The sequence below is a fragment of the Rhodovulum sp. DZ06 genome (genome assembly GCF_050586345.1).
Taxonomy (GTDB): domain Bacteria; phylum Pseudomonadota; class Alphaproteobacteria; order Rhodobacterales; family Rhodobacteraceae; genus JBOCEF01.
In genome coordinates this window covers 1-88,559 of the sequence record NZ_JBOCEF010000015.1, presented here as the reverse complement: position 1 = coordinate 88,559, position 88,559 = coordinate 1, and the positions used below count along the sequence as shown (strand labels likewise).

77 protein-coding genes are annotated in these 88,559 nt (G+C 73.2%); 37 read left to right on the top strand and 40 right to left on the bottom strand.

The window, feature by feature from the left end:
* The first annotated feature begins 136 nt into the window (after window positions 1-136).
* Window positions 137-622 carry an Lrp/AsnC family transcriptional regulator gene (locus ACQ5SO_RS09160; RefSeq protein ID WP_430941290.1) on the top strand — a complete coding sequence of 162 codons (486 nt, stop codon included), beginning with the start codon at window positions 137-139 and terminating at the stop codon, window positions 620-622.
* Window positions 623-629: 7 nt separating this feature from the next.
* Here ACQ5SO_RS09160 and ACQ5SO_RS09155 read toward each other — a convergent pair whose 3' ends face one another.
* The gene (locus tag ACQ5SO_RS09155; protein WP_430941289.1) at window positions 630-965 is read right to left on the bottom strand and encodes an AzlD domain-containing protein; all 336 of its coding nucleotides are present in this window, start codon (window positions 963-965) and stop codon (window positions 630-632) included.
* Window positions 962-1,717, bottom strand: coding sequence for an AzlC family ABC transporter permease (locus ACQ5SO_RS09150; protein ID WP_430941288.1), 756 nt, complete (start codon window positions 1,715-1,717; stop codon window positions 962-964). The genes ACQ5SO_RS09155 and ACQ5SO_RS09150 overlap by 4 nt, the downstream gene beginning before the upstream one ends.
* A gap of 449 nt (window positions 1,718-2,166) precedes the next feature.
* On the opposite strand from ACQ5SO_RS09150, the gene ACQ5SO_RS09145 reads away from it, so the two are divergent.
* Window positions 2,167-3,348: an MFS transporter gene (locus ACQ5SO_RS09145; RefSeq protein ID WP_430941287.1), complete on the top strand. Its 1,182-nt coding sequence runs from the start codon at window positions 2,167-2,169 to the stop codon at window positions 3,346-3,348.
* Between the two features lie 78 nt (window positions 3,349-3,426).
* Here ACQ5SO_RS09145 and ACQ5SO_RS09140 read toward each other — a convergent pair whose 3' ends face one another.
* The 3 genes from ACQ5SO_RS09140 to ACQ5SO_RS09130 form a co-directional block, all read right to left on the bottom strand.
* A complete protein-coding gene (locus ACQ5SO_RS09140; RefSeq protein WP_430941286.1) occupies window positions 3,427-4,728 on the bottom strand; it encodes a hypothetical protein in 1,302 nt (433 codons plus the stop codon).
* 357 nt (window positions 4,729-5,085) lie between these two features.
* Window positions 5,086-5,556, bottom strand: a complete 471-nt coding sequence (gene greA / locus ACQ5SO_RS09135; RefSeq protein ID WP_430941285.1) for a transcription elongation factor GreA — start codon at window positions 5,554-5,556, stop codon at window positions 5,086-5,088.
* A gap of 345 nt (window positions 5,557-5,901) precedes the next feature.
* Window positions 5,902-6,534 carry a thymidine kinase gene (locus ACQ5SO_RS09130; protein ID WP_430941284.1) on the bottom strand — a complete coding sequence of 211 codons (633 nt, stop codon included), beginning with the start codon at window positions 6,532-6,534 and terminating at the stop codon, window positions 5,902-5,904.
* 199 nt (window positions 6,535-6,733) lie between these two features.
* Between ACQ5SO_RS09130 and ACQ5SO_RS09125 the strand changes: the two genes are divergently transcribed.
* The 4 genes from ACQ5SO_RS09125 to ACQ5SO_RS09110 all read left to right on the top strand — a co-directional run bounded on the left by ACQ5SO_RS09125 (window position 6,734) and on the right by ACQ5SO_RS09110 (window position 12,671).
* Window positions 6,734-9,019, top strand: a complete 2,286-nt coding sequence (locus tag ACQ5SO_RS09125; RefSeq protein WP_430941283.1) for an adenosylcobalamin-dependent ribonucleoside-diphosphate reductase — start codon at window positions 6,734-6,736, stop codon at window positions 9,017-9,019.
* Window positions 9,020-9,743: 724 nt separating this feature from the next.
* Window positions 9,744-10,853, top strand: coding sequence for an SPFH domain-containing protein (locus ACQ5SO_RS09120; RefSeq protein ID WP_430941282.1), 1,110 nt, complete (start codon window positions 9,744-9,746; stop codon window positions 10,851-10,853).
* Window positions 10,853-11,347, top strand: coding sequence for an NfeD family protein (locus ACQ5SO_RS09115; protein ID WP_430941281.1), 495 nt, complete (start codon window positions 10,853-10,855; stop codon window positions 11,345-11,347). Before ACQ5SO_RS09120 ends, ACQ5SO_RS09115 begins: the two co-directional genes overlap by 1 nt.
* A gap of 181 nt (window positions 11,348-11,528) precedes the next feature.
* A complete protein-coding gene (locus ACQ5SO_RS09110) occupies window positions 11,529-12,671 on the top strand; it encodes a LysM peptidoglycan-binding domain-containing protein (protein ID WP_430941280.1) in 1,143 nt (380 codons plus the stop codon).
* A 100-nt stretch (window positions 12,672-12,771) separates the two neighbouring features.
* On the opposite strand, the gene ACQ5SO_RS09105 is transcribed toward ACQ5SO_RS09110, so the two are convergent.
* Window positions 12,772-13,347 carry a gamma-glutamylcyclotransferase gene (locus tag ACQ5SO_RS09105; RefSeq protein ID WP_430941279.1) on the bottom strand — a complete coding sequence of 192 codons (576 nt, stop codon included), beginning with the start codon at window positions 13,345-13,347 and terminating at the stop codon, window positions 12,772-12,774.
* Window positions 13,348-13,639: 292 nt separating this feature from the next.
* Between ACQ5SO_RS09105 and ACQ5SO_RS09100 the strand changes: the two genes are divergently transcribed.
* Window positions 13,640-14,692: a DUF2125 domain-containing protein gene (locus tag ACQ5SO_RS09100; RefSeq protein WP_430941278.1), complete on the top strand. Its 1,053-nt coding sequence runs from the start codon at window positions 13,640-13,642 to the stop codon at window positions 14,690-14,692.
* Between the two features lie 233 nt (window positions 14,693-14,925).
* Here ACQ5SO_RS09100 and ACQ5SO_RS09095 read toward each other — a convergent pair whose 3' ends face one another.
* The 4 genes from ACQ5SO_RS09095 to glmM all read right to left on the bottom strand — a co-directional run bounded on the left by ACQ5SO_RS09095 (window position 14,926) and on the right by glmM (window position 19,417).
* Window positions 14,926-15,882: a prephenate/arogenate dehydrogenase family protein gene (locus ACQ5SO_RS09095; RefSeq protein WP_430941277.1), complete on the bottom strand. Its 957-nt coding sequence runs from the start codon at window positions 15,880-15,882 to the stop codon at window positions 14,926-14,928.
* Entirely contained in the window at window positions 15,882-16,985 is a 1,104-nt protein-coding gene (hisC, locus tag ACQ5SO_RS09090; RefSeq protein ID WP_430941276.1) for a histidinol-phosphate transaminase, read from the bottom strand. The genes ACQ5SO_RS09095 and hisC overlap by 1 nt, the downstream gene beginning before the upstream one ends.
* A gap of 212 nt (window positions 16,986-17,197) precedes the next feature.
* Entirely contained in the window at window positions 17,198-17,860 is a 663-nt protein-coding gene (locus tag ACQ5SO_RS09085; protein ID WP_430941275.1) for a hypothetical protein, read from the bottom strand.
* 210 nt (window positions 17,861-18,070) lie between these two features.
* Complete coding sequence (gene glmM, locus ACQ5SO_RS09080; RefSeq protein ID WP_430941274.1) at window positions 18,071-19,417, bottom strand: phosphoglucosamine mutase; 1,347 nt, start codon at window positions 19,415-19,417, stop codon at window positions 18,071-18,073.
* Window positions 19,418-19,687: 270 nt separating this feature from the next.
* On the opposite strand from glmM, the gene ACQ5SO_RS09075 reads away from it, so the two are divergent.
* On the top strand, window positions 19,688-20,815 hold the full coding sequence (locus tag ACQ5SO_RS09075; protein WP_430941273.1) for a polysaccharide biosynthesis/export family protein: 1,128 nt from the start codon (window positions 19,688-19,690) through the stop codon (window positions 20,813-20,815).
* 233 nt (window positions 20,816-21,048) lie between these two features.
* Here ACQ5SO_RS09075 and ACQ5SO_RS09070 read toward each other — a convergent pair whose 3' ends face one another.
* Window positions 21,049-22,347 carry a capsule biosynthesis protein gene (locus ACQ5SO_RS09070; RefSeq protein WP_430941272.1) on the bottom strand — a complete coding sequence of 433 codons (1,299 nt, stop codon included), beginning with the start codon at window positions 22,345-22,347 and terminating at the stop codon, window positions 21,049-21,051.
* Between the two features lie 101 nt (window positions 22,348-22,448).
* Between ACQ5SO_RS09070 and ACQ5SO_RS09065 the strand changes: the two genes are divergently transcribed.
* Complete coding sequence (locus ACQ5SO_RS09065) at window positions 22,449-23,645, top strand: capsule biosynthesis protein (protein ID WP_430941271.1); 1,197 nt, start codon at window positions 22,449-22,451, stop codon at window positions 23,643-23,645.
* A gap of 87 nt (window positions 23,646-23,732) precedes the next feature.
* The gene (locus tag ACQ5SO_RS09060) at window positions 23,733-24,320 is read left to right on the top strand and encodes a VOC family protein (protein ID WP_430941270.1); all 588 of its coding nucleotides are present in this window, start codon (window positions 23,733-23,735) and stop codon (window positions 24,318-24,320) included.
* A 277-nt stretch (window positions 24,321-24,597) separates the two neighbouring features.
* Here the strand turns inward: ACQ5SO_RS09060 and ACQ5SO_RS09055 are convergent, their stop codons facing one another.
* From ACQ5SO_RS09055 to ccmI, 4 genes are all read right to left on the bottom strand, one after another.
* A complete protein-coding gene (locus ACQ5SO_RS09055; RefSeq protein ID WP_430941269.1) occupies window positions 24,598-27,174 on the bottom strand; it encodes a methyl-accepting chemotaxis protein in 2,577 nt (858 codons plus the stop codon).
* A gap of 147 nt (window positions 27,175-27,321) precedes the next feature.
* Complete coding sequence (locus ACQ5SO_RS09050) at window positions 27,322-27,564, bottom strand: DUF1289 domain-containing protein (RefSeq protein ID WP_430941268.1); 243 nt, start codon at window positions 27,562-27,564, stop codon at window positions 27,322-27,324.
* Window positions 27,561-28,061, bottom strand: a complete 501-nt coding sequence (gene ruvX, locus ACQ5SO_RS09045; protein WP_430941267.1) for a Holliday junction resolvase RuvX — start codon at window positions 28,059-28,061, stop codon at window positions 27,561-27,563. The genes ACQ5SO_RS09050 and ruvX overlap by 4 nt, the downstream gene beginning before the upstream one ends.
* Window positions 28,058-29,359: a c-type cytochrome biogenesis protein CcmI gene (gene ccmI / locus ACQ5SO_RS09040; protein ID WP_430941266.1), complete on the bottom strand. Its 1,302-nt coding sequence runs from the start codon at window positions 29,357-29,359 to the stop codon at window positions 28,058-28,060. The genes ruvX and ccmI overlap by 4 nt, the downstream gene beginning before the upstream one ends.
* 289 nt (window positions 29,360-29,648) lie before the next feature.
* Between ccmI and ACQ5SO_RS09035 the strand changes: the two genes are divergently transcribed.
* Window positions 29,649-30,896, top strand: a complete 1,248-nt coding sequence (locus ACQ5SO_RS09035; RefSeq protein ID WP_430941265.1) for a sarcosine oxidase subunit beta family protein — start codon at window positions 29,649-29,651, stop codon at window positions 30,894-30,896.
* 644 nt (window positions 30,897-31,540) lie between these two features.
* Here ACQ5SO_RS09035 and ACQ5SO_RS09030 read toward each other — a convergent pair.
* The 4 genes from ACQ5SO_RS09030 to ACQ5SO_RS09015 form a co-directional block, all read right to left on the bottom strand.
* Window positions 31,541-31,702 (bottom strand): hypothetical protein, encoded by a 162-nt coding sequence (locus tag ACQ5SO_RS09030; protein WP_430941264.1) that lies wholly within the window; start codon window positions 31,700-31,702, stop codon window positions 31,541-31,543.
* A 33-nt stretch (window positions 31,703-31,735) separates the two neighbouring features.
* The gene (locus ACQ5SO_RS09025) at window positions 31,736-31,948 is read right to left on the bottom strand and encodes a hypothetical protein (protein WP_430941263.1); all 213 of its coding nucleotides are present in this window, start codon (window positions 31,946-31,948) and stop codon (window positions 31,736-31,738) included.
* 6 nt (window positions 31,949-31,954) lie between these two features.
* Window positions 31,955-32,167, bottom strand: a complete 213-nt coding sequence (locus ACQ5SO_RS09020) for a hypothetical protein (RefSeq protein ID WP_430941262.1) — start codon at window positions 32,165-32,167, stop codon at window positions 31,955-31,957.
* A 263-nt stretch (window positions 32,168-32,430) separates the two neighbouring features.
* The gene (locus tag ACQ5SO_RS09015) at window positions 32,431-32,751 is read right to left on the bottom strand and encodes a hypothetical protein (protein WP_430941261.1); all 321 of its coding nucleotides are present in this window, start codon (window positions 32,749-32,751) and stop codon (window positions 32,431-32,433) included.
* Window positions 32,752-32,883: 132 nt separating this feature from the next.
* Here ACQ5SO_RS09015 and ACQ5SO_RS09010 point away from each other — a divergent pair, with 132 nt between their 5' ends.
* From ACQ5SO_RS09010 to ACQ5SO_RS08990, 5 genes are all read left to right on the top strand, one after another.
* Window positions 32,884-33,201 (top strand): sarcosine oxidase subunit delta, encoded by a 318-nt coding sequence (locus ACQ5SO_RS09010; RefSeq protein WP_430941260.1) that lies wholly within the window; start codon window positions 32,884-32,886, stop codon window positions 33,199-33,201.
* A gap of 3 nt (window positions 33,202-33,204) precedes the next feature.
* Entirely contained in the window at window positions 33,205-36,222 is a 3,018-nt protein-coding gene (locus ACQ5SO_RS09005) for a sarcosine oxidase subunit alpha family protein (protein WP_430941259.1), read from the top strand.
* Window positions 36,215-36,760 carry a sarcosine oxidase subunit gamma gene (locus ACQ5SO_RS09000; protein WP_430941258.1) on the top strand — a complete coding sequence of 182 codons (546 nt, stop codon included), beginning with the start codon at window positions 36,215-36,217 and terminating at the stop codon, window positions 36,758-36,760. The genes ACQ5SO_RS09005 and ACQ5SO_RS09000 overlap by 8 nt, the downstream gene beginning before the upstream one ends.
* A gap of 359 nt (window positions 36,761-37,119) precedes the next feature.
* The gene (locus ACQ5SO_RS08995; protein WP_430941257.1) at window positions 37,120-37,278 is read left to right on the top strand and encodes an RSP_7527 family protein; all 159 of its coding nucleotides are present in this window, start codon (window positions 37,120-37,122) and stop codon (window positions 37,276-37,278) included.
* A 960-nt stretch (window positions 37,279-38,238) separates the two neighbouring features.
* Window positions 38,239-40,017, top strand: coding sequence for a hypothetical protein (locus ACQ5SO_RS08990; RefSeq protein ID WP_430941256.1), 1,779 nt, complete (start codon window positions 38,239-38,241; stop codon window positions 40,015-40,017).
* A gap of 90 nt (window positions 40,018-40,107) precedes the next feature.
* Here ACQ5SO_RS08990 and ACQ5SO_RS08985 read toward each other — a convergent pair whose 3' ends face one another.
* From ACQ5SO_RS08985 to ACQ5SO_RS08970, 4 genes are all read right to left on the bottom strand, one after another.
* A complete protein-coding gene (locus ACQ5SO_RS08985; RefSeq protein WP_430941255.1) occupies window positions 40,108-41,532 on the bottom strand; it encodes a hypothetical protein in 1,425 nt (474 codons plus the stop codon).
* A 423-nt stretch (window positions 41,533-41,955) separates the two neighbouring features.
* A complete protein-coding gene (gene uvrB / locus ACQ5SO_RS08980; protein WP_430941291.1) occupies window positions 41,956-44,145 on the bottom strand; it encodes an excinuclease ABC subunit UvrB in 2,190 nt (729 codons plus the stop codon).
* 548 nt (window positions 44,146-44,693) lie between these two features.
* Window positions 44,694-45,278, bottom strand: a complete 585-nt coding sequence (locus ACQ5SO_RS08975) for a hypothetical protein (RefSeq protein ID WP_430941254.1) — start codon at window positions 45,276-45,278, stop codon at window positions 44,694-44,696.
* A gap of 4 nt (window positions 45,279-45,282) precedes the next feature.
* Window positions 45,283-45,819: a hypothetical protein gene (locus ACQ5SO_RS08970; protein ID WP_430941253.1), complete on the bottom strand. Its 537-nt coding sequence runs from the start codon at window positions 45,817-45,819 to the stop codon at window positions 45,283-45,285.
* Between the two features lie 106 nt (window positions 45,820-45,925).
* Here ACQ5SO_RS08970 and ACQ5SO_RS08965 point away from each other — a divergent pair, with 106 nt between their 5' ends.
* Window positions 45,926-46,237 carry an ETC complex I subunit gene (locus ACQ5SO_RS08965; RefSeq protein WP_430941252.1) on the top strand — a complete coding sequence of 104 codons (312 nt, stop codon included), beginning with the start codon at window positions 45,926-45,928 and terminating at the stop codon, window positions 46,235-46,237.
* A gap of 101 nt (window positions 46,238-46,338) precedes the next feature.
* The gene (locus ACQ5SO_RS08960) at window positions 46,339-46,947 is read left to right on the top strand and encodes a pyridoxamine 5'-phosphate oxidase family protein (protein WP_430941251.1); all 609 of its coding nucleotides are present in this window, start codon (window positions 46,339-46,341) and stop codon (window positions 46,945-46,947) included.
* A 16-nt stretch (window positions 46,948-46,963) separates the two neighbouring features.
* Here ACQ5SO_RS08960 and mnmA read toward each other — a convergent pair whose 3' ends face one another.
* On the bottom strand, window positions 46,964-48,100 hold the full coding sequence (mnmA, locus tag ACQ5SO_RS08955) for a tRNA 2-thiouridine(34) synthase MnmA (protein WP_430941250.1): 1,137 nt from the start codon (window positions 48,098-48,100) through the stop codon (window positions 46,964-46,966).
* A 137-nt stretch (window positions 48,101-48,237) separates the two neighbouring features.
* On the opposite strand from mnmA, the gene ACQ5SO_RS08950 reads away from it, so the two are divergent.
* From ACQ5SO_RS08950 to ACQ5SO_RS08925, 6 genes are all read left to right on the top strand, one after another.
* Complete coding sequence (locus ACQ5SO_RS08950) at window positions 48,238-48,522, top strand: DUF1153 domain-containing protein (protein WP_430941249.1); 285 nt, start codon at window positions 48,238-48,240, stop codon at window positions 48,520-48,522.
* A gap of 94 nt (window positions 48,523-48,616) precedes the next feature.
* The gene (gene ctrA, locus ACQ5SO_RS08945) at window positions 48,617-49,324 is read left to right on the top strand and encodes a response regulator transcription factor CtrA (protein ID WP_430941248.1); all 708 of its coding nucleotides are present in this window, start codon (window positions 48,617-48,619) and stop codon (window positions 49,322-49,324) included.
* 1,467 nt (window positions 49,325-50,791) lie between these two features.
* Window positions 50,792-52,354 (top strand): ABC transporter substrate-binding protein, encoded by a 1,563-nt coding sequence (locus ACQ5SO_RS08940; protein ID WP_430941247.1) that lies wholly within the window; start codon window positions 50,792-50,794, stop codon window positions 52,352-52,354.
* A gap of 103 nt (window positions 52,355-52,457) precedes the next feature.
* Window positions 52,458-53,429 (top strand): ABC transporter permease, encoded by a 972-nt coding sequence (locus tag ACQ5SO_RS08935; RefSeq protein WP_430941246.1) that lies wholly within the window; start codon window positions 52,458-52,460, stop codon window positions 53,427-53,429.
* A 1-nt stretch (window position 53,430) separates the two neighbouring features.
* Window positions 53,431-54,390: an ABC transporter permease gene (locus ACQ5SO_RS08930; protein WP_430941245.1), complete on the top strand. Its 960-nt coding sequence runs from the start codon at window positions 53,431-53,433 to the stop codon at window positions 54,388-54,390.
* A complete protein-coding gene (locus ACQ5SO_RS08925) occupies window positions 54,390-56,093 on the top strand; it encodes an ABC transporter ATP-binding protein (RefSeq protein ID WP_430941244.1) in 1,704 nt (567 codons plus the stop codon). The genes ACQ5SO_RS08930 and ACQ5SO_RS08925 overlap by 1 nt, the downstream gene beginning before the upstream one ends.
* Before the next feature lie 6 nt (window positions 56,094-56,099).
* On the opposite strand, the gene ACQ5SO_RS08920 is transcribed toward ACQ5SO_RS08925, so the two are convergent.
* Together ACQ5SO_RS08920 and ACQ5SO_RS08915 are read right to left on the bottom strand one after the other, a co-directional pair.
* Entirely contained in the window at window positions 56,100-56,861 is a 762-nt protein-coding gene (locus ACQ5SO_RS08920) for a hypothetical protein (RefSeq protein WP_430941243.1), read from the bottom strand.
* A gap of 173 nt (window positions 56,862-57,034) precedes the next feature.
* A complete protein-coding gene (locus tag ACQ5SO_RS08915; protein ID WP_430941242.1) occupies window positions 57,035-57,730 on the bottom strand; it encodes a cyclic nucleotide-binding domain-containing protein in 696 nt (231 codons plus the stop codon).
* A 146-nt stretch (window positions 57,731-57,876) separates the two neighbouring features.
* Between ACQ5SO_RS08915 and ACQ5SO_RS08910 the strand changes: the two genes are divergently transcribed.
* Window positions 57,877-58,884, top strand: coding sequence for a delta-class carbonic anhydrase (locus tag ACQ5SO_RS08910; protein WP_430941241.1), 1,008 nt, complete (start codon window positions 57,877-57,879; stop codon window positions 58,882-58,884).
* A 39-nt stretch (window positions 58,885-58,923) separates the two neighbouring features.
* On the opposite strand, the gene ACQ5SO_RS08905 is transcribed toward ACQ5SO_RS08910, so the two are convergent.
* The 6 genes from ACQ5SO_RS08905 to ACQ5SO_RS08880 form a co-directional block, all read right to left on the bottom strand.
* On the bottom strand, window positions 58,924-59,598 hold the full coding sequence (locus ACQ5SO_RS08905) for a hypothetical protein (RefSeq protein ID WP_430941240.1): 675 nt from the start codon (window positions 59,596-59,598) through the stop codon (window positions 58,924-58,926).
* A 113-nt stretch (window positions 59,599-59,711) separates the two neighbouring features.
* Window positions 59,712-60,794: a P-loop NTPase gene (locus ACQ5SO_RS08900; RefSeq protein WP_430941239.1), complete on the bottom strand. Its 1,083-nt coding sequence runs from the start codon at window positions 60,792-60,794 to the stop codon at window positions 59,712-59,714.
* Window positions 60,795-61,275: 481 nt separating this feature from the next.
* Complete coding sequence (gene xth, locus ACQ5SO_RS08895) at window positions 61,276-62,058, bottom strand: exodeoxyribonuclease III (protein ID WP_430941238.1); 783 nt, start codon at window positions 62,056-62,058, stop codon at window positions 61,276-61,278.
* 63 nt (window positions 62,059-62,121) lie between these two features.
* Window positions 62,122-62,502: a YigZ family protein gene (locus tag ACQ5SO_RS08890; protein WP_430941237.1), complete on the bottom strand. Its 381-nt coding sequence runs from the start codon at window positions 62,500-62,502 to the stop codon at window positions 62,122-62,124.
* Entirely contained in the window at window positions 62,499-64,586 is a 2,088-nt protein-coding gene (gene recQ / locus ACQ5SO_RS08885) for a DNA helicase RecQ (protein ID WP_430941236.1), read from the bottom strand. The genes ACQ5SO_RS08890 and recQ overlap by 4 nt, the downstream gene beginning before the upstream one ends.
* A 443-nt stretch (window positions 64,587-65,029) precedes the next feature.
* Window positions 65,030-65,911: a DUF6473 family protein gene (locus ACQ5SO_RS08880; protein WP_430941235.1), complete on the bottom strand. Its 882-nt coding sequence runs from the start codon at window positions 65,909-65,911 to the stop codon at window positions 65,030-65,032.
* A 285-nt stretch (window positions 65,912-66,196) separates the two neighbouring features.
* Between ACQ5SO_RS08880 and ACQ5SO_RS08875 the strand changes: the two genes are divergently transcribed.
* The 3 genes from ACQ5SO_RS08875 (at window position 66,197) to ACQ5SO_RS08865 (ending at window position 68,544) form a co-directional block, all read left to right on the top strand.
* A complete protein-coding gene (locus ACQ5SO_RS08875) occupies window positions 66,197-67,072 on the top strand; it encodes a 3-hydroxybutyryl-CoA dehydrogenase (protein ID WP_430941234.1) in 876 nt (291 codons plus the stop codon).
* 178 nt (window positions 67,073-67,250) lie between these two features.
* Window positions 67,251-67,826: a YceI family protein gene (locus ACQ5SO_RS08870; RefSeq protein ID WP_430941233.1), complete on the top strand. Its 576-nt coding sequence runs from the start codon at window positions 67,251-67,253 to the stop codon at window positions 67,824-67,826.
* A 148-nt stretch (window positions 67,827-67,974) separates the two neighbouring features.
* Window positions 67,975-68,544, top strand: coding sequence for a cytochrome b (locus ACQ5SO_RS08865; RefSeq protein WP_430941232.1), 570 nt, complete (start codon window positions 67,975-67,977; stop codon window positions 68,542-68,544).
* 585 nt (window positions 68,545-69,129) lie between these two features.
* Here ACQ5SO_RS08865 and ACQ5SO_RS08860 read toward each other — a convergent pair.
* Both ACQ5SO_RS08860 and ACQ5SO_RS08855 read right to left on the bottom strand, forming a co-directional pair.
* Window positions 69,130-70,836 carry an alpha/beta fold hydrolase gene (locus ACQ5SO_RS08860; RefSeq protein WP_430941231.1) on the bottom strand — a complete coding sequence of 569 codons (1,707 nt, stop codon included), beginning with the start codon at window positions 70,834-70,836 and terminating at the stop codon, window positions 69,130-69,132.
* Window positions 70,837-71,104: 268 nt separating this feature from the next.
* A complete protein-coding gene (locus tag ACQ5SO_RS08855) occupies window positions 71,105-71,731 on the bottom strand; it encodes a TlpA disulfide reductase family protein (protein ID WP_430941230.1) in 627 nt (208 codons plus the stop codon).
* A gap of 56 nt (window positions 71,732-71,787) precedes the next feature.
* On the opposite strand from ACQ5SO_RS08855, the gene argH reads away from it, so the two are divergent.
* From argH to ACQ5SO_RS08840, 3 genes are all read left to right on the top strand, one after another.
* Window positions 71,788-73,197 carry an argininosuccinate lyase gene (gene argH, locus ACQ5SO_RS08850; protein WP_430941229.1) on the top strand — a complete coding sequence of 470 codons (1,410 nt, stop codon included), beginning with the start codon at window positions 71,788-71,790 and terminating at the stop codon, window positions 73,195-73,197.
* Window positions 73,194-73,340, top strand: a complete 147-nt coding sequence (lptM, locus tag ACQ5SO_RS08845) for an LPS translocon maturation chaperone LptM (RefSeq protein ID WP_430941228.1) — start codon at window positions 73,194-73,196, stop codon at window positions 73,338-73,340. The genes argH and lptM overlap by 4 nt, the downstream gene beginning before the upstream one ends.
* 100 nt (window positions 73,341-73,440) lie before the next feature.
* Entirely contained in the window at window positions 73,441-73,761 is a 321-nt protein-coding gene (locus ACQ5SO_RS08840) for a low molecular weight protein tyrosine phosphatase family protein (RefSeq protein WP_430941227.1), read from the top strand.
* An 11-nt stretch (window positions 73,762-73,772) separates the two neighbouring features.
* Here the strand turns inward: ACQ5SO_RS08840 and ACQ5SO_RS08835 are convergent, their stop codons facing one another.
* Both ACQ5SO_RS08835 and ACQ5SO_RS08830 read right to left on the bottom strand, forming a co-directional pair.
* Window positions 73,773-74,672 (bottom strand): MBL fold metallo-hydrolase, encoded by a 900-nt coding sequence (locus tag ACQ5SO_RS08835; protein WP_430941226.1) that lies wholly within the window; start codon window positions 74,670-74,672, stop codon window positions 73,773-73,775.
* Between the two features lie 296 nt (window positions 74,673-74,968).
* Window positions 74,969-75,766: a phosphoadenylyl-sulfate reductase gene (locus ACQ5SO_RS08830; RefSeq protein WP_430941225.1), complete on the bottom strand. Its 798-nt coding sequence runs from the start codon at window positions 75,764-75,766 to the stop codon at window positions 74,969-74,971.
* A 443-nt stretch (window positions 75,767-76,209) separates the two neighbouring features.
* On the opposite strand from ACQ5SO_RS08830, the gene ACQ5SO_RS08825 reads away from it, so the two are divergent.
* From ACQ5SO_RS08825 to ACQ5SO_RS08815, 3 genes are all read left to right on the top strand, one after another.
* Complete coding sequence (locus tag ACQ5SO_RS08825; RefSeq protein ID WP_430941224.1) at window positions 76,210-76,533, top strand: DUF2834 domain-containing protein; 324 nt, start codon at window positions 76,210-76,212, stop codon at window positions 76,531-76,533.
* The gene (gene lysA / locus ACQ5SO_RS08820; protein ID WP_430941223.1) at window positions 76,533-77,801 is read left to right on the top strand and encodes a diaminopimelate decarboxylase; all 1,269 of its coding nucleotides are present in this window, start codon (window positions 76,533-76,535) and stop codon (window positions 77,799-77,801) included. The genes ACQ5SO_RS08825 and lysA overlap by 1 nt, the downstream gene beginning before the upstream one ends.
* A gap of 92 nt (window positions 77,802-77,893) precedes the next feature.
* Complete coding sequence (locus tag ACQ5SO_RS08815) at window positions 77,894-80,581, top strand: TIGR02302 family protein (protein ID WP_430941222.1); 2,688 nt, start codon at window positions 77,894-77,896, stop codon at window positions 80,579-80,581.
* Window positions 80,582-81,206: 625 nt separating this feature from the next.
* Here ACQ5SO_RS08815 and ACQ5SO_RS08810 read toward each other — a convergent pair.
* Window positions 81,207-82,313 (bottom strand): zinc-ribbon domain-containing protein, encoded by a 1,107-nt coding sequence (locus ACQ5SO_RS08810; protein WP_430941221.1) that lies wholly within the window; start codon window positions 82,311-82,313, stop codon window positions 81,207-81,209.
* Window positions 82,314-82,723: 410 nt separating this feature from the next.
* On the opposite strand from ACQ5SO_RS08810, the gene ACQ5SO_RS08805 reads away from it, so the two are divergent.
* The 3 genes from ACQ5SO_RS08805 to ACQ5SO_RS08795 are packed head-to-tail and all read left to right on the top strand — an operon-like array spanning window position 82,724 to window position 85,061.
* On the top strand, window positions 82,724-83,401 hold the full coding sequence (locus ACQ5SO_RS08805; RefSeq protein WP_430941220.1) for a cell division ATP-binding protein FtsE: 678 nt from the start codon (window positions 82,724-82,726) through the stop codon (window positions 83,399-83,401).
* Window positions 83,398-84,330 carry a cell division protein FtsX gene (locus ACQ5SO_RS08800; protein ID WP_430941219.1) on the top strand — a complete coding sequence of 311 codons (933 nt, stop codon included), beginning with the start codon at window positions 83,398-83,400 and terminating at the stop codon, window positions 84,328-84,330. The genes ACQ5SO_RS08805 and ACQ5SO_RS08800 overlap by 4 nt, the downstream gene beginning before the upstream one ends.
* Window positions 84,330-85,061, top strand: coding sequence for a lysophospholipid acyltransferase family protein (locus tag ACQ5SO_RS08795; RefSeq protein WP_430941218.1), 732 nt, complete (start codon window positions 84,330-84,332; stop codon window positions 85,059-85,061). The genes ACQ5SO_RS08800 and ACQ5SO_RS08795 overlap by 1 nt, the downstream gene beginning before the upstream one ends.
* Before the next feature lie 79 nt (window positions 85,062-85,140).
* Here the strand turns inward: ACQ5SO_RS08795 and ACQ5SO_RS08790 are convergent, their stop codons facing one another.
* The 3 genes from ACQ5SO_RS08790 to ACQ5SO_RS08780 form a co-directional block, all read right to left on the bottom strand.
* Complete coding sequence (locus ACQ5SO_RS08790) at window positions 85,141-86,310, bottom strand: hypothetical protein (RefSeq protein ID WP_430941217.1); 1,170 nt, start codon at window positions 86,308-86,310, stop codon at window positions 85,141-85,143.
* A 322-nt stretch (window positions 86,311-86,632) separates the two neighbouring features.
* Window positions 86,633-87,169: an inorganic diphosphatase gene (ppa, locus tag ACQ5SO_RS08785; RefSeq protein ID WP_430941216.1), complete on the bottom strand. Its 537-nt coding sequence runs from the start codon at window positions 87,167-87,169 to the stop codon at window positions 86,633-86,635.
* Between the two features lie 233 nt (window positions 87,170-87,402).
* Window positions 87,403-88,308, bottom strand: a complete 906-nt coding sequence (locus ACQ5SO_RS08780; RefSeq protein ID WP_430941215.1) for a DMT family transporter — start codon at window positions 88,306-88,308, stop codon at window positions 87,403-87,405.
* Window positions 88,309-88,559: the final 251 nt, after the last annotated feature.

Sequence of the window (88,559 nt, the reverse complement as noted above, 5' to 3'; positions counted from 1 at the left end):
ACAACCTGTCCAAGGAAGGCTACGCCGTCTCGCTGCAAAGCGACGGCGACGAGGCGCTGATCTCGGTCGAGGAGGAGCTCCCACCCGCATCCGGTTGCGCTTGGCGGGAGCCGGGGCTCGCAATATGCTGCGGCGTATGAGCGCCCAGATCGAACAATCTCCCGAACTCGACCGTATCGACCGCGCGATCCTGCGCGTGTTGCAGCAGGAAGGGCGGCTCTCCAACGCCGACCTCGCCGCACGGGTGCACCTGTCGCCCTCGGCCTGCCACCGCCGCGTCGCGCGGCTGGAGGCGAAGGGCGTGATCCGCGGATATGCCGCCCTCGTGGCGCCGCGGGCGCTGGGGCGCGGCTCGACCGTGTTCGTGGAGATCACCCTCGCGGGCCAGAGCACCGAGGCGCTGGAGGCCTTCGAGGCCGCCGCCGCCGCCCTGCCGGACGTGATGGAGTGCCACCTGATGGCGGGCGCCGCGGATTACCTCTTGAAGGTCGTCACCCGCGGGGCCGACGACTTCGCCCGCATCCACCGCGAACAACTCTCGAGCCTGCCGGGCGTCGCGCGGATGCAGAGCAGCTTCTCGCTGAAGGAAGTGTCTCGCCGATCCGCCCTGCCGGTGGACTGAGGCGCCCTCAGATCCCCAGCGCCGTCGCGCTCCAGATCACCGCCATGCCGACCACGATGGCGGCGATGGCGTTGCGGGTGACGGCGCCGACGGCCAGCGCGGCGAAGGCGGCGGCGACGCGCACCGGGTCGGGCTCGCCCCCCGTCGCCTTGGGCCAGGCCACCATCGGCGCCACCAGCGCCGGGATCACCGTCACCGGCACATAGCGCAGCAGCCGCGTCGCCCAGTCCGGCAGCGTCCGCCCGCCAAGCGCCCCGATGAAGGACCAGCGCACCAGGAACGTGCCCAGCCCCAGCGACAGGATCGCCGCCCAGAGCGTCGCGTCGGAAACCCCGCCATTCATGCGCCCGTCTCCTCGGCCTGGCCGGCGGGGGGAAAGCCCGCCCGCGCCCGCAGCGCGTCCATCCGCAGCTCGGTGAAGGCGCCGACGCCCATCCCGACCAGCGCCGCGACGATCAGGCCCGCATTGTAGGGCAGCCCCGCCAGCAGCAGCGCGATCACGATCGCGACGCCCGCCGCCAGCAGGTTCGGCAGCCCGCGCAGCATCGGCGCCGCCACCGCGCAGAAACAGATCGGCACCGCGAAATCGAGCGACCAGGACGCCGGGATCGCCGCCCCGATCTCGATCCCCAGCCAGGTCGCCACGTACCAGAACGGGCAGACCGGCGCGGCGACGCCGAAGTAATAGGCCAGCTTCTCGGGCCCCGTCATCTCCGGCCGCTCGGTGAAGCGGCGGATCGAGACCGCGTAGACCTGGTCGACCAGGAAATAGGCCGCGACGGCGCGCGCCCAGCCCGGCGCCTTGCCGATATGCGGCGCCATCGAGGCCGAGTACATCGCCATGCGCATGTTCACCACCAGCCCCGTCAGCACCGCGATGAAGGCGGGCGCGCCCTGCTGCAGAAGCTCCAGCGTCGCGAACTGAGAGGCCCCGGCGATCACCAGCGCCGACATGGTCATCGTCTCGACGATGTCGAGCCCGGCCTCGGTCGCCACCACGCCGAACAACATGCCGAAGGGGAACACCACCAGCAGGAAGGGGGCGCCGTGCGAGGCCCCTTTCAGGAAGGCGGCGCGGGTCTGGTCGGCGGGCATGGGATCTCCGTGTTGCAGGGACGGCGCGGGGCGGGAAGCGCGGACCATAGCACCGCCGCGCATTGCTGCACACGCGAAGGATTTTGGCCGCGCGCATCACGAGCCTTGATCGCGCCCGCCTCCCGCCGCGCCGATCGTGTCGCGCCTCCCGCCGCGCCGCGCCGCGTCCGGCGCCCCGATCATGTCGCGCCGCTCCCGCCGCGCCGCTCCCGCCGCCCGGGCCGCCCGGCGCCCGGGGAGGGATGAGCCGCGCGGCGCCCGGCCCTGCGCGCGGGGCGGGTTTTCGGACCCGCAAAGCGGTGTTATGGCGAAACCATCTCCGCCTTTCCCCCCGAAGGATCCGCCATGCCCCGCCGCGCCCCAAGCCGCCTGCCGTCGCGCCCCCGCTGCACCGGCCCCGGCCATGCGCCGCGCGCGGGCCGCGCCGGGCGCCGCGCGGAGGCCGGCGCATGAGCGCCCCGCGCCCCGCCATCCTCTCCGCCCCCGGGCTGCAGACCGCGGTCCTTTACGCCGCCACCTTCGCGGCGATGGGGGTGTTCCTGCCGTTCTGGCCGCTCTGGCTGGCCGACAAGGGCCTGTCGGACGCCGAGATCGGCGCCTATTCCGCCGCCGGGATGGCGGCGCGGGTGGCGGCGGGGATCTTCGTGCCCGCGCTGGCCGACCGGCTCGACGCGCGCCGGGCGGTGCTGCTGGCGCTGGGGCTCACCGGGGCGGCGGCGACGCTGGCGCACCCGCTGGCGCCCATCGGGCCGTGGCTGCTGCTGGCGACGCTGGTGGTCTCGGGGGCGTTCTCGGGGATGATCCCGCTCGGCGACGCGCTGGGGGCGGCGGCGGCGCGGGTTTACGGCTTCGGCTATGCCCAGGCCCGCAGCGCGGGCTCGCTCGCCTTCCTGCTGGTCAGCCTCGCGATGGGATCGCTGGTCGCCTGGGTCGGGATCGGCATCGCCGTCCCGGTCATGGCCGGGTTCTTCGCCGCCGCCGCCCTCTCGGGCTACACCCATCCCGGCGGCGGGCGCGCCAAGGCGCTGGTGCGCCCGAGCAAGGCCGATTTCACCCGCCTCATCACCTCGCGCAGCTTCCTGGTGTTCACCGCCGCCATCGGCTTCGCCCAGTCCTCCCACGCGGTCTATTACGCCTACAGCTCGGTCCACTGGCGCGCGCTGGGGCTGGGGGACGGAGAGATCGGCGCCCTCTGGGCCTTCGGCGTGGCGGTCGAGGTCGCGCTGATGCTGCTCTGGGGCGGCAAGCTGGTGGCCAAGTTCGGCCCGGCGGGGACCATCGCGCTCTCGGGTCTCGCCGGGACCCTGCGGTGGAGCGCCATGGCGCTGGACCCGGTCGGCCCCGCGCTCTGGGCCCTGCAGGGCTTGCACGCGGTCAGCTTCGCGGCGGGGCATCTCGGGGCCATCGCCTTCATCCAGGCCGCGGCGCCCGAGCGACTGGCCGCGGCGGCGCAGGGCCTCTACGGCGCCGCGGGGCAGGGGCTGCTGGTGGCGGGCTCCATGGCGCTGGCGGCGATGATCTACCCGGTGGCGGGGGGGATGACCTACCTGATGGCGGCGGCGATGGCGGCGGTGGGCTGCGGCTTCGCGCTGGCGCTGCGCACCCGCTGGCATGGCGGGCCGATCGCCTGAAGACCCGCCCCGCGGGATGAGAAAAGGGGCGGCCCCGGCGGGCCGCCCCTTTTTTGCGTCACGCCCTTGCGGCGCGCCTCAGTCGAACGCCCCCAGCGCGCGGGCCGAGAGCATGTAGGCCCGCCCGGTGCGTGTATCCGCGATACGCGGCATCTGGGCGGCGCCGTCGGGTTCCTCCGCCACCCGGCGCAGCAGCGCCTCGTAGCGGCGCATCAGGTGCTGGGCGGTGTCGCGGAAGATCGAGTCGTGGCGCGACAGGGCCCGCACCGTGTCCACCGCCTCGGCGTCCTGCACCCCGCCGATGGCCGAGGCCTGCGGCCCGCGCGCGCCCGCGGTGAAGGCGGCCCAGTCCTCGGGCGCCGCCGGGACCACCGACAGGTCCTCCATGTAGACATTGTGCTGGGCGAGCTGCGTCAGCGCGTCCTCGGCCGCCTGCAAGAGGTCCGAGACCAGCGGGTCGCGCACGGCCTTCTCCAGCGCCGCGAAGCCCTCGCGGTCATCGGCGTCGCGCGGGAAGTCGAGCGCGCGCGCAAGGCTGTCCCAGTCGGCGCCGTCCTCGGGGGCGGTTTCCTCCTCGATCGCCCCGGGCGGGGGGGCGAGGTCCGAAAGCTGCATCGTCGTGGTCAGCGCGGATTCCGGCGCCTCGGTCTCGGTCGGGCGCGCAGCGGGGCGCGGGGCAGGGGCCGCCGGGGCAGGGGCCGGGGCGGCGGGCGCCGCGTCGAAGGGCAGGCCGGGTTCGGCGTCGGTCGCGGCCCCCGGAGCAGGGTCGACCCGCGGCGCTTCCGGCGCGGGGGTCGGCGCGGGGCCGGAGATGCGCGCGGCCGGGGCCTCGGCGAAGCCCGGGGCCGGTTCGGGGCGCGGCGCGGGCGTGATCCCGGGCGCGGGTTCGCGGGCCGGTTCGGGCGCGGGCGCGTCCGCCTCCATCGCGGCGGGCGCGGCGCCCTCGGCCAGGCTCTCGACCCGGGCCAGCAGGCGGCTGCGCTCGGCCGCCGCGGCGTCGAGCCGGGCCGACAGCGCGGCCTCCGTCTCCTGCCGCGCGGCGCGTTCTTCGGCGAGGGCGGCGCGCACGGCCTCCTGCACCGCGCGGCCGATCTTCGCGGGATCGGCCTGCGGGGCCTCGGCGCGCGGCAGGGCCGGGGAAGCCGGGGCGGCGCGGCGGGCGAAGAGGGCGACGGCGGCGACGAGCGCGGGCGGCGCGGTGACGGCGAGCGCGAGGGCCGCCGCCTCGGAGGGGGCGAGCGCGACGCCCGCGCTCAGCAGCCCGTAGCCGATGGCGCCTTCCGCGATCAGCCAACCGGCGGCGAGCCCCGCCGCGGCGCCTGCGCCGGGTCCTTGCGGGGCGGGCGTGCCGCCGGGGGCGCGTCGATCATCCTGGGTCATGCGCGATCCGCTTCGTTCGCCTTGGGGCCGGGGCCTTCGGGGCCGGGCCCTGGCCCGGGCCGCCCGGCGCGGGCGGCCCATGGCCGGGTCGCCCCAAAGGGGCGCGTGAGGTGTCGCCCCAAAGGGGCGCGTGAGGTTTCGCCCCAAAGGGGCGCGTGAGGTGTCGCCCCAAAGGGGCGCGTGAGGTGTCGCCCCAAAGGGGCGCGTATGCTGTCGCCCCAAGGGGGCGCGTAACAGGTCGCCCCGGAAGGGCGCCTGGAAGCCGTCCCAAGGGGGCGCGGGGGCGCGCCCCGAAAGCCGCGCGCCGGGCGCCGCCCCATGGGCCGACTGGGGGGCGCCGCGGCGCCCCCGCCCGGGTCAGACGAAGCGGACCTCGAGCACCTCGTAGGACTTGCCGCCGCCGGGGGTCATCACCTCGACGCTGTCGCCCTCTTCCTTGCCGATCAGGGCGCGGGCGAGGGGGGACTTGAGGTTGAGCTTGCCATTGGCGATGTCGGCCTCGACCTCGCCCACGATCTGGTAGGTCTTCTCTTCGTCCGTGTCCTCGTCCACCAGCTTGACGGTGGCGCCGAACTTGATCGACCCGGACATCTTCGACGGGTCGATCACCTCGGCCCGCGAGATCAGGCCCTCGAGCTCCTGGATCCGGCCCTCGATATGGGACTGCTGCTCGCGCGCGGCGTGGTATTCCGCGTTCTCGGACAGGTCGCCATGCTCGCGCGCTTCCGCGATCGCGGCGATCACCGCCGGGCGCTTCTCGGTCTTGAGAGTCTTCAGCTCCCGGTCCAGCGCGGCGAATCCGTTCGCCGTCATGGGCACTTTTTCCATGCCTGCGCTTCCTCGTTCTCTTGCGCGCCGCCCGGGGCCCTTGCCTGGCCGTCGGGCGCGCGATTTTCATATTCCGCCGCGCCGCCGGGGCCCGTGTCGCCCGCCCCGGTCCGGGATGACCCGGAGCGGCGCGAGGGGCCCGAGGCGCCGGGCCGCTTCGCGGGGGCGCGGGGCCCGCAAAACGACCGGCAGCCGCGCATGGAGCGCGGCTGCCGTCCTCGTAGGGAAAAACGATAGGCGCCGTGGGGCGGGGTTGCAAGGGGTGGAAAGCGCCGCCGGGGCGGGGTTTTCGTTAACGATGCGTGCAGGATGCCGCCGCCGCCCGGCCGGCGGGCGCCGGCGGGCTCAGCGATCCACCTTCACGGGCGCCGGGACCGGCGCGCCGGTCTCCAGCGCCGTGCGCCAGTGGGACCGGCACAGCGCCACGTACCGCTCGTTGCCGCCGACCTCGACCTGGGCGCCCTCGGCCATCGCCCGCCCCTCGGCGTCCAGCCGCGCGACCATGGTCGCGTTGCGCCCGCAATGGCAGATCGTGCGCGCCTCGCGCAGCGAATCCGCGATCGCCATCAGCGCGGCCGAGCCGGGGAACAGCTCGCCCCGGAAATCCGTGCGCAGCCCGTAGCACATCACCGGCAGCCCGAGGTCATCCGCCGCCCGCGCCAGCTGCCAGACCTGGGCGGGGCTGAGGAACTGCGCCTCGTCCACCAGCACGCAGGCGAGGTCGGGACCGTCGGCCGCCGCCGCCTCCGCCTGCCGCGCCCGCAGGCGCTCGAACAGATCGTCCCCGTCGGCATACAGCTCGGCCCGGTCGGCGATGCCGATGCGCGACGCGATGGTCCCGGCCCCCGCGCGGTCGTCCAGCGCGGCGGTCAGCAGCAAGGTGCCCATGCCCCGCTCGCGGTAGTTGTAGGACGCCTGCAGCAGCAGCGTCGACTTGCCCGCGTTCATCGAGGAGTAGGTGAAATAAAGCTTGGCCATGGCGCCGGGTGATAGCGCCATCGGCCGCGGATGGCGAGGGGGCCGCGCCCGTGCCCGGCGCCCGTCTCAAGGATTTCGCAACTTTTCGACGCTTTGTCCGGGACGGGCCCGCCGGCCGGGCGCGTTGACCGCCCCGGCGCGGGGGCCTACCTCTGGACCCACGCAAGCCGTTGCGGTCCGCCAGCCCCGGAGGCGCAGGATGTACACGTTCGCCGCCCCGATCTCCGCGCAGATCTGGGACATGAAATACCGCCTCAAGGACGCCTCGGGCGCGCCGCTGGACGCGGCGGTCGAGGACACCTGGTCCCGCGTCGCCCATGCGCTGGCGGCCGAGGAGGCGGAGCCGGACCTCTGGGCCCCCCGCTTCCAGGCGGCGCTGCACGATTTCAAGGTGATCCCGGCGGGGCGGATCCTGGCCGGGGCGGGCACGGACCGCTCGGTCACCCTGTTCAACTGCTTCGTGATGGGGACCATCCCCGACAGCATGCCGGGCATCTTCGACGCGCTGAAGGAAGCGGCGCTGACGCTGCAGCAGGGCGGCGGCATCGGCTATGACTTCTCGACCATCCGGCCGAAGGGCGCGCAGGTCGACGGGGTGGCCGCCGACGCCGCCGGGCCGATCCCCTTCATGGATGTGTGGGATTCGATGTGCCGCACGATCATGTCCGCGGGCGCCCGGCGCGGCGCGATGATGGCGACGCTGCGCTGCGATCACCCGGATATCGAGGATTTCGTCGAGGCCAAGCGCGACCCGGCCCGCCTGCGCAACTTCAACCTCTCGGTCCTGGTCACCGACCCGTTCATGGCGGCGGTCGAGGCGGATTCCGACTGGCCGCTGGTCTTCGGGGGCCGCACCTTCCGGACCATCCGCGCCCGCGCCCTGTGGGACCGGATCATGCAGGCCACCTACGACGTGGCCGAGCCGGGGGTGATCTTCATCGACCGGATCAACCGCCTCAACAACCTGAACTACGCCGAGACCATCTCCGCCACCAATCCCTGCGGCGAGCAGCCCCTGCCGCCCTATGGCGCGTGCCTGCTCGGCTCGGTCAACCTCGCCGCGCTGGTCAACGACCCGTTCGGGCCCGCCGCCGCGCTGGACGAGGGCGAGCTGGAGCGTCTCACCCGCCTCGCCGTGCGCATGCTGGACGACGTGGTCGACGCCTCGCGCTTCCCGTTGCCGCAGCAGGAGGCGGAGGCGCGGGCCAAGCGGCGCATCGGCCTCGGGGTCACCGGCCTCGCCGATGCGCTGGCGATGACCGGGCTGCGCTACGGGGCCGAGGACGCGGCCGAGGCGACGGCGCGCTGGCTGAAATGCCTCGCCCGCGCGGCCTATCTCGAAAGCGCCGCGCTGGCGGCCGAGAAGGGCGCCTTCCCCCTCTGCGACCGCGAGGCGCTGGCGGCGGGCGACATGGCGACCCGGCTCGGCCCCGAGGTGCAGGCGGCGATCCGCGCCCACGGGCTGCGCAACGCGCTGCTGACCTCCATCGCGCCCACGGGGACCATCTCCCTGCTCGCGGGCAACGTGTCCTCGGGGATCGAGCCGATCTTCGCCCTCTCGTACCGCCGCACGGTGATCCAGCGCGACGGCTCGAAGAAGACGGAAGAGGTGGTCGACCACGCCGTCCAGGTCTGGCGCGACCGCTTCGGCGACGCGCCGCTGCCGGACCACGTGGTCGACGCCCAGTCCCTGGCCCCGGAAGAGCACGTGCGGATGCAGGCCGCGGCCCAGGCCTGGGTCGACAGCTCGATCTCCAAGACCATCAACCTGCCCGAGGACATCTCCTTCGCGGAGTTCAAACAGGTCTACCGGATGGCCTGGGACCAGGGCTGCAAGGGCTGCACGACCTACCGGCCCAACGCGGTGACGGGCTCGGTGCTCGAAGCCGCCGCGCCGCCCGCCCCGCAGGCGCAGCCGAAGCCCCCCGCCCCGGCGCCCATCGACGGCGACTGGTCCGAGCACCCCATGAGCCGTCCCGGAGAGCTTCCGGGCATGACCTACAAGATCAAGTGGCCGGAATCCGAGCACGCGATCTACATCACCGTCAACGACGTGGAGGAGGGCGGCCGCCGCCGCCCGTTCGAGGTGTTCATCAACTCCAAGAACATGGAGCACTACGCCTGGACCGTGGCCCTGACCCGGATGATCTCGGCCGTGTTCCGCCGCGGCGGCGACGTGTCCTTCGTGGTCGAGGAGCTCAAGGCCGTGTTCGACCCGCGCGGCGGCGCCTGGATGCAGGGGCGCTACGTGCCCTCGATCCTCGCCGCCATCGGCGAGACGATCGAGACGCACATGATCTCCATCGGCTTCATCGACGGGACCGCCCGCGGCGCCCTCGCCCCCGGGGCGGCCGAAACGGCGCCCGAAAGGGGGGCGGACAGCCCGCCGCGCGGCCCGGCCTGCCCCAATTGCGGCAGATACGCGATGCGCAAGGTGGAAGGCTGCCTCACCTGTCAGGAATGCGGACACTCCAAATGCGGCTGATCCGAATCATATTTCGCCACGAAAATCTGTGAAACCCATGATTCGTCTCCGAAGCCGCCACAAATCCGCGGCGACAGGATGCAAATGCAACCTGAGCGCGAGCAATGGGCGCCGCATTTGACCCGTTGGTCGCAAAATGCCGTACCCGATTTACAAAAACTGCTGTTTTCCTTTTCAGGAGGTTCACGCGACGTGCAGGTTGTCTTCAGCCGCCACGGCGGCTTGAGCGTAGATGAGTGCAGCGTCAGCAGTATCCCGAGCGTTTTGCGGGAAACGCCCCCAGGGCCCCCAGGCCTGACGGGCGGAAAGTCGAAGGTTGCGTTTGCGTGGACCCGCAAGGGGACGCCGCGTCGGGTCGAGGGGGATCCGACGAGCATCCACAGACGATTGGCGGCCGCGTCCAGCGTATCCGGGCGGGGTCCGAGCCATGAACGTCGTCCGGACAGGCGACGTGGAGCGCGGCGGTGCAGGGGGGACCTGCCGCCGCGCTTTTTTCTTGCCCGCCGCCCGCCGCGCCGTTCCCGGCCCGCCCCACGCCGCGCCGATCCTCCCCAGTCCGGCGCCCGGCCCTCCGCCCGCTCTCAAGTGTTGCGCAAATCCCGCTGCGGCCGCGCGCGCGCCCGCGCCCGCGCGCGCGGCTCTCGACGTCGTGAGGCGCCGTAACCATTTGTGATCCATTCGGCGGAACGCCTTCCTTTTCTCCGCCCTGCCTTGGGAGAGGCCCATGGACATGTTGGACACCGCGCTCCTGTTCGATTCCGGCGCCGCGATCGCCCTCGTGATCTTCGCGATCATCTTCACCCTGCTCTCGGTCAAATCGGTGCCGCAGGGCGAGGAATGGACCGTCGAACGCTTCGGGCGCTTCGTGCGCACCCTCCATCCCGGCCTCAATTTCGTGATCCCGGTGATGGACCGCGTCGGCCGCCGCCTGAACATGATGGAGACCGTGCTCGACATCGACGAGCAGGAGGTGATCACCCGCGACAACGTGCAGGTGCGCGCCGACGCCGTCGCCTTCTACCAGGTGGTCGACAGCGCCGCCGCGGCCTACGAGGTGCGCGACCTCACGCGCGCGCTCAACAACCTCGCCATGACCAACATCCGCACCGTGATCGGCGCCATGGACCTCGACGAGGTGCTCTCCAACCGCGACGCCATCAACGGCAAGCTGCTCGGGGTGATCGACGACGCCTCCAACCCCTGGGGCGTGAAGGTCACGCGGGTCGAGATCAAGGACCTCGCGCCGCCCAACGACATCATCCAGTCCATGGCCCGCCAGATGAAGGCCGAGCGCGACAAGCGCGCCGAGATCCTGACCGCCGAGGGCCGCAAGCAGGCCGCGATCCTCGATGCCGAGGGCGAGAAGGAGGCCCAGATCCGCGAGGCGGAGGGCCGCCGCCAGGCCGCGTTCCTGGACGCCGAGGCGCGCGAGCGGTCGGCCGAGGCCGAGGCGCGGGCGACCGAGATGGTCAGCCGCGCCATCGCCGAGGGCGACATCCAGGCGGTGAACTACTTCGTCGCCCAACGCTATACCGAGGCGCTGCAGGGCATCGGCTCCTCGCCCAGCTCCAAGACCGTGCTGATGCCGCTCGAGGCGTCGAACCTGATCGGCGCCGTGGCCGGCATCGCCGAGATCGCCCGCGCGGCGGGCGACACGCGGCCCCGCGGCGGCGGCAATGGCGGCGGGACCGGCGGCGGCTCGGGCGCCCCGGGCGGCTCCGGCTCCGGCTCCGGCGGCTCCGCCCCCGGCGGCGACGGGCCCTCGGCCCCGGTCCAGCCCTGGGGCGGGGCGGCGTCGCTGGTCGACGCGCTCAAGCCCGAGGGGGACCGCTGATGGACCTGCCGATCCTCTCCTTCCTCGACGGCGCCTCGCCCTGGCTCTGGGCGGTGCTCGCCATCGTGCTGGCGGCGGCCGAACTGGCGGTGACGGGCTTCGTGCTGATGTGGTTCGCGCTGGCCGCCGCCGCGGTGGCCGTCGCGCTGCTGGTCGTCCCGGGGCTGAGCGGGGCGTGGCAGCTCGCCATCTTCGCCGCGGTCTCGGTCGCGACCGTGCTGGCCGCGCGCGGCCCGGTGATGCGGGCCCTGACCGGCGCGACGCCGCGCCCGGGCCTGAACAACCGCGCCGCGCGGCTGGTGGGGCGCACCGCGCTGGTCACCCAGGACTTCGCCGCCGGGCAGGGGGCGGTGGAGATCGACGGCGTGCGCTGGAAGGCGCGGCTTGCGCCCGACGACGCCGCCGCCGCCGCGCCCGCCGCCGCCCCCGCCGCGGGGGCCGAGGTGGTGGTGCGCGGCCACGAGGGCGCCGCGCTGCTGGTCTCGGCCGCCTGAGCGGGCCGCCGCCGACCCTCCCCGCCGCCAGGCCGGGCGCCGCGGCCCGCCGCCACGCCGTGAAACGCCGCCTTCTCAAGCATTTGATAACGTGAGATGAAGAGTCTGGCGCATCGGCCACGCTTTGGCTACCGTTGCGCCATGATTTGCTTGGCGTGACGGGGCGAGTAGGAGGGGACGGATGCGCATCGGAGGGATCGCGGGGGCCGCGGCGGCCGCCGCAGCCATGCTGTTCGGCGCCGCAGGGGCGCAGGCGCAGACGCGCGCGCAGGACATCTCCTGCGGACAGACATACACCGTGCAGCGGGGCGACACGCTCGCCCTGATCGCCGAGCGCGCCTATGGCGCGACGAATTTCGAGCTGATCTACCTCGCCAACACCGAGGTGATCGGCCCCAACCCGAACCTGATCGAAGTGGGCATGCCGCTGCGCATCCCCTGCATCGGCGAGGCGCCCGGCGCCGCGGCGACCGCCCCCGCGGCGGCCGCGCCCGGCGCCCCTGGCGGCGCCCCGGTCGAGGCCCCGGTCGAAGCCCGCGTGCGCGCGCCCGAGCCGGTGCGCCCCGGCGCGACCGCGGATGTGCGCTTCATCGGCGTCGACGGCGCGGCGCCCTATTCCGACGGCGCGCTGCCCGGCGGCGGCGTCTTCGCCGAGATGATGCGCCTCGCGCTCGGCGCCTCGGGCCGTCCCGCGAGCCTCGAGATCGAATACGCCCCCGACTGGGCCGCGCAGCTGACCGCGCTGCTGCCCGGCGGCGGCTACGATGTCGGCTTCCCCTGGGTGCGCCCCGATTGCGGGCGCCCCGGCCTCGGGGCCGAAAGCCGCGCGCGCTGCCGCAGCTTCGACTTCTCCGAGCCGTTCTTCGAGGTGGTGCTGAGCTTCTACACCCTGCAGAACTCCGACTACATGGGCGCCGACAGCCACGACGCGCTCCAGGGCTCGCGCATCTGCCGCCCGGACGGGATGTTCGTCGGCGATCTCGAGGCCGAGGGCCTGGTGGAGCCGAACGTGTCCCTGGTCGCCCCGCCGACCGCGCGGGACTGTTTCCGCGCGCTGATGGCAGGCGAGGTGAACGTGGTCTCGGTCGACAGCGCCACGGCGGAGGAGACGCTGGCCGCGCTGCCGGGCGCCGCGCGCCGGGTGCGGGAGCTCGAGGGCCTCGCGACGCTGCGCACGCTGCACGCGGTCGCCCCGCGCGCCTCGGCCCAGGGGCGGCGCACGGTGGAGCGGCTGAACCAGGGCCTGCAGCGGATGCGCGCCTCGGGCGAGTGGTTCTCGGCGCTGCAGAAGCACCAGGCGGCCGCCGCCGCGGCGCGCAAGTGACGCGCCGGGGCTGACGCCCCCGAGGGGGAAGACCCCGAGCGATGCGAAAAGGCCCGGCGGCGACGCCGGGCCTTTTTCGTTGCGTCCCGGCGCTTGGGCCTCAGCCCGCCAGCTCGCGCACCCTTGCGTCCAGCGCCTCGAGCTCGGCGTCATGCACGCCCAGCTCGCGCAGATGCGCGGCGGTGTTGTGCAGGTACTCGGCGTTCGGTCCCGCGGGGCCATGGGCGCGGGCGATGATGTCGGCCTGCTCGGACAGCGGCAGGCGCACATAGGACGGGTGGGTGCGGTCGATGGCATAGGCGAGGCCGCGCACCCGCGTTCCGTCCTCCAGCACCAGTTCCGGCCAGCATTCGAGATAGGAGCGCGTGCCCATCTCCCGCTCGTGCAGGTAGTCGCGGGCGGCCTGGACATGTTCGGGCGGGACGCGGAAGGCGAGCCCCTCGCAGGCCATGTGCGGCGCGAAGTCGAGCGCGAGCACGAGGCCGGGGAAATCCGTAGTGCCGCGATAGCGGATCGAGCGCAGGCAGAAGGCGCGGCGCCAGCCGGGGGCGGCGGCGCGGCGGGTCTCGGCATGTTCGAAACCGGGCCGCCAGAGCAGCGAGCCATAGCCGAAGACCCAGAGGTCTCCGGTCGCGAGCGGTCCGGCGGGGGCCGGGCGGGGCAGGGGCGTGGTCATGGCCCGAGGGATAGCGCGCGGGCGCGCGGCTGGGAAGGGGCTCCGCCCCCGGGCGGCGGCGCGGGCGGTCCCGGCGCCGCGCCCGCCAGGCGGAGTGCGGCCGGCCTCGGGGGGGCGAGCCCCCCGCTCGGCGCGCCCGCGCCGCGCCGAGGCACGGGCGGCGAAGGGCGCGCGGCGGCGCGGCGGCCCCCGCTCGCCCGCCCGCGCCGGATCGCCCCCTCGCGCTTCCGGGCCGCGCCGTCCTATATCCCCTCTCAACCGTCGCCGCAGACAGCTCCCCGAAAGGCCGCCCATGTTCCGCTTGAATGGCATCGCCGCCCTCACCGGCCTCCTGGTCCTCGCCGCCGCCCTCTGGGGCGGATGGTGGTGGATCGCCGCCACCGCGCAGAAGGAAGGCGTGCTCGGCTGGCTTGAAAGCCGCCGCGCCGCGGGCTGGGCGGCCGAGGTGCAGGACGCTGCCGTCTCGGGCTTCCCGAACCGCGTGGACCTGTCGCTGGAGGAGCTGATCCTCTCGGACCCCGATGCGGGCTGGGCCTGGCAGGCGCCGCTGGTGCAGGTGCTGCAGCTCTCCTACCGCCCCGACCGGGCCATCGTCGCCTTCCCCGAGCGGCAGTCATTCGCCGCCCCCGGCGGGCGGGCGGAGCTGCGCTCGGAGCGGCTGCGCGCCTCGGTGGCCGTGGCGCCCGAGACCGCGCTGCGCCTGCGCCGCGCGGTGCTGGAGGGCGACGGGCTGAGCGTCGAGGGGGTGGCCGCCGGGGGCGCGGCGGCCTGGACGGTGGGCGCCGAGCGGATCCTGGCCGCGCTGCGCGAGGCCGAGACGCCGATGCCCTCGGACGGGCCGAACGCCTATGACCTCTCGGTCACCGCCAGCCAGGTGCGCCCGCCCGAGGCGCTGACCGGGCTGATGAACCTGGGCGAGGCGCTGCCGGACGTGGCGGCGGAGCTCTTGGTGGACGCGACGCTGGGCTTCGCGCAGCCGCTGGGCCTGCGCGCGGCCGAGGCGGGGGGCGCGCGGCTGACCTCGGTGCGCGTCCGGCCGTCGAAGCTGGCCTGGGGGCCGCTGTCGCTGCGCGTCGCCGGGGCGGTGGCGGTGGACGCCGCGGGCTATCCCGAGGGCGAGATGACGGTGCGGGCGGAGAACTGGCGCGCCGCGCTGAAGGCCGCGCAGGCGTCGGGCGCGCTCGACGCCAATACCGCCGAGGCGGTGCGCGGCGCGCTCGAGGTGCTGTCCTTCCTGTCGGGCAAGGGGAACGGGATCGAGGCGCCGCTGCGCTTCGCCGGCGGGCGGGTCTTCATCGGCCCGGCCCCGATCGGCCAGGCCCCTCGCCTGACCCTGCCGCGCTGAGCCGGGGCTCCCCGGTCTACAGGTGCGCCCCGTTCGAATGTCTCGCGCAACGGGCGCCACGCGCGCAACCTTCCGTATGCGGATGGAGGGGGTCGACGCACCGCGTCGACGGGGAGGAAGGCCTGCCGGCCTTCCTCCCCTGCGCCGCCCCTCGCTGCCGCCCGAAGCCGCGCGCCAACGCAAACGGGCCGCCCGATAGGGCGGCCCGCAGCATTTCAAACCCTCCGAAGCCGTCAGTCCCGGCGCACCGGCATGCGGCCGAAATCGGGAAGGTCGGTGTCCTGGCCCGCCTCGATGATCCCGCGGCGGATGGCGCGGGTGCGGGTGAAATAGTCGTGCAGCATGTTCCCGTCGCCGGTGCGGATCGCCCGCTGCAGGGCGAACAGCTCCTCGGTGAAGCGCCCGAGGATCTCCAGCGTCGCCTCCTTGTTGTTGAGGAACACGTCCCGCCACATCGTCGGATCCGACGCCGCGATGCGGGTGAAGTCGCGGAAACCCGCGGCCGAGTACTTGATGACCTCGGAATTCGTCACCCGCTGCAGGTCGTCCGCCACGCCCACCATCGTGTAGGCGATCAGGTGCGGCGTGTGCGAGGTGACGGCCAGCACCAGGTCGTGATGGTCCGGGTCCATCTCGTCGACATTGGCGCCCATGCCCTCCCAGAACTTGCGCAGCCGGGCGACCGCCGCGGGGTCGTTCCCCGGCAGCGGCGTCAGGATGCACCAGCGGTTGTCATAAAGCTCGGCGAAGCCCGCCTCGGGGCCCGAATGCTCGGTGCCCGCCAGCGGGTGCGCGGGGATGAACTGCACGCCCTGCGGCACGTGCGGGGCGGTGTGCGCGATGACCGAGCCCTTGGTGGAGCCGACGTCGGACAGGATCGCGCCGGGCTTCAGCGCGTCCGCGATCTCCTTCGTCACCGGGCCCATGGCGCCGACGGGCACGCAGAGAATGACCAGGTCCGCGCCCTCGACGGCGTCGGAGGCGAGGTCATGCACGCTGTCGAGAAAGCCGAGCTTCGCCGCCGTCTCGCGCGTCTCCGGGGACCGGGCGTAGCCGGCGACATGGCGCGCCAGGCCCGCGCGGCGGCAGGCATGGGCGATGGACGAGCCGATCAGGCCGAGGCCGATCAGCGCGATCCGGTCGAACAGCGGCGCGGCCCGGGCGGCCTGCGCGACGGGGTGGTCCTGCATCAGGCGCCCCCTTTCATGAACTCTTCGGCGGCGGCGGCGACGCGGCGGCAGCCCTCTTCGTCGCCCACGGTGATGCGGATGAAATCGGGCAGCTGGTAGCCGTCCACCCGCCGCAGGATCAGGCCGCGGGACTTGAAGAACTCATCCGCCGCCGCGGTGCGCTCGCGGCCCACGCGGGCGAGGATGAAGTTCCCCTCGGACGGAAGGCACGGCATCCCGATGGCGGCGAGCTTCTTCGACAGCCAGTCGCGCCACACCTCGTTGAGGGTCGCGCAACGCTCGCGCCACTCGGTGTCCCGGATGGCGGCGATGCCGGCCTTGATCGCCGGGTCGGTGACGTTGAACGGCCCGCGCACGCGGTTCAGCACCTCGGTCACGTGACCGGGCGCATAGCCCCAGCCGAGGCGCAGGGCGGCGAGGCCGTGGATCTTCGAGAAGGTGCGGGTCATCACCACGTTCTCGCGGCTCTCGACCAGCGCCTTGCCCGCGTCATAGCCCGGGCGGCGGACATATTCGGCATAGGCGCCGTCGAGGACCAGCAGCGCCTGCGGCGGGATGCCGTCGGCGAGGCGCGCGACTTCGGCGTCCGGGATGATGGTCCCGGTCGGGTTGTTGGGATTGGCGATGAAGACGAGCTTCGTGCGCTCGGTGCAGGCGGCCAGAAGGGCGTCCACGTCGGTGGTGTAGTCCGCCGTCTCGGGCGCCTCGACCGGCGTCGCGCCATTGGCGCGCGCGCTGATGCTGTACATCGAGAAGCCGTGCTTGGTGTGCAGCACCTCGTCGCCCGGCCCGGCATAGGCCTGGCAGAGGAAGGCGATGATCTCGTCCGACCCGGCGCCGCAGGTGATGAGGCTATGGTCCAGGCCCTCGACCTCGGCGATGGCGCGGCGCAGCTCCTCGTGCCCGCTGTCGGGGTAGCGGTGGAGGCTGTCCGCCGCGGCCTTGTACGCCGCGATGGCGCGGGGGGAGGGGCCGAGCGGGTTCTCGTTCGAGCTGAGCTTGAGGGGCGCGTTCACGCCCGGCGCCTTGGAGGCGCCGCCGACATAGAGCGAGATGCCCATGATGCCGGGCTGCGGGCGGATCGTCGGGTGCGGCTGGGACATGGGATCGGGTCCTGCGGGCTGCGCGCGGGGCGGAATGGCCCCGGCGGGCGGTTGTTTACCGCGCGCGCGGGGTTTGCGCCAGTGGGGCGGCATGTCCCTGCGGGATGACGAGAGAGGGGGAAGGGGACGCGTCCCCTTCCCCCTCTCTCGCGCTCTCTCCCCCATCCCCTCGCCCGGCGCCGTCGCGCGACGGGCGGGGGGAGGCGTCCGCGTCAGCGGCGGCGGCGGGCGCGCAGGCCGAGGGCGCCGAGGGCCAGCGCCAGCAGCCCGCCCGCGGCCGGGACCGGCACGTCCGAGGGGGCGGCGGCGGCGAAGCTGGTGGCCGTGGAATCGTAGACCGCGCTCGACAGGGTGACGAGCGAGGGCGACGCCTGCTGCGAGTCGTCATAGCGCCAGTAGGAGCGCCAGTTCACGCCGCTGGTGTAGGTCCACCAATAGGCCCGGTCGTCCAGCGTCATCGCCGGGTCCCAGTAGTCGATGAACTTGAAGCCGTAGCTCATCGTCGGGTTGGCGGCGGGGGCGAGGGGGTTCACGGTCAGCGAACCGGTCATCAGGTAGACATTGGCGTCGAAGTTGGAGGCCGGGTAGGGGCCGTACTGCTCGTGCCAGGTGATGAGGACGCCCGAGCCGCTGAAATAGGTGGCGTTGGAGGCGAGGCTGGCGGCATTGGTCCAGTAGCGGTCCACCAGGTCGGTCGCGGTGAACACGGTCGTGCCCGCGTCCGGCGTCGCGAAGCGCAGCGTGACCGACGCGCCGGGCGGCGAGGACTGGGCGGAATAGTAATCGGTGAAGGTGACTTCGAGCGTCGCGGCCCCGGCGGGGGCGGCGATGACTGCAGCGCCGAGGGCGGCGGCGCGCAGGGACGCGATACGCATGAGGATGCTCCTTGAGAAAATCGGACGCGGCAGGCGCGTCGTAAGGTTTCGTACAAGGAGACCCGATTTCTGTCTTGGTGAATATTCGCCGCGCCTTGCAATCTGTGGACGATCTCTTCGGCTGGCGGACGCGCCTCCCGCGAGGCGGCGCCCGCCCGCGCCCCGGCCCGCCTGTCAGCCCGCGCCTCAGCCCGCCTGTCAGCCCGCGCCTCAGCCCGCCGCGCGCACCGCGTCGCAGATCCCGTCCACGACCGCCTCGACCAGGGCCGCATCCGCGCCCTCGGCCATCACCCGGATCAACGGCTCGGTGCCCGATTTTCGGATCAGCACCCGCCCGGTCCCGGCAAGCCGCGCCTCGCCCGCCGCGATCGCGTCCTTCACCGGGGCCAGCGCCAGCACCGCGTCGGCCGACCCCTTCACCCGCACGTTCTTGAGGACCTGCGGCAGCGGCTTGAACCGCGCCAGGACCTCGGAGGCCGGGCGGTTCTCCTCCACCACCGCGGCCAGCACCTGCAACGCCGCCAGCAGCCCGTCGCCGGTGGTCGCGTGGTCGGACATCACGATATGCCCCGACTGCTCGCCGCCAAGGTTATAGCCGCCCGCGCGCATCTCCTCGACCACGTAACGGTCGCCGACCCTGGTGCGGATCAGGCGGACGCCGAGGCCCTCGAGATGCTGTTCCAGCCCGAGGTTCGACATCACCGTCGCCACCAACGCGCCGCCCTTCAACAGGCCCTTCTTCGCCCAGGTCCCGGCGATCAGCGCCATGATCTGGTCGCCGTCCACCACCTCGCCGCGCTCATCCACCACCAGGATGCGGTCGGCGTCGCCGTCGAGCGCGATGCCGATATCGGCCCGCGTCTCGATCACCTTGCGCCGGCACGCCTCGGGGGCGGTGGAGCCGACGCCGTCATTGATGTTGGTCCCGTCCGGGTCGTCGCCAAGCGCGATCACCTCGGCCCCCAGCTCCCACAACACCGTCGGCGCGGTGCGGTAGGCGGCGCCGTTGGCGCAGTCGACCACGATGCGCATCCCCGCCAGCGACAGCTCGCGCGGGAAACTGGATTTCACCGCCTCGACATAGCGCCCCCGCCCGTCCTCGATCCGCCGCGCGCGGCCCAGGTCCTCGGGGGCGGCCAGGCCCGGGCCCTTGTCCATCAGCGCCTCGATCGCCTCTTCCTCGGCGTCCGAGAGCTTGAACCCGTCGGGGCCGAACAGCTTGATCCCGTTGTCCTGGAAGGGGTTGTGCGAGGCGGAGATCATCACCCCCGCATCCGCCCGCAGGCTGCGCGCCAGCATCCCCACCGCCGGGGTCGGCACGGGGCCGAGCAGGAACACGTCCACCCCGACCGAGATGAAGCCCGCCGTCAGCGCCGGTTCGATCATGTAGCCCGACAGCCGCGTGTCCTTGCCGATGACGACCGAGTGCCGCCGCCGCCCGCCGCGCCGGAAATGCCGCCCCGCGGCCTGGCCGAGGCGCATGGCCACGTCCGCCGTCATCGGATGCCGGTTCGCTTCGCCGCGCACGCCGTCGGTGCCGAACAGGGATCGGGCCATTCGGGGTCTCCTCGGTCCTTCTGGGTCTCCTCCGGGGATAGCCGCGGGGGGGGCGGGCGTCCAGTCGCGCCGTGAACCCTTTCCTAACCACGGCGCGGTTAATGAGTCGTGGCGCGAGGGGGGCACGGCCCCTCCTCCATCCTTTTCGACCCCAGAGGGCGCCGAAGCGCGCCTGTTCCCCTGTTGGGCGCGCCCCGCGCGCCAGGCCCACCGGGACGCTGAAGCGCCCGGACAGATGCGGCGCCGAACGCGCCGGGAAGGAGCCGACCGATGCGTCTCGTCCCCCTCGCCATGCTTGCCTGCGCGGCGTTCGCCTCCGCCTGCGCGGTGGCCCCCAAGTCGGGGCCCGACGCCTCGGCCGTCCGCGCGGTGGAAAGCGCCGGACCCTACATCATGCGCCCGCTCGATGTCGGCACCGTCACCGCGCTCGAGGTCGCGGGCGCGGCCGCGGAGGCCGCCGCGGCGGCGGCCGAGAAGCTGGAGGCCGCGCGCCCCCTGCACGGCCAGGCGATCCGGGCCGGGGACCTCGTGCAGATCACGATCTGGGAGGCGGTGAATGGCGGCCTCTTCTCCGCGGCCGGGGAATCCGGGCCGCGCTCCATCGCCCTGCCGCCCCAGCGGGTGGACGGCGCGGGCTTCATCGACGCGCCCTATGCGGGGCGGCTGCGGGCGGCCGGGCGCACCCCGGCGCAGCTCTCGGACGCGCTGGTCCGGGCGCTGGACGGCAAGGCGATCCAGCCCCAGGCCATCGCCGCGGTGCTCGAATCCCCCGGCGCCCATGTCACCGTGATCGGCGACGCCGCCGCCCGGCCGGGGCGCGTGCCGCTGGCGGGCGTGGGCGAGCGGCTGCTGGACGTGGTCGCCGCCGCGGGGGGCGTGAAGACCCCCGCCCATGACGCCATGCTGCGCCTGACGCGCGCGGGGCGCAGCGCCGCCGCCCGCTATGACCGGGTGCTGCGCGAGCCGACGCAGAACGTCGCCGTGCGCCCCGGCGACACCGTGGCCCTGACGGCCGAGCCGCGCAGCTACGCGGTGTTCGGCGCGGCGCTGCGCCCGGTGCTGACGCCCTTCCCGCGGGCGCGGGTGACGCTGGCCGAGGCGATCTCGGCGGCGGGCGGCCTCGACGACCAGCGGGCCGAGCCCGAATCCGTGTTCCTGTTCCGGGACGAGCCCGCCGCCCCCGCGCTGGGCCTCGGCGAGGGGCCGCGGCAGGTGGTCTACAATCTCGACCTCACGCGCCCCGAGGCGTTCTTCCTCGCCCGCCGGTTCGAGATGCGCGACGACGACGTGATCTATGTCGCCAACGCCCCGATCACCGACCTGCAGAAGGTGCTCTCGGCGGTCGGCGCGGCGCTCAGCCCGGCCACCCGCACCGTCGGGCTCGCCGGCGGGCTGTGACGGGTCGGCAGGGGAAGACGCCAGGGGCGCGCCGCCGGCGCGCCCCTTCGGCCTGTCCGGCGCGCCGCCGGCGCGCCCCTTCGGCATGTGCGGCGCGGCGCCGGCGCGCCCTTTCGGCCTGTGCGGCGCGCGGGCGGCGCGCCCCGTCGGCCTGGGCGGCGCGGCGCCGGCGCGCCTCGTCGGCCTGCGCGGCGCGCGGCGCGCGCGATCATCCGGCCCGCGGCGCCCGCGGCTCAGGCCTTCAGCGCGGCATGGGCGGCCAGGCGCGGCGGGACGGGCAGCGCCGCGGCGTCGCCCGGGCACTCCGCTGCGGTCAGGCGGGCGGCGATCTCCCGCGCCGCCGCCCTGCGCCCCTCGGGCGCGTAGAACGACCCGCGCACCTGGATGGTCCCCGCCAGCGCCCGCATGAAGGCGTCGGCGAAGCCCGGGTCCGGCGCCCCGGGCGCCCGCCAGAACCGGCCCATCGGCCCCTGGTGGGTCAGCCCCGGCAGGTCGTAGATCGCGGTCCCCGTGGCCAGCATCGGCCGCCCCGCCGCGATCGCGTGCAGCCCGACGGTGGAGTTCGTGGCCACCACCCCCTGCGCGCCGCGGATCAGCAGGTCGAGCGGCCCGCCCTGCAGCACCTCGACCCGCCCGGAGATCCCCGTCTCGGCCGCGATGCGGGCGACGGTCTTCGGCCAGCCCTCGAGGCCGTTGTCCAGCGGGTGGGTCTTGAACAGCAGCCGGTCGCTCTCATGCGCATGGGCGGCGAAGCTCTCCAGCAGGGTCTCGACCATCTCCCGCTGGCCCTCCCACGCGCTGTTGTCGCGGATCTGCCGGTCGCTCTCGAGCTGCAGCGCCACGAGGAAATAGCGCCCCTGCGCCGCGCGCCGCGCGGCCTCGGCCGCCGCCCGCTCGCGCCGCGCGGCGAAGGGCAGGCGCGCGGCCCAGGACAGGTATTCCGAAACCGGGTGGTAATAGGCCTCGGCCCGGTAGCCGGGATAGGGCCAGAAGAACAGCGCGTTGGCGAGGTTGAAGAGCACCTCGTTCACCGCCTCGGAGGCGAAGCCGTGCCGGAACCGGGGCGCGAGGTCGAGCGGCTCCGGGTGGAACCGCTCCGCCAGCGCGCGGATCGCGGCCGGGTCGGTCGGGAAGCGCGACCAGGCCCCCATCCCGCCGCGCTCGAACGTGATCCAGTCGGGGCGCAGGTAGCCGAACTCGACCGCCCAGGCCCGGGCCCCGCGCGCCTCGGCCGCCGCCGCGGCGGCGCGGTGATAGGGGTGGCGGTCGGAATAGGACAGGACGTCGGTGATCCCGTGCTCGTCGAGGAACCCGCCGATGCGCGCGGCGAAGCTTTCGGGACCGCCGCGATGGGCGTGAAGATGCACCCCCGGCGCGGCGCGGAAGAACAGCGCGTCGGCGGTGCACAGGCGCATGTGATGCACCTCGGCCCCCGCTTCGGTCAGCGCCGGGGCGAGGTCGGACCAGAAGCGCCCGGGCGGCCCTTGCAGCATCAGGACCCGGCGCGGGGCGGGGCGGGACGATCCGGTCATTGCGCCTCCTGCGCGATCTGGGGTCGCCCCATGGTTGCATCCGCGCCCGCCGCGGGCAAGGCGCCGCGCAGGGCGGGCGCGGCGGGCGGCGGGGCGCGGGCATGACCGCGCGGCGCATCCTGCTGCTGCAGGGCCCGTCCAACGGCTTCATGGCGCGCCTTCGCGACGCGCTGACCGCGCGCGGGGCCGAGGTGTCGAAGGTCCATGTCCATTGCGGCGAGGCGCTGTTCTGGCGCCGCCCCGGCGCGGTGCATTTCCACGGGCCGCCAGGGGACTGGCCGGGCTGGATCGCGGCGCTGATGGCGGCGCGCGGGATCACCGACCTCGTGCTGCTGGGCGCCTGCCGCCCCGGCCACCCGGAGGCGATCGCGGCGGCGCGGGCGGCGGGGATCCGGGTGCATCACCTCGAGCTCGGCCTGCTGCGCCCCGGCCGCCTGTCGCTGGAGCCGGACGGGCCGGGGGCGCATTTCCCGCGCGACGCCGCCGGGGTGCGGGCGCTGGCGGCGCGGGCGCGCGCGGCGGGCGGGCCGCCGCCGCCCGGGCCGGGCGGCGCCGGCTTCGCGCGCTACGCCGCCGCCGACATGGCCTGGAACCTCGCCGCGCTGGCGACCTCCTGGGCCGCGCATCCGGGCTATCGACGCCACCAGGCCGAGCATCCGCTGGTGGAATATGGCGGCTGGGCGCTGAAGCTGGCGCGCCGGGCCCTCGTTCGGCCGCGCGCGGCGCCGCCGCCGGAGGGCGGGCCGCTGTTCGTCTTCGCGCTGCAGCTGCGGGGCGACGCGCAGGTGCGGTTCCGCGGGACGGGCGAGGACCTGCGCGACACGGCCCGCCGGGTGGCGGCGGATTTTGCGCGGCACGCGCCCCCCGGCGCGCGGCTGCTGGTCAAGCCGCACCCGATGGACAACGGCCTCACCCCCTGGGCGCGGATCGTCGCGCGCGCGACGGGGGGCGACGCGCGGGTGACGGCGGCGGGGGGGACGCCCCTCTCCGACCTGCTGCCGCGCTGCGCCGGGCTGGTCACGGTCAATTCCGGCGCGGGGCTCGAGGCGATCCTGGCCGGCCGCCCCGCCAAGGCGCTGGGCCGCGCGGCCTGGGACATCGAGGGGCTGGCGCATCGCGGCCCGCTCGCCGGGTTCTGGCAGGCGCCGCCGCGGCCCGACCCGGCGCTGGCCGCCGACCTCGCGCTCGCGCTCGACTGGGCGGCGCACGTGCCGGGCGGGTTCGACGGGCCCGCCGCGCCGGTGGGCGCCGTGGCGGCGGCGGAGCGGATCCTCGCGCCCCCGCGCCTCGTTCCGTGATTGCGGCGGAGGTGATTTCGCCGTCCCCCGGGCTATCATCGCCCTTCCCGAGGGCGGCCGGCGCCGCGAGACAGGAGGAGAGGCGCGATGCGCAAGATCCAGGTGCAGGGCGTGCACCACATCACCCTGACCGGCGCGGACCGGCAGACCTCGATCGATTTCTGGGAGGGGGTGCTGGGCATGCCCTTCGTGTTCGAGCAGCCCAATCTCGACGACCCGGGGCAGGGGCATCTCTATTTCGACCCGGGCGACGGGCGGCTGATCACCATCTTCACGGACGAGGCCCGCACGGGCGACGGGCGGCGCACCCCGACCGAGCCGGGCTGCGTGCATCACATCGCCTTCTCGGTGTCGATGGCCAGCTTCCTGCAGGCGGTGGAGCGGCTGAACGCGCGCGGCATCGGCCATAGCGGGGTGAAGGACCGGGGCTTCATGCACTCGATCTATTTCAAGGACCCGCTGGGGCTGCTGATCGAGCTTGCGGCCTACCTGTTCGAGCCGCCCGCGGGCCGCACCCATGCCGAGGTGCTGATGGCGGCGCACAGGATCCGGGTCGCGCGCGGCGACGACGCCATCGCCACGGGTCACGTGGCCGATGCGCTGGAGCAGCTGGCGCACGAGGCGCCGAGCCTGTCGGAAAGCCGCGCCGCGGCGGATCCCTACCGCAAGGGCTGAGCCCGGGCGTCCTGGGCCGCTGCCGCCCCGGCCGCCCGACCGCCCCCCCCGCGGGACCGCCGCGCCTCCTCTGCCTGAGCCGCGCGCGCGAGGGGCCTTGGCGCGGGCAGTCGGGCGCGTTGCCCCCCTCGCCCCTCCCCGAAGCCCGCCGTCCCCGGGCGGGGGCGTGCGGCCGCTCAGGGGGACAAGCCCCCGTTCGCGGCCGCAGGCGGCTGCGCCGCCGGGCGCCGGGCCCGGGCGCGGCGTCCCCGGCCAGGCGTCCCCCGGTCTCCGGGGGTCAGGCGGCGCTGCGCGCGGCCTTGCCGGGCGCGTCGAGCGCCGAGGTGCGGAAGCGGTCGGAATCCGTCGTCAGCCCGTCCGACTGCTCGTTCAGCCGTTCCGCCGCGCGGGCGGTGTTCATCGCCAGCTCGGTGTTCTGCTGGGTGATCGCGTCCACGTCGCGCACCGCGGCGTCCATCTCGGCGATGCCGGCGGTCTGGCTCTCGATCGCGGCGTCGACCTCGCCCATCGTGGCCGAGACCTGCTTCACCGCGTCGAGCAGCGCGCCGATCGTCTCGCCGGTCCGGGTGACCAGCGCCATCCCCTCCTCGGCATGGGCCGCGCTCTCGGCGATCACCTCGCCGATCTCGCGGCTCGCCTCGGAGGCGCGCTGGGCGAGGCTGCGCACCTCGGTCGCCACCACCGCGAAGCCCTTGCCCGCCTCGCCCGCCCGCGCGGCCTCGACCGCGGCGTTCAGCGCAAGAAGGTTGGTCTGGAAGGCGATCTCGTCGATCAGGCCGGTGAACTCCTTCACCTTGGCGGTGCTCGCCTCCATCCGGCCCACCGCGGCGACCGCGCTCTGGACCACCTCGCGGCCCTCGTCGGCCTGGCGGCCCGCGGTCTCGGAGGCGCCGCGCACGTCCGACACCCGGGTCCGGTTCGCGGCCATGTTCTCGGTCAGCGCCGACATCGCCTGCGCCGTCTCGGTCAGCGCCGCGGCCTGGCTCTCGGCCCGCGCGCTCAGCTCCCGCGCCCCGGTCAGCATGTCGGTGGAGACGCCCGAGAGGGTCCCCGCCCGTTCCTTGATCCCCGAGATCAGCGCCCCGAGCCCGTCATACATCGCGTTCATGTCGCGCCCCAGCGCGGCCAGGTCGCCCTCGTAGGCGCCGGTCATGCGCATGGTCAGGTCGCCCGCGGCGCCGGCCGACAGCACGTCCTGCACTTCCTCCATGAAGGCGCCCATGCTGGCGCTGATGTCGTTCATCCCGTCGCGCACGGCGGCGAGGAACGCCTCCTCGGTCTCGACGTCGATGCGCCCCGAGAAGTCGCCCTTGCGGATCCGCGCGATCACGTCCGAGATCTGCGTCTGCATCGAGCGCAGCGCCGTCACCTCGGCCCATTCGACCACGTAGCCCAGCCGCTTGCCGTCCCGTTCCACCGGCGCGGCGGTCAGGGTGAAGCGGCGGTCGTCGAAGCCGATCTCGGACTGGTGGACGCCGCTGAGCGCCTGCAGCATCTTGCGGATCCGGCCCGGGTCCTTGTGGAAGATGTCGATGTTCAGGCCGACCAGCTTGGAGAAATCCGCGTCCTTGCGGGTTTTCTTGAAGAAATCGGCCGAGCGCAGCAGCGATTCCTCGAGCCGCGGGTTCACGAACACGATGTCGAACGTGTCGTTCGCGATCATCAGCGCCGAGGCGGAGCATTCCAGCGCCGAGGCGGTGCGCGTGGACACCGTGACCAGGCGGTTGATCTCCATCACCGAGCGCGCGAGGCCGCCGATCTCGGACCGGTCCTCCTGGTAGGGGATCTCGGCCGGCTTGCCCCAGGCCAGGGTCATCGCCCGCTCGGCCAGAAGCCGGATCGGTGCGGCGACCGAGCGCGCGCCGAACCAGGTGATGGCGAGGGTCAGCGCCACGCCCAGCGCCGTCAGCGCCGCCGCCGCGGTCAGCTCGGTCCGCGCGTCGTCGTACAGTTCCGCGCCCCGCGTCTCGATCATCTCCAGCGCCTGCGCCTCGGCCCGGCCGAGCGCGGCCAGGCGCGCGGAGGCGGCGTCGAACCACTCGGCCGCGGTCGGGAACTCCTCGGGGATCGCGCCGCCCGCCTGCAGAAGACGGTCGCGCAGCGCCTCCATCGCCGTGCTCTCCTCGGCGGCCAGCTGCGCCTCCACCGCCTTGGCGACGGCGGGGGCGGACCACTGGTGGATCATCGTCGCGACGCCGTCCTGCTTCTGCCCGAGGCCGACGAAGCGGAGGAACTGCGCCTCGTCGAACCCGCCCGCGGCGATGCCCGAGGCGCCCACCGCGCGCTCCAGCCCCGCGTATTCCGACAGCTGCAGCTGCATCGACAGGCCCACCAGAAGGGCGCGGAACTGCAGCGCGTCGACGCCGAGCGCATACTCGGTCGCGCCGTCGCGCAGCCGCGTCACCTCGGCCGTGTAGGACTTGAGCGTCGCGCCCAGATCGGCGCCGCCATCCACCGCCTGCCGCAGCCCGTCGAGGCGCTTCATCGCCTCGGCCGCGGCGACGGCGACGGGCATCTCCAGGATCGCCCCGCGTTTCTCGGCGGCGGCGGCGAGGGCGGCGCCCAGGTCCCGCCGCTTGCCGTCGGTCGCCTGGCGCCGCTTCGCCAGCCGCACGCGAAGCTCCTCGCCCCGCCCCGAGGCGATGAAGCTCGCGGAGATGCCGCGCTCGGCCTGCATCGCGTGGGTGAAGGCGGTGTACTGGGGCAGGGCCTGCGCCGCCGTCGTCGCGGTCTGCAGCTCATTGGTCTGCTCGTAGAGCTCCCCCAGCTCCACCGCCGCGAAGGCGAAGACGCCCAGCAACGGCACGATGGCCGCCAGCGCGACGCGCTGGAAGATCGAGAGGCGTTTCAGCATGGCCTGCAAGCTCCGCATCCGAAAAAGATCGGGGCGGACCCTGCGCGCGAGGCGTTGCCATATGGTTCATGAAACCCTGCGCCGCGACATCGGAGACCGAATTCCGCGGCGGGGGCGCCGGAAACGTTGAAACCCGCGCCCCGGAGATCAGCGCCGCCGCGACCGCCCGGTGCGGGCGGAGGGGCGGACCCCCGCCTCGCGCAGCCGCGATTCGCGGCCCGGAAGCTCGTCCATCAGCGCGCGCCGCGCCTCGGGCGTCATCCGCGACCACTCCGCGATCTCGGCCCCTGTGCGGAAGCAGCCGACGCAGATCTTCGCGCCCGGGTGGATTACGCAGACCTTGTTGCAGGGGCTCTCGATCTCGTCGCGCTTCCAGACCTCGTCGCTCATCGCCCCAGCCCCCGCGCCAGCACGTCGAGCCGGTCGAGCGCGCCCTGCAGGATGTAGCTCGCCGCCACGGCGTCGATGTTCTCGGCCCGCTTGGCGCGCGACAGGTCCCCCTCCAGCATCGCGCGTTCCGCCGCCACCGTGGTCATGCGCTCGTCCTGCAGCACGATGGGCAGGTCGGTGAGGCGCGAGAGGTTGCGGGCGAAGGCGCGGCTCGACTGGCTGCGCGGGCTCTCGTCGCCGTTCATGTGCATCGGCAGGCCGATGACGATGCCCCCGAGGACCCGCCCCTCGGCCAGCTTGAAGATCGCGGCGACGTCGGCGCCGAACTTCTTGCGCCGCACGGTCGAGAGCGGCGAGGCGGTCATCCGCATCCCGTCCGACAGCGCCACGCCCACGGTCTTGGTCCCGACATCGAGCCCGAGCAGCTGGTCGCCCATCTTCAGCAGGGGGGCCATCTGCTCGATCGTCACCACCCCGGCGGGCGCGTCCCCGGTCATTGCGGCGCCCCCCCGTTGGCGGCCTGGGCGCGGGCGGCCTCGGCGGCGGCCTCGAGCTCGGCCAGAACCTCCGGGCGATCCGCGAAGGTCTCGCGCGCCGAGCCCATGATGCGCTCGATGTCGCCTTCGCGGGCGAGCACGCCGTAAGCGCGCAGCAGGCGGCCCCATTCGGCGACCGTGCCGCCCTCGGTCGCCAGCCGGTCCTCGAGCCGCGCGACCATGCCCTCGATCATCTCGCGCCGGTCCTCCATCGACATCTCGGCGGCGTCCCGCATCGCGTCCGCATCCGGGCCGGGCAGGCCGCGGGCGGCGCGCAGGGCGTCGGCGGCCTCCTGCGCCTCGGGGGGCACGGGGGCGCCGGCCTCCTGCGCCACGTCGCCGATCACGCGCAGGATCGGCTCCTTCCACGGCGCGTCGGGGCCGCCTTCGCGCAAGAGCTCGGTCCACAGCTTCAGCGCCAGGTCCGCGCGCCCGTTCTGGGCCAGCGCCAGGCCCGCATAATAGCGCGCCGTGGTGTTGCCGGGATCGAGCGCCAGGGTGCGCGACAGCAGCTTCTCGGCCTCGGGCGAGACATAGCCCTCGGCGGCCAGCACCATCGCCTCGGCCTGGAGTTCCAGGTCCGCGGCCTCGGCGGCGTCGCCGAGCAGCGCGTTGGCCTCCTCCTGCGCGCGCCAGGCGGCCTTGGGGTCGTCCAGCCGCATCAGCGCCTGCGCCAGAAGCCGCCGCCCGCGCACGTCGTCGGGCCGGTCGGCGAGGATGCCGCGCAGCCGGTCCACCAGCTCCAGCATCCGGTCCGCCTCGGGGGGCAGCTGCGGCTCGGGGATGCCCGAGGCTTCGCGGCGCGCGGCGATCCTCTCCTCCGCCGCCTCCTGCGAAGGCCGGTTGGCGGCGGCCTCCTTCATGTCCGCGAGGCGCTGGGCGCGGGGCAGGTCGCCCTGGCCCGGGGTCCCGAGCGCGAAGTAGAGGCCCGCGCCCCCGCCCAGCAGCCCGATGACGGCGACCAGCGCCAGCACGCGCGAGGCGCCCGCCGGGGCCGGCCCGGCGCCGTGGCTGCGCTCGGCCTCCGCCGCGGCGGCGAGCAGGCGGCGCGACACCTCGGCCCGGGCGCCCTCGGCCTCGGCCGCGCTCAGCACCCCGCGCTCGAGATCCGCGTCGACGGCGGCGAGCTGGTCGCGGAACACGGCCATGTCATGGGCGGCGCGCGGCGCGGCGTCGGCCCCGCGCGAGAGCAGCGGGCGGATCAGGAACAGCGCGGCGGCGATGGCGAGCGCCGCGGCGGTCGCCCAGAATTCCAGCATGCGTAAGGGCCTTTCCGGTCCTGCGTGGGCCCCGGCGCGGGGGCCGGGCTGCGAAATCCGCGGGACAGTACCGGGGGCGGGGGCGGGCTTCAATGCGGCGCCGCGCGGCCGGTCGCGGGGGCGTGAACGGCGCGCGAGCGGGGCGGGGCGGGGGTTGCGCGCTGAAACTGTTGCGAATGCTGCGCTTCGCGGGGTTCCCCAACGTCTGGACGGGACGCGCCGGGCGGGTAGTGTGGGGGCGGGGGTCCGCCGCCGCGCGCCCCGAGCAAAGCGCAGGAGACCGCGACCCATGGCCCGATATTCCGCCTTCGCCATCGCCCGCCATGCCCTGTCCCGCCACCAGGGATGGGAGCGCGCCTGGCCCGACGCGACGCCGCGCGGGCGCTACAAGGTGGTGATCGTCGGCGCCGGGGGGCACGGCCTCGCCACCGCCTATTACCTGGCGCGCGAGCACGGGATCACCGACGTGGCGGTGCTGGAGAAAGGCTGGCTCGGGGGCGGCAATACCGGGCGCAACACCACCATCATCCGCTCGAACTACCTGCGGGACCCCTCGGCGGCGATCTACGAGAAGTCGCGCAGCCTCTATGAGGGGCTGAGCCAGGAGCTCAATTTCAACATCATGTTCAGCCCCCGCGGCGTGCTGATGCTGGGCCAGACCGAGCACGAGATGCGGGCCTGGTCGCGCACCTGGCACGCCAACCGGTGCAGCGGCATCGAGTCGGAGCTGGTGACGCCGGAGCGGATCAAGGAGATCGTGCCGATCATCAACCTGGACGGCCCGCGCTACCCGGTCCTCGGCGGGCTGTGGCAGCCCCGCGGCGGCACCGCGCGCCATGACGCGGTGGCCTGGGGCTATGCCCGCGCGGCGGCGGCGCTCGGCGTCGACATCATCCAGCGCTGCGAGGTGACGGGGATCGAGACGAATGGCGGCCATGTCACCTCGGTGCGCACCTCGCGCGGGGACATCGCCTGCGACCGGCTCTGCCTCGTGGTCGCCGGGCATTCGGGGGAGCTGGCGCGGATGGCCGGCTTCCGCCTGCCGGTGGAATCGGTGGCCCTGCAGGCGCTGGTCTCGGAGCCGGTGAAGCCGATGATCGACTGCGTGGTGATGGCCAACACGGTGCATGGCTATGTCAGCCAGTCCGACAAGGGCGAGCTGGTGATCGGCGGCGGCGCCGACGGGTTCAACAACTTCACCCAGCGCGGCAGCTTCCAGCACATAGAGGAGACGGTGCGCGCGCTGACCGAGACCTTCCCGGTGATCTCGCGCATGCGCCAGCTGCGCCAGTGGGGCGGGATCGTGGACATGACCGGCGACCGCTCGCCCATCATCGGCAAGACGCCGGTCGGGGGGGTGTTCCTCAATTGCGGCTGGGGCACGGGGGGCTTCAAGGCGATCCCCGGCTCGGGCTGGGCGACGGCCGAGATGCTGGCCAAGGGCGAGCCGGGCGAGATGGCGGGCCCCTTCGGCATGGACCGTTTCGCCGAGGGGCGGGTGATCGACGAATCGGTCGCCGCCGCGGTGGCGCATTGATGGGGGCGCGGCTTCGACGCCGGGGGCGCGGCGGCGCCGAGGGCGAGGCCCACGGCCTCGCCCCGCGGGCGGACGGCCGCGCGGCGGGGGCGGGCCCCGTCCCGGCGCACGGGGGCGGCGCGACCCTTGCCGGGCCGGCTCCGGGCGCCGCGCCGGGCGGGGGCGCGGGACGCCGCCGCATCGACGGCGACGGCGACGGCCGGGGCGCCGGGGCCGCGGGCCTGTTCATGGCGGGGTGGATGGCGCGGGCGGCGGCGCGGTCTGCAGCGCGGCGCGGGCCGGGCGTCGCGCGGCGGGGCGAGGCCCTCGCGGCTGCGGACCCTGCGGGGGCGCGGCAAGGGGCGGCGAGCCCGCGGATGGGCCGCGACGCCGCCGGGCGCCGCGCCCCCGCCGCAGTCCCGTCCTGCGCCGTCTCCGCCCTCTCATCGGCCAAAGCCGCCGGGACCATGCCGGGCGGCGCCCGGGGCGTCTTCGTCTTCGCATCGGCGCGGGTTGTCAGCTGTCAACATCCCGGCGCGGGGCAGGCGGCGCGGTCCGCCTCGGGCTGCCCGGATGCGCGGCTCCAGCCGTTGGCCGCCGGGGACGAGGCCGCCCATCGGGGTCTTTCCCCGGTCGGCGGCGGGCGGTGCGCGCGGGGCGGGGCGTCAGTCGCCGCCGTCTCCGCCATCCCCGTCGTCACCGCCGAAGAACCAGCCGCCGCCGTCATCTCCGCCCCTGCGGCGTCCGTTCCTCCGGCGGCGCGGAAGAACGGCGCGCACCAGGATCACGAGGATGACGAGGGCGATGACGGCTTCGAGCTGGCTCATGCTGGGGTCCTCCCGGCGCCGCGCGCGCGGCGCTCAGCCCTGCGCAACGGGGCGAGCGGCCCCGGCCCGCGGGATGGCGTGCTCATGAAGGTGTTCGGCGCGGTCGTCGAGGGCGAGGGGCGGCTCGACCGTCCCGCTCGCGCCGCGGGGATGGGCGCGGGCGATCTCCCGCGCGTTGCGGTGCAGGACGCGGTGCAGGAGAAGGCCGGTCGCGGCGAGGCCCGCGGGGATCAGCAGCTTGATCATCGCGGCTTAGTCCCAGCCGCCGCCGCCGGAGTCCCCGCCGCCGCCATCGCCGCCGCCGTCTCGACCTGCATGCCAGCCGGGGGGGACGTACCCGGAGGCTCCACCGCCGCCCCGGCCCTGCTTGCCGCGCGCGCCTGCGCGCATCAACAGGAATGCGAACAGGAACAGGCCGATCAGCGCGCCCGCGCCGAGGATCGCCTCCGTCATCTCGCCGGTCATGCGCCCCTCCGTTCCGCCGGGGCCGAAGCCGCCCCGTTCGGGAAGGATGCGCAGGGATTGCGCCCTGAACAAGGCGCGCAGGCCGGGGGCGGCTCGGGCGTCTCGCCTTCGCGGAACATGACCCCGACCCGCAATGCGCGCCTCGTCACGGGCGCCGCGCAGACCCGCGCCACGCGCCCCGGCGGCGGCACGCCGCCTGCGCCCGGGAATGGGGGGCTTGCCCCCCCTGAGCGGGCGCACGCCCCCTCCGGGCGCGGGCGGGGTCAGGCCCGGGCGCCGGGCGCGTCCTCGGGGAAACCCATCTCTTCGAGGGGGAAGGGCAGCTCCTCCTCCAGCGCGCCGAAATCCTCATCCGCCGCTGCGAGCGCCAGCGAGGCCGCCCGCAGCGCCTCGGTCCCCGCGTCGTCGGCGCGGCCCGCGGCCCAGGGCCGCAAGCCCTCCACCTGCACGGGGGCCGTGCGCCCGGCCCGCGGCCGCGCCGCCTCGGCCCGGCGCAGCGCCTCGGCCAGCCGCTCCCGCTCCGCCCGCGCGGCCTCGAGCTCGGCCGCCAGGGCCGCCCGGCGGTTGTGTCCCATCATCGTCATCAGCGCGCCTCCGAACAGATGTTCTCCATGTGTTCCAGTCTGCGCGCCCTTCGCCGTCCCGGCAAGGAAAATGTTCTTCCAATGTTCTCAGGCGCCGCGCCCCGCCGCGCGCCGCAACAACGAGGTCCCGACATGCTTCTGCTGACCTGCCCGTATTGCGAGGCCGAGGGGGAGGAGACCGAGTTCGCCCCCGGCGGCGAGGCGCATCTGAAGCGCGAGGGCCCGGGGGCCTCCGACGACGCCTTCGCCGACTACCTGTTCACCCGCAAGAACCCCAAGGGCGTCCATTTCGAACGCTGGCGGCACCAGTTCGGCTGCGGGAAATGGTTCCACGTCGCCCGCTGCACCGCGACGCTGGAGGTGTTCGGGTCCTACGCCGCCCAGACCTCCGCCCCGCCCGAAGACATCCTCGCGCGCATCCGCGCCCGTCGCCCCGGCCGGGAGGGCTGAGCCATGAGCCGCAGACTGACCGCCGGCGGGATCCTCGTGAACCGCGAGGAGCTGATCCGCGGGACCGTGGACGGAGAGGTGCTGGCGGGCCATCCCGGCGACACGCTCGCCTCGGCCATGCTCGCCTCGGGGCGGATGCTGATGGGGCGCAGCTTCAAGTATCACCGCCCCCGGGGCCCCGTCTCCGCGGGGTGGGAGGAACCCAACGCCCTGTTCGGAATCGGCGCGGGCGGGCGCTATGAGCCGAACCTGCGCGCCACCACCGTGGAGCTGCGCGAGGGCCTGACGGCCGAGAGCCAGAACCGCTGGCCGTCGCTGAAATTCGACGTGGGCGAAGTGAACGACCGGCTGTCGCGCGTCTTCCCCGCGGGGTTCTACTACAAGACCTTCATGCACTCGCTCGACGCGTGGGAGAAGGTGTTCGAGCCGGTGATCCGCCGGGCGGCGGGCCTCGGCAAGGCGCCCACGGAACCCGACCCGGATGCGTACGAGCATTTCTACTGGACCGCCGACGTGCTGGTGGTCGGCGGCGGCATCGCCGGGCTGGCGGCGGCGCGCGCGGCGGCCGAGGCCGGGGCCTCGGTCACGCTGGTCGAGCAGAACTGGTGGTGGGGCGGCCGCGCGCTGGTCGACGCGCCGGTCATCGACGGGCGCCCGGCGGGCGAGTGGATCGACGCGCAGGTCGCCGCGCTGTCGGCGATGGAGAACGTCACCCTGCGCCTGCGCACCCAGGCGGCGGGGGTGCACGACCACGGCTATGTCATCCTTGATGAGCGCGCGCCCGAGGGCGCCGACGCCGTCCCCGGCCCCCGCCGCCGCTTGTGGCGGGTGCGCGCGGGGCGGGTGATCACGGCGCAGGGCGCGGTGGAACGACCGCTGAGCTTCGCGGGCAATGACAAGCCGGGGGTGATGCTCGCCTCCGCGGCGCGGGATTACGCGGCGCTCTGGGGAGTCGCCGTGGGCGCGCGGGTGGTGGTGGTCACCAACAACGATGACGGCTACCGCACCGCGCTGGCGCTGGCCAAGGCGGGGGTGACCGTGGCGGCGGTGATCGACCCGCGCGAGGGCGCGCAGGGGCCGCTGGCCCGCGCGGCGTCCGAAGCGGGGATCGACGTGCGGCAGGGCATGGCGATCCGCAAGGTCGAGCATGACTGGTGGCATGTCCGCGGGGCGTATGTGTGCCGCGCGAACGGGACCGGCGCGGCCTCCGAACTGGTCCCCTGCGACGCGATCCTGATGTCGGGGGGGTGGTCCCCGGCCGTCCACCTCTGGTCCCATTGCGGCGGCAAGCTGGCCTGGGACGAGGGGACCGCCTGCTTCCGCCCCGACCCGGCGCAGCCGCCGCTGGGACGCGACGGGCAGGGCTTCGTGCTGACGGCGGGGACGGCCTCGGGGCCGCTCTCCACCGCCGGGGCCTTGTCGGACGCGATCCGGGCGGGGGCGCATGCCGCCGGGGATCTCGGCTTCGGGGACGGCGCGCCGGGCGCGGCGCCCGAGGTGGAGGAAGAGGCCGAGGCCCCGATGGCGCCGGTCTGGATCATGCCCGCGAAGGCGGGGGCGGACCTGCGCGCCAAGGCGTTCCTCGACTTCCAGAACGACGTGAAGGTCTCCGACGTCGAGCTGGCGGCGCGCGAGGGGTATGAGAGCGTCGAGCACGCCAAGCGCTACACCACGCTCGGCATGGCGACGGACCAGGGGAAGCTGTCGAACATCAACGGGCTGGCGATCCTGGCCGATGCGCTGGGCAAGCCGATCCCGCAGGTGGGGACGACGACCTTCCGCCCGCCCTGGACGCCGGTCCCCCTCGCCGCCATTGCAGGCGACGCGCGGGGCGAATTGTTCAAGCCGACCCGCAAGACGCCGATGGACGCCTGGCACGACGCCAATGGCGCGACCTGGGAGGCCGTCGGGGACTGGCGCCGTCCCTTCGCCTATCTGCGCGAGGGAGAGGACGTGCACGCGGCGGTGCGGCGCGAGGTGATCGCGGCGCGGACCGGGGCGGCGATGCTGGACGCCTCGACCCTGGGGAAGATCATCGTCTCGGGGCCGGATGCAGGGGTGTTCCTTGACCGGCTCTATACCAACATGATGTCGACGCTGAAGCCGGGCCGCTGCCGCTATGGGCTGATGTGCACCGAGGCGGGGTTCCTGTTCGACGACGGCGTGGTGGTGCGCCTGTCCGAGGACAAGTTCCTGTGCCACACCACCACCGGCGGCGCGGGGCGCGTGCATGCCTGGATGGAGGAATGGCTGCAGACCGAGTGGTGGGACCTGCGCGTCTGGGTGATGGACGCGACCGAGCAATACGCCCAGGTCGCGGTCGTCGGCCCGAAGGCGCGGGACATCCTGCGGCGGCTCGGCGGCATGGATGTCAGCCGCGAGGCGATCCCCTTCATGGGGTTCGCGGAAGGCGCGCTCGGGGGGATCCCGGCGCGGGTCCACCGCATCTCCTTCTCGGGCGAGCTGTCGTTCGAGATCGCGGTTCCGGCGATCCATGGCCAGGCGCTGTGGGACAGGCTGCTGGAGGCGGGGATGCCGTCCGATGTGCAGCCCTACGGCACCGAGGCGATGCACGTGCTGCGGGCCGAGAAGGGCTTCATCATGATCGGGGACGAGACCGACGGCACGGTGACGCCGCAGGACCTGGACCTGCACTGGGCGGTGTCGAAGAAGAAGGACGACTTCATCGGCAAGCGCGGCCAGATGCGCGCCGACCTGGTGCGTGCGGACCGGCGGCGCCTGGTGGGCCTGTTGACCGAGACCCCGGGCGACCGGCTGCCCGACGGCGCCCCGAGCGTCGAGGATGTGCAGGAGGACGGGCGCGCGCGGATGACCGGGCACGTGACGTCCTCCTACCACTCGCCGACGCTGGGGCGCTCCATCGCCATGGCGCTGGTGGAGGGGGGCATGGACCGGGAAGGGGAGGTGCTGACCTTCTCCACCGGGCCGGGCGCGGTGATGCGCGCCAAGGTCGTCTCGCCGGTATTCTTTGATCCGAAGGGGGAGAAGCAGGATGTCTGATCCCGTCATCATCAGCGGCCCGGCGAACCGGGGGATGATCTCGCTGCGCGCGGACCTCGCGAAACCCTCCGTGGCCAATGCGCTGGAGGGGCTGTTCGGCCTGCCCGTGCCGGGCGTGCGGCGGATCGAGACCGGCGAGGGCGGCGCGGCGGCGTGGATGAGCCCGGACGAGCTCTTGCTGCTGCTCCCCGAGGGCGAGGACCCGGCGGAGGCGGCCGCGCAGGCGGCGGCGCTGGAGAAGCGGCTCGGGCGGCTGCATTCGCTGATGCTGGACCTGTCCTCGGCCCGGGTGCAGTTCGCGCTGTCGGGGCCGGGCGCGCGCGAGGTCCTGGCCAAGGGCGCGCCGGTGGACCTGCGCCCCGCCGCCTTCGGGCCGGGGGCGTTCCGGCGCACCCGGCTGGGGCAGGTGGCGGCGGCGTTCTGGTGCGCGGGCGACGGCTTCGGCCTGGTCTGTCACCGCTCGGTGAGCGATTACACCGCTGCATGGCTGCGCAATGCTGCGGCGCCGAACAGCCTGCCGGTGGCGATCCGGGCCTGAGCCGCCCGCGCCCGTCTTCGCGAGTCATCGACGCCCCGCCGCGCCCGACGCGGCGGGGCGTCCTTGCATCTACGACCTTGGTATGACACCGGATTCTGGTTAATTGGGGCGGCATTGCGGCGACGGGCCGGATGTCTGCGACCGGACTCGCCTTCCGCGTGCGTAACCTTGCGGATCGGTTTATTTCGCAGGTGCGAGATATGCATTCCCTGCAAATCGGGTTTGGCCTTTTGTGCAGTGCACACGTCAGCCGTCCCGACCTATCTTCAATCTCAAGCAAGGGCGGTCGCGCCGAGACGCGGCGGCCCGGAGCACCCGGAACACGAAAGGGCGGCCGCCCGAGATGGCCGCGAACGACGATGAAGCGCACCGACACCCTGCCGACCCTGTCCGACATCGAGGCTGACGCCCGTCGTCTTCAGGCCGAGGCCGTCGCCCATGCGCTGCGCACCCTGATGACCGGCATCCGCGACGCTTTCGGCGGCGCGACGGTTCACGGAAACGGTCGGACCGCCTGACCCGGCGAGCGCCGCGCACCTCCTCCCAGCGCGTCGCCCCTGCCGCACAGGCTTCTGATCGAGACCTCGGACCCCGGACCCTCCCTCCGGCTTCCGAGGCAAGGTCCCCGCCCGGAACCTCCCACCGGGCGGGGACTTCGAAACAAGGATCGGCCCGGTCACTCTGACCCGGCGGACGCCGCGCACCTCCTCCCAGCGCGTCGCCCTCGCCGCCCAGAAGACCCCGCCGTGACCTCGGCCCTCCCGGACCTCCCACCGGGCCGCCGAGGACAAGGTCCCCGCCCGGACCCTCCCACCGGGCGGGGACTTCAAAGACAAGGATCGGCCCGGTCTCTCCGACCCGGCGGACGCCGCGCACCTCCTCCCAGCGCGTCGCCCTCGCCGCCCGGAAGACCCCGCCGTGACCTCGGCCCTCCCGGACCCCCCACCGGGCCGCCGAGGACAAGCTCCCCGTCCGGATCCTCCCACCGGACGGGGACGCTGAAATCAGGATCGGCCGGTCCCTTCCCGACCCGGCGCACGGCTCGCACCTCCTCCCAGCGATCCGACGCGCAGACGGAACGGACCCGCCGACGGCCAGGCCGCCGGACCCTCCCTCCGGCCCCGAGGCCAAGAGCCCCCGTCCGGATCCTCCCACCGGACGGGGGCATTTTCTTTTCCGGCCCCCCGTTGCATGATCGACCCCTGCGCCGCCATCGCCGGCCGCGGGGCCCGGCCGCGGGGCCCGGCCGCGGGGCCCGCCGGGGCGGGCGCCCGCATTGGGGTAACTGGTTTTGGAAAGCGTCCCGCGGCGCGGTCCCGGCGTCGTCCCCGCGTCGAGGCGGCGGCCGCCGGGATCGCCGCGGGCGGGGCGCGCATTTTACGCCCTTCGTTAAAAATGCGTCAGTTTCCGCTGCGGAACTTCTAACGAAGCGTCACTCCGGTGTAATTATCGATTGAATTGCCGAGGGGGGCGCCGCGATGTCCATCCGATACCTTTTGAAACTTTACGGGCCTTTCGAATTCGGACTCCTTGGGGGCGCGCCGCTCGCCCTCGGGGCGAAACAGCAGGCCCTGATCGCCATGCTCGCGCTGTCGCCGCAAGGCTCGCGCACGCGCGGGTTCCTGCAGGACACGCTCTGGGGCAACGTGCAGTCGGCCCAGGCCAAGGGCAGCCTGCGCAACGCGCTCTCCCAGGTGCGCAAGATGCTGGGCGACCGGGCCGACGACCTGCTGACCGCCACCCGCGACCGGGTCACGCTGAACCTGTCGATGGTGGATCTCGCGGGCGATCCGGCCGACGGCGATTTCCTCGAGGGGATGGAGCTGCGCTCGGAGCAGGCCTTCGTCACCTGGCTGCAGGAGCGCCGGGACGAGATGCGCGCCGGGCGGATCCCCGACCGGCTCGAGGCCGAGCGCCTCGCGGCCGCGGGGACGCAAGCGGCGGCGCGGGCCCCGGCGCCCGCGGGCCCGGCCCCGTTCGCCGCCGCGCGCGGGCTGATGTCCGCCGCCGCCGCCGCCGCCGCCGCGCCCTTCGCGGTCTCGCCCGATCTCGAGCTGCGGCCGGCCATCGCGGTGCTGCCGTTCCGCGATTTCGGAGACGACGCGGGCGGGGGCCTGGGCGACGCGCTGGCCGAGGACGTCTCGCGCGCGCTGTCGCGCAGCCGCGGCTTCAACGTGATCTCGCATCTCTCTTCGCGCCATTTCGCGGCGCGCCGGGCGACGCTGCCGCAGGTGACGGCCGAGCTGAACCCCCGCTTCCTGGTGACCGGGGAGATCCGCGCCTCGGGCGAGCGGTTCCGGCTCAATGTCGACCTGCATGACGCGCAGTCGATGCGCCTGCTGGAAAGCCGCGAGCATTTCGGCGACGTGCCGACCTTCCTGCGCGGCGAGTTGGACGTGGCGCGCACGGTGGTGGTCGACGCCTCGCGCGCGGCGGCGCAGCTGGCGGCCGAGGCGGTGCGGGCGCGCCCGCTGCCCAGCCTCGCGGTGCACGAGCTGCTGATGGCCGCCATCGGGCTGATGCACGGCGCCGACCGCACCCAGTTCTTCCTGGCGAAGGAGATGCTGGACGCCGCGGTCGCGCGGGTGCCGGGCCGGGCCGAGCTGCACGCCTGGCTGGGCAAGTGGCATGTTCTGCGGGTGATGAAGGGGTTCGGCGGCGAGCGCGACGGCGCGCGGGCCGAGGCCATCGCCGCGGCCAAGGCCGAGACCGCGCGCGCGCTCGACATCGACCCGGTGCACCCGACGGCGCTGACCATCGACGGTTTCGTGCATTCGCACCTGGCCGGCGAGATGGACGTGGCCGAGACGCGCTATCGCCAGGCCATCGAGGTCGACGAGAACGACGCCTTCGCCTGGCTGCTGTTCGGCACGCTGCACGCCTTCCGCGACCAGGCCGCCGACGCGGTGCGCTTCACCGAGCGGGCGCGGCGGCTCTCGCCGCTCGACCCGCAGCGCTACTACTACGATTCGCTCGGGGCCACCGCCTATCTCGCCGACCGGCGCTATGCCGAGGCGCTGGACCTGGCCAACCGCTCGCTCTGCGGCAACCGGCGCCACCCCTCGACCCTGCGGGTGCGCACCATCGCCCTGCAGCGGCTGGGCCTGACCGAGGAGGCCCGCCGCGCGGCGCAGGAGCTGATGCGGCTGGAGCCGGGGCTGAGCGTGTCGACCTATCTCGGCTCGCATCCCGCGGGGCGGTTCGAGACCGGCCGCGAATGGGCCGAGGCGCTGCGCGAGGCGGGCGTGCCGCTCTGACGCCGGGCGGCGGGGCGGGCCTGGGCCGGGCCTGAGAGAAGGGGCGGCGGGATCTCTCCCGCCGCCCCTTTTCGTCCCTGGCCGGGGGGATCAGTCCTCGGCCGCCGCGATGAAATCCTCGAGCGTCACGATGGGCCGCCCGTTCCGGCGCAGCACGCCGTCCTCGGGGCGCCAGCGCCCGCCGGTGTCGCCGGGGCGGCGCCAGTAGGACATCGGATCGCGCGACACCAGGCCGACCAGCGTTTCGGCCAGCAGCGCGGCGCCGAGCGGGCCCAGCGTCTCGCCGTCGCCGCGCTCCTCCGCCTCGCGCAGAAGGTAGAGCGCGAGGGGCGTGTCCTCGGACAGCGGGCCGGACAGCGCCGCGGCGCCGGGGCCGTCGGCGATCTCGGTCGCGGTCATCGGCGCCATGCGCAGCTTCAGCGCCGAGGCGGCCATCCGGTGCACGCATTGCCCCGAGGGCAGCCCCGCCCGGCCCCCCAGCGCGACCAGCGCCGCGAGGCGGTCAGGGTCCGCGCCCGCGGCGCCGTCCGGGCCGCGATGCAGCGCGACCAGCGGCAGCAGCGCGGCGACGAGTTCGAGCGGCAGGGGCGGGATGCCGCCCGCCTCCCGCTCGGCCAGGCGCGAGAACAGCGGCGCGCCCGCGTCCGTCGCGTCCTCGAGCGCGTCATCCCCGGCCAGCGCGGGCAGGGCGGCGTTGAGGGCGAGCCACTGCACCAGCAGCCGCAGTTCCTCGCGCGCGCGCAGGAAGCCGATGGTCGGGTCGCTCTCGGGCACGCCCTCGTCCGCCAGCGCCAGCGCGGCGCGGTTGTGCAGGCGCAGGGCGGCGAGGACCAGCTTCTCCAGCAGCGGATCGCCGCCATTGCGCGGATCGGCCAGCAGCGGGCGCGGCGGGCGCATGTCGCCGGCCGGGGCCAGGGCGAAGCCGCAGGGCCGGGCGGCGAGGGGGCAGGGGTCCTCGGGGCCGTTGATCCAGGGCAGGCCCTCGGGCGCGTCGCCGCGCCCGCCGGCCAGGCGCATCATGCGCGGGGAATGCGGGTCGCGCAGGGCGGCGGCGCCGACGGGCCGGCCGCGGGAATCGCGCCCGTCGCCATAGATCGAATCGAGGTCGATCCACCCGCGCCGCCGGTTGCCCGCGGGCGCCGCGCCCGGGGTCTCGGGGCTGAGCGCGAGGCACATGTCATGGGCGATCAGCTGCAGGAAGGCGGCGGCCAGCGGGTCGGGGCGGAAGCCCGCCGCGCCCGCGTCCCGGGCGTTCCCCGCGGCGCCGCCCCCAGCGGCGGCGCGGGCCGCGGCCTCGGCGCCTTCGGTCGGGCCGGGCCGGGCGGTGGCGGAGAACAGTCCGAACCGGCCCTCGATGCGCTCCCCGGCGCGCGGGCCGCCTCGGGGTCCGGAGCGGCCGTCGGGCCCGTCCGGGGCCCGGGCCCGGTCCGGATCGGGATCGTCGGCGCCGGTTTCCCCGGAAGGCGGGTACGCCGACGGGCCGGCCTGCGCCGGGTTGGGTCGAGTGTGAGTCATGCCAAGCCCCCATCGCTTCGCAGTCGGCGGAAAATGCTCCGCCGGTCGAGGCGTGCCGTACGCGCAGGGGACGTCACGGGGCCCCCTGGCGCGCGCGCCCTGCCGCCTCGTGGTCAGGACGCATTCATCTATGAGGTCAGCTTAGCTTGGGAAACCGCGCTGTGGTTGCGAGGATTTCCAATTATCCATCATTGAAGCGTTAAAAGTGACGAAAACGTGCCGCGCCGGGCGCCGGTCTATTGGGCAAACGGCCGAAGCGCCCCCCGGACGCGGCGGAAAGCGGGCCCGGGACGTCGGTTGCGCAATGAATTGATTCGTATCTGCGAAGATGACGGTCGCCGGGGCGTCGACCCCGGCGGCGCGCGCCCCGGGACCGTTTCCGCGGCGAAGACGAAAACCGCCTCGCCGCGACCGGGGCGGGGCTCAGCGCCCGCGGCCCTTGCGCTTGACCCCGCCGCGCTGGCCGGGCCGCCCGGCGGTGGAGCGGCCGCGGGTCTTCACCGCCTCCTCCTGCGCCGCCTCGACCGCGGCCTGGCGGGCGAGCGGATCGTCGGCCACCGCCAGCTCCACGGCCTCGAGGCGCTTGATCTCGTCGCGCAGGCGGGCGGCTTCCTCGAACTCCAGGTTCTCGGCCGCCTTGATCATGTCCTTCTTCAGCCCCTCGAGATGCGCGGCGAGGTTGGCGCCCGGCTTGGGGCCCTTGCCGACATTCGCGGTGACGCGGGACATGTCGGTGTCGCCGTCCCAGGTGCCTTCCAGCACGTCCTCGATGTTCTTGCGCACGGTCTGGGGGGTGATGCCGTGGGCCTCGTTATAGGCCATCTGCTTCTCGCGCCGCCGCTCGGTCTCTCCGATCGCGCGTTCCATCGAGCCGGTGACGCGGTCGGCATACATGATCACCCGCCCGTCCACGTTGCGCGCGGCGCGGCCGATGGTCTGGATCAGCGAGGTTTCGGAGCGCAGGAAGCCTTCCTTGTCCGCATCCAGGATGGCGACCAGCGAGCATTCGGGGATGTCGAGCCCCTCGCGCAGCAGGTTGATGCCGATCAGCACGTCGAAGGCGCCGAGGCGCAGGTCGCGGATGATCTCGATCCGCTCGATCGTGTCGATGTCCGAATGCATGTAGCGCACGCGGATGCCCTGTTCGTGCATGTGCTCGGTCAGGTCCTCGGCCATCCGCTTGGTCAGCACGGTGCAGAGCACGCGGCCGCCCTTCGCCGCCACCTGCCGGACCTCGTCGATCAGGTCGTCCACCTGGACTTCCACGGGGCGGATTTCGACCTGCGGGTCGATCAGGCCGGTGGGGCGGATCACCTGTTCGGCGAAGACGCCGCCGGCGCGCTCCATCTCCCACGCCGCGGGGGTGGCGGAGACGAAGACGCTGTCGGGGCGCATCGCGTCCCATTCCTCGAACTTCAGCGGGCGGTTGTCCATGCAGGACGGCAGGCGGAAGCCGTGCTCGGCCAGCGTCATCTTGCGCCGGAAGTCGCCCTTGTACATGGCGCCGATCTGCGGGACCGAGACGTGGGATTCGTCGGCGAAGACGATGGCGTTGTCGGGGATGTATTCGAACAGGGTGGGCGGCGGCTCCCCGGGCGCGCGGCCGGTGAGGTAGCGCGAGTAGTTCTCGATGCCGTTGCACACGCCGGTGGCCTCGAGCATCTCGAGGTCGAACTTGGTGCGCTGTTCGAGGCGCTGGGCCTCGAGCAGCTTGCCCTCGCCCTCGAGCTGCTTGAGGCGGACGGCGAGCTCTTCCTTGATGCCCTTGATGGCCTGCTGGATCGTCGGGCGGGGGGTGACGTAGTGGGAGTTGGCGTAGATGCGGACCTTCTCGAGGCTCCCCGTCTTCTCGCCGGTCAGGGGGTCGAATTCCTGGATCGTCTCCAGCTCTTCTCCGAAGAACGACAGGCGCCAGGCGCGGTCCTCGAGGTGGGCGGGCCAGATTTCGAGCGAGTCGCCGCGCACCCGGAAGGCGCCGCGCTGGAAGGCGGCGTCGTTGCGCTTGTATTGCTGGGCCGTCAGCTCGCGCATCACCTCGCGCTGGTCGTATTCATTGCCCGCGACCAGGTCCTGGGTCATCGCGGTGTAGGTTTCGACCGAGCCGATGCCGTAGATGCAGGACACGGAGGCGACGATGATGACGTCGTCGCGCTCCAGCAGCGCCCGGGTGGCCGAGTGGCGCATCCGGTCGATCTGCTCGTTGATCTGCGACTCCTTCTCGATGAACGTATCGGTGCGGGGGACGTAGGCCTCGGGCTGGTAATAGTCGTAGTAGGAGACGAAATACTCCACCGCGTTGTTGGGGAAGAACTTTTTGAACTCGCCATAGAGCTGCGCGGCGAGGGTCTTGTTGGGCGCGAGGATGATCGCCGGGCGCTGGGTTTCCTCGATCACCTTGGCCATGGTGAAGGTCTTGCCGGTGCCGGTGGCGCCGAGGAGGACCTGGTCATGCTCGCCGCCGCCGAGGCCCTCGACCAGCTCGCGGATCGCGGTGGGCTGGTCGCCGGCGGGCTCGAACTCCGTCACCATCTCGAGGCGCACGCCGCCTTCGAGCTTGGCCTTGGCCGCGCGCGCGTTCCCGGCCTGGGGCGCGTCGTAGGGCAGGTCGGGCATGTGGTCGGGTCGGTTGTTGTACATCGCGAGGGCCTCCGGAAGCGCAATGTGCGCCTTTGCGGGCGGGATTCAACCACGCCGCGGGACGTTGCCGACAGGGGGTGTCAGGAGGGTCCGCGAAGCTTCGAAAAACTTGCGCAGAATGCTGGGCGTCCCGTTCATGTTAACGTTCCGGCAACCTGTTTGCACGATGTTGACCTTGTCGCCGGGCCGATCAGGGTTCGCACGCCAGGGTCGGGTCGGGGACAGCAACTGAAGGGAGTCATGATCGTACGCGGTCTGAGGCTTCGCCGGCGCCCCTACCCCCACGTTCTGAGGACATGGGCGCCGCCGGAGCAGCCGCCGGCCCTGCGCCAGCACCACCCACCCCACCCCTCGCTCCCAGCGCGCGGTCGGCGGCCTCCTTTCGAACATCACTCAAACCCGCGCGTCGGTTCGGCCTCACCCCCCGAACCGGCGCGTTTCGTTTTGGGGCCGGGCTGGGCGGGGGCGGGCGAGGACGAGCGGGGTCGGGCGGGGACGGGCGAGGACGGGCGGGGCGGGGCGGCTCAGCCCCCGTCGCGCGCCGCCTTGCGGGCGGCCTTGCGGGCCGCGCGGGCCTCGGCCTCGGCCGCCGCGGCTTCGGCCTTGCGGGCCGTGCGCGCCGCGCGCCGGGCCTCGGCCTGCGCGTCGACCTTCCGGCGCCGCGCCGCGCGCGCCGCCTTCGCCGCGGCGCGCATCGGGGCCTCGCGGCGCAGCTGGTCCTTCAGCTGCGCGTCCCTTGCCTCGGCGCACAGGGGCAGGGACCAGAACGCCATGCCGACCATCACCGGCAGGCCGAGCAGCAGGCCCAGCCCGGAGATCAGCAGCAGCGGCGTTTCCACGGCGCAGGCGACGTCGATCTGCAGGGGCAGCCAGAGGGGGATGGTGCAGGGCGCCGCCCCGCCCGCGGGCCAGAGGACGGCGATGGCGGTGAAGAGGAACGCGGCCGCCATCATCGCGCCCATGCCCGTCGCCCCGACGCGGAAGCAGAACCGGCAGAACCGGGCGCGCCGCGGGGCGTTGGGGTCCGGGGCGTCCTCGTCGCGCGCGGCGGCGGGGGCGTTCGGGTCGGGGGCGCTCGGGCCGGGGGCGTTCAGGTCGGGCGCGCGCATCGTCTCAGTCCCCTTTCCCCTGCGCGGCCCTGCGCGCCGCTTTCCTGTGCGCGCGGGCCTCGGCCCCGGCCGCCGCGGCTTCGGCGTTGCGGGCCGCCCGCGCCTCCCGCGCCGCCTCGGCCCGCGCCCGCGCCCGCGCCGCCCGGGCCTTCGTGCGCGCCACCGAGGCGGCGGCCAGCGCCGCGTGCGCCTCGGCGCAGGGCCCGGACCTCCACACGAGGACGCCGACCGCGAGGGCGAGGAAGCCCAGGGCGAAGGTCGCCAGGGCTGCGAACATGGCGGCGCGCAGGGTGCAGGACACCTCGTGCGCGCCGTGAAGACCGCCCCCCTGGGACAACATGCAGACGCCGCCCGTCAGCTCCAGCGAAACGGGGACGCCCCCGCCGACCCCGGCCGCGACGGCCGAGAGGAACACCGCCGCGAGCCCCGCCCAGCAGAGCCGCCAGCACAGCAGGCAGGCCCGCAGCCTGCGCGGGGCGTCCGGGTCCGGGATCTCGCGCACCGGGTCCCGGACCTCGCGCAGCGTGATCTTCGTTTCCATGCCCGCTCTTCCCCCCGCGTCCCCATGCGGCGCCGCCTGCGCTTGCGCGGCGCGGCGCCCCGGTGCATACCGTGGCCAAACAGTTCCAGCCGAGGAGCGCCAGCCCATGTTCGCCCGCATCTACCGTCCCGCCAAGACCGCCATGCAGTCCGGCACGGCCAAGACCCACCAGTGGGTGCTGGAATACGCGCCCGAACAGGCCAAGGCGATCGACCCGCTGATGGGCTGGACGGGCTCGGGCGACATGCGCGGCCAGGTGAAGCTGACCTTCGACTCGCGCGAGGCGGCCGAGGATTACGCCCGCCGCCACGGCATCCCCTTCCAGGCCTATGAGCCGAAGGAGCGCAAGCACAACATCCGCGCCAAGGGCTATGGCGCGAACTTCGCGACCGAGCGGCGCGGCGCCTGGACCCACTGAGGGTCCCGCCCGACGGCCGATCAACGCCCGCCCCGACCGGCCGTCGGGGCGGGCGTTCGCGTTTCCGCGCCCCCTCTCTTCCCCCGCCGCAGGAGGCCCCCATGCGCCGCATCGAGACCCTGGACGATCTCCACGCCCTCTATGGAACCCCCGGCGAGGCGTCGCTGGTGAAGGAGGCCGCCGTCTTCACCCCGGCCTACCGGAAGATCATCGAGGCCGCGCCCTTCTTCGCCCTCGCCACCGCGGGGCCGGAGGGGCTGGACTGCTCGCCCCGCGGCGACCGGGGGGCGGCGGCGCGGGTGGCGGGGCCCTCGACGCTGCTGATCCCCGACCGGCGCGGCAATGACCGCATCGATTCGCTGCGCAACATCATCCGCGATCCCCGGGTCGGGCTGATGTTCCTCGTCCCCGGCCATGGCAACGCGCTGCGGGTCAACGGGCGGGCCTGGATCACCGATGACGAGGGCCTGCGGGACGGCTTCGCGGTGGAGGGCAAGCCGCCGCGCACGGTGATCGTGGTGGAGGTGGAGGCGATCTATTTCCAGTGCGCCCGCGCCATCATCCGCGCGGGCCTGTGGGACGCGGCCGCGCAGTCGGCGGCGGACGGACTGCCCACCCCGGGCGAGGCGCTGCGCGAGCTGAAGGCGGGCTTCGACGCCGAGAGCTATGACGGGAGCTGGGCGGCGCGGGCGGCGCAGACCATGTGGTGAGCGGGCCGGGGCGGGTTTACGCCCGGGTCTTGATCCAGCCGCCGCCGAACACGCGGGATCCCTCGGGCGCGTAGAAGACGCAGGCCTGGCCGGGGGCCACGCCCTCTTCCACGCCGATCAGCTCCACCTCGGCGGTCGTCGGCCCGGTGGGGCGGACCATCGCCGGCGCCGGCGGGCGGGTGGAGCGGACCTTCACCCGCATCTCCCACCCCCCCTCGGGCGCGTCCTGGAAATCGCCGTCGCCGAGCCAGTTGACCTCGCCGATGCCGATCCGCTTCGTGCCCAGCGCCTCCTTCGGGCCGACCACGACCTGGCGGGCGTCCGCGTCGAGCCGCACGACATAGAGCGGCGCGGCGCTGCTGATGCCGAGGCCGCGGCGCTGGCCGATGGTGTAGTGGATGACGCCGCGATGCGTCCCGAGGACCGTTCCGTCGAGATGGACGATCTCCCCCGGCTCCGCCGCGCCCGGGCGCAGCTTCTCGATCACGTCGGTGTACTTGCCCTGCGGCACGAAGCAGATGTCCTGGCTGTCGGGCTTGTCCGCGACCGAGAGGCCATGGCGGCGGGCCAGTTCCCGCGTCTCGGCCTTGCTCACGAGATCCCCCAGCGGGAAGCGCAGCGCGGCCAGCTGTTCGCGGGTGGTCGAGAACAGGAAATAGCTCTGGTCCCGGTCCGGGTCGGCGGCGCGGTGCAGCTCGGGCCCGTTCGGCCCGTCGACGCGGCGGATGTAGTGGCCGGTGGCCATGCAGTCGGCCCCCAGCTCCTTCGCTGTCTGCAGCAGGTCCTTGAACTTCACCCGCTCGTTGCAGCGGATGCAGGGAATCGGGGTGGCGCCGGCGAGATAGGCGTCGGCGAATTCCTCGATCACCGCCTCGCGGAAGATGTTCTCATAATCCAGCACGTAATGCGGGAAGCCCTTGGTCTCGGCCACCCGGCGCGCGTCGCGGATGTCGAGCCCCGCGCAGCAGGCGCCCTTCTTGGCCAGCGCCGCGCCGTGGTCATAGAGCTGGAGCGTCACGCCGACCACGTCGTAGCCCTCCTCGGCCAGCATCGCGGCCACGACCGAGCTGTCCACGCCGCCGGACATGGCGGCGACGACGCGCGTCTCGGCGGGGGGCTTGGGCAGTCCGAGGGAGTTGAGCGGGGCGGGCATGGCGGCTCCTTTCTCGGCGCACATAACGGGCGCGGGGGGCGCGGGCAAGGGTCGGGCGCGTCCTTCACCAGCCTTTAAACACCGTCCCATACCCTTCGCGGCGGTGGTGAGTGCAATTAGCGGACGAGGGGTCTGCCATGATGAGAGAACAGGAAAGCCGTCCCGACAAGGTCGTCGGGCCGGACGGGGCGCTTCTGACCCGTGAGGATCTGCCGAGCCCGAACACGCGCCGCTGGGTGGCCCGGCGCAAGGCGGCGGTGGTGGCGGCGGTGACCGGCGGGATGCTGTCCCCCGAGGAAGCCTGCGCGCGCTGGGACCTGAGCGAGGAAGAGCTGGACAGCTGGTGCCAGGCGACGGCCCAGCACGGGGTCAACGCGCTGCGCACGACCGCGCTCCAGAGATATCGTTCAACCAAGAGTTGAATTTTCCTGACAGGGCCCGTTAAGGTGGTAACGGTTCATTGAGGTTTATCAACCAGTGTGACGAACCTGACGTTCACCCTGACGGAGCCGTGCCATGCGAGTCCTGCTGATCGAGGATGATCCCGCGACCGCGCAGAGCATCGAGCTGATGCTGCGCAACGCCAACCTCAACGTCTACTCGACGGATTTGGGGGAGGAGGGGATCGACCTCGCCAAGCTCTACGACTACGACCTGATCCTGCTGGATCTCAACCTGCCCGACATCACGGGCTACGACGTGCTGAAGAAGCTGCGGCTGGCCAAGATCGAGACGCCGATCCTGATCCTGTCCGGCGACGGAGAAACCGAGAGCAAGATCAAGGGCTTCGGGTTCGGCGCGGACGACTACCTCACGAAGCCCTTCAACCGGGAGGAGCTGGTGGCGCGAATCCACGCCATCGTGCGCCGGTCGAAGGGGCACGCCCAGTCGGTGATCTCCACCGGCAAGGTGAAGGTGAACCTCGACGCCAAGACGGTGGATGTCGAGGGCAAGCCGGTTCACCTGACGGGCAAGGAGTACCAGATGCTGGAGCTCCTGAGCCTGCGCAAGGGCACCACGCTGACCAAGGAGATGTTCCTGAACCATCTCTACGGCGGCATGGACGAGCCGGAGCTGAAGATCATCGACGTGTTCATCTGCAAGTTGCGCAAGAAGCTGAGCCAGGCGACGGGCGGAGAGAACTACATCGAGACGGTCTGGGGCCGCGGCTACGTGCTGCGCGATCCCGCGCCGGAAGAAGCGCCGGTGAAGATCCGCGCCTGAGGTCCGCGCCTTACCGGGGCGCATCCGCCGCGCCGGGCCTTCGGGCCCGGCGGGCCGGGGTCGCCGACCCCCACGCACGCGCGAGGGTGAACGTCTCGCGCTCCGGCGGCCCTTACGGGCGGCGCCGCGTGCAGAACCGCGCGTGGAGCCGACATCGACCTGCGGGCGAGCCTGCAGGCCGCCTGCCGCATATGGCCCGCACGCGTCTTCTGGCGCGTGCGGGCCTTTTCGTTTCGCCGCATCTCAGGCGGCCGCGCATCCCCGGGGTGCTCAGCGTTCGGACAAGTGTCGTCTGACCGGGCGTCGTCTGGCTGGGCGTCGGTGGGCCTGGCGTCGTCTGGCGGGGGGGCGGTGGGCCCGGTGTCGCTGTGGTGCGCGTGGCTGGACCGCGCTTCGTTGGGCTGCGCGACGGGCGGGGGCGGGGCGCAGCGCTGACCGGTGCTATCGTCCCGGGGCCGTCCGGGCGACGCTGAATACGTGACGCCGGCGAACCGCGGTTCCTTCGGTTGCGCGTGGGGCGGAGGCAGGGCGGAGCGCTGGCCGGGGCTTTGGCCTTGGGGCCGCCGGGCGACCTCGATGAGAGGCGATGACGGACGGCGCTTCGTTCGGCGGCGCTGCGGGCGGCGGAGCGGCGCCGCTCCGACCGGAGATTTCGCCCGAGGGCCGTCCGGGCGACGCCGATACGCGAGGCCGGTGAACCGTGCGTCCTTCTTCTGCGCATGGCGCAGTAGAGGGGGGCGGCGCTGACTGGCGCTTTGGCCTTGGGGCAGCCCGGGCGGCTCCGATACGCGACGGTGGCGCACCGCGCTCCCTTCGGTTGCGCATTGGGCGACGGTGGGGCGCAGCTCCGACAGGTTCTTTTCCGCGGGGCCGCCCGGGCGGCGGCGGCTACGCAGCGGCAGACCGCGCGTCGTTCGGCTGCGCGGCGGCGAAGCGGCGCAGCGCCGACCGCGGCTTTCGCCCCGGCGGCGCCCGGCCGGCGCTGGCGCGCGAGACCGGCCGACGGCGCTGCGCGGGCGGCCCCCGGCCCGCGCCCCCTGCCGGCGCGCGGGCCGCATCAACCCTCGGGCGCAAGGGGCGGGGGCGTCGACCGCCCGGGGCGATGAGGCGCCCCGCAGGCGCGCCGCCGCCCGGCGAGGACGGGCGCGCGGCGCGGGTCCGGGTTTTACCAATCGGTCACATTTTCGCGAGCGGAAACCCGCAGGGCGGCCCGGGGCGCCCGAACTCTGGGCGAAACCCCTGCAAAGGCGCCGAAAACGCGGGCGCCGCCCCCCGATTTCGAGCGCGCCGCCCCCTCCTTACGCTACGTCGCCTGAATGAAACGCGGGTTCGCCGCTTGCCGCCTGCGGAATGCCGTTGCAGTCTTCCAACAGACCCGGCCCCCCGGTTCGAGACGGCGAAGACCGTCCGGGCGGGGGCGCGGCCGAACGCCGTGCGCCCGGGACCAACGACAGCGGAGAGAGCACCATGAAAAAGAGCCTGATCCTCGGCGCATCCGTCGCCGCCCTTCTCGCCGGCCCCGCCGCGGCCGAGAACGTGCTGCGCTGGACCAGCCAGGGCGACGCCCTGACCCTGGACCCCCACGCGCAGAACGAGGGGCCGACCATCGCGATGAACTACATGCTGTACGACACGCTCGTACGCCGCGACGCCGATATGAACCTCGTGCCCTCGCTGGCCGAAAGCTGGGAAGCCGCCCCCGACGGCTGGACCATGAAGCTGCGCCAGGGCGTGAAGTTCCATGACGGCTCCGACTTCACCGCCGAGGACGTCGCCTTCTCCATCACCCGCGCGCGCGAAGGCGCCTCGGACTTCAAGGAGCAGGCCGAGAACGTCGCCGCGGTCGAGATCATCGACGACTACACCGTCAAGCTGGTGACCACCGGCCCGAACCCGATCCTGCCCAACCAGCTCACCTCCATCTTCATGATGGACAAGACCTGGGCCGAGGCGAACGGGGTCGAGATGGCCCAGGACTTCAAGGCCGGCGAGGAAACCTACGCCGTGCGCAACGCCAACGGCACCGGCCCGTACGCGCTCGTCTCCCGCGCCCCGGACGAGAAGACCGTGCTGACCCGCAACCCCGACTGGTGGGGCTGGGCCGCGGGCTATCCGGGCAATATCGACACGGTCGAGTATCGCCCGATCTCCAACGCCGCCACCCGCGTCGCGGCGCTGCTGTCGGGCGAGGTGGACTTCATCCTCGACCCGCCGCTGCAGGACCTCAAGCGCATCGACGGCGCCGACGGGCTCGGCTACAAGACCGTCCCCCAGGTCCGCACCATCTTCTTCGGCATGGACCAGGGGATCGCCGAGCTGCGCTCCTCGGACGTCAAGGGCAAGAACCCCTTCGCCGACCAGCGCGTGCGCGAGGCGATGAACCTCGCCATCGACAAGAAGGCGATCCAGCGCGTTGTGATGGAGGGGCTGTCCTTCCCCGCGGGCATGATCACCTCGCCCGGCGTGCTCGGCAACACGCCCGAGCAGGACGCGGTGCGGGAGTATGACCTCGACCGCGCCAAGGCGCTGATGGAAGAGGCGGGCTACCCGGACGGCTTCACCGTCCAGCTCGACTGCCCGAACAACCGCTACATCAACGACGAGGCGATCTGCCAGGCCACCGTGTCGATGCTGGCGCGCATCGGCGTGAAGGTGAACCTCGAGGCGATCCCGAAAGCCCAGCACTTCCCGAAGATCGCCAACCGCGAGACCGACTTCTACATGCTGGGCTGGGGCGTCCCGACGCTCGATTCCCACTACGTGTTCTCGTACCTGCTCGACAGCGACGGGTCCTGGAACGCCACCGGGTACTCCAACCTGCTGGTCGACGCCGTGACCGCGGCGATCACCACCGAGACGGACATCCCCAAGCGCACGGCGATGATCGACATGGCCTGGAGTCAGGTGGCGGCGGACATGCCCTACATCCCGATCCACCACCAGGTGATCGCCTGGGCGATGTCGGATGCGTTCGACATCCCGATCGCGGCGGACGACCGCCTGCGCGTCGCCTACGCCGTCAAGAAATGACGCCGCGCGCCCGGGGGCCCCGCGCCCCCGGGTCGTTTCCGCGCGCCGCCCCCGCTGACGGGGGCGGCGCGTTCCATGCCATCCCAACGACATCGGAGCGCGCATGTTCGGCGTGATCGCACGCAGGCTCGTGCAGAGCATCGGGGTGATGCTGGCCGTCTCGGCCATCTCCTTCGCCCTGTTCAATTTCGTCGGCGACCCCGTGAGCAACATGGTCGGCCAGGACGCCACCCAGGAACGCCGGGCCGAGATCCGCGAGGCGCTCGGCCTCGACGATCCGATCCTGGTGCAGTTCGGGCGCTTCCTCGGCAATGCCGCGACGGGTGATTTCGGGCTGAGCTACCGGCTCGGCACCCCGGTGAACGAGCTGATCCTGGAGCGGCTTCCGGCGACGCTGGAGCTGGTCGCGGTGTCGGCCGTGATCGCGCTGGTGCTGGGGATCTCGGCCGGGGTCTATACCGGCATAAGGCGCAAGGCGTGGCTGTCGCGCTTCCTGCTGTCCTCCTCGCTGATCGGGGTGTCGCTGCCGACCTTCATCATCGGCATCGGGCTGATCTATCTCTTCGCCGTGCACCTGCGCTGGCTGCCCTCCTCGGGGCGCGGCGGGGTGGTGGACCTCGGCTGGTGGAAGACCTCGTTCCTGACGGTGGACGGCTGGCGGGCGATCATCCTGCCCGCGCTGACGCTGGCGCTGTTCCAGACCACGATGATCCTGCGCCTCGTGCGCTCGGAGATGCTCGAGGTCATGCGCACGGACTTCATCAAGTTCGCCCGCGCCCGCGGCCTGTCGGAGCGGGCGATCAATTTCGGCCACGCGCTGAAGAACACGCTGGTGCCGGTCATCACCATCATCGGCATCAATATCGGCAACCTGATCGCGTTCTCGGTGATCACCGAGACGGTGTTCCAGTGGCCGGGCACGGGGCTGATGTTCATCCAGGCGGTGGACTTCGTGGATGTGCCGATCATGGCCGCCTACCTGTGCTTCGTGGCGCTGATGTTCGTCGCGATCTCGTTGATCGTCGATCTTCTCTATGTCGTCATCGACCCGCGCATCCGGATCGGGAGCAACTGACATGCTTGGCGCCAGACCCTCGTCCGAAACCGATCCCCATGCAGGCCGCCGCGGCTGGTTCGGCCGGCTGCTCGACAGCGACGTCGCGTGGTCCTTCTTCACCACGCCGGCGGCGATGATCTCGGCCTTCATCGCGCTTTCGATGATCGCGGCGAGCTTCCTCGCCCCCTGGATCGCGCCGACGGACCCGTTCGACCCGGCCTCGATCAGCCTCTGGGACGGCAAGCTGCCGCCGAGCTTCGTGGAGGGCGGGGACGAGCGGTTCCTGCTCGGCACCGACGACCAGGGGCGGGACGTGCTCTCGACCATCCTCTATGGCGGGCGGCTGTCGATCCTCGTCGGGCTGGCCGCCGTGTGCCTTGGCATGACCCTCGGCGTCGCGCTTGGGGTGATCGCGGGCTATCTCGGCGGCGCCTGGGACGCGGTGATCATGCGCATCGCCGATGTGCAGCTGACCATCCCCGGCATCCTGACCGCCATCCTGATCAACGGCATCGCCCGCAGCGCCCTGCCGCCCGAGAGCCGGGACGCCCTCGCCGTCTATGTCGTGATCTTCGCCATCGGCCTGACCGACTGGCCGCAATTCGCCCGCGTCACCCGCGGCGCGGCGCTGGTCGAGGCGCAGAAGGAATACGTGCAGGCGGCCCGCGTGATCGGCCTGCCGTCCTGGCTGATCATGCTGCGCCATGTCCTTCCGAACGTGCTGCGGCCCGTGCTGGTGCTGGCCACCATCGGCCTTGCGCTGGCGATCATCGCCGAGGCGACGCTCTCCTTCCTCGGGCAGGGCATCCCGCCGACCACGCCGTCGCTCGGCACCCTCATCCGCGTCGGGAACGACTTCCTGTTCTCCGGCCTGTGGTGGATCACCCTGTTCCCGGCCATCGCGCTCGTGGTCCTCGTCTTCGCAGTGAACCTGCTGGGCGACTGGATGCGCGACGCCCTCAATCCGAAGCTTCGCTGATGCTGCTGTCGATCAAGGACCTCGAGGTCGAATTCCCCACCCGCCGCGGCGTCATTCGCGCGGCCAAGGGGGTGTCGTTGCAGGTGGCGCCGGGGGAGATCCTGGGGCTGGTCGGGGAATCCGGGGCGGGCAAATCCACCATCGGATCCGCCATCATCGATCTGCTGGAGCCGCCGGGCCGCGTGGCGGGCGGAGAGATCATCTTCGAAGGCCAGTCGATCCGCGGCAAGACCGAGGACGAGATGCGCCGGATCCGCGGCGACCGGATCGGGATGATCTTCCAGGACCCGCAGACCTCGCTCAACCCGCTGCTGACGGTGGGCGAGCAGCTGGTGGAGACGATCCAGAAGACCCTCGGCATCCGCGAGCGCGAGGCGAAGGCCCGCGCGGTGGAGCTGCTGGAGCAGGTCGGCATCTCGGAGGCCGAGGCGCGGCTGAAGGCCTATCCGCACCAGTTCTCGGGCGGGATGCGGCAGCGCGTGGTGATCGCGCTGGCGCTGGCCGGGGACCCGGACCTGATCATCGCGGATGAGCCGACGACCGCGCTCGACGTCTCGATCCAGGCGCAGATCCTCGACCTCATCAAGCGGCTGTGCAAGGAGCGCAACGCGGGCTGCATCATCGTCACCCACGACATCGGCGTGATCGCCGAGATCGCCGACCGCGTCTGCGTGATGTATCGCGGCGAGGTGGTGGAGACCGGCGACGTGGCCCAGGTGCTCGGCGCCCCGCGGCATGAGTATACGAAATCGCTGATCGCCGCCGTGCCGCGCCCGGACAAGCGCCTGCACCGGTTCGCCTCCGTCGACTATATCGAGGGCGGGGCGGCCGAGGCCAAGCGGATCGACATCCGCACCCACTGGCTGGGCGAGGGCGAGCGGCCCGAAAGCTCGGGCACGCCTGCGGTGGAGGTCGAGGCGCTGAACCTGAGCTTCGCGCTGACCAAGGCGATCCTGCCCAAGAACCGCAAGCGGCTGCAGGCGGTCAAGGACGCCAATTTCGCCATCGCGCCGGGGGAAAGCTTCGGGCTGGTGGGGGAATCTGGGTCCGGCAAGTCCACCGTCGCGCGGATGATCGCGGGCCTCTACACCCCCGACAGCGGCGCGATCCGCATCAACGGGGTGGACGTGACCGGCACCAGGCGCGATGCGCGCATCACGGCCGCGCGCCGGGCGCTGCAGATGATCTTCCAGGACCCGTACAGCTCGCTCAACGGGCGGATGCGGGTGCAGGACATCGTGGCCGAGCCGATGCGCTTCTTCAAACTCACGACATCCGAGGCCGAGACCCGGCGCATCGTCGGCGACCTTCTCGACCACGTGGGCCTCGGCGCCGCGGCGGCGAAACGTTACCCGCACGAGTTCTCGGGCGGGCAGCGGCAGCGCATCTCCATCGCCCGGGCGCTCGCCTCGCGCCCGCGGATCCTGATCTGCGACGAGCCGACCTCGGCCCTCGACGTGTCGGTGCAGGCCACCATCCTCAACCTTCTGCGCGATCTGCAGGAGGAGCTGGGCCTGACCATGCTCTTCATCTCCCACGACCTGCCGGTGATCCGGCAGATGTGCGACCGGGTGGCGGTGATGCGCCACGGGGAGATCTGCGAGATCGCGCCGACCGAGCAGCTGTTCGAGGCGCCGGGGCACGAGTACACGCGCAGCCTGCTGAGCCTGATGCCCCGGGCCGACATGCTGCAGGCGGTGTAGGGGGCTTTACCCCGACCCGCCCGCGCCGGTTCCCCAGGCCGGGCCGTCCACGTGCTGCAGCCCCGCGTCCCGGCGCGGGGCGGGCGGGACCGGGCGGGCGGGGCGCGGCGCCTGCTCGACCATCCGCGCGGCCATGTCATGGGCCAGCTCGGCCTCCAGCGCCTCGCCCAGTTCGGGGTCCGCGGCGACGGCCTCGCGCAGCGCCGCGCGCGGCCAGGCCACGAAATGCGCCCCCGCGGGCAGGTGCACCTCGGCGGTGGCGGGCGCGTCGTTCAGCCAGCTCAGCGCGCCGACGAAACAGGGCGCGAGCCGGTCATGCTGCACCGTTCCATGCGCCACCCGCGGGTTCCCGGACAGCGCCAGCCACAGCGCGTCGGGCCGCCGCCCGGGGGCGGTCAGCAGCGCCTCGTGCGCCGTCGACCCGGCATGGGCGAGGCGCATCAGCGCGGCGAACTGCGCGTCGGTGACATGGGGCAGGGCGGCGCGGGCGGCCCGGGCCTCGGGGACATGCGGCGCCTCGGCCGGGGGCGCGGCGCCGGCCGCCAGCTTGCCGCGGATCGACAGGCCCAGCCCGGCGAGGCCGAGCGCCAGCGCCGCGTCCGCCAGCCCGGTCGGGGCGGCGGGGTCCAGCGCCCGGAAGCCGAGCGCGACGGTCGCCGCCGCGGCCAGCGCCAGCCGCAGCGTGCAACGCCCGCGCCCGAAGGCGCCCAGCGCGGCGATGCCGAGCGCGAGCGCCTCGTACGGGGCGGAGACGAGGTCCTGCCACATGGGACCCTCCCGGTATGTCGGTGGATCCGCCGACGGTCACGGGCGCCGCGGCGGTCCTGGTTAATGCGACCAGTGAACGCCGGTTTCGCGTGAAAGCAACCGAAACCGCCGCGGCCGGGCGTCCCGGCGCACGGGGGCGGCGGCGTTCAACCCCCGCGGGACCTGGGCGCGGATCAGACCGCCGCGGCCGCCGGGCGGGCGCCCTCGGCCTGGTGCGAGCGGGCGACCTTGCGGGCCATGTCCATGCCGATCATCGCGTGCATCGCCTCCTCCAGCCGCGGCCTGCGGCCCAACCTGCGGCGCAGCGCGGACCGGTCCCAGCTGACGCAGCGCGCCCCCGGCGGCAGGGTCACCGTCGCCGTGGCGGGACCGCCGAGCATCCAGCTCACCTCGCCCACGAAGACCTGCGGGTCGATGGTGAAGCGCTTTCCGTCCTTCTCCACCCCCGCGCGGCCCTCGATGATCCACCACAGCCGCTCGGGGCGCTCGCCCTGGCGGGTCAGGGTGATCTCCTCGCGCGTCTCCATCGTCTCGCCCATCCGCACCAGGCGGCGCAGCAGCCCCGGCTCCACCGGCCCGAGCACGGAGAGCATCGCCCGCTCGTCCTCGCGCATCCCGAGGGCCAGGCGGCTGAGCAGGAGGGTCCCGAGCCCGTACAGATTCGCCGTCACGATCAACATGCTGCCGAAAGCGGCGTCCCATTGCGGCGTGGCCTGCCCGGTCATGTAGTACATGATGTAGCAAAAGGACCCGGCCAGGATCGACACGCGCAGGTGCACCTGGTTTCGAAGCAGAAGTCCCGTGATGTACAGCGCGATCGCGAGGCGAACGAACAGTCGTGGGTCATCAATTGCAATGTATTCAATCATTCAATTCGGCTCCTTCGCGCGGGGCGTGCGAAAACTGCACGGCGTCGCGCCGGACGTCGCCAAGGCGGCGCGGCGTACGGTTAAGGCAATGCAAACATTTTCCTGACACCAATCCAAACATGAACTTCGAACGCCCGAGGCCCCCCATGTCGTCGTCCGTCCCGCGCGCCGCGCCGCGCCTTCTTTTCATCGCCGCCCTGGCGGCGCTGTCGGCGCCGTCATCCGCGGGCGCCCGCGCCGCCGAACCGGTGATGCGCCCGCCCGTCGCCCGCCCGTCCCCGGCGCCCGCCCAGGACCCGGCGACGGCGGAGGGCGGGGCCGGGGTGACGGTGATCGCCGCGGCCGGCGGCCACGGGGCGGAGAAGCCCGCCGCAGGCGGCCACGGCGCCGGGCAGGGGGCCCACGACGCGGCCGCCGCGCCGGCGGGCGGCCCGCGCCTGTGCCAGGGTTTCGGGCCGCAGACGCCGCGCGACATCGCCGTGGGCTGGGGGCGAAACACGCGGCGTTTCAACATGGCCCCGCCCTCGACGGCCATGAACCTGTGCAACATCCATTTCCACACCCAGGCCGAGCACAAGGGCCCGGGCTTCAACATCTACGCGGGCACCGGCGCTCACGGCGGCTGGCAGTGCAACGCGACGCCGACCCTGACGGCGGCGGAGCTGCGCGACCCGACGGATGGCAAGGGCGCCTGCGGCGGGTTGATGCCGGGCGACACGGTGGAGGTGCACTGGGTGCATTCAAGCTGCGACGTGGCCCCGGGGGCGGGGCTGGGCTCGTGCTCCAACGACGCCTGCGTGAACCCGCAGCTGCGGGTGGAAAGCCAGGTCTTCCTTGTGGTGAACGATCCCTCGGCGATGGATTTCGCGGATTTCAGCGAGTCGCCGAAGATGATCGGCGGGTTCCAGCAGCCCAAGGCGCTGCCGAGCTCGACGGGCGAGCCGGTGGAGTTCCTCGGCTCCACCACGGGCACGAGCTATGACAACCAGATCTGCTCGCCCTACCAGGTGACCTGGTCGGTGCGCCCGCAATGCGCGCGGCTCGACATCTCCTCGCTGCACCGCTGGTGCGAGGGGAATTCGAGCCGCGAGGACCACGCCCACGGCGTGCGCCAGCTGGTGACGGCGCCGGAGCTTCTGGCGCCCATCGAGTGAGGGCGAGGGCGGGCGCGGGGGCAGGCCCCGCGCGCGGCCTCAGCCCCGGCGGCGCCAGGCGGCGAGGCCGAGCGCCGAGAGCAGCAGCGCGGCGGCGGGCGGCGCCGGCACGTCGGCGATGACGGTTTCGGAGAAGCGCAGGAGGGTTTCCTGGGTGCCGTCGCCCTCGAAGGCCGGTTCGATGTACTGGCTGACGATGGCGCTGGCGGTCGTCGCCTCGAAGCTGCGGATGGCGCGGAGTTCGGCCATGGCCTCCGTCAGGACGTTCGGGTCCAGGAAATGCGGCGCGGTGGGATAGAGCGAGATGCCGTTACGCAGGGCGATGGGCATGTCGGGCGTCGGCGCATCCTGGTCGATCAGCACTCTGCCGCCGAGATTGGTTGCAGTCGGGGAGTAAAAGCTCAGCCGCGTCATGCCGGTGATCGAAAGGCTGGCGCCCGAGGTCAGGCCCCGAAAGACCATCTGCGCCGCCGGGTCGTCGAAGCGGCCATGCGCGGAGCTCGTCGCGGTGTCGGGCAGCGTCTCGTCGAAGGTCAGCTCGAAGCGGATCGACTCCCCCTCGAGAAACTGCGCCGTAAGGGGCAAGCGGTCGGGCCAGACCCGCTCCACCGGCGTGAAGATGAAGCTGACCACCGCCGCCTGCGCCGGGGCGGCGGCGACGAGAGCGGCGGCGAGGGCGCAGGCGGCGCCGAGGACGGGCAGGCGGCAAGGCATGGGCAAGTCTCCCCCAGAGGACTGTTCATGTCCTCCGAAGGGTCCGCCGCCTTCGCAGTTGCAGCAAGCCCGCCGGGGCGGTTTTCACGCCGCCCTGACGCTTTAAGCCCGGATCAGACGGTCCCGGCCTCGACCAGCTGCGCGGCCAGCGCCTTGAACGCCGCGGCCTGGGGGCTGTCCGGGGCGGCGGCGACCACCGGGGTCCCGCCGTCTCCGGCAAGGCGAATCGCCAGGTCCATCGGGATCTCCCCGAGGAACGGGATCCCCGCCCGCGCCGCCTCGGCCTTGGCGCCGCCCTGGCCGAAGGGATGCGCCTCGCCGCCGCAATGGGGGCAGATGAAGGCGCTCATGTTCTCGATCATTCCCAGGATCGGGGCCTCGAGCTTGCGGAACATCGCGATGCCCTTGCGCACGTCGGCCAGCGCCACGTCCTGCGGGGTCGACACGATGATGGCGCCCGCGAGGTCGAACTTCTGGCAGAGCGAGAGCTGCACGTCGCCGGTGCCCGGCGGCAGGTCGATGACCAGCACGTCGAGCGCGCCCCAGGCCACCTGCGTCATCATCTGCTGCAGCGCGCCCATCAGCATCGGCCCGCGCCAGATCACCGCCTCGTCCTCGGGGAGCATCAGGCCGATGGACATCATGGTGACGCCGTGCGCGGTGAGCGGCTTGATGATCTTGCCGTCCGAGGTGGGGCGCTCGGACACGCCCATCATCTTCGGTTGGCTGGGGCCGTGGATGTCCGCATCCAGCAGGCCGACCGTCTTGCCCGCCTGCGCCAGCGCGACGGCGAGGTTCGAGGAGACGGTGGACTTGCCCACGCCGCCCTTGGCCGAGGAGACGGCGATGATGGTCTTCACGCCGGGGATGTTGCGCTCGGCCTGCGGCTTGGGGTGGCCGCCGATCTTCAGCGAGGGCGCGGGTTTTTCCGGCGCGGCGGCGGGGGCGGGGCCATGGGCGGTGAGGATGGCGGTGGCCTTCTCGACCCCCGGCAGGGCGCCGACGGCGGCCTCGGCGGCGGCGGTCACGGATTGCAGCGTCGGGGCGCGCTCGGCCGGAACCTCGAGGATGAAGCGCGCGGTCCCGGCGTCGAATTGCGGGGCGCGCAGCCAGTCGAGGGCGACGAGGTCCTTGCCGGTGACGGGGTCGATGACGCGGGACAGCGCCTTGCGGATGTCGTCTTGGGTGATGCTCATGGCCGCTCTCCGTGTTGCGGGGGGAGAGGTATTGCGAGGGGGGCGGGGAGGCAAGGGGTGGCGGGGGCTGCCGCCCCCGGAGCCCCCGCTCGAGGGGGCGGGGCCCCCTCGAACTCCCCCGATGCGCGTCTGTTGCGCCCGGGATGGGAAAGGCGGTGCGGGGGGCAGGCGTTGGGATCCTGCTGAGAAGCGCCTGAGGGAGACGGGCTCCCTCAGGTCGCAATTACGAGGATTGGTCGGGCTTCGGCCGCGTCAAGGACAAGCCCGCTGCGGGGGTCGCTGCGCGATCCTTGACCCGGCCTGCGCCCTCGCGCGCGCTGCGGGCGGAGGCCCGTCGATCCGCAGGTCTATCCGAAGGCAGGCGCCACGGCGGCATCGGCGCGCAACGCAGTCTGCGGAGGGAGGGGGTGTGGGGGAGGGAGGCATGCATGCCTCCTTCCCCCACGTCCTTGGCGACCGGCCCCCGGCCGGGCGCAACGCCTCAGAGCTTCAGGTCCACCCAGATCGGCACGTGATCCGACGGCTTCTCGCCGCCGCGGATGGCGGCGTCGATGCCCATGTCCTGCACCCGGTCGGCGGCCTGGGGCGACAGGAGAAGGTGGTCGATGCGGATGCCGTTGTTCCGCTGCCAGGCCCCGGCCTGGTAATCCCAGAACGTGTAGTCGCCGGGCACGGGATGCCGGTCGCGCCAGGCTTCCGTCCAGCCCTGGTGCAGGATGCGGCGGAAGGCGGCGCGGCTCTCGGGGCGGAAGAGCGCGTCGTCGACCCAGGCCTCGGGCTTCGCGGCGTCGCCGGCCTGGGGGATGATGTTGTAATCCCCGGCCATCACCGCGATCTCTTCCGCGGCGATCAGCTCCGCCGCCCGCACCCGCATCCGCTCCATCCAGGCCAGCTTGTAGTCGTATTTCGGCCCCGGCGCCGGGTTGCCGTTGGGCAGGTACAGCCCGCAGATCCGCACCGCGGCCTCGTCGCCGCTGATCGTCGCCTCGATCCAGCGGGCCTGCTCGTCCTCCTCGTCGCCGGGCAGGCCGCGCGTCACGTCCTCGATCGGGAAGCGCGAGAGGATGGCGACGCCGTTGAAGCTCTTCTGTCCGTGGGTTTCGAGGTTGTAGCCCGCGTCCTCGATGGCCTCGCGCGGGAACAGATGGTCCTGGGACTTGATCTCCTGCAGGCACACCACGTCGGGCTTCGCGGCGGAGAGCCAGTCCAGCAGGGCGGGCAGGCGGGCCTTGATGCCGTTGATGTTGAAGCTGGCGATCTTCATGGGGGCCTCCGGTCGGGTCAGGCGGGCAGGGTAGCGGGCGGCGCGGGGAAGGGCGAGGGCGGTTCAGCCGAGCGCGTCGAGATAGACCCGCACGGCGTCCTGCACGTGGCGGAAGCGGTCGCCGCCGAGATGCTTGCCGCCATACCAGCGGGTGACGCAGACGATGTGGCCTTCCAGCCCCGCGCGCTCGAGCATCCGCAGGATGACCATCCCGGCGCCGCTTTCGCCATCGTCGTTCTTCACCGGGCCGTCCGCGCCGATATAGGCGAAGGTGTTGTGCGTGGCCTTGGCGAATTTCTTCTTGCGGGTCAGGGCCTTGATGAAGGCCTTGGCGTCCGCCTCGCCCGTGCAGGGGGCGCCCGAGACGGCGTAGCGCGAGCCGCGGTCCACGGCCACGTTCTCGATGATGCGCGGCTCCGGTTTGGAGGGTTTCGGCGCGCTCATCCCTCGTGCTCGCCGATCAGGCGCAGGAATTCCTCGCCGAAGCGCTCGGCCTTGGCCTCGCCCACGCCGGGGATGCGGGCGAGCGCTTCGAAGCTGCCGGGCTTCGCCTCGACGATCTTCTCGATGGTGGGGTTGGAGCAGGACAGCGGCTTGCCGGTCCCGTCCAGCCCCCGCGCCAGCGCCACCTGCGCGGCGCGAAGGGCGTCATACAATGCGCCGTCCCCGCGGGCGGCGGCGCGCAGGCGGCCCTTCGGCTCCTCCATCGGGGTCTCGCCGTTGATCTCGGCGAGGAAGGCGGCGCCGTAGAGCTCGAGCTTCTTGGCGCCGACGCCGTTGCACTGGGCGAGGGCGTCGAGCGTCGCGGGTCTCGATGCCGCCATGTCGATCAGCGTGCGGTCGACGAAGACGATATAGGGCGGCACGCCCTGGTCCTCGGCCAGCTTGCGGCGCAGCCCGCGCAGGCGGTTGAAGAGGGGCTCATCCTCCTCCGACAGCATGGCGGGGGCGGCGGCGCGGCCGGCGCCCTTGGCCGCCGCCGCGCGCTTGATCACGTCGCGGCGCAGCTGCAGCTTGCGCTCGCCGCGCAGCACCGGGCGGGCCTCGTCCGTCAGCATCCAGCCGAGCTTCTCGGTGACCTTCACCAGCCCCAGCCCGTGCAGCTGGCGGAAGATCGCCTTCCACTCGGCGGCCGAGCGCTCCTGGCCGATGCCCCAGACCGACAGGCTCTCGTGCCCGAACTTGCGCGACTTGTCGTCGGATTCGCCGCGCAGCACCTTGATGATGTGCCCGGCGCCGAACATCTCGCCCGTCCGGTAGACGGCCGAGAGCGCCTTCTGCGCCGGTTCGGTGCCGTCGAACAGGTCCGGGGGCGACTTGCAGATGTCGCAGTTGTTGCAGGGGCCGTCATAGTCGTCGCCGAAATATTTCAGCAGCACCTGGCGGCGGCACTGGTGCGCCTCGGCGAGGTGGATCAGCGCGTCGAGCCGCTCGTAATCCGCCTGCTTGCGCTCGCGCGGGGAGGGGCTTTCGTCGATCTGCGCCCGGCGCAGGCGGAAATCGTCGTCGCCATAGAGGGTGAGCGTGTCGGCGGGCGCGCCGTCGCGGCCCGCGCGGCCGATCTCCTGGTAATAGGCCTCGACCGATTTCGGGAGGTCCGCATGGGCGACCCAGCGGATGTCGGGCTTGTCGACGCCCATGCCGAAGGCGACGGTGGCGCAGATCACCAGGTCGTCCTCGCGCTGGAAACGGTCCTGGACGTGGGAGCGGGTCTCGGCCTCCAGCCCCGCGTGGTAGGCGAGCGCGGGGATCCCGGCCTGGGAGAGGGCCTGGGCCAGCACCTCGGTCTTGTTGCGCGAATTGCAGTAGACGATGCCCGCGCGGCCCTTGCGCGCCTTCACGAAGCTCATCAGCTGGGCGCGGGGCGAGGATTTGGGCTCGAAGGACAGGTACAGGTTCGGGCGGTCGAAGCCGCGCAGGAAGGTCTCGGGCGCAGCAACGGGAAACAGGCGGCGGCAGATCTCCTCGCGGGTTTCTTCGTCGGCGGTGGCGGTGAAGGCGGCGACCTGCACGCCGCCGAGCGCGTCGCGCAGCTCTCCGATCCGCAGGTAATCGGGGCGGAAGTCGTGGCCCCACTGGGAGACGCAATGCGCCTCGTCCACCGCGATCAGGTCGACCCCCGCGCGGCGCAGCATGCCGCCAGCGTAAGGCAGCCGCTCGGGCGCGAGGTAGAGGAGGCGCAGGGCCCCGGCGGCGAGGTCCTCGTGGATGCGCTGGTTTTCCTCGGGCGAGTTTGCGGAGGTGAGGGCCCCGGCGCAGACGCCCGCCTGGCGCAGGCCCTCGACCTGGTCGCGCATCAGGGCGATGAGCGGCGAGATGACGACGGTGAGCCCGCCGCGCGCGAGGGCGGGGAGCTGGTAGCACAGGGATTTGCCGCCGCCCGTGGGCATGATCGCGAGCGCGTCGCGGCCCGCGAGGATCGCCTCGACGATCTCCTGCTGGCCGGGGCGGAAGCCGTCGAAGCCGAAGACGTCGCGCAGGATGGCCAGGAGGTCGTCGGCGGCGGCGGGGGCGGCTTGGTCGGTCATGGGCGGCGGGGATTCCCGGGCTGTTGGGCGTCGCGCGGGACCGTAGCCGAGCGGGCGCGCCGAGGCCATGGGGCGCGCGCGATTTGGCGCCGCTGCGGGGGGCGGGCGGTGAATTCGGGGCGGGGAAGTCGGGGCGTGGATGTCGGGGCGTGGATGTCGGGGGGACCAGTCCCCCCGATGCCCCCCGGGCAGGGGGTGACCCCCTGCACCCCCTCTTGTTTGGGGGTGGGGTCGGCTGACATTGCGAGGGGGCGTCCGGGCTTGGGGAGCGCAAGGCCCCCGCGCCGCCCGGCCCCGCCGCGCGGATGCGCTTGCGGGGACGGGGGCGCAGGCGCGGCGGCGCCGGACCGAGGGCGCCGGGCCTGGGGCGCAGGGCCGAGGGTGCGGGTGCGGGTCCGGGGGCGCGGGTCCGGGGGCGCGGGGAGGGAGGCCCCCCGGGCCCGTCAGGTCAGCAGCGGCGCGGTGGCGCGCTGGGCGGCCTCGGCGATGCGTTCATGCATCGCGTCGGTGGGCGCCGCCCTGGGGCGGCCGCCATCGGCGGGGCGCTCGAACACGATCTCGGCGTAGCCGGCCGAGAAGGGCAGCACCGCCTCCACCATGCCTTGCGTCACCGCCTCGGGGGGCAGGGTGCGCGGGCGGGCGGGGTCGGGGCGCAGGTCCTCGGACGGGCGGCGATGGCCGAACCAGAGCAGCGTCACCGGCGCCTCGATGGCTTCGAGCAGCGCGCGGGTGCGGGCGACCCAGGCGGCGCGGGCCTCCTCCTCGACCAGGGCGAAGCGGTCGGGGTCATGGGCGTGCAGCGCGTCCATCAGCTTGCCGACCAGCTGGAACTCCTCCAGCCGGACGTCGTGGTACAGCTCCCTCATGTGGTCGGAGACGCCGCGCAGGCGGCGGTTGTAGCGCCGCCCGACGGAATAGTAGCGGTTCGACAGGTTCCAGGCCCCGCACAGCTCCATCACGCAGTGCGCGGCGCCGTCGCAGGCGTCCAGCACCCCGCTGTCGGCGAGGAAGAAGCCGGGCCCGGCGCCCTCGACCCCGAAATTCACCACCTGGAAGTCGAGCCGCCGGCCCAGCCGTTCGGGCCAGGGCGCGTCGGCGCCGCGGCCGAAGCTGCGCTCGCCCCCGATGCAGGCGATATAGGGGATGTTGGGATCGGGGGGCGCGCCGCGATAGAGGCGCTGGCGGCGGCCGAAGCGGAAGCTCGGCCGGCCCTCGGGCAGGGGGGCGTCGCCCTCGGGCCCGTCGCCATGCGACTCGGGCGCGGCGGCCTGCGCGCGCGCGCCGTCCCGCGGCCCGCGTCGGCGTCCATCCTTCGTCTGGTTCATTCCCGCACCTTCCGCGCCATGCGCTTGTCCCAACCCGGGCGCGACTGTGCCCCGCCGCGGTTGCGACGAGGTTAATCGGGGCGATCCGGGGGCGATCCGGAGGGGAGGGCGGAGCGCCGCGGGGCGGGCCGGGGCGAAGCGGCGCGGGCGTTCCCGCTTGCACCCCGTGCGCGCGGGGATTTACCTTCAGGCGCCCGCCGCGCCGCGCCCGATCATTCGGGGCCGCAGGGGGCGGGGACGAGATGCGCCGCCCGAAGCGGCAGGCGCCGGGCAGCGAGGGTTTCGATGAGCATCAGGACGGTGGGCGTGATCGGCGCGGGGCAGATGGGCAACGGCATTGCGCATGTCTTCGCCCTGGCCGGGTACGAGGTGCAGCTGCACGACGTGAAGGAAGAGGCGATCGACGCCGCGATCGCCAAGATCGACAAGAACATGGACCGCCAGGTCGGCAAGGGCGCGATCGACCCGGCCGAGAAGGCCGCCGCCATCGGCCGCATTCACAAGGCGGTCGACATCGCCGCCTGCGGCGCCACCGACCTGGTGATCGAGGCGGCGACCGAGAACGAGGCGGTGAAGGTCAAGATCTTCGAGGCGGTGGCCCCGCATCTTCTGCCGAACACGATCCTGACCTCGAACACCTCCTCGATCTCCATCACCCGGCTCGCGTCCGGCACCGACCGGCCCGAGCGGTTCATGGGCTTCCACTTCATGAACCCCGTGCCGCTGATGCAGCTGGTGGAGCTGATCCGCGGCATCGCCACGGACAAGGAGACCTACGACACCCTGCTCGAGGTGGTGAACAATCTCGGCAAGACCGCCGCCTCGGCCGAGGATTTCCCCGCCTTCATCGTCAACCGCATCCTGCTGCCGATGATCAACGAGGCGGTCTACACCCTCTATGAAGGCGTCGGCACGGTGGAGAGCATCGACATGGCCATGCGCCTCGGGGCCAACCACCCGATGGGGCCGCTGCAGCTGGCGGATTTCATCGGCCTCGACGTGTGTCTCGCGATCATGAACGTGCTGCACGAGGGGCTTGCGGACACCAAGTACCGGCCCTGTCCGCTGCTGGTGAAATATGTCGAGGCCGGCTGGCTCGGGCGCAAGACCGGGCGCGGCTTCTACGACTACCGCGGCGACACGCCCCGGCCGACGCGCTGACGTTGCGTCGCCCGCGCCCCGCCCCGGCGGGGCCGCGTGACACAATCACGAACTTGCATGAGAGGCCGTTTCCATATCGGAGACGGTCTTTCGCGTGTCGCCATCTATGTGAGCGGCCCGGAAAGCCCTACCTGTGATCTCGAACAGTCGTTCGCAGACACAACGAAGGAGCCTTTCCATGCGTCTCGCCCCGATCGCCGCCGCCGCCGCCCTGTCCCTCGTCGCCGCCATGCCGGCCGCGGCCGAGCCGTGGACCCTCGACAAGTCGCATGCCGCGGTGACCTTCCAGGTCAACCACCTCGGCTTCTCGTCCGTGCAGGGCGTGTTCCGCAGCTTCGACGCGGCCGTCGACTTCGATCCGGCCGACATCGCCTCGTCCTCGGTCGAGTTCACCATCGACGCCGCCTCGATCGATACCTTCTGGGAAGCGCGCGACAACCACATCAAGACCGGCGATTTCCTCGACGTCGAGAACCACCCGACGATCACCTTCAAGTCGACCTCGGTCGAGAAGCTGTCCGACACCACCGCCAAGGTGACCGGCGAGCTGACCATGGTGGGCGTGACCCGCGAGGAGACCTTCGACGTCACCCTCAACAAGCTGGGCCCGTCGCCGTTCAACGCCGACCTGACCGTGGCCGGCTTCACCGTCGAGGGCGTGATCGACCGCACCGCGTACGGCATGGGCTACGGCGCCCCGGCGATCGGCGCCGAGCTGCCGCTGCGCGTCGACCTCGAGCTGAACAAGCAGTGACCTGACGCGGCCCGGCCCCTTGCGGGGCCGGGCCGACCCGGGGCGCGCGGGCGGGGCGTCCTCCCCCGAAGCCCGGCCGCGCGCCGCGCCCCTGTCCGGGCCCCTCCCCATCCGGCCCGTCCCTCCCCACGCAACGCCTGGAGGCGACATGCCCCCCATCCGCAACACCGCCCGCACCTGGGGCGTGCCCGCCCGCATCCTTCACTGGGGCATGGCGGGGCTTCTGCTGTTCCTCGTGGGCCTCGGCATCTACACCGCCGATTTCGTCACCGACACCTATGAGCAGTTCGCCCTGGTGCAGCTGCACAAGAGCTGGGGCTTCGTGGCCTTCGCGCTCGGCGCCGCGCGGCTGCTGTGGCGCCTCGTGAACCCCGCGCCGGAGATGCCCGAGGGCACCCCCGCGCTGACCCGGCTCGTCGCCCATGGCGGGCACGCGGCGCTTTACGTGCTGATGTTCGCGATCCCGCTCTCGGGCTGGCTGATGGCCTCGGCCTCGCCGCTGCAGGAGCTCTACGGCGTCAAGAACATGGTGTTCGGCCTGTTCGAGCTGCCGGACCCGTTCGTGCCCGGCGACCAAAAGCTTCAGGCCACGCTGCGCAGCGTCCATTTCTGGGCCGCCATGGCGCTGCTGGCCGTGGTCGCTGGCCATGCCGCGGCGGCGCTGAAGCACCATTTCATCGACAAGGACGACGTGCTGCGCCGGATGACGCGCGGCTGATCCCGCGCCTCTGCTGGCCGACATGAGAACCGCCGCGCCCGTCGCGGCGGTTTTTTCTTGCGTGCATGCGTGGGGCGGAGCGGCGCGGGGAACGGGGCCCCTGAAACGCTTGATCCCGCGTCCCTGGGGGACGCGGGACCGTGCAGGGTGCTCATCTTTGGCCTTTGAGGGGAGGGTCGCGATCCGTCCGATTTCGACCGTGGCGTGGTCGACGGGGGACGAACGGACCGCGACCCGTTCCATAATAGCCTGGGCCTGAAATGCGGAGAGGCCCGTTTCTCCAGCCGACGAGGGCTGTGAGGGAATGGCGAAGGCCCGTGACCTCCTTCGCCGTAGTGGAACGCTGCAGGGCTGCGTTCCGCCCTTCGTCGATGGAATGAAGATGCCGGAGATTCGGAAAGCCCGCATACCCATCGTTGGGTAGGGAAAGAAATGAATGGAGATGAACCGCGAGCGCCGCCGCGCAGGCTCGCGCGCAAGGCGAGCGGGGCGCGTCCCGGGGCCTCTCTCGACGCGCGAACGCCCGCCATCGGGGAGGGCGGGCGTCGTGCGGCTTCGGCTTCGGGGCTGGTCCCGGCGGGCGGCTCAGCGGCCGAGGAAATGCGAGATCAGCAGGTCCGCCACCCGCTCGGGGTGCGAATAGGCCAGCATCTGCCCGCCGCCGCGCACCATCTCGAAGCGCACCGCCGGGTGGCGGTCGCACAGGGCCGCGGCCTTCTCGGGGTCGAACACCTGCCGGTCGTCGCCATGGATCTGCAGCCCCGGCGTGCGCAGGGACTTCCAGCGCTCCTCCCAGTCCACCATGATCCGCGGGAAGTCGGTGCTGATCCCGTTCAGGTCCTGGGCCCGCAGCAGGTCCAGGTTGGCCGAGAGCAGGCGCAGCGTCTCGGGGTTGCGGATCACCGCGGTGTCGGCGGCGCTGTTGCAGAAGGTGCGGGAGTAGAATTCCTGCGCGCCGATCTTGCGCATCATCCGCCCGGCCAGCATCGAGGTGATGCGGATCAGCTTCGGCGCCGAGCGGGCCACGTGCAGCACGGTGCGCTGCCAGGGCGTCATGTCGGCGAAGAATTCATCGAGGCTGATCGGCAGGTAGCCCGAGATGCCCGCGATGGCGCTGACCCGGTTGTGGTGCCGCTCGGCCAGCGCCGCGGCGACGCCCGCCGAGACGCCCTGGCCGACGACCTCGTAGGTTTCGAACCCCATCTGGTCGACGAATTCGGCGAGGTCGCGCACCTCGTCCTCGAACCCGGTCTCGTTCTGGGTGCGCGAGGAGAGGCCATAGCCCGGCCGGACGGGGAAATAGAGGGTGAAGCCCGCCTCGTTCAGCCGGTTGACCAGCGCCTCGGGCCAGCGGAAGCCGAACAGCACGGCGTGCAGCACCAGGATCGGGCGGCCATTCTCGGGGCCGATGCGCACGTATTCCATGCGCCGCCCGCCGGACAGGCGCACGAGGCCGTGGCGGCGGGGCATGGCGTAGTCGCGCACCGCCGGCTTTTCCTCGGCCAGCGGGGCGAGTCCGGCGACGAGGCGCAGGATCTCCATCTGGCTGCGCGCGCCGGTCTTCTCCCGCAGGGTCTTGAGCTGGGTGCGCACCGTCTCGACCGAGGTGTCGCGCCAGGCGCTGATCTCGGCCGGGCTGAAGCCGCGGGCCGAGAGGGCGGCGATGGCGCGCTCGGCCTCGGTCAGCCCGTAGGCTTCGGCGAGCTTGTCGAGCGCGGCCTCCGAGACCGTGAGGTCGAGGCCGCGCATCAGGATCAGCGGGCGGCCGTCATCGGAGGCGGTCTCGACGGTGAGCTCGGCCAGCATCGTCTCGCCGCCCGCCGCGTTCAGCATCGCGACGACCGGGCCGGCGGGCGCGGCCGCGCCCTCGCGCGCGGCGCGCAGCAGGTCGGCGAGGCGCTGGCCGTCGGCGCGCTCATGCGCGAGGTCGGACAGGCGCGCGTTGTCGGCGATCTCGAGCCGCAGCTCGGCGGCGGCGTTGCGGGCCAGCAGGGCGCCGGTCTCGGCGAACACGGCCGCGGGGCGCTTCTCCTGCGCCAGGCGCCCGGTCAGCTCGGCGCTGATCCAGGCGTGCTCGCGGCCCTTCTCCATCATCGGGGCGGTCTGCTCGAGCATCGCCTCGAGCTGCTTGTTCAGGGTCTCGGCCTCGCGCGGGCCGAGGGACAGGATCTGCTCGCCCCACTGGTCGAGCATGTCCGCGAAGCGTCGGGGCTGGGCGTAGGCCGACGCGCCGGTGGAAAACACCTGCACCGCCGCGCCCGAGGCGCCGCCCTGCGTCTTGTCTTTCGCCACGTCAATGCCCTCCGCGTGAAGACGCCCGTGGGGGATGCCGCGCGCAGGCCTCCCCAATTCGGAGCGCCCGGCGACCGAACGTCTTTGCAACTTTTAAATTTTGGACTGCCCGTCGGCGCGGAGCAAGGAGGATTTCCACAGGGTGACGTAGCGTCCTTCGCGGTTTGAGCGCGGGTTTTCGCGGCTTTCGCGGCTTACCCCCTGAAATCGCCCGAGGTTTGCGGCCGGGGCGTTCATCCCGCCCGATTTCGAAAAAGTGAACGGGTGATTAATTCATCTGGTCGGTTTCCGAGACCGCGGCGGAGAATCTGCGGAGAATCGCCAGCGCCTCGGGCGAATGCCAATCCGCGTCCCCCTGCATGCGCGCGATTTCCCGACCCTCGGGGTCCAGAATCAGCGTGACCGGGTAGCCGATGACCCCGAGCCGGGTCGGCAGCGCCTTGTCGCGGTCCACCAGCACCTCGAGGGTTTCGATCCCCTCCTGGGTGTAGAAGCGCCGCGCCTTGACCAGGCCCTTGCGCTCCACGTTCACCGCGATCACGTCGATCCCCTCGTCCGCCAGGTCGGCCTTGAGGGCGTCGAGGGACGGCATCTCGTGCCGGCAGGGGCCGCACCAGGTGGCCCAGAGGTTGACCACCGTCAGCTTGCCGCGCCAGTCGCCGAGCCGCCGCTCGGACCCGTCCTCGGCCAGGAAGGCGACCTGGGGGACCTCCTTCGGCTCGGTGTGGATCGCCAGCTTGCCCATGTCGCCCGCGCGCGCGGCGCGCAGGTCCTCGACCGCGGCGGGCGAAAGCGGCCCGGCGGCGGCGGCGGGGGTGGCGGCGCCCAGCGCGGCGCCGTAAAGGAGGGCGCAGACGAGGGCGGCGTGGGCGCGACGGAGGGCCGGAAGGCGCATGCGGGCGGTCCCTTGTTCCAGTTCAGCGGTCGAAGACGAAGGGAGCTCCCCCCGCCATGACGGACGAGACTGTCGGCGCGCCGAAGGGCGCCAACGCGATGTGGGGCGGCCGTTTCGCCGCCGGGCCGGACGCGATCATGGAGGCGATCAACGCCTCGATCGGGTTCGACCAGCGGCTTGCCGCGCAGGACGTGGCCGGAAGCCGGGCCCACGCGGCGATGCTCGCCGCACAGGGAATTATCACGGAAGAGGACCGCGTCGCCATCGACGGCGGGCTTCTCACGGCCTTGTCAGAAATCGAAAGCGGGACGTTCGAATTCTCCACCGCGCTGGAGGACATCCACATGAACGTGGAGAACCGGCTGCGCGAGCTGATCGGCCCGGCGGCGGGGCGGCTGCACACCGCGCGCTCGCGCAACGACCAGGTGGCCGTGGACTTCCGCATGTGGGTGCGCGACCAGGCCGACGCGGCGATCTCGGGCCTCACGGCGCTGATGAAGGCGCTGGTCGGGCAGGCCGAGGCGGGCGCGGATGCGGTGATGCCGGGCTTCACCCACCTGCAGACCGCGCAGCCGGTCACCTGGGGCCATCACATGATGGCTTACGTGGAGATGTTCGCCCGCGACCGGAGCCGCTTCGAAGACGCGCGCCGCCGGATGAACGAGTGCCCGCTGGGCGCCGCCGCGCTGGCCGGGACCTCTTTCCCCATCGACCGGCACGCGACCGCCGCGGCGCTGGGCTTCGACGCGCCGATGGCCAACAGCCTCGACGCCGTGTCGGACCGCGACTTCGCGCTGGAATTCCTCGCCGCCGCCGCGATCTGCGGCACGCACCTGTCCCGCCTGTCCGAAGAGCTGGTGATCTGGTCCTCGGCCCAGTTCCGCTTCGTGCGCCTGTCGGACCGGTTCTCGACCGGCTCGTCGATCATGCCGCAGAAGCGCAACCCGGATGCGGCCGAGCTCTGCCGCGCCAAGGTCGGGCGCATCACCGGCGCGATGATCGGGCTGCTGACCGTGATGAAGGGCCTGCCGCTGGCCTATTCCAAGGACATGCAGGAGGACAAGGAGCAGGTCTTCGACGCCGCCGACGCGCTCATGCTGGCGCTGGCGGCGATGGAAGGCATGGTGCGGGACATGGAGCCGCTGCGCGAGAACCTGCGCGCCGCCGCGGCCTCGGGCTTCTCCACCGCCACCGACCTCGCCGACTGGCTGGTGCGGGAGCTGAACCTGCCCTTCCGCGACGCACACCATGTCACCGGCGCGCTGGTGAAGATGGCCGAGGATCGCGGGATCGACCTGCCGGACCTGTCGCTGGCGGACATGCAGACCGTCCATGCCGACATCACCGAGGCGGTGTTCGGGGTGCTGACGGTCGAGGCCTCGGCCTCTTCGCGCCTGTCCTATGGCGGCACGGCGCCGGAGAACGTGCGGGCCCAGGCGGCCCGCTGGGCGGAGGCGCTGAAATGAACGTCGCGACAAGGGCGATCCTGGCGATGACGCTGCTCGCGGCGCTCACCGCCTCGGCCTGCGGGCGCAAGGGCGACCCGGTCCCGCCGACGCCCGCCGCCGCCGAGGCGCAGGACGAGGTCGAGGAGACGGTGGGCTACTGAGGGCCCGCGGACGGATGAAAAGGGGCGGGGGCCGCGCGGCCTCCGCCCCTTTTGTCTTGCGCGCTGGCGCCCCGGGCGCCCGCATGAGAGGGTCGCGCCGATGACCAACATCCTCTTCATCTGCGGCAAGGCCCTCATGCGCTCGCCCACCGCCGCCGCGGTGGCCGGGCGCATGGGGCACGAGGCGGATTTCGCCGGGCTGAGCGAGGACGCGGACGAGCGTCTTTCCGCCGAGCATCTCGCCTGGGCCGACGTGATCGCGGTGATGGAGAAGGCGCAGCTCGCCCGCCTCAAGCGCCGGGCGGGCGGGGCGCTGAAGGGCAAGCGGGTGGTCTGCCTCGACATCCCCGACCGCTACGCCTTCATGCAGCCCGAACTGGTGGAGTTGGTGACGGCCCGCCTGTCGCGCGCGCTGCGCTGACGGGGGCGTCCTCAGAACCGGTTCGCCGGGATGCGGAAGAAGCTGCGGCCCTTCTCGTCCGCCTCCGGCAGCCGCCCGCCCCGCAGGTTCACCTGCAGCGCGTGCAGCATCCGGTCCGGCAGCGGCAGGCCCGCATCCCGCGTCTCGCGCAGGGCGATGAAATCCTCGCGCTTCATGCCGCGATGGACATGGGGGTTCTTCTCGAGGTGCTCGGCCACCGTCGCCTCCCATTCCGGGCCGTCGCGGCCCTTGGCGCCGTAATCGTGGCCGATGAACAGCCGCGTCGCCTCGGGCAAGGACAGGATGCGCTGGATGCTGTCCCACAGCTCGGCCGCCGAGCCGCCGGGGAAGTCCGCGCGGCTCGACCCCACGTCGGCCTGCATCAGCGTGTCATGGACGAAGGCGGCGTCATTCCCGACGACATAGGTGACGGAGCCGAGCGTGTGGCCGGGGGAGAGCATCACCTGCACGTCCAGATCGCCGATGCGGAACGCCTCGCCATTCTCCAGCAGGCGGTCGAAATCGCGGTCCGGGTCGAACATCTCCGGGGCGCCGTAGAGCTCGCCCCAGATGCCCGCGATCTCGCGCACCTTCTCGCCGATGCAGGTCGGGGCGCCGAGCTTCTCCTTCAGATAGGCCGAGGCCATCAGGTGGTCGGCATGGGGATGGGTGTCGAGGATCCACTCGATCTCGTATCCCTTGCCTGCGGCGAATTGCAGGACCTGGTCGGCGCTGTCGGTCCAGGTGCGGGCCGAGCGGGGATCGAAGTTGAGGACGGCGTCGATGATCGCGGCCTTGCCGGTGGCGGGGCAGGCGGCGAGGTACTGGATCGAGCCGGTGTCTTTTTCGTAGAAGCCCGTGATCTCGGCCGAGCCGGGGCCGGCGGACGGGCTGGTGCGGATGGCGGTCATGGGGGCCCTCCTTGTTTCTCTCTTGCGGCGGCGCGCCGGGTGCGGATGCGGCGCGTTCGGGCAGGAGGATGGGGCGCGCGGCAAGGATTTCCACGCCCCGGGGCTGGAGAACCCGGCTTCGGCGCATGAAAACGGCGCGCCCCGGGGGGACGCGCCGTGTTGCTTGCAGTGGTTGGGGGCCTTCGGGCCGCGCGCGCAGGGCACCGGTTCTTAGTGCCGCGCGCGCAGGGCGCCGGTTCTTAGTGCCGCGCGCGCGGGGCGCCGGTTCTTATGCCGCGCGCGCGGGGCGCCGGTTCTTACGCCGCGCGCGCAGGGCGCACGACCTTGCCGTCGACGATATGGATCCCGCATTCTTCCTTGTCGGCGCCGCGCCAGCGCCCGGCGCGCGGGTCCTCGCCCGGCTTCACCGGCGTGGTGCAGGGCGCGCAGCCGATCGACGGGTAGCCCTTCGCCACCAGCGGGTGCGGCGGCAGCGCGTTGTCCTTGATATAGGCGCGCACGTCCTGCGAGCTCCAGTCCGCCAGCGGGTTGATCCGCAGCCGCCCGGCGCCGTCGATCTCGAACGGCTTCATGTCGGCGCGGGTCGCGGCCTGGTGGCGCTTGCGCCCGGTCACCGCCGCGCCGAACGGGGCGAGGGCGTTCTCCAGCGGGCGCACCTTGCGCAGGTCGCAGCAGGCGTCGTGGTCGCGCTGGTGCAGGTCGTCCGCCGGGTCCTCGGCCAGGCGGGCCGCCTCGTCCGGGCGGATGCGGCGCACGCCGGTCAGGCCGACCTTCGCCGACAGCTCCTGCTGGTAGGCCAGCGTCTCGGGGAACAGCATCTGGGTGTCGAGCAGCAGCACCGGCGCATCGGGGGCGACCTGCGCCAGCAGGTGCAGCAGCGCCGCGCTGTCGGCGCCGAAGGAGGAGACCAGGGCGGCGTCCCCGGCGACCTTGTCCACGAAGGCCGCGCGCAGGATCTCCTCGGCCGAGGCCCCCGCGTATTCGGCGTTCAGACGGTCGGCGAGGCGCTGGGCGTCTTCGGAGCTGCGCATCGGCCGCGACGGCGCCTTCGCGCCAAGGGGGGCGGCGGTGGGGCTGGTTGCGGCGAGGGTCATGGCGCGGTCTCCATTGCTTGACGAAGACCGACCTAAGACGGCCCGAGCGCCCGCGCCATGCGCCAGGACGGGGGGCGGGAACCTTTTCGCAGGCCCCGCTTCGGGGCGGAACGCGCGGTTCGCCGGAAGGGGCGGGAGGGGAACGGCGCGGCGCCGAAAAGCGGGGAGGGGCAGGGGAGGCGCGCCGCCGCCGCGGGCCCGGCGGGGGCGGAGTCGCCGCCGCGCCGGGGGCCGCGCGCGGCGGCCCGCGCCGCCGCCGCCCCCGCGCGCGGAACGCCCGGTCGGCGGTGCGCCCGGGCGGCGGAACGATCCTTCGGGCCCGCCCGGCGCCTCCCCCCCGCGCCCTTGCCAAGACGCGGCCCCGCGCGGTACTCCGTCGCGCAGATTTCCCACCTGCCGCGGGGCGCGACGCCCCCGGCCCCCCGCGGCCGACGGAGGCGCCGATGTCCGCCCTGCGCCTGACCTTCCTCGGCCTCGCCGTGCTCGGCGCCGCGGCGCCCATGGCGCACCTTCTGCCGTTCCTCGCCGAAAACGGCTGGTCTATCCCGGCCATGATCGACGGCTGGACCGCCAACGGCGCCGCGACGGGCCTCGCCTGGGACCTGGTGATCGCCGCCCTCGCCCTCACCGCCTGGATCCTGGCCGAGTGCCGGGCCCGGGACGACCGGCTCGCCCTGCTGGCGATCCCCGCCACCTTCCTCGTCGGCGTCAGCTTCGGGCTGCCGCTCTACCTCTTCCTCCGCACCCGACCCATGGAGCGCCGCTGATGGACCACTTCAACTACCGGGACGGCGTCCTGCACGCCGAGGATGTCTCGCTCGCCGACATCGCCGCCAGCGTGGGCACGCCCGCCTATGTCTACTCCTCGGCCACCTTCGAGCGGCACTTCAAGGTGTTCGACGAGGCGCTGGACGGGATGCCCCACCTGGTCTGCTACGCGATGAAGGCGTGCTCCAACCTCGCGGTCCTCAAGCTGCTGGGGGATCTCGGCGCGGGCATGGACGTGGTGTCGGAGGGCGAGTTCCGCCGCGCCCTCGCCGCCGGGGTGCCGGGGGAACGCATCGTGTTTTCGGGCGTCGGCAAGACCCCGGCCGAGATGCGTTTCGCGCTCGAGCATGGCGTGCGCCAGTTCAACGTGGAAAGCGCCGAGGAGCTGGAGGTGCTGTCGCAGGTCGCCAGCGGGATGGGCAAGACCGCGCCGATCACCCTGCGCGTGAACCCGGACGTGGACGCCAAGACCCACGCGAAGATCGCCACCGGCAAGTCCGAGAACAAGTTCGGCGTGCCGATCGCCGATGCGCGCCAGGTCTATGCCCGCGCCGCCGCCCTGCCGGGGATCGAGGTGGTGGGCGTCGACGTCCATATCGGCTCGCAGCTCGTGGACCTGCAGCCCTTCGAGGACGCCTTCTCCATCGTCGCGGATTTCGTCGGGCAGCTGCGCGCCGACGGGCACGCCATCCGGCGGCTGGACCTCGGGGGCGGGCTCGGCATCCCCTACCGCCGCGCGAACGAGGCGCCGCCGCTGCCCTTCGATTACGGCGCCCTGATCAAGCGCACCGTGGGGCATCTCGGCTGCGAGGTGGAGGTCGAGCCGGGCCGCCTGATCGCGGGCAATGCCGGGGTGCTGATCGCCTCGGTCATCTACCGCAAGCAGGGGGCGGGGCGCGAGTTCCTGATCCTCGACGCGGCGATGAACGACCTGATCCGCCCGGCCATGTACGACGCCTGGCACGACATCGTGCCGGTGATCGAGCCCGCGCCGGGCACGGAATCGCTGCCCGTGGACGTGGTCGGCCCGGTCTGCGAATCCGGCGACACCTTCGCCAAGGGCCGCGCGCTGCCGCCCGTGGGCGCGGGGGAGCTGGTCGCCTTCCGCTCGGCCGGGGCCTACGGCGCGGTGATGTCGTCCGAGTACAACTCGCGCCTCATGGTCCCCGAGGTGCTGGTGAAGGGCGATCAATTCGCCGTGGTGCGGCCCAGACCGACCTTTGACGAGATGCTCGCCCGCGATACCATCCCCCAGTGGTTGGACTGACGCGCGGACCCTCCTGTCCCGGCGGGCGGCGCGCCGTCCGCGCCTGCGCCGCCCCCGTGATGCGGGGCGCGGCGTGGCGCGAAGGAGGCTGAATGACCGAGCGGCAGGACGCATCGCAGACGGACGGGCAGGCTGACGGGCAGGACGCGCCGGAGGGGTTCGACTCCCTGCGCGCCGAGCTGGACGCCCGCGCCCGGGCGCAGCGCCTCGCGTTGGCCGCCGAGCGCGCCGCCGCCGCCTTCTGGCCGACCTGGACCGTGCTCGCCGCCTTCATGGGTCTCGCGCTCACCGGCGCGTTCGAGGCGCTGCCGCGGCTCGGGCATCTCGCGGCGCTGGGCCTGTTCGGGCTGGGGCTGGCCGCCGCGGTGCTGTGGGGCCTGCGCCGCTTCCGGATGCCGACGGCGGCCGAGGCGCTGGCCGCGCTGGATCACGACATGGCGGACCGTCCGGTCGCCGCCTTCCATGACGACATCGCCATCGGCGCCGGCGACGCGGGCGCCCGCGCGCTCTGGGCCGCGCACCGTGCGCGCGTGGCCAAACGCGCCGCCGCCGCCCGCCCGCGCCCGGCGCAGCCGCGGCTTGCCGCGCGCGACCCGTTCGCGCTGCGCCTCTCGGCCATGGTGCTGCTGGCGATGGGCGGGCTGGTCGCGATGCTCGACGGCGGGGAGCGGTTCGTCGCCGCCTTCACCCCCGGCGCCCCGGCGCCCGCCGCCGCCGCGACCGCCCCGGCGGTCGAGGCCTGGGCCGCCCCGCCCGCCTACACGGGCGCCGAGATGGTCTACCTGACCGAGCGGATGGGCGAGGAGATCAGCCTGCCCGCCGGGTCGCGCCTGTCGCTGCGGGTCTACAACGCGCCGGGCGACCCGTCGCTGTCCGGGGACCTGGACCTGTCGGCCGAGGCCGCCGCGGGCCTGCCGCTCGGCCCCGGGGCGCAGGAATACGCCTTCGCGCTGTCGGGCTCGGGCCGCCTCGCGGTGATGGGCGGGACGCAGGAGCTCGCGGCCTGGACCTTCGCCGCGACGCCCGACGCGGCCCCCGAGATCGACTTCACCACCGAGGCCACGGCGACCGAGACGCGGGCGCTGCAATTCGGCTTCGCGGCCGCGGATGATTACGGCGTGACCTCGGCCTGGGCGACCATCACGCTCGACCGCGCGCGGCTGCCCAACCCCGGGGGGCGCCCCCCGCAGGCGCTGGAGCCGATCCGGGTCGAGCTGCCCCTCTCCTTCACCGGGGCCGAGACGGACGTGGAGGAGCAGCTGGTCGAGGACCTGACCGCCCATCCCTGGGCCGGCCTGCCGGTGCTGATCACCCTGACGGCCGAGGACGCGGCGGGGCAGCAGGGCTCGTCCCCGCCGCTCGAGGCCGCGATCCCGCCGCGGATCTTCTCGGACCCGATGGCGCGCGCCTTCCTGGAAGAGCGCCGGGCCTTCGCCGCCGACATCACCGCCGCGCGCGACGCGCTGCAGCGGCTGCGCGCCGTCACCGCCTGGCCCGAGGACTGGTTCGGCGAGTCGACGGGCCCCTATCTCGTCGCCCGCACCGCCATGCGCCGGCTCGGCTACGCGCTCGAGGACGGGCGGGAAGAGGCCGAGGCGCTCTCGGTCATGGAGCTTCTGTGGCGCGCGGCGCTGCTGCTCGAAGCGGGCGACCTCGCCTCGGCGGCCGAGCGGCTGGCCCGGGCGCAGGAGCGGCTGCAGGAGGCGATCGACCGCGGGGCGACCCCGGAGGAGATCGCCAAGCTGATGGACGAGCTTCGGCAGGCGATGAACGAGTACCTGCAGGAGATGATGCGCCAGGCGATGCAGAATCTCGACCAGATGGAGCAGCAGCAGCAGAACGGCCAGCAGCAGAGCATGGACATGCAGGACCTGCAGCGGATGCTGGACGAGCTTCAGCGCGCCGCCGAGGCCGGGGACCGCGAGGCCGCGCAGCAGCTGCTGCAGCAGCTGGCGCAGATCCTGCAGAACCTGCAGATGCAGGCGCAGCAGGGCCAGGGCCAGGGCCAGCAGCAGGGCCAGGGCGGCCAGATGATGGAGCAGCTGCAGGACATGCTGCGCGGCCAGCAGGACCTCGCGGACCGCTCCTTCGGCGAGATGCAGCGCCGCCAGGGCGAGGAGGGCGGCCGGCCCGGCAGCGGGAACGAGCCCGGCAATTCGCCTTACGGTCGGCCCAATCGCGGCGGCATGACCCAGGAGGGGCTGGAGCCCGGGACCGGGAACCAGCGCGGCGGCGGCGGCGGCGAGCAGGGCGACCAGCAGGGCGCCCCCGGCGGCCAGGGGCAGGAGAGCATGGGCGATCTCGCCCAGCGGCAGGAGGCCCTGCGCCGCGCGCTCGAGGACCTGCGCGCGCAGCTCCCGGACGGGCTGTCGGAGGAGGCCGAGCGGGCGCTGGGCGATGCCGAGCGGTCGATGGAAGGCGCGCGGGATTCGCTGCGCGGCGACCAGCCGGATGCGGCGCTCGACGACCAGGTGCAGGCGATGGAGCAGCTGCGCGAGGGCGCCCGACAGCTGGGCGAGGCGATGCAGCAGCAGGCGCAGCGCGGCCAGGGCGACCGGGCCGGGCAGGGCAGCCCCAACGGCCGCGACCGGGCCTTCGACCCGACGGGGCGCCCGGTGGCGCGCGACGGGTCCCCCGATGGCGGCGACACCCGGGTGCCGACGGAGGAGGAGCTGAAGCGCGCGCGCGAACTTCTGGACGAGATCCGCCGCCGCTCGGGCGAACGGACCCGGCCGGAGCTGGAGCTCGACTACCTGCGCCGCCTGCTCGACCGGTTCTGAGGCCGGGCGGCCCGGGGCCGGGTCGCGAAGCGGGGTGAGACCGATGAAGACGCCGGGGCGGGATGCGCCCCGGCGTCTTTCGTTTGCGCGGCGCTGCGGGCCACCCCGCGTCCCACGAGGTGCGGGCGGTCTCGGGGAGGGACGGGCCCTCCCGCTCGTCCGCCCGCGCCGCGCGTCCCCGGGAGGGGCGCGGGACGGCGGGCGCAGGGCCGCGCGCGGCAGGCGCCTGGAGGCCGGCGGCATGGGGGGGCCGGGGCGTGGGGGCCTGGGGGCCGGGGCGCCGCCGAGGGGCGCCTGCCGGGACCCTCGTCTCTCGACCGCCCGGGCGCGCGGTGGCCTCGGCGCGGCGGAGCGCACGGTGGGGGGGCGTCCCGGCGGATGGCCCCGCGGACGGCCCGGCGGTCCGTCCCGGCGCCGCGACCGTCTGGGGGCTGCGCCGCGGCGCCCCTTGCCGGCCGCCCGTCGACCCGCGCGGCGGCGGGGCGGTCCCGGCCCCCTTGCGCCAGGCGGCGCCACGCGAAAGGGCCCGGCGGAGATCCGCCGGGCCCTTTCTCGTCTTGTCCCTGTCCGTGCCGCGGAGCCGGGCCCCGTCCTTGATCGGCCGCCCGTGGTCAGGCGCCCGTGGTCAGCCGTCAGAGGGCATCGTCGGCGCGCCCGGGCTGGGCAGCGACGGGCTCGAGGGGCTCGCCGGGGCGGGCATCCCGGGGGCGGCCATGCCCTCGCCCGCGCCGCCGGGGATCCGCGGGGTCGCGGCGCCGGGCATCGCCGGGGTCGCGGCGTCGGACTGCCCGGCGGGCGCCGGGGCGGCCTCGGCGGGCGCTTCCGCGGGGGCCTCGGCCGGGGTCTCCGCGGGGGTCTCCGCGGGGGTTTCTGCGGGGGCCCCGGCGGCGGGTTCGGCCGCGGGCGCGGGGTCGGGGGTCAGGGCGGCGGGCATCTCGACGCCCGCTTCCTCGATCATCGGCGCGACCTTCTGCAGCGCGCCGTTGGCGGCGCCCTTGGCCTTGTCCATCAGGTCGTCGACCACGGCGCGATAGGCGGCCAGCGGCTCGGCCGCCTGCGGCACGCGGGCGGTGATCTGGTCGGCCCCGTGATAGGCGCCCGCGGCGAGGGCGCCGAGGATCACCACGAGGTAGAGGCCGGAGCGGAAGCCGCTGCGGGCCTGGGCCTCGACCCGCTCATCCTCGTCCGAGGAGGCGCGCAGCTCGGCCTTGAGCTGCTGCGGGTCCAGCGTCGGGGCGCGGCGGGTCGGCTCGGGCGCGGGGGCCGACACGGCGGTCTCGGGCGCGGCGTTCGAGGCGGCGACGCGCAGCGCCGGGGCGGCGGCGAAGGCGGCGGCGGGGTCCTGGCCCTGGCGCGGGTCGTGGTCCTCATCCTGCGGGGCGGGCGCCGCGCGGGCCGACGCGGGGGCCTCTTCCGGCTCCTGCTCCGGCTCCGGCGCGTCGCCGTAAAGGCTGATGCGCTCGGGCGCGGGCGCCGCCTCGGGTTCGGGTTCGGGTTTGGGCGCCGGGGCGGGGGCGGCCTCGGCTTCCTCGCGGGCCGACAGGGCCTCGATCTCGGCGCGCGCCTCGGCGAGGCCCGGCAGGGTGCTCCCGGCCTCGGTCGCCTCCGGCGTCGGGCCGGGTTGGAGCCAGCGGGCGCCGCAGGCGGAACACTCGACGACGCGGCCCTCGGCTCCGATGTCGCTCGCGTCGACGTCGTATTCGGCGGGGCAGGTGGGGCAGGAAACCAGCATGATCAGGTAATCGCCTTCTAGCGCTTTGTATGCGAGGGGGTTTCCGAGTCATAGCGGCGGCGTGCTTGCAGGGGAAGCTTGAAGGCGGGCGCGGCGCCCGGTTTGCGCGCGGCCCGCGATTTCGCGCCCCGGGGCGCCCGCGCGGGGGGCGCCGCGGCGCGTCGTTTCGCGAAGCGGCGAAATGGCGGGCGGGGGCCGCTTCGGCCCTTCGCGGCCCCCCGCAGACCGCCATGGCGCGGGCCTGCGGCTGGGCGCCCCGCCGCCCGCGGGACGCCTTGCATTGCGCCCCCGTGCGCCATCTGCGATTGTCCCACCGAATGGCTCCGGGGCGCGCCCCGCGGCCGTCCAGGCCCCGGCGCGCCCGCGCCCCGGCCGGACCAATCTGCGGCGACGAGGGACGAGGGCGCGCGGTGATCGAGTTTTCGCGGGTCGGCTTCGATTACGGCGACCGGACCATCCTGTCGGACGTCTCCCTCTCGATCCCCGAGGGCTCGTTCCACTTCGTCACCGGCCCCTCGGGCGCCGGCAAGACCACCTTCCTGCGGCTGTGCTACCTCGCGCTGCGTCCCACCAGCGGAACCGTGACCCTGTTCGGGCGCGACGCCGCCGGGGTGGACCGGGACGAGGCCGCGCGCCTGCGCCGCCGCATCGGGATCGTGTTCCAGGACGGGCAGTTCCTCGACCACCTGTCGCTCGCCGACAACGTGGCGCTGCCGCTGCGCATCCAGGGCAAGCCGCAGGCGCAGCGGCGCGAACAGGTGCAGGAGCTGCTGGACTGGGTCGGCCTCGCCCATCGCGCCGACGCGCGCCCGGCCGAGCTCTCGGCGGGCGAGCGGCAGCGCGCCTCGCTGGCCAGGGCGGTGATCGGCGGGCCCGATTTCGTGATCGCGGACGAGCCCACGGGCAACGTGGACCGGGAGATGGGGCGCCGCATCCTCGGGCTTCTGACCGCGCTCAACGGCCATGGCACGGGGGTGCTGATGGCGACCCATGACCTCGACCTGATCCGGGCGGCGAAATCCGAGGTCGCGGCCCGGGTGCTGCGCATCGCCGACCGCTCCGTCACCACCGCGGGGGCGGTGCTGTGAGCGGCGCGCGGGGCCGCGACGCCGCCGCGGGGGCGCTGGAGGCGCTGCGCCGCTGGCTCTCGGGCGGGGACCTCGCCGGGCTCGCCCCCGCGCGCGGGCTGCTGGCCTGGGGCGCCGGGGCGGCGGCGGGGGCGATGAGCTTCATCGGCGTGCTGGCCGCGGCGCTGGCCTTCCTTGCAGGCGCCATGGCCGCGGAATGGGACGGGGAGCTGGCCCGCTCGGCCACACTGCGCCTCCCGTTCGGGGCGGGTCCGGGCGAGGTGGCGGCGGCGCTGACGATCCTCGAGCAGACCGAGGGCGTGACCGGCGCGCGGCTGATCGAGGAAGACGAGATGCAGGCGCTGCTGGCCCCCTGGCTCGGCGCCGACGCGCCGCTCGACGCGCTCGGGGCGCCGACCCTTCTGGCGGTGGAGATCACGGGGACCGGCCCGGACGGCCCGGCCCTGTCGCGGCGGCTGGAGCTGGAGCTGCCGGGCGCCGCCTGGGACGATCACGGGCGCTGGCGGCGGCCGCTGCTGGATGCGGCGGGGGCGCTGCGGGCGCTGTCGCTGACCGCCGCCGTGCTGGCCCTTGGTGGGCTGGCCGCCGCCGTCACCCTTGGGGCGCGCGCCTCGCTCGAGGCCGCGCGGCCGGTGATCGAGACGCTGCGCCTGATGGGGGCCGAGGACAGCTTCATCGCCGCCGCCTTCACCCGCGGGGCCGCGGCGCGCGCGGCGCTGGGGGGGCTCGCGGGCGGGATCGCCGCGGCGCTGGGGCTGCAGGTGCTGGGCGCTGCAGGGGGCGGGGCGGGGACGGCGCTGCTGCCGGGCCTTGCCGCGGCCTCCTCGGGCGCGCTCTGGGCGGCGGCCGCGGCGCCCGTCCTCTCGGGCCTGACCGCCTGGTTCGCCACCCGCGCGGCCGCGCGCGCCGCGCTACGGAGTCTCGGCTGATGGCTGTTCAATACCTGCGCTCGCTGGTCTTCTTCGTCTGGATGTACGGGCTGATGGCGGTGATGGGCGTGCTGGGCGCGCCCTTCGCCATCGCCTCGCGCCGCGGCGCTTCGCGGGTGATGTGGCTTTATACCGAGATCGTGCTGCGCAGCATGGCGCTGATCTGCGGGCTGCGGGCCGAGGTGCGCGGGCCGGTCCCCACGGGCGAGGTGGTGGTGGCGTCGAAACACCAGAGCTTCCTCGACATCCTGATCCTGTTCAACGCGCTGAACGACGCCCGCTTCGTGATGAAGCGCAGCTTGCGCTGGACGCCGTTCCTCGGGGTCTACGCGATGCGCATCGGCTGCGCGCCGGTGAACCGCGGCGCGGGGGCGAAGGCGGCGCAGGGGCTGGCGGACCATGCCGAGGCGCGCAGGGGCTCCAACGGGCAGACCATCATCTTCCCGCAGGGCACCCGCGTGGCGCCCGGCGCGACGGCCCCCTACAAGGGCGGCGTGCACGGGATGGCCGAGGCGCTGAACGTGCCGGTGATCCCGGCGGCGACCAATGCCGGGCTGTTCTGGCCGCGGCTGGGGATCCTGCGCAAGCCCGGGGTCGCGGTGGTGGAGTTCCTGCCCGAGCTTGAACCCGGCCTGGCGCGCAAGGAGATGACCAGGGCGCTGGAGGCGGTGATCGAGCCCGCCTCGGACGCGCTGGCCGCCGAGGCGCGGGCGGCCGATCCGCGGCTCTGACCCCCGCCGCCCGGCGCCGGAGATGCAAAAGGCGCGGTCCGCCCGGACCGCGCCTTTCCCTTTTCCCCGGCGGCCCGGATCAGAAGCCCAGCGTCACCGACAGGCGGCCCGCATAGCTGACCGCGGTTTCGGACACGTAGCGCCAGCTGCGCCCGGTCACCGCGTCGGCGCCTTCGGACAGCCCCTCCTGGTGCCAGGTGGCCGAGGCGCGGGCCTCGAGCGTCACGTGCTCGCCGATGTCGCGCGCGAGCGAGGCCCCCGCGGTCCAGGCGTCGGTGATCGCGCCGTTGACGCCCTGGTCCCAGCGCAGTCGCCCCCCGGCCTCCCACGCCCCGAAGCGGCGCTTCAGGCCGAGCTCCACCCCCAGCGCGTCGTCATAGCCCGTGGGCGGGCTGACCCGGCCGCCGGGGGCGAGGGGCGAGGCGACGCCGTCGATGGTCACCTCGTGGTCCGACCACCAGGTCCAGTCGAGATCGGCCGAGGCGGTCCAGAGCGGCGCCGGGCGCCCCTCGAGGTGCAGCGCCACGCTCGCCGGCATGGTCGCGGTCGCCGTCACCGGCCCGGCGGCGGCGCCGTTGATCCAGTGCCGCCCGGCAAGCTCGAACTCCATCGGCGAGGTCCAGGCCAGGGTGGCGCGCAGGCCATCCTGCGGGCGCTCCCAGCTCAGCCCCGCGGTCCAGCCGAGGGCGGCGTCCGCGCTGTCGAGGTGGAAGGCGAGGTTGGCGGGCAGGCTGATCATGTGGAACAGCTCGGCCTCGGCGGCGCGGGCGCCGCCGATCACCCGCAGCCGGTCGCCGCCGGGCAGGGGGACGGCGACGGCGCAGGCGGCCTCGAGCCCCCAGGTCTCCAGCCGGGATTCGGCGAATTCATTGGCCGCGGACCAGCGGGCGTCGCGCGTCTCCCACCGCCCCCAGGGCTGGCCGCCGCCGATCATGCAGTCGACATGGGCGCCGAGGCCGATCTTGCCCGACGCGCGCCCGGTGGTGCGGGACGGGTTGGGCCCGGAGGTGGAGGCGCCGGACCAGCCATAGCCGTTGGCGGCCTCGGCCCGGGTCTGGGCGGGGATGTCGTGCAGCAGGTCGGCGCGCAGCACGGCCGCGCGGTCGTCATGCAGCAGCGCGAAACGGTCCGGGTCCTCGAGGCCCAGGCCCCCGGCATGGGCGGGGGCGGCGAGGGCGGCGGCGGCGGCGGCGAGGACGAGGCGCGGGGCGGCGGCGCGCAGGGCGCAATTCGGGCGTGCGGTGCGCATGGGGATGGCTCCGGGGCGGCATGTCGGGAAGGGGGATGACCGCCGGTCCGGGCGCTTCGGCCGCGGCGCGGCGGGAATCACGTCCCCCGCGCATGAACAGGCGTTAACAGCGTGTTACCACCCGGCCGCAAAATCCGGCGCATCAGCATAATTAACACCGCAAATTACCATCCGAAGGCGCGCGCCCCCCTCCCGATGCGCCCCGGCCCCGGCCGCCCGCCGCGCAAAGGAAAAGGGGCGGACGCCTGCGCGTCCGCCCCTTCCCGATCCGTCATGCCTCCCGAAGGAGGCGACGATCCATGCGCCCCTGCGGGGCGACAGATCACTTCTTCATCGCGTCGATCGAGGTCTGCAGGATCGCCTCGGCCTCGGCCTTGTCGCCCCAGCCGATGACCTTCACCCACTTGCCGTCCTCGAGGTCCTTGTAGTGCTCGAAGAAGTGGTTGATGCGGTCGCGGGTCTTCTGGGGGATGTCGTTCAGGTCCTGGATATGGGCCTGGAACGGGTCGACCTTCTCGACCGGGACGGCGACGAGCTTGTCGTCCATGCCGCCGTCATCTTCCATCTTCAGCACGCCGACCGGGCGGCAGCGGATGACCGAGCCGGGGGCCAGGTCGTGGTCGCAGATCACCAGCACGTCGGTCGGGTCGCCGTCGGCGTGCAGGGTGTTCGGCACGAAGCCGTAGTTGCAGGGGTAGAACATCGGGGTGTTGACGATGCGGTCGACGAACACGGCGCCCGAGTCCTTGTCGAGCTCGTACTTCACGGGCGCGCCGCCGCGGGCGCCGCCGGTGATCTCGATCACGACGTTGATGTCGGAGGGCGGGTTCTTGCCGGCGGGGATCTTGTCGATGTTCATGAAAACGGTCTCCTGGAAGCCTGTGGCGCGGCCCCGTCGGCCCGGATGGCGTCTGGAGCGGTCGGGAGGGGCGGTAGCACGGCGCGGGCCGCCGGAAAAGACGCCTTGGGCGCGGCATGAGCGCGCTCGGCCCCCCGGCCGCGCGGCTGCTTGCCGCAGTGCAGCATTCCCGCGGGGCGTGCGCGGGGGGGGGCGGCCCGGCGCGCGCCGGGCCCGGGGCCGCGCCCGCCCCGTCAGCGCGCCGCGGCCGCCTTGCGCTGGCCGTGGATGTTGATGAGGTTCGCGGCCATCACCACCGCGCCGCCGGCGAAGACGGTCCACAGGAGCGGCTCGTCATAGAGCATCGCGCCGATGGCGGCGATCAGCGGCAGGCGCAGGAACTCCATCGGCGCGACCACGGTGGCGGGCGCGCAGGAGAGCGCGTTGGCGATGCAGAAATGCGCCGTCAGCCCGGCCAGCGCGATGACGATGACGTAAGGCGCATAGGCCATGCTGGGGAAGGCGATGTCGAGGTCGATCCCGGCGCACACGAGCCCGAACACCGCCTGCGTCAGCGTCATCATGAACATGATCGACCCGGTGCTTTCGGTGCCCGACAGCATCTTGGTGGTCATGGTGGTGAAGGCGAAGGCGATGGCGCAGACCGCCGCCGCCGCCTCGCCCACGCCGAAGCTGGCCTCGCCCGGACGCGCCACGATCAGGATGCCGATGAAGCCGAGCGCGGCGGCCAGCACCCGCGTGCGGGTCATCTTCTCGCCCAGCACCAGCGGCGCGAGGATCGCGACCCAGAGGGGGTTGGTGAACTCGAAGGCGAAGAGTTGCGCCAGCGGGATCATGGTGACGGCGAAGAACCACAGGTTCTGGCCGGTGAAGTGGAAGAGGTTGCGCACCACGTGCAGCTTCACCCGCTGGACCCGCAGCCCGCGCAGCTCTCCTCGGACGCCCAGCAGGGTGCAGACGATGAACAGGCCGATGATCGACCGCCAGGTCATGATCTCGAACGTGTCGAGCTCGCCGCTCGCCTCCCGGCCCGCCACGGCCATGGAGGAGAAGCAGATCAGCGCCCCCGTCATCCAGGCGGCGGCGCGCAGGGGACGGGATTCGGCCTCGGGGACCGGCGGGGTGACAGGCGTGCTCATGGAACTTCCGTGGATGGGCGCGTGGGCGCGCAGGATCGGCGCGCCGCGGCCGGATTGCAAGGCCGCCTTATGATTTCTTCCACGGGCCGAAACGCATGGGCCGAAACGCACGGGCCGAAACGCATGGGTCGAAACGGCGGCGGGGGGGAGGGGGGGGGGGGGGGGGGGGGGGGGGGGGGGGGGGGGGGGGGGGGGGGGAGGGGGGGGGGGAAGCTGTGTTGGTGGGGGGGTGGGGGGGATGGGGGACACGA

What these genes read in the sequence shown, in the direction of transcription:
- ACQ5SO_RS08840 (WP_430941227.1), top strand. Translation starts at nt 73,441, where the DNA reads ATGACCAACATCCTCTTCATCTGCGGCAAGGCCCTCATGCGCTCGCCC.
- ACQ5SO_RS08830 (WP_430941225.1), bottom strand. Translation starts at nt 75,766, where the DNA reads ATGACCCTCGCCGCAACCAGCCCCACCGCCGCCCCCCTTGGCGCGAAG.
- lysA (WP_430941223.1), top strand. Translation starts at nt 76,533, where the DNA reads ATGGACCACTTCAACTACCGGGACGGCGTCCTGCACGCCGAGGATGTC.
- ACQ5SO_RS08995 (WP_430941257.1), top strand. Translation starts at nt 37,120, where the DNA reads ATGAAGCGCACCGACACCCTGCCGACCCTGTCCGACATCGAGGCTGAC.
- ACQ5SO_RS08910 (WP_430941241.1), top strand. Translation starts at nt 57,877, where the DNA reads ATGTCGTCGTCCGTCCCGCGCGCCGCGCCGCGCCTTCTTTTCATCGCC.
- ACQ5SO_RS09005 (WP_430941259.1), top strand. Translation starts at nt 33,205, where the DNA reads ATGAGCCGCAGACTGACCGCCGGCGGGATCCTCGTGAACCGCGAGGAG.
- ACQ5SO_RS09030 (WP_430941264.1), bottom strand. Translation starts at nt 31,702, where the DNA reads ATGAGCCAGCTCGAAGCCGTCATCGCCCTCGTCATCCTCGTGATCCTG.
- ruvX (WP_430941267.1), bottom strand. Translation starts at nt 28,061, where the DNA reads ATGACCGGGGACGCGCCCGCCGGGGTGGTGACGATCGAGCAGATGGCC.
- ACQ5SO_RS09055 (WP_430941269.1), bottom strand. Translation starts at nt 27,174, where the DNA reads ATGCTGAAACGCCTCTCGATCTTCCAGCGCGTCGCGCTGGCGGCCATC.
- ACQ5SO_RS09060 (WP_430941270.1), top strand. Translation starts at nt 23,733, where the DNA reads ATGCGCAAGATCCAGGTGCAGGGCGTGCACCACATCACCCTGACCGGC.
- mnmA (WP_430941250.1), bottom strand. Translation starts at nt 48,100, where the DNA reads ATGCCCGCCCCGCTCAACTCCCTCGGACTGCCCAAGCCCCCCGCCGAG.
- ACQ5SO_RS08855 (WP_430941230.1), bottom strand. Translation starts at nt 71,731, where the DNA reads ATGCGCCTTCCGGCCCTCCGTCGCGCCCACGCCGCCCTCGTCTGCGCC.
- ACQ5SO_RS09035 (WP_430941265.1), top strand. Translation starts at nt 29,649, where the DNA reads ATGGCCCGATATTCCGCCTTCGCCATCGCCCGCCATGCCCTGTCCCGC.
- ACQ5SO_RS08810 (WP_430941221.1), bottom strand. Translation starts at nt 82,313, where the DNA reads ATGCTGGTTTCCTGCCCCACCTGCCCCGCCGAATACGACGTCGACGCG.
- ACQ5SO_RS09125 (WP_430941283.1), top strand. Translation starts at nt 6,734, where the DNA reads ATGTACACGTTCGCCGCCCCGATCTCCGCGCAGATCTGGGACATGAAA.
- ACQ5SO_RS08900 (WP_430941239.1), bottom strand. Translation starts at nt 60,794, where the DNA reads ATGAGCATCACCCAAGACGACATCCGCAAGGCGCTGTCCCGCGTCATC.
- ccmI (WP_430941266.1), bottom strand. Translation starts at nt 29,359, where the DNA reads ATGCTGGAATTCTGGGCGACCGCCGCGGCGCTCGCCATCGCCGCCGCG.
- ACQ5SO_RS09140 (WP_430941286.1), bottom strand. Translation starts at nt 4,728, where the DNA reads ATGACCCAGGATGATCGACGCGCCCCCGGCGGCACGCCCGCCCCGCAA.
- ACQ5SO_RS09065 (WP_430941271.1), top strand. Translation starts at nt 22,449, where the DNA reads ATGACCGCGCGGCGCATCCTGCTGCTGCAGGGCCCGTCCAACGGCTTC.
- ACQ5SO_RS09075 (WP_430941273.1), top strand. Translation starts at nt 19,688, where the DNA reads ATGCGTCTCGTCCCCCTCGCCATGCTTGCCTGCGCGGCGTTCGCCTCC.
- ACQ5SO_RS09160 (WP_430941290.1), top strand. Translation starts at nt 137, where the DNA reads ATGAGCGCCCAGATCGAACAATCTCCCGAACTCGACCGTATCGACCGC.
- ACQ5SO_RS08890 (WP_430941237.1), bottom strand. Translation starts at nt 62,502, where the DNA reads ATGAGCGCGCCGAAACCCTCCAAACCGGAGCCGCGCATCATCGAGAAC.
- ACQ5SO_RS08870 (WP_430941233.1), top strand. Translation starts at nt 67,251, where the DNA reads ATGCGTCTCGCCCCGATCGCCGCCGCCGCCGCCCTGTCCCTCGTCGCC.
- ppa (WP_430941216.1), bottom strand. Translation starts at nt 87,169, where the DNA reads ATGAACATCGACAAGATCCCCGCCGGCAAGAACCCGCCCTCCGACATC.
- ACQ5SO_RS08985 (WP_430941255.1), bottom strand. Translation starts at nt 41,532, where the DNA reads ATGACTCACACTCGACCCAACCCGGCGCAGGCCGGCCCGTCGGCGTAC.
- ACQ5SO_RS08865 (WP_430941232.1), top strand. Translation starts at nt 67,975, where the DNA reads ATGCCCCCCATCCGCAACACCGCCCGCACCTGGGGCGTGCCCGCCCGC.
- ACQ5SO_RS09110 (WP_430941280.1), top strand. Translation starts at nt 11,529, where the DNA reads ATGCGCATCGGAGGGATCGCGGGGGCCGCGGCGGCCGCCGCAGCCATG.
- ACQ5SO_RS09145 (WP_430941287.1), top strand. Translation starts at nt 2,167, where the DNA reads ATGAGCGCCCCGCGCCCCGCCATCCTCTCCGCCCCCGGGCTGCAGACC.
- ACQ5SO_RS09050 (WP_430941268.1), bottom strand. Translation starts at nt 27,564, where the DNA reads ATGAGCGACGAGGTCTGGAAGCGCGACGAGATCGAGAGCCCCTGCAAC.
- uvrB (WP_430941291.1), bottom strand. Translation starts at nt 44,145, where the DNA reads ATGCCCGACCTGCCCTACGACGCGCCCCAGGCCGGGAACGCGCGCGCG.
- ACQ5SO_RS09155 (WP_430941289.1), bottom strand. Translation starts at nt 965, where the DNA reads ATGAATGGCGGGGTTTCCGACGCGACGCTCTGGGCGGCGATCCTGTCG.
- ACQ5SO_RS09130 (WP_430941284.1), bottom strand. Translation starts at nt 6,534, where the DNA reads ATGGCCAAGCTTTATTTCACCTACTCCTCGATGAACGCGGGCAAGTCG.
- ACQ5SO_RS08930 (WP_430941245.1), top strand. Translation starts at nt 53,431, where the DNA reads ATGCTTGGCGCCAGACCCTCGTCCGAAACCGATCCCCATGCAGGCCGC.
- ACQ5SO_RS09020 (WP_430941262.1), bottom strand. Translation starts at nt 32,167, where the DNA reads ATGACCGGCGAGATGACGGAGGCGATCCTCGGCGCGGGCGCGCTGATC.
- ACQ5SO_RS08975 (WP_430941254.1), bottom strand. Translation starts at nt 45,278, where the DNA reads ATGCGCGCGCCCGACCTGAACGCCCCCGGCCCGAGCGCCCCCGACCCG.
- ACQ5SO_RS09085 (WP_430941275.1), bottom strand. Translation starts at nt 17,860, where the DNA reads ATGCGTATCGCGTCCCTGCGCGCCGCCGCCCTCGGCGCTGCAGTCATC.
- ACQ5SO_RS08950 (WP_430941249.1), top strand. Translation starts at nt 48,238, where the DNA reads ATGATGAGAGAACAGGAAAGCCGTCCCGACAAGGTCGTCGGGCCGGAC.
- ACQ5SO_RS08960 (WP_430941251.1), top strand. Translation starts at nt 46,339, where the DNA reads ATGCGCCGCATCGAGACCCTGGACGATCTCCACGCCCTCTATGGAACC.
- ACQ5SO_RS08795 (WP_430941218.1), top strand. Translation starts at nt 84,330, where the DNA reads ATGGCTGTTCAATACCTGCGCTCGCTGGTCTTCTTCGTCTGGATGTAC.
- ACQ5SO_RS08990 (WP_430941256.1), top strand. Translation starts at nt 38,239, where the DNA reads ATGTCCATCCGATACCTTTTGAAACTTTACGGGCCTTTCGAATTCGGA.
- argH (WP_430941229.1), top strand. Translation starts at nt 71,788, where the DNA reads ATGACGGACGAGACTGTCGGCGCGCCGAAGGGCGCCAACGCGATGTGG.
- ACQ5SO_RS08940 (WP_430941247.1), top strand. Translation starts at nt 50,792, where the DNA reads ATGAAAAAGAGCCTGATCCTCGGCGCATCCGTCGCCGCCCTTCTCGCC.
- ACQ5SO_RS08790 (WP_430941217.1), bottom strand. Translation starts at nt 86,310, where the DNA reads ATGCGCACCGCACGCCCGAATTGCGCCCTGCGCGCCGCCGCCCCGCGC.
- ACQ5SO_RS09150 (WP_430941288.1), bottom strand. Translation starts at nt 1,717, where the DNA reads ATGCCCGCCGACCAGACCCGCGCCGCCTTCCTGAAAGGGGCCTCGCAC.
- lptM (WP_430941228.1), top strand. Translation starts at nt 73,194, where the DNA reads ATGAACGTCGCGACAAGGGCGATCCTGGCGATGACGCTGCTCGCGGCG.
- ACQ5SO_RS09095 (WP_430941277.1), bottom strand. Translation starts at nt 15,882, where the DNA reads ATGCAGGACCACCCCGTCGCGCAGGCCGCCCGGGCCGCGCCGCTGTTC.
- ACQ5SO_RS08935 (WP_430941246.1), top strand. Translation starts at nt 52,458, where the DNA reads ATGTTCGGCGTGATCGCACGCAGGCTCGTGCAGAGCATCGGGGTGATG.
- ACQ5SO_RS09105 (WP_430941279.1), bottom strand. Translation starts at nt 13,347, where the DNA reads ATGACCACGCCCCTGCCCCGCCCGGCCCCCGCCGGACCGCTCGCGACC.
- ACQ5SO_RS08920 (WP_430941243.1), bottom strand. Translation starts at nt 56,861, where the DNA reads ATGTGGCAGGACCTCGTCTCCGCCCCGTACGAGGCGCTCGCGCTCGGC.
- ACQ5SO_RS09015 (WP_430941261.1), bottom strand. Translation starts at nt 32,751, where the DNA reads ATGACGATGATGGGACACAACCGCCGGGCGGCCCTGGCGGCCGAGCTC.
- ACQ5SO_RS08915 (WP_430941242.1), bottom strand. Translation starts at nt 57,730, where the DNA reads ATGATTGAATACATTGCAATTGATGACCCACGACTGTTCGTTCGCCTC.
- ACQ5SO_RS08780 (WP_430941215.1), bottom strand. Translation starts at nt 88,308, where the DNA reads ATGAGCACGCCTGTCACCCCGCCGGTCCCCGAGGCCGAATCCCGTCCC.
- ctrA (WP_430941248.1), top strand. Translation starts at nt 48,617, where the DNA reads ATGCGAGTCCTGCTGATCGAGGATGATCCCGCGACCGCGCAGAGCATC.
- recQ (WP_430941236.1), bottom strand. Translation starts at nt 64,586, where the DNA reads ATGACCGACCAAGCCGCCCCCGCCGCCGCCGACGACCTCCTGGCCATC.
- ACQ5SO_RS09025 (WP_430941263.1), bottom strand. Translation starts at nt 31,948, where the DNA reads ATGATCAAGCTGCTGATCCCCGCGGGCCTCGCCGCGACCGGCCTTCTC.
- ACQ5SO_RS08875 (WP_430941234.1), top strand. Translation starts at nt 66,197, where the DNA reads ATGAGCATCAGGACGGTGGGCGTGATCGGCGCGGGGCAGATGGGCAAC.
- hisC (WP_430941276.1), bottom strand. Translation starts at nt 16,985, where the DNA reads ATGTCCCAGCCGCACCCGACGATCCGCCCGCAGCCCGGCATCATGGGC.
- ACQ5SO_RS08925 (WP_430941244.1), top strand. Translation starts at nt 54,390, where the DNA reads ATGCTGCTGTCGATCAAGGACCTCGAGGTCGAATTCCCCACCCGCCGC.
- ACQ5SO_RS09000 (WP_430941258.1), top strand. Translation starts at nt 36,215, where the DNA reads ATGTCTGATCCCGTCATCATCAGCGGCCCGGCGAACCGGGGGATGATC.
- ACQ5SO_RS08815 (WP_430941222.1), top strand. Translation starts at nt 77,894, where the DNA reads ATGACCGAGCGGCAGGACGCATCGCAGACGGACGGGCAGGCTGACGGG.
- ACQ5SO_RS08905 (WP_430941240.1), bottom strand. Translation starts at nt 59,598, where the DNA reads ATGCCTTGCCGCCTGCCCGTCCTCGGCGCCGCCTGCGCCCTCGCCGCC.
- ACQ5SO_RS08880 (WP_430941235.1), bottom strand. Translation starts at nt 65,911, where the DNA reads ATGAACCAGACGAAGGATGGACGCCGACGCGGGCCGCGGGACGGCGCG.
- ACQ5SO_RS08965 (WP_430941252.1), top strand. Translation starts at nt 45,926, where the DNA reads ATGTTCGCCCGCATCTACCGTCCCGCCAAGACCGCCATGCAGTCCGGC.
- ACQ5SO_RS09070 (WP_430941272.1), bottom strand. Translation starts at nt 22,347, where the DNA reads ATGACCGGATCGTCCCGCCCCGCCCCGCGCCGGGTCCTGATGCTGCAA.
- ACQ5SO_RS09115 (WP_430941281.1), top strand. Translation starts at nt 10,853, where the DNA reads ATGGACCTGCCGATCCTCTCCTTCCTCGACGGCGCCTCGCCCTGGCTC.
- ACQ5SO_RS09010 (WP_430941260.1), top strand. Translation starts at nt 32,884, where the DNA reads ATGCTTCTGCTGACCTGCCCGTATTGCGAGGCCGAGGGGGAGGAGACC.
- ACQ5SO_RS09100 (WP_430941278.1), top strand. Translation starts at nt 13,640, where the DNA reads ATGTTCCGCTTGAATGGCATCGCCGCCCTCACCGGCCTCCTGGTCCTC.
- ACQ5SO_RS09120 (WP_430941282.1), top strand. Translation starts at nt 9,744, where the DNA reads ATGGACATGTTGGACACCGCGCTCCTGTTCGATTCCGGCGCCGCGATC.
- greA (WP_430941285.1), bottom strand. Translation starts at nt 5,556, where the DNA reads ATGGAAAAAGTGCCCATGACGGCGAACGGATTCGCCGCGCTGGACCGG.
- ACQ5SO_RS08835 (WP_430941226.1), bottom strand. Translation starts at nt 74,672, where the DNA reads ATGACCGCCATCCGCACCAGCCCGTCCGCCGGCCCCGGCTCGGCCGAG.
- glmM (WP_430941274.1), bottom strand. Translation starts at nt 19,417, where the DNA reads ATGGCCCGATCCCTGTTCGGCACCGACGGCGTGCGCGGCGAAGCGAAC.
- ACQ5SO_RS08970 (WP_430941253.1), bottom strand. Translation starts at nt 45,819, where the DNA reads ATGGAAACGAAGATCACGCTGCGCGAGGTCCGGGACCCGGTGCGCGAG.
- xth (WP_430941238.1), bottom strand. Translation starts at nt 62,058, where the DNA reads ATGAAGATCGCCAGCTTCAACATCAACGGCATCAAGGCCCGCCTGCCC.
- ACQ5SO_RS08825 (WP_430941224.1), top strand. Translation starts at nt 76,210, where the DNA reads ATGTCCGCCCTGCGCCTGACCTTCCTCGGCCTCGCCGTGCTCGGCGCC.